Origin of the sequence: Microbacterium sp. UBA1612 (genome assembly GCF_002321605.1) — a bacterium.
GTDB lineage: Bacteria > Actinomycetota > Actinomycetes > Actinomycetales > Microbacteriaceae > Microbacterium > Microbacterium luteum.
Map to the genome: position 1 here is coordinate 1 of NZ_DCMW01000003.1, position 115,343 is coordinate 115,343.

At 68.9% G+C, this 115,343-nt stretch carries 98 protein-coding genes, 3 tRNA genes and 1 other RNA gene (1 of these 102 running past the window's edge); 65 read left to right on the forward strand and 37 right to left on the reverse strand.

Features of this window, described 5'->3' with window-relative positions; genetic code table 11:
* Positions 1 to 42: 42 nt before the first annotated feature.
* Positions 43 to 933 (forward strand): helix-turn-helix transcriptional regulator, encoded by an 891-nt coding sequence (locus B3S45_RS00540; protein WP_188550731.1) that lies wholly within the window; start codon positions 43 to 45, stop codon positions 931 to 933.
* A gap of 21 nt (positions 934 to 954) precedes the next feature.
* Here B3S45_RS00540 and B3S45_RS00545 read toward each other — a convergent pair whose 3' ends face one another.
* Complete coding sequence (locus B3S45_RS00545; RefSeq protein WP_188550610.1) at positions 955 to 1,308, reverse strand: sulfate permease; 354 nt, start codon at positions 1,306 to 1,308, stop codon at positions 955 to 957.
* A gap of 308 nt (positions 1,309 to 1,616) precedes the next feature.
* Between B3S45_RS00545 and B3S45_RS00550 the strand changes: the two genes are divergently transcribed.
* The 5 genes from B3S45_RS00550 to B3S45_RS00570 all read left to right on the forward strand — a co-directional run bounded on the left by B3S45_RS00550 (position 1,617) and on the right by B3S45_RS00570 (position 8,659).
* Complete coding sequence (locus tag B3S45_RS00550) at positions 1,617 to 1,988, forward strand: TIR domain-containing protein (protein ID WP_188550608.1); 372 nt, start codon at positions 1,617 to 1,619, stop codon at positions 1,986 to 1,988.
* Between the two features lie 7 nt (positions 1,989 to 1,995).
* Positions 1,996 to 2,988, forward strand: coding sequence for a caspase family protein (locus tag B3S45_RS00555; RefSeq protein WP_188550607.1), 993 nt, complete (start codon positions 1,996 to 1,998; stop codon positions 2,986 to 2,988).
* Entirely contained in the window at positions 2,988 to 3,302 is a 315-nt protein-coding gene (locus B3S45_RS00560) for a hypothetical protein (RefSeq protein WP_188550606.1), read from the forward strand. The genes B3S45_RS00555 and B3S45_RS00560 overlap by 1 nt, the downstream gene beginning before the upstream one ends.
* 216 nt (positions 3,303 to 3,518) lie before the next feature.
* Positions 3,519 to 6,887 carry an NACHT domain-containing protein gene (locus B3S45_RS00565; RefSeq protein ID WP_188550605.1) on the forward strand — a complete coding sequence of 1,123 codons (3,369 nt, stop codon included), beginning with the start codon at positions 3,519 to 3,521 and terminating at the stop codon, positions 6,885 to 6,887.
* 554 nt (positions 6,888 to 7,441) lie between these two features.
* Positions 7,442 to 8,659, forward strand: a complete 1,218-nt coding sequence (locus tag B3S45_RS00570; protein WP_286716823.1) for a glycoside hydrolase family 3 N-terminal domain-containing protein — start codon at positions 7,442 to 7,444, stop codon at positions 8,657 to 8,659.
* 9 nt (positions 8,660 to 8,668) lie between these two features.
* Here the strand turns inward: B3S45_RS00570 and B3S45_RS00575 are convergent, their stop codons facing one another.
* Genes B3S45_RS00575 through B3S45_RS00590 form a run of 4 tightly spaced genes read right to left on the reverse strand, consistent with a single transcriptional unit; the run spans position 8,669 to position 12,001 of the window.
* Entirely contained in the window at positions 8,669 to 9,529 is an 861-nt protein-coding gene (locus tag B3S45_RS00575) for a 3-methyladenine DNA glycosylase (RefSeq protein ID WP_286716824.1), read from the reverse strand.
* Entirely contained in the window at positions 9,526 to 10,239 is a 714-nt protein-coding gene (locus B3S45_RS00580) for an SOS response-associated peptidase (RefSeq protein WP_286716825.1), read from the reverse strand. Before B3S45_RS00580 ends, B3S45_RS00575 begins: the two co-directional genes overlap by 4 nt.
* Before the next feature lie 32 nt (positions 10,240 to 10,271).
* Entirely contained in the window at positions 10,272 to 11,309 is a 1,038-nt protein-coding gene (locus B3S45_RS00585; protein ID WP_286716827.1) for an App1 family protein, read from the reverse strand.
* Between the two features lie 5 nt (positions 11,310 to 11,314).
* Entirely contained in the window at positions 11,315 to 12,001 is a 687-nt protein-coding gene (locus B3S45_RS00590; protein ID WP_194385250.1) for a DedA family protein, read from the reverse strand.
* 159 nt (positions 12,002 to 12,160) lie between these two features.
* On the opposite strand from B3S45_RS00590, the gene leuS reads away from it, so the two are divergent.
* The 4 genes from leuS (at position 12,161) to holA (ending at position 18,813) form a co-directional block, all read left to right on the forward strand.
* Positions 12,161 to 14,755, forward strand: coding sequence for a leucine--tRNA ligase (gene leuS, locus B3S45_RS00595; protein WP_194385252.1), 2,595 nt, complete (start codon positions 12,161 to 12,163; stop codon positions 14,753 to 14,755).
* Positions 14,756 to 14,842: 87 nt separating this feature from the next.
* Positions 14,843 to 15,433, forward strand: a complete 591-nt coding sequence (locus B3S45_RS00600) for a ComEA family DNA-binding protein (RefSeq protein WP_228481034.1) — start codon at positions 14,843 to 14,845, stop codon at positions 15,431 to 15,433.
* Positions 15,433 to 17,766 carry a ComEC/Rec2 family competence protein gene (locus tag B3S45_RS00605; RefSeq protein WP_286716833.1) on the forward strand — a complete coding sequence of 778 codons (2,334 nt, stop codon included), beginning with the start codon at positions 15,433 to 15,435 and terminating at the stop codon, positions 17,764 to 17,766. Before B3S45_RS00600 ends, B3S45_RS00605 begins: the two co-directional genes overlap by 1 nt.
* A 9-nt stretch (positions 17,767 to 17,775) precedes the next feature.
* Positions 17,776 to 18,813, forward strand: a complete 1,038-nt coding sequence (gene holA, locus B3S45_RS00610) for a DNA polymerase III subunit delta (RefSeq protein ID WP_194385256.1) — start codon at positions 17,776 to 17,778, stop codon at positions 18,811 to 18,813.
* Between the two features lie 77 nt (positions 18,814 to 18,890).
* Here holA and rpsT read toward each other — a convergent pair whose 3' ends face one another.
* The 3 genes from rpsT to B3S45_RS00625 all read right to left on the reverse strand — a co-directional run bounded on the left by rpsT (position 18,891) and on the right by B3S45_RS00625 (position 24,620).
* Entirely contained in the window at positions 18,891 to 19,151 is a 261-nt protein-coding gene (rpsT, locus tag B3S45_RS00615; protein WP_071045773.1) for a 30S ribosomal protein S20, read from the reverse strand.
* A gap of 111 nt (positions 19,152 to 19,262) precedes the next feature.
* Positions 19,263 to 20,009, reverse strand: a complete 747-nt coding sequence (locus tag B3S45_RS00620; RefSeq protein WP_286716836.1) for an alpha/beta fold hydrolase — start codon at positions 20,007 to 20,009, stop codon at positions 19,263 to 19,265.
* An 81-nt stretch (positions 20,010 to 20,090) separates the two neighbouring features.
* Positions 20,091 to 24,620: an ExeM/NucH family extracellular endonuclease gene (locus B3S45_RS00625; protein ID WP_286716837.1), complete on the reverse strand. Its 4,530-nt coding sequence runs from the start codon at positions 24,618 to 24,620 to the stop codon at positions 20,091 to 20,093.
* Positions 24,621 to 24,802: 182 nt separating this feature from the next.
* Between B3S45_RS00625 and lepA the strand changes: the two genes are divergently transcribed.
* The 14 genes from lepA to B3S45_RS00695 all read left to right on the forward strand — a co-directional run bounded on the left by lepA (position 24,803) and on the right by B3S45_RS00695 (position 39,635).
* Entirely contained in the window at positions 24,803 to 26,662 is a 1,860-nt protein-coding gene (gene lepA / locus B3S45_RS00630; protein ID WP_194385261.1) for a translation elongation factor 4, read from the forward strand.
* 51 nt (positions 26,663 to 26,713) lie between these two features.
* A complete protein-coding gene (locus B3S45_RS00635) occupies positions 26,714 to 27,364 on the forward strand; it encodes a DUF1990 family protein (RefSeq protein ID WP_286716839.1) in 651 nt (216 codons plus the stop codon).
* 19 nt (positions 27,365 to 27,383) lie between these two features.
* Positions 27,384 to 28,601 carry a radical SAM family heme chaperone HemW gene (hemW, locus tag B3S45_RS00640; RefSeq protein ID WP_286716841.1) on the forward strand — a complete coding sequence of 406 codons (1,218 nt, stop codon included), beginning with the start codon at positions 27,384 to 27,386 and terminating at the stop codon, positions 28,599 to 28,601.
* Between the two features lie 99 nt (positions 28,602 to 28,700).
* On the forward strand, positions 28,701 to 29,744 hold the full coding sequence (hrcA, locus tag B3S45_RS00645; RefSeq protein WP_286716843.1) for a heat-inducible transcriptional repressor HrcA: 1,044 nt from the start codon (positions 28,701 to 28,703) through the stop codon (positions 29,742 to 29,744).
* Positions 29,745 to 29,793: 49 nt separating this feature from the next.
* On the forward strand, positions 29,794 to 30,915 hold the full coding sequence (dnaJ, locus tag B3S45_RS00650; RefSeq protein ID WP_286716844.1) for a molecular chaperone DnaJ: 1,122 nt from the start codon (positions 29,794 to 29,796) through the stop codon (positions 30,913 to 30,915).
* Positions 30,916 to 30,918: 3 nt separating this feature from the next.
* On the forward strand, positions 30,919 to 31,653 hold the full coding sequence (locus tag B3S45_RS00655) for a 16S rRNA (uracil(1498)-N(3))-methyltransferase (RefSeq protein WP_286716846.1): 735 nt from the start codon (positions 30,919 to 30,921) through the stop codon (positions 31,651 to 31,653).
* Between the two features lie 46 nt (positions 31,654 to 31,699).
* The gene (locus B3S45_RS00660; protein ID WP_194385269.1) at positions 31,700 to 32,047 is read left to right on the forward strand and encodes an HIT domain-containing protein; all 348 of its coding nucleotides are present in this window, start codon (positions 31,700 to 31,702) and stop codon (positions 32,045 to 32,047) included.
* On the forward strand, positions 32,004 to 33,119 hold the full coding sequence (locus B3S45_RS00665) for a PhoH family protein (protein ID WP_194385270.1): 1,116 nt from the start codon (positions 32,004 to 32,006) through the stop codon (positions 33,117 to 33,119). Before B3S45_RS00660 ends, B3S45_RS00665 begins: the two co-directional genes overlap by 44 nt.
* Positions 33,116 to 33,583, forward strand: a complete 468-nt coding sequence (gene ybeY, locus B3S45_RS00670; protein ID WP_194385272.1) for an rRNA maturation RNase YbeY — start codon at positions 33,116 to 33,118, stop codon at positions 33,581 to 33,583. Before B3S45_RS00665 ends, ybeY begins: the two co-directional genes overlap by 4 nt.
* On the forward strand, positions 33,580 to 34,932 hold the full coding sequence (locus B3S45_RS00675) for a hemolysin family protein (protein ID WP_286716848.1): 1,353 nt from the start codon (positions 33,580 to 33,582) through the stop codon (positions 34,930 to 34,932). Before ybeY ends, B3S45_RS00675 begins: the two co-directional genes overlap by 4 nt.
* The gene (gene era / locus B3S45_RS00680) at positions 34,929 to 35,825 is read left to right on the forward strand and encodes a GTPase Era (protein WP_194385273.1); all 897 of its coding nucleotides are present in this window, start codon (positions 34,929 to 34,931) and stop codon (positions 35,823 to 35,825) included. The genes B3S45_RS00675 and era overlap by 4 nt, the downstream gene beginning before the upstream one ends.
* 164 nt (positions 35,826 to 35,989) lie before the next feature.
* A complete protein-coding gene (leuA, locus tag B3S45_RS00685) occupies positions 35,990 to 37,750 on the forward strand; it encodes a 2-isopropylmalate synthase (protein ID WP_286716849.1) in 1,761 nt (586 codons plus the stop codon).
* A 5-nt stretch (positions 37,751 to 37,755) separates the two neighbouring features.
* Positions 37,756 to 38,583 (forward strand): MTAP family purine nucleoside phosphorylase, encoded by an 828-nt coding sequence (locus tag B3S45_RS00690; RefSeq protein ID WP_071045798.1) that lies wholly within the window; start codon positions 37,756 to 37,758, stop codon positions 38,581 to 38,583.
* Positions 38,583 to 39,635 (forward strand): NAD-dependent epimerase/dehydratase family protein, encoded by a 1,053-nt coding sequence (locus B3S45_RS00695; protein ID WP_286716851.1) that lies wholly within the window; start codon positions 38,583 to 38,585, stop codon positions 39,633 to 39,635. The genes B3S45_RS00690 and B3S45_RS00695 overlap by 1 nt, the downstream gene beginning before the upstream one ends.
* 3 nt (positions 39,636 to 39,638) lie before the next feature.
* On the opposite strand, the gene B3S45_RS00700 is transcribed toward B3S45_RS00695, so the two are convergent.
* Together B3S45_RS00700 and B3S45_RS00705 are read right to left on the reverse strand one after the other, a co-directional pair.
* Complete coding sequence (locus B3S45_RS00700) at positions 39,639 to 40,787, reverse strand: sensor histidine kinase (RefSeq protein WP_286716853.1); 1,149 nt, start codon at positions 40,785 to 40,787, stop codon at positions 39,639 to 39,641.
* Positions 40,784 to 41,203: a winged helix-turn-helix domain-containing protein gene (locus B3S45_RS00705; protein WP_414683057.1), complete on the reverse strand. Its 420-nt coding sequence runs from the start codon at positions 41,201 to 41,203 to the stop codon at positions 40,784 to 40,786. Before B3S45_RS00705 ends, B3S45_RS00700 begins: the two co-directional genes overlap by 4 nt.
* A 73-nt stretch (positions 41,204 to 41,276) precedes the next feature.
* Between B3S45_RS00705 and B3S45_RS00710 the strand changes: the two genes are divergently transcribed.
* Positions 41,277 to 42,545, forward strand: a complete 1,269-nt coding sequence (locus B3S45_RS00710) for an IS110 family transposase (protein WP_414683058.1) — start codon at positions 41,277 to 41,279, stop codon at positions 42,543 to 42,545.
* On the opposite strand, the gene B3S45_RS00715 is transcribed toward B3S45_RS00710, so the two are convergent.
* Positions 42,506 to 42,997, reverse strand: a complete 492-nt coding sequence (locus tag B3S45_RS00715; RefSeq protein ID WP_349675971.1) for a response regulator transcription factor — start codon at positions 42,995 to 42,997, stop codon at positions 42,506 to 42,508. The two genes, B3S45_RS00710 and B3S45_RS00715, sit on opposite strands and share 40 nt — an antisense overlap.
* Positions 42,998 to 43,120: 123 nt before the next feature.
* Here B3S45_RS00715 and B3S45_RS00720 point away from each other — a divergent pair, with 123 nt between their 5' ends.
* From B3S45_RS00720 to B3S45_RS00730, 3 genes are read left to right on the forward strand one after another with little or no spacing between them, the layout of a single operon-like run.
* Complete coding sequence (locus B3S45_RS00720) at positions 43,121 to 43,780, forward strand: glycosyltransferase family 2 protein (protein ID WP_286716854.1); 660 nt, start codon at positions 43,121 to 43,123, stop codon at positions 43,778 to 43,780.
* Complete coding sequence (locus B3S45_RS00725; protein ID WP_286716855.1) at positions 43,777 to 44,415, forward strand: TIGR04282 family arsenosugar biosynthesis glycosyltransferase; 639 nt, start codon at positions 43,777 to 43,779, stop codon at positions 44,413 to 44,415. The genes B3S45_RS00720 and B3S45_RS00725 overlap by 4 nt, the downstream gene beginning before the upstream one ends.
* Positions 44,405 to 45,154: a class I SAM-dependent methyltransferase gene (locus tag B3S45_RS00730; protein WP_286716857.1), complete on the forward strand. Its 750-nt coding sequence runs from the start codon at positions 44,405 to 44,407 to the stop codon at positions 45,152 to 45,154. The genes B3S45_RS00725 and B3S45_RS00730 overlap by 11 nt, the downstream gene beginning before the upstream one ends.
* On the opposite strand, the gene B3S45_RS00735 is transcribed toward B3S45_RS00730, so the two are convergent.
* Together B3S45_RS00735 and B3S45_RS00740 are read right to left on the reverse strand one after the other, a co-directional pair.
* Entirely contained in the window at positions 45,052 to 45,483 is a 432-nt protein-coding gene (locus tag B3S45_RS00735) for a hypothetical protein (RefSeq protein WP_286716858.1), read from the reverse strand. The two genes, B3S45_RS00730 and B3S45_RS00735, sit on opposite strands and share 103 nt — an antisense overlap.
* A complete protein-coding gene (locus B3S45_RS00740) occupies positions 45,480 to 46,715 on the reverse strand; it encodes a molybdopterin-dependent oxidoreductase (protein ID WP_286716859.1) in 1,236 nt (411 codons plus the stop codon). The genes B3S45_RS00735 and B3S45_RS00740 overlap by 4 nt, the downstream gene beginning before the upstream one ends.
* Before the next feature lie 92 nt (positions 46,716 to 46,807).
* On the opposite strand from B3S45_RS00740, the gene B3S45_RS00745 reads away from it, so the two are divergent.
* The 4 genes from B3S45_RS00745 (at position 46,808) to B3S45_RS00760 (ending at position 50,498) form a co-directional block, all read left to right on the forward strand.
* Positions 46,808 to 48,160, forward strand: a complete 1,353-nt coding sequence (locus B3S45_RS00745) for a hypothetical protein (RefSeq protein ID WP_286716861.1) — start codon at positions 46,808 to 46,810, stop codon at positions 48,158 to 48,160.
* 80 nt (positions 48,161 to 48,240) lie between these two features.
* Positions 48,241 to 48,969, forward strand: coding sequence for a DNA repair protein RecO (gene recO, locus B3S45_RS00750; protein ID WP_286716862.1), 729 nt, complete (start codon positions 48,241 to 48,243; stop codon positions 48,967 to 48,969).
* The gene (locus tag B3S45_RS00755; protein WP_194385288.1) at positions 48,966 to 49,775 is read left to right on the forward strand and encodes an isoprenyl transferase; all 810 of its coding nucleotides are present in this window, start codon (positions 48,966 to 48,968) and stop codon (positions 49,773 to 49,775) included. The genes recO and B3S45_RS00755 overlap by 4 nt, the downstream gene beginning before the upstream one ends.
* A 45-nt stretch (positions 49,776 to 49,820) precedes the next feature.
* A complete protein-coding gene (locus B3S45_RS00760; RefSeq protein WP_286716865.1) occupies positions 49,821 to 50,498 on the forward strand; it encodes a DsbA family oxidoreductase in 678 nt (225 codons plus the stop codon).
* Between the two features lie 17 nt (positions 50,499 to 50,515).
* Here B3S45_RS00760 and B3S45_RS00765 read toward each other — a convergent pair whose 3' ends face one another.
* Positions 50,516 to 51,013 carry a glutathione peroxidase gene (locus B3S45_RS00765; protein ID WP_194385290.1) on the reverse strand — a complete coding sequence of 166 codons (498 nt, stop codon included), beginning with the start codon at positions 51,011 to 51,013 and terminating at the stop codon, positions 50,516 to 50,518.
* Positions 51,014 to 51,070: 57 nt separating this feature from the next.
* Here B3S45_RS00765 and dusB point away from each other — a divergent pair, with 57 nt between their 5' ends.
* The 7 genes from dusB to B3S45_RS00800 all read left to right on the forward strand — a co-directional run bounded on the left by dusB (position 51,071) and on the right by B3S45_RS00800 (position 58,150).
* Complete coding sequence (dusB, locus tag B3S45_RS00770) at positions 51,071 to 52,237, forward strand: tRNA dihydrouridine synthase DusB (RefSeq protein WP_194385292.1); 1,167 nt, start codon at positions 51,071 to 51,073, stop codon at positions 52,235 to 52,237.
* Between the two features lie 10 nt (positions 52,238 to 52,247).
* The gene (locus B3S45_RS00775) at positions 52,248 to 53,591 is read left to right on the forward strand and encodes a deoxyguanosinetriphosphate triphosphohydrolase (protein ID WP_286717085.1); all 1,344 of its coding nucleotides are present in this window, start codon (positions 52,248 to 52,250) and stop codon (positions 53,589 to 53,591) included.
* Positions 53,591 to 55,453 carry a DNA primase gene (gene dnaG, locus B3S45_RS00780; protein ID WP_194385293.1) on the forward strand — a complete coding sequence of 621 codons (1,863 nt, stop codon included), beginning with the start codon at positions 53,591 to 53,593 and terminating at the stop codon, positions 55,451 to 55,453. Before B3S45_RS00775 ends, dnaG begins: the two co-directional genes overlap by 1 nt.
* 46 nt (positions 55,454 to 55,499) lie before the next feature.
* Positions 55,500 to 56,306: an ATP-binding cassette domain-containing protein gene (locus tag B3S45_RS00785; RefSeq protein WP_194385295.1), complete on the forward strand. Its 807-nt coding sequence runs from the start codon at positions 55,500 to 55,502 to the stop codon at positions 56,304 to 56,306.
* Between the two features lie 59 nt (positions 56,307 to 56,365).
* A tRNA-Asn gene (locus B3S45_RS00790) sits at positions 56,366 to 56,438 on the forward strand.
* 173 nt (positions 56,439 to 56,611) lie between these two features.
* Entirely contained in the window at positions 56,612 to 57,958 is a 1,347-nt protein-coding gene (locus B3S45_RS00795; RefSeq protein ID WP_286716869.1) for a ferredoxin reductase family protein, read from the forward strand.
* 12 nt (positions 57,959 to 57,970) lie between these two features.
* Complete coding sequence (locus B3S45_RS00800; protein ID WP_286716871.1) at positions 57,971 to 58,150, forward strand: hypothetical protein; 180 nt, start codon at positions 57,971 to 57,973, stop codon at positions 58,148 to 58,150.
* 45 nt (positions 58,151 to 58,195) lie between these two features.
* Here the strand turns inward: B3S45_RS00800 and def are convergent, their stop codons facing one another.
* Positions 58,196 to 58,762, reverse strand: a complete 567-nt coding sequence (def, locus tag B3S45_RS00805) for a peptide deformylase (protein ID WP_194385300.1) — start codon at positions 58,760 to 58,762, stop codon at positions 58,196 to 58,198.
* A 51-nt stretch (positions 58,763 to 58,813) separates the two neighbouring features.
* Here def and B3S45_RS00810 point away from each other — a divergent pair, with 51 nt between their 5' ends.
* The 3 genes from B3S45_RS00810 (at position 58,814) to gnd (ending at position 61,122) form a co-directional block, all read left to right on the forward strand.
* Entirely contained in the window at positions 58,814 to 59,887 is a 1,074-nt protein-coding gene (locus B3S45_RS00810) for a DMT family transporter (protein WP_390178138.1), read from the forward strand.
* Between the two features lie 32 nt (positions 59,888 to 59,919).
* Positions 59,920 to 59,993: transfer RNA gene (locus B3S45_RS00815), tRNA-Ile, on the forward strand.
* Positions 59,994 to 60,072: 79 nt separating this feature from the next.
* Positions 60,073 to 61,122 carry a phosphogluconate dehydrogenase (NAD(+)-dependent, decarboxylating) gene (gene gnd / locus B3S45_RS00820; RefSeq protein WP_286716875.1) on the forward strand — a complete coding sequence of 350 codons (1,050 nt, stop codon included), beginning with the start codon at positions 60,073 to 60,075 and terminating at the stop codon, positions 61,120 to 61,122.
* 4 nt (positions 61,123 to 61,126) lie between these two features.
* Here gnd and B3S45_RS00825 read toward each other — a convergent pair whose 3' ends face one another.
* Positions 61,127 to 63,121, reverse strand: a complete 1,995-nt coding sequence (locus B3S45_RS00825) for a GmrSD restriction endonuclease domain-containing protein (protein WP_286716877.1) — start codon at positions 63,119 to 63,121, stop codon at positions 61,127 to 61,129.
* Between the two features lie 151 nt (positions 63,122 to 63,272).
* Between B3S45_RS00825 and B3S45_RS00830 the strand changes: the two genes are divergently transcribed.
* Positions 63,273 to 64,046, forward strand: coding sequence for a hypothetical protein (locus B3S45_RS00830; protein WP_071043728.1), 774 nt, complete (start codon positions 63,273 to 63,275; stop codon positions 64,044 to 64,046).
* A gap of 183 nt (positions 64,047 to 64,229) precedes the next feature.
* Complete coding sequence (locus B3S45_RS00835) at positions 64,230 to 64,733, forward strand: DUF3145 domain-containing protein (RefSeq protein ID WP_071043422.1); 504 nt, start codon at positions 64,230 to 64,232, stop codon at positions 64,731 to 64,733.
* 163 nt (positions 64,734 to 64,896) lie between these two features.
* Here B3S45_RS00835 and B3S45_RS00840 read toward each other — a convergent pair whose 3' ends face one another.
* The 6 genes from B3S45_RS00840 to aceE all read right to left on the reverse strand — a co-directional run bounded on the left by B3S45_RS00840 (position 64,897) and on the right by aceE (position 72,513).
* Positions 64,897 to 66,135 carry a beta-ketoacyl-[acyl-carrier-protein] synthase family protein gene (locus B3S45_RS00840; RefSeq protein ID WP_071043423.1) on the reverse strand — a complete coding sequence of 413 codons (1,239 nt, stop codon included), beginning with the start codon at positions 66,133 to 66,135 and terminating at the stop codon, positions 64,897 to 64,899.
* Positions 66,136 to 66,193: 58 nt separating this feature from the next.
* On the reverse strand, positions 66,194 to 66,442 hold the full coding sequence (locus B3S45_RS00845) for an acyl carrier protein (protein WP_071043424.1): 249 nt from the start codon (positions 66,440 to 66,442) through the stop codon (positions 66,194 to 66,196).
* Between the two features lie 76 nt (positions 66,443 to 66,518).
* The gene (locus tag B3S45_RS00850) at positions 66,519 to 67,520 is read right to left on the reverse strand and encodes a beta-ketoacyl-ACP synthase III (RefSeq protein WP_194385306.1); all 1,002 of its coding nucleotides are present in this window, start codon (positions 67,518 to 67,520) and stop codon (positions 66,519 to 66,521) included.
* A gap of 15 nt (positions 67,521 to 67,535) precedes the next feature.
* Positions 67,536 to 68,447, reverse strand: a complete 912-nt coding sequence (locus B3S45_RS00855) for an ACP S-malonyltransferase (RefSeq protein ID WP_071043729.1) — start codon at positions 68,445 to 68,447, stop codon at positions 67,536 to 67,538.
* A gap of 116 nt (positions 68,448 to 68,563) precedes the next feature.
* Positions 68,564 to 69,778 carry a PucR family transcriptional regulator gene (locus B3S45_RS00860; RefSeq protein WP_071043426.1) on the reverse strand — a complete coding sequence of 405 codons (1,215 nt, stop codon included), beginning with the start codon at positions 69,776 to 69,778 and terminating at the stop codon, positions 68,564 to 68,566.
* 8 nt (positions 69,779 to 69,786) lie between these two features.
* Positions 69,787 to 72,513: a pyruvate dehydrogenase (acetyl-transferring), homodimeric type gene (gene aceE, locus B3S45_RS00865; protein ID WP_286716885.1), complete on the reverse strand. Its 2,727-nt coding sequence runs from the start codon at positions 72,511 to 72,513 to the stop codon at positions 69,787 to 69,789.
* A 165-nt stretch (positions 72,514 to 72,678) separates the two neighbouring features.
* Here aceE and B3S45_RS00870 point away from each other — a divergent pair.
* From B3S45_RS00870 to rnpB, 4 genes are all read left to right on the forward strand, one after another.
* A tRNA-Val gene (locus B3S45_RS00870) sits at positions 72,679 to 72,754 on the forward strand.
* 38 nt (positions 72,755 to 72,792) lie between these two features.
* Positions 72,793 to 73,524: a zinc ribbon domain-containing protein gene (locus B3S45_RS00875; protein ID WP_194383108.1), complete on the forward strand. Its 732-nt coding sequence runs from the start codon at positions 72,793 to 72,795 to the stop codon at positions 73,522 to 73,524.
* A gap of 69 nt (positions 73,525 to 73,593) precedes the next feature.
* Complete coding sequence (locus B3S45_RS00880; protein ID WP_286716888.1) at positions 73,594 to 75,339, forward strand: bifunctional 3'-5' exonuclease/DNA polymerase; 1,746 nt, start codon at positions 73,594 to 73,596, stop codon at positions 75,337 to 75,339.
* A 27-nt stretch (positions 75,340 to 75,366) separates the two neighbouring features.
* An RNA gene (rnpB, locus tag B3S45_RS00885) (RNase P RNA component class A) lies at positions 75,367 to 75,722 on the forward strand.
* A 2-nt stretch (positions 75,723 to 75,724) separates the two neighbouring features.
* Here rnpB and ppgK read toward each other — a convergent pair.
* Positions 75,725 to 76,486: a polyphosphate--glucose phosphotransferase gene (ppgK, locus tag B3S45_RS00890; RefSeq protein WP_286716890.1), complete on the reverse strand. Its 762-nt coding sequence runs from the start codon at positions 76,484 to 76,486 to the stop codon at positions 75,725 to 75,727.
* Between the two features lie 88 nt (positions 76,487 to 76,574).
* Between ppgK and B3S45_RS00895 the strand changes: the two genes are divergently transcribed.
* Genes B3S45_RS00895 through B3S45_RS00905 form a run of 3 tightly spaced genes read left to right on the forward strand, consistent with a single transcriptional unit; the run spans position 76,575 to position 81,172 of the window.
* Complete coding sequence (locus tag B3S45_RS00895; protein ID WP_071043431.1) at positions 76,575 to 76,793, forward strand: hypothetical protein; 219 nt, start codon at positions 76,575 to 76,577, stop codon at positions 76,791 to 76,793.
* Positions 76,794 to 76,833: 40 nt separating this feature from the next.
* Positions 76,834 to 78,171 (forward strand): type I glutamate--ammonia ligase, encoded by a 1,338-nt coding sequence (gene glnA, locus B3S45_RS00900; protein ID WP_194383110.1) that lies wholly within the window; start codon positions 76,834 to 76,836, stop codon positions 78,169 to 78,171.
* Positions 78,172 to 78,181: 10 nt separating this feature from the next.
* Entirely contained in the window at positions 78,182 to 81,172 is a 2,991-nt protein-coding gene (locus tag B3S45_RS00905; protein WP_286716893.1) for a bifunctional [glutamine synthetase] adenylyltransferase/[glutamine synthetase]-adenylyl-L-tyrosine phosphorylase, read from the forward strand.
* A gap of 79 nt (positions 81,173 to 81,251) precedes the next feature.
* On the opposite strand, the gene glnA (B3S45_RS00910) is transcribed toward B3S45_RS00905, so the two are convergent.
* A complete protein-coding gene (gene glnA / locus B3S45_RS00910; protein WP_071043434.1) occupies positions 81,252 to 82,676 on the reverse strand; it encodes a type I glutamate--ammonia ligase in 1,425 nt (474 codons plus the stop codon).
* A gap of 134 nt (positions 82,677 to 82,810) precedes the next feature.
* Here glnA (B3S45_RS00910) and B3S45_RS00915 point away from each other — a divergent pair, with 134 nt between their 5' ends.
* Entirely contained in the window at positions 82,811 to 83,230 is a 420-nt protein-coding gene (locus B3S45_RS00915; RefSeq protein WP_194383112.1) for an RDD family protein, read from the forward strand.
* Positions 83,231 to 83,236: 6 nt separating this feature from the next.
* Here B3S45_RS00915 and B3S45_RS00920 read toward each other — a convergent pair whose 3' ends face one another.
* Positions 83,237 to 83,944, reverse strand: a complete 708-nt coding sequence (locus tag B3S45_RS00920) for a DUF4191 domain-containing protein (protein ID WP_286716896.1) — start codon at positions 83,942 to 83,944, stop codon at positions 83,237 to 83,239.
* 107 nt (positions 83,945 to 84,051) lie between these two features.
* Here B3S45_RS00920 and B3S45_RS00925 point away from each other — a divergent pair, with 107 nt between their 5' ends.
* Positions 84,052 to 85,377, forward strand: a complete 1,326-nt coding sequence (locus B3S45_RS00925; protein ID WP_286716898.1) for a hypothetical protein — start codon at positions 84,052 to 84,054, stop codon at positions 85,375 to 85,377.
* 11 nt (positions 85,378 to 85,388) lie between these two features.
* On the opposite strand, the gene sucB is transcribed toward B3S45_RS00925, so the two are convergent.
* From sucB to B3S45_RS00940, 3 genes are all read right to left on the reverse strand, one after another.
* Entirely contained in the window at positions 85,389 to 87,092 is a 1,704-nt protein-coding gene (gene sucB, locus B3S45_RS00930; RefSeq protein ID WP_286716900.1) for a 2-oxoglutarate dehydrogenase, E2 component, dihydrolipoamide succinyltransferase, read from the reverse strand.
* A 92-nt stretch (positions 87,093 to 87,184) separates the two neighbouring features.
* Positions 87,185 to 88,555 (reverse strand): dihydrolipoyl dehydrogenase, encoded by a 1,371-nt coding sequence (gene lpdA, locus B3S45_RS00935; protein WP_286716901.1) that lies wholly within the window; start codon positions 88,553 to 88,555, stop codon positions 87,185 to 87,187.
* Complete coding sequence (locus B3S45_RS00940) at positions 88,555 to 90,021, reverse strand: leucyl aminopeptidase (protein WP_286716903.1); 1,467 nt, start codon at positions 90,019 to 90,021, stop codon at positions 88,555 to 88,557. Before B3S45_RS00940 ends, lpdA begins: the two co-directional genes overlap by 1 nt.
* Before the next feature lie 83 nt (positions 90,022 to 90,104).
* On the opposite strand from B3S45_RS00940, the gene B3S45_RS00945 reads away from it, so the two are divergent.
* The 3 genes from B3S45_RS00945 to B3S45_RS00955 all read left to right on the forward strand — a co-directional run bounded on the left by B3S45_RS00945 (position 90,105) and on the right by B3S45_RS00955 (position 93,262).
* Positions 90,105 to 91,028: a proteasome assembly chaperone family protein gene (locus tag B3S45_RS00945; RefSeq protein WP_286716906.1), complete on the forward strand. Its 924-nt coding sequence runs from the start codon at positions 90,105 to 90,107 to the stop codon at positions 91,026 to 91,028.
* Between the two features lie 207 nt (positions 91,029 to 91,235).
* The gene (locus tag B3S45_RS00950; protein ID WP_194383118.1) at positions 91,236 to 92,567 is read left to right on the forward strand and encodes an RNA polymerase sigma factor; all 1,332 of its coding nucleotides are present in this window, start codon (positions 91,236 to 91,238) and stop codon (positions 92,565 to 92,567) included.
* On the forward strand, positions 92,564 to 93,262 hold the full coding sequence (locus B3S45_RS00955; RefSeq protein WP_071043443.1) for a coenzyme F420-0:L-glutamate ligase: 699 nt from the start codon (positions 92,564 to 92,566) through the stop codon (positions 93,260 to 93,262). The genes B3S45_RS00950 and B3S45_RS00955 overlap by 4 nt, the downstream gene beginning before the upstream one ends.
* Before the next feature lie 35 nt (positions 93,263 to 93,297).
* Here B3S45_RS00955 and B3S45_RS00960 read toward each other — a convergent pair whose 3' ends face one another.
* Positions 93,298 to 93,522 (reverse strand): DUF7455 domain-containing protein, encoded by a 225-nt coding sequence (locus tag B3S45_RS00960; RefSeq protein ID WP_071043444.1) that lies wholly within the window; start codon positions 93,520 to 93,522, stop codon positions 93,298 to 93,300.
* Positions 93,523 to 93,686: 164 nt separating this feature from the next.
* Here B3S45_RS00960 and B3S45_RS00965 point away from each other — a divergent pair, with 164 nt between their 5' ends.
* Positions 93,687 to 95,756 carry a DNA gyrase/topoisomerase IV subunit B gene (locus tag B3S45_RS00965; protein WP_286716911.1) on the forward strand — a complete coding sequence of 690 codons (2,070 nt, stop codon included), beginning with the start codon at positions 93,687 to 93,689 and terminating at the stop codon, positions 95,754 to 95,756.
* Positions 95,757 to 95,784: 28 nt separating this feature from the next.
* Here B3S45_RS00965 and B3S45_RS00970 read toward each other — a convergent pair whose 3' ends face one another.
* Positions 95,785 to 98,232: a DNA gyrase/topoisomerase IV subunit A gene (locus tag B3S45_RS00970; protein ID WP_286716913.1), complete on the reverse strand. Its 2,448-nt coding sequence runs from the start codon at positions 98,230 to 98,232 to the stop codon at positions 95,785 to 95,787.
* 66 nt (positions 98,233 to 98,298) lie between these two features.
* Here B3S45_RS00970 and B3S45_RS00975 point away from each other — a divergent pair, with 66 nt between their 5' ends.
* Positions 98,299 to 99,423 (forward strand): alkaline phosphatase family protein, encoded by a 1,125-nt coding sequence (locus B3S45_RS00975; RefSeq protein WP_071043447.1) that lies wholly within the window; start codon positions 98,299 to 98,301, stop codon positions 99,421 to 99,423.
* 2 nt (positions 99,424 to 99,425) lie between these two features.
* On the opposite strand, the gene sepH is transcribed toward B3S45_RS00975, so the two are convergent.
* A complete protein-coding gene (gene sepH, locus B3S45_RS00980) occupies positions 99,426 to 100,466 on the reverse strand; it encodes a septation protein SepH (protein WP_071043448.1) in 1,041 nt (346 codons plus the stop codon).
* A gap of 202 nt (positions 100,467 to 100,668) precedes the next feature.
* Between sepH and B3S45_RS00985 the strand changes: the two genes are divergently transcribed.
* Positions 100,669 to 100,959 carry a DUF4193 domain-containing protein gene (locus B3S45_RS00985; protein WP_071043449.1) on the forward strand — a complete coding sequence of 97 codons (291 nt, stop codon included), beginning with the start codon at positions 100,669 to 100,671 and terminating at the stop codon, positions 100,957 to 100,959.
* Here B3S45_RS00985 and B3S45_RS00990 read toward each other — a convergent pair.
* Entirely contained in the window at positions 100,937 to 101,431 is a 495-nt protein-coding gene (locus B3S45_RS00990; RefSeq protein ID WP_286716919.1) for a DUF3093 family protein, read from the reverse strand. The two genes, B3S45_RS00985 and B3S45_RS00990, sit on opposite strands and share 23 nt — an antisense overlap.
* 12 nt (positions 101,432 to 101,443) lie before the next feature.
* On the opposite strand from B3S45_RS00990, the gene dut reads away from it, so the two are divergent.
* The 5 genes from dut (at position 101,444) to dxs (ending at position 108,282) form a co-directional block, all read left to right on the forward strand.
* Complete coding sequence (gene dut / locus B3S45_RS00995; protein ID WP_071043451.1) at positions 101,444 to 101,896, forward strand: dUTP diphosphatase; 453 nt, start codon at positions 101,444 to 101,446, stop codon at positions 101,894 to 101,896.
* A complete protein-coding gene (locus tag B3S45_RS01000) occupies positions 101,893 to 102,462 on the forward strand; it encodes a DUF3710 domain-containing protein (RefSeq protein WP_071043452.1) in 570 nt (189 codons plus the stop codon). Before dut ends, B3S45_RS01000 begins: the two co-directional genes overlap by 4 nt.
* Positions 102,463 to 102,557: 95 nt before the next feature.
* A complete protein-coding gene (locus B3S45_RS01005) occupies positions 102,558 to 103,238 on the forward strand; it encodes a DUF3159 domain-containing protein (protein WP_286717088.1) in 681 nt (226 codons plus the stop codon).
* A gap of 136 nt (positions 103,239 to 103,374) precedes the next feature.
* Complete coding sequence (gene acnA / locus B3S45_RS01010; RefSeq protein ID WP_071043454.1) at positions 103,375 to 106,203, forward strand: aconitate hydratase AcnA; 2,829 nt, start codon at positions 103,375 to 103,377, stop codon at positions 106,201 to 106,203.
* 132 nt (positions 106,204 to 106,335) lie between these two features.
* On the forward strand, positions 106,336 to 108,282 hold the full coding sequence (dxs, locus tag B3S45_RS01015; RefSeq protein WP_286717090.1) for a 1-deoxy-D-xylulose-5-phosphate synthase: 1,947 nt from the start codon (positions 106,336 to 106,338) through the stop codon (positions 108,280 to 108,282).
* A 50-nt stretch (positions 108,283 to 108,332) separates the two neighbouring features.
* Here the strand turns inward: dxs and B3S45_RS01020 are convergent, their stop codons facing one another.
* The 4 genes from B3S45_RS01020 to B3S45_RS01035 all read right to left on the reverse strand — a co-directional run bounded on the left by B3S45_RS01020 (position 108,333) and on the right by B3S45_RS01035 (position 113,520).
* On the reverse strand, positions 108,333 to 110,477 hold the full coding sequence (locus tag B3S45_RS01020) for a 3-hydroxyacyl-CoA dehydrogenase NAD-binding domain-containing protein (RefSeq protein WP_286716923.1): 2,145 nt from the start codon (positions 110,475 to 110,477) through the stop codon (positions 108,333 to 108,335).
* Positions 110,478 to 110,485: 8 nt separating this feature from the next.
* Entirely contained in the window at positions 110,486 to 111,694 is a 1,209-nt protein-coding gene (locus tag B3S45_RS01025) for a thiolase family protein (RefSeq protein WP_071043456.1), read from the reverse strand.
* A gap of 73 nt (positions 111,695 to 111,767) precedes the next feature.
* A complete protein-coding gene (locus tag B3S45_RS01030) occupies positions 111,768 to 112,967 on the reverse strand; it encodes an HRDC domain-containing protein (RefSeq protein WP_194383125.1) in 1,200 nt (399 codons plus the stop codon).
* Positions 112,960 to 113,520 carry a DUF3000 domain-containing protein gene (locus B3S45_RS01035; RefSeq protein ID WP_071043458.1) on the reverse strand — a complete coding sequence of 187 codons (561 nt, stop codon included), beginning with the start codon at positions 113,518 to 113,520 and terminating at the stop codon, positions 112,960 to 112,962. The genes B3S45_RS01030 and B3S45_RS01035 overlap by 8 nt, the downstream gene beginning before the upstream one ends.
* A 52-nt stretch (positions 113,521 to 113,572) precedes the next feature.
* Here B3S45_RS01035 and B3S45_RS01040 point away from each other — a divergent pair, with 52 nt between their 5' ends.
* Positions 113,573 to 114,787, forward strand: coding sequence for an alpha/beta hydrolase family protein (locus tag B3S45_RS01040; RefSeq protein WP_286716926.1), 1,215 nt, complete (start codon positions 113,573 to 113,575; stop codon positions 114,785 to 114,787).
* On the opposite strand, the gene B3S45_RS01045 is transcribed toward B3S45_RS01040, so the two are convergent.
* Positions 114,735 to 115,343: the 3' portion of a dihydrofolate reductase family protein gene (locus B3S45_RS01045; RefSeq protein ID WP_083336380.1), read on the reverse strand. The gene runs 138 nt beyond the window's last position; 609 of the gene's 747 nt are visible here — the last part of the coding sequence; the start codon falls outside the window, past its right edge; the stop codon is at positions 114,735 to 114,737. The two genes, B3S45_RS01040 and B3S45_RS01045, sit on opposite strands and share 53 nt — an antisense overlap.

Genomic DNA, 115,343 nt, shown 5'->3' on the forward strand with positions numbered 1-115,343 from the left:
AGGCTTTGTCAGACACGCCCTAGTCGCGCGTCCTTCGCCCCGATCCTCGCCCGCACGCGCTCGATTCATCGACCCATCGCACCCGTCGCCTACGACTGCGTGAAGCTCATCTTCGTGCGGCACGGCTCGGCGATCCTTCTCAGCGAGTTCGGCGAGAAACCCGTCACTGTCGGCGACGTCGTGGCGCTCGGCGCGAGCACTCTGTGCGGAAGCGAGCCCGAAGGCTCCATCACCGTCACCACTCTCTACCTGGACCGCGACTACGTGATCGACCAGGTGTTCTGGCAGCACGCCGCGTTGCTGGCCGACCGATGGGATGCTCAGGACTTCGCCGACGAGCTGTACTCCGAACCGGCGCAGATACTCCGGCTCGGCGAAGACCGCGCCGGGATGCTCATGCCCTGGCTCGACGAGCTGGTCGCGCTCAGCCTCGACGGGCCGTCGCCGGAGCGGTTCTACCGGACGCAGGCATTACTCTTCGCGGTGCTCGACGTGGTGACCCCGTTCGTGCGCACCACCGCCTCGCGCCGGTCTCCGTCTCAACGGAAGTCCACCCGGCCCGGCCTCCCGCGTCACCGCGGCTTCGCCCCGCTGCGTGCCGAAGTGCGTCAAATCGTCGAGATGCTCCGCGGTGCGCCTGGTGAACGGTGGACCCTCGACCGCCTCGCCGACACTGTGCACCTGTCACCGGCACAGCTGAGCCGGGTCTTCGTCGACGCCTACGGCAAGACACCGCTGGCGTACTTGACGATGCTTCGAGCCGAGCAGATGGCTCGGTTGCTCCGGGAAACCGAGGTGACCGTCGAGCAAGCAGCCCACGAGGTCGGGTGGTTGAGTCGTAACCATGCAACTCGCCTGTTCCGCCAGTGCGTGGGCGTGAGTCCCGGCCGTTATCGCAAGCTCAGCCGGGAGCCTCGCCGAGCTGTTGCATGACCTCCCGTCCTGTCGCACGGTTCAGTTGGCGCGAGCGCCAGCTGCGATCGTGTGGCGTTCGATCTGTCGATCACGGGACTCCGTAGCCCTTGCACGGACGAGAAGGAACAGGCTGACCGGTCCTATGACGATGAACTTCATCGCGTTCCACACCAGGAGCAGAGCCATCAAGTGCAGCCATGCTGGCGCACCGTTGGCAATGAGGGTCGTAACGATGCTCGCGCCATACAGGTAGGGAAGGGCGAGCAGCATCGCCGGGACGCCCCAACGCAGCCCTCGTCGTGTGCGGATCGCGTCCAGGACGATGTTGGTGGGCATGTAGCGGCGTAGGAAGCAGCGAGTGTGGACGCTGGCGGTCCAGATCAAGCGGAACATGACGACAGTCCTCTCCGAGTCTCCGGCGACAAGGAGTCGAAGGACTGTCCAGCCGAGGCCGTCCGGTCGGTCACCACATCCGGTGGTGGCGTAGCAGGTAGAGGCCGCCACTTCCCAGATTACGTTGGTTCAGCGGGTGACGGAAGGCCTGGGCGGAGGAGAGGCGGGTCGCCAGTTGCTGGTGCATGTCGGCCCACGCCCCGACTTGGCCCCGCATCGCAGGGTTGACGGCGGTAGACTGGAAACGTGTGAGCAGCGTCACGATGCCCGAGTCGCTGAGTAGAACCTGATCCATCAAAGGAGATGCGATGTCGGACGTGAAAACAGTGTTCGTGGCGTTCGCGATCGAGGACGAGCGCCAGCGAGACTTCCTCAAGGGGCAGTCATTGAGCCCGCGGGCGCCCTACGAGTTCATCGACATGTCGGTGAAGGAGCCTTACGACAGCGGCTGGAAGGACAGGGTTCGCACCCGCATCCGCCGCTCACACGGCGTGATCGTCCTCGTCAGCGAGAACTCTCTGACTTCAACCGGACAGGAGTGGGAGATCCAATGCGCGACCGAGGAGGACAAGCCCGTCCTCGGTATCTGGGCCTACAAGTCTGACAGGACGGCGATCGCGGGCATCCGCACAGTGGAGTGGACCGACGCCAACATCAGCAGCTTCATCGATTCGCTATGAGGCGGACATGCGCAAGGCGCTGATCGTCGGTATAGATCACTACGACCACATCGGTTCTCTGAGCGGCTGTGTCAACGATGCCCACTCAGTTCGTGCCGCGCTCGAACGCCATGCCGACGGCACGCTCAACTTTACGACTCCTCAGCTCCTCACAGGTACTGGAGCCGGTCAGCCGGTGATCAAGAAGGACCTCAAGGATGCCGTCCGTGAGGTTTTCGCCGACGACGCCGAGATCGCACTGTTCTACTTCGCAGGGCATGGGTACGTCGAAGACACCGGAGGGTTCCTCTGCGCCAGCGACTCAGCAGATGGCGATGATGGACTCGCTCTTCATGAGGTCATGACGATGGCCAACACTTCGCCAGCACGCAACAAGGTCATCATCCTCGACAGCTGTCACAGCGGCGCCGCCGGTAACGACGCCATCACCAGATCGATGGCCGAACTCAACGACGGCGTCACCATCCTCACGGCGTCGACTGAGAACCAGTACGCGCTGGAAGTTCCCGGAGGTGGCGCGGGCGTCTTCACCAACCTATTCGTCGACGCTCTCAACGGCGCGGCAGCCAACCTCGTCGGTGATGTGACACCCGGAAGCGTTTACGCGCACATCGACCAGTCGCTCGGCCCCTGGGCTCAGCGCCCCGTCTTCAAGACCAACGTCAAGACTTTCGTGTCCCTTCGCAAAGCGGAGGCTCCTATCCCCCTTGCATCGCTCCAGGCGCTTACCACTCACTTTCCATCTGCCGACTACGACTTCCCACTTGACCCTTCATACGAGCCCGAACGCTTCACCGAACAGCTCAAAGACCCCACGATCCCTCCCCCTGACCCAGAACACACCGCTGTGTTCAAGGTCTTGCAGGCCTACGTTCGCGTCAACCTCGTTCGCCCCGTTGATGCGCCACACATGTGGCATGCCGCGATGCAGCGCAAGTCGTGTGAGTTGACTGTCCTCGGTCAGCACTACTGGAATCTCGTCAACGAGAACCTGATCTGATGACTAGCATCAACGACGCGCTTCAAAAGCCGGAACTCCTCGAAGAACTCGCGTCGATCGAGCACGAACGATGGGCCCACTGGCAGTTGTACCTGCACAAGAAGTGTGAACCACTCCCGGACGGGTCACTGCGTATCCCGGCCGACCTCGTCGATCAATGGACTCGACAAGCCACGACCCGCTACGAGGACCTGACAGAGGACGAGAAGGACAGCGATCGCGAGCAGGTTCAGCGGTATCTGCCGACCCTCATGAAGGCACTCGGGCAGTCCGACCCAGGTTCACACGGCGCAAGGCGCAGTGAGGGGACGTGAGTGTCCGCAACTCGTCGGACACGGGCTCCAGGCGCTCCGCCGGGGCAGCCGTCCCTACTTCTGCGACGGGGGTCGATTCGGGCAAAGTCATGGACCTCGGCATGCGGCGTGTAGTTCCTCAAGCCTGTCGGAGTCGTCGGGTTCAATTGAAGAACACAACAGAGGTTTCCCGACCGCACCAGCGAGACGATCGGGTTGGAGTCTAGGAGGCAGCCCGTGCCCGAGAGTCGACATCGCTACCTCTACGAGCGTCTCGGGGACCAGGACTTCCAGCAGCTCGTCAGCGCTCTGCTTGCGAACCAGTTTCCCGACTACATCCCGATGGCCCTGCGTCAGGCCGACGGCGGCCGAGACGGCTTGCGCAAGGTCGACGTCTCGAAGGTGCTCGTCTATCAGGTCAAGTGGTCGCTCAGTGGCAAGGAGAAGGACCCGGTCTCCTGGCTCGACCAGGTGGTAAAGAACGAGGAAGCCAGTCTGCGCCGCCTGGCTGCACAGGGGGTCCGCCACTACACGTTGGTCACCAACGTGGGGAGCACGGCCAAGGAGGACTCGGGCACGTTCGACCGACTGGACAAGAAGCTCCAGGGGTACGCGAAGGACTTCGGTTACGAACAGATGACCTGCATCTGGCGCGAGGCGCTCAACCCGTGGGTCGACAACGCCCCGACCGAGACCAAGTGGGCCTACGCCGAGATGCTCGCGGGGTGGGACCTTGTCCGATACCTCGTCGCCGAGCATGTCGGTGAGGGCAAGGACAAGGCGCATCGTGACCTCATCCGCAAGGTCGCCGCCGCCCAATGGGAGGACGACAAACGGGTCAAGTTCAGCCAGTCCGATGTGGACCGAGAGAAGGTCGTGGACCTGTTCGTCGACGTCACCGCCGACCGCGTACACACCGTGGCCAGCAAGCATCTGCAAGCACAATCACCGACCACTTTGGGCGGTGCCGCCGCCTACCTACTGCGCGCATCGGCGCCCTTCACCCTCGTCCGTGGCGCGCCAGGACAGGGCAAGTCGACACTCAGCCAATACCTCTGCCAGACCCACCGCGGGTCATTCATCCCCGAAAGCGACAGACCTGACTCACTAACCGAGCTGGAGCGGCCGCGGTTCCCCGTCAGACTCGACCTGAGCGACTACGCGCTCTGGCTCGGCGGCAACGACGTGTGGGACCACTCCGAGGACCGCAAGCAACGCAAGGCCAAAGCGCGCAAGGGTGAACAGGCAACGATCGAGTGCTTCCTCGCCGACCTGCTGACGCACGAGAGCGGCGGTATCCCCGCTGGCGCGAAGACGGTCCAGGACATCTTCGAGCGCGTCCCCAGCCTCGTCGTGCTCGACGGACTCGACGAAGTCGGCAGCGCCACCATCCGAGGCAGGATCGTCAAAGAGATCGACAAGTTCGTCGGTCGCGGGAAGGCGTACACCGACCCACCGAGAGTGGTCGTCACCACGCGCCCCAGCGCCGGCGAGTTGCCCGAGCCCTCACCCGACCTGTTTGAGGTCGTGACCCTCAACCAGCTCACCGTCGAGCAGCGTGACGCCTACCTGCGCAAGTGGTGCACGGTCCGCGGGATCAGAGGCAAGGACGGTCGCGCCCTGCGGAAGAGCTTCAAGGAGAAGAGCCGCGAGCCCTACATCAACGAACTCGCCGGCAATCCGATGCAGCTGACGATCCTGCTCGACCTACTTCACCAGCAAGGAGCAGCCACCCCCACGCAACGCACTGATCTCTACGACAAGTACGTCGAGCTTCTCCTGGCTCGCGAGGCGAACAAGCACCCCAGGGCCGTGAAGGACCACAAGGAAGAGCTGCTCGAGATCATCCCGTTCCTCGGCTGGTACCTCCACGCCCACACCGAGGAATCGCAGATCAACGGCCGCATGAGCGTGGACGAACTCAAGGAAGCCATGCGGCACTTCCAGCGCACCTACGGCAACCGTGAATCGATCGTCGACCAGCTCTTCGAGGGCGCCAGCGACCGTCTGTGGGCGCTGACCAGCAAAGTCGACGGCACCTACGAGTTCGAAGTCCTGTCCCTACGAGAGTACTTCGCCGCACGGTTCCTCTATCACAACGCGGGCGAGGACAACTCGGCCTTCGACAGCACGGCCGTGCTGCGCGAACTCTTGCGCCGGCCGTACTGGCTCAACACCGCTAGGTTCTACGGAGGCAACGCAAAGGGCAATGGCATCTACCCCCTGACCGCCGGGATCGAAGAGGAGCTGGCCCACAGCACCTCGCCCGCCTCCTACCTCGCCGCGTGGGCACTGCTCACCGACGGTGTCTTCCTGCGCCGCCCCCGCGAGGCACGCAAGATCCTCACCGCACTCTGCTCGGACGCCGGAATCACAATTCTGCTATCCGCGCTCGACCGCCGCGACATCATCGCTCTGCCCGAGTTGCCCGACCTCCCTGACCAGGACGGAGCCGATCCCACCTGGGTCCGCCTCACCACTCTGATCAGCAAGGACCCGGCGGACAGCGACAACAAGCGGCGAGTTCGCGCTCTGCGCGAGTTGCTGAACCAACGCAGCCAATTCAGCGCATGGTGGTACGGGCAGCTCGCCGCAGCCATCGGCACACCGCAGCAAAACGCATGGCTCAGACTCGGTGCCGAGTGCGAGGCCGGCGCGGGTGTCACCGCATCGTTCGAGGACATCGACCTGTCCGAAGGCGCCGCCGAGCTCTTCCTCAGCACGGGCCTCATCCCTACGCCAGGAAGCTCACTCGAAGCAGCGCTTCTTGACGCAGTCTTGGACGGTGAATGCCCTTGCGTGACATCAACCCGGTCCATGCCCGCACAAGTCGCAGCGGCCTTGTCGCCGAGCGACTTCCTCACCAGTTCCAAGACCGGATTCGTCGGCAGTGATGAGAAGTCGAAACGTCGCCGAAGCGAGGCGATCAACCAGCTCAGACGAGCAGGTTCGCCGTACACCCAGATCGCCAAGCAACGAGCATTCAAGGCCGGGCAGAAAGGCAGCACGTTCCCCTGGGCGGACACCGCTGCCGCACTACACGAACACACTGGACGGTGCTGGCTTGCGTCCGAGATCGCGATCATCGGCGCTGCATCTCCCTTCCCGCCCGCCTACACGAAGAAGCCCGGCTCAGCGGCCTTCGGAAGCGCCAGCCATCCCTCCGAACTTCTCGCTCAAGCTCGGGCCAACAGCGGCAACGCTCAGTGGTGGCGCGAACAGCTCGATGTCCTCGACGATGACCTGGCCGAGGCGGAGTGGTCACTCGCCCTGTGGTGCACCGCCTCCAGCTCAGTCATCACTGAGCTGTTGCCGACGCTGGAGTCCGTGTTCGGTCAACTCCCATCACCACGTCGAAGCACAGTCCTGCGGGCCGCCGAACAGATCGCCCGTTACGGATGGCTGAACAAGCGAGCCATCACAGCCGTCACCGACGTCCCGGAACTAGCCGCTCTGAACCAACTTCGCACCTCAGCGCCGCCGGCAACAGGGCGAGACGATGGAGCAACCGCATCACGCGACAGCTCAGCGTCGGCGCCCTCTCTGCTCAGCGTCGCCCGAGCAGGGAAGTGGCTCAAAGTCGACGCGAAGCCCGCATATCGATAGCCGTAGGCCTGGGTGCTCGGACCCGATGGCCTCACCGCGGTCGGCCGTGCGAGTCGCGCATGACGACGCCCTCGGCGAGAAGATGGTTTCGGACGGTGCCAGCGGAGTACCCCAGCCGTGTGCCGACACGCTCCAGAGACTCGCCTTCTGCATACCGGCGCGCCATCTCGTTCACCTCCGCAGCCGACGGCGTGATACTGCGTAACCGGACCCCGCGCTCACGTAGCAGCGAGGCCAGCCGCTGACGGCTCACGCCAATGTCTTTCGCGATCTGTCGCAGCGTCTCGTTTTTCCCGTATCGCGCCTCAGCCAAGACGAGGGCATCATCGCTGACCGTCGCCTGCTGGCGAGTTCGAGGCACCGCCCGAGACCTGCGAGGACCAGGCCGAACACGGATCGTGCGGTGGACCACGGCCATGTGAACCAGGGGCGGGGCAAGTTTCGATAGTGCTCCCGTTAGGTCCACCAAAAACCCCCGGTCAACCGGGGGTTTTGTGTTGGATGCGGGCAGCCTGAAGAGTCCTCCCCATCATGCTGTGTCGTAGCGTGGAGACATGAAGCTCCTCGCGCGCGTCCTGGTGGTCGGCGTGCTGAGCAGCGCGATCAGCGGCGCACTCGCGTCGGAGGAGTCCGACCCCGATATCGCGGCTGCTGCCGCATCGATGCCCTCGACCGACGCGTCCGCCGCCGAAGAGCCCGTCGTCGTCGCGCCCGCCGGTGCCGGCGAGGTGAGATTGGAAGCCGCCCGGCTCGTCGCAGCGATGACGGTGCGTGAGCGTGCGGCGAGCGTCGTGATGGGGCACCTTCCGACGACAGACACATCGCTGCTCCGGACATACATGGCCGAGGAGGGGATCGCGGGGTTCATCCTGATGGGCGCGAACATCCCGGCGGACGAGTCGGCGCTCCGTGCGGTGACGGGATCCCTCATCGTCGATCCGACGCTCCCGCCGCTCTTGGCCATCGACCAGGAGGGCGGCGACGTCTCTCGGCTGCGCTGGGACGACTTCGCCGCGGCGCCGACCTTGAAGGACGCCGACCCCGGTGCCGCGGCGGACGCGTTCGCGGCACGCGCGTCTCTCGTGGCGCGTGCCGGGGCGAGCGTGAACTTCGGCATCGTTGCAGACGTGACATCCGACCCCGGGATGTTCATCTACCGGCGTGCTCTCGGCACCGACCCGGCTGCCTCGGCGGACAGGGTCGTGGGCGCTGTTCAGGGCGAGGGCGGACGGGTGGCATCCACCCTCAAGCACTTCCCCGGCCACGGCGCAGCGCCGGGCGACTCGCACATCGGCATCCCGAGCACGGACATGTCGATGCAGGAATGGTCCGAGACGCAAGCGCCCCCATTCGTCGCGGGGATCGACGCGGGCGCACCCCTGCTGATGTTCGGACATCTGTCGTACACGACCGTCGATGACGCGCCCGCATCGCTGTCGTCCGAGTGGCATCGCATCGCCCGCGAGGAACTCGGGTTCGACGGCGTCGCGGTCACCGACGATCTCGGGATGCTTCAGGCGACCGGCCTGCCCGAATACGCCGATCCGGTAGCCAACGGCGTCGCCGCGCTGGCAGCAGGCAATGATCTGCTCCTGACGGTGCTCTACAGCGACGCCGGCAGCGCCGAGCGCCTGGTGGAGGGGATCGTGACCGCCGTGGAGCGCGGCGAGGTGTCGCTGGAGCGACTGACCGAGGCATCCGAGCGGGTCACGGCGCTGCGATGGGTGTCGGCGCACACCACCCTGCTTCCCTGCGCGGACTGCGCGCAGTGACGCCCGCTGTCAGCCGATGATGGCGGCGAGGAGACGTTCCCGCAGCCTGGCCCCCGTCGCCGCGAATTCTCGCTGTTGCCGTACGTACTCCGCCTTGCCCGCTGCGGTCTCCACCGCCACCGGATCGAAGCCCCAGTCACGCAGGTCGTAGGGTGAGGCCCGCATGTCGAGGGTTCGGACCGCGCGCGCGTGCTCGAAGGTGTCGAGCAAGAGATCGCCCGGCACGAGCGGCCCGGCCTTGACGGCCCACTTGTACAGATCCATACCCGCGTGCAGGCATCCCGGCTGCTCACGATCTGCCTGCGTGCGACGGGACAGCGGTTCGCGGTTGCGCGGTGCGGCATCAGGGGTGAAGAAGCGGTAGGCGTCGAAGTGCGTGCAGCGCAGCTCGTGCGCCTCCACCACGTCATCGGTGCCCCGGGGGCCGAGTCGAAGCGGCAGGTCGTGACGCGGTGAAGATGATCGATAGACCATCGCCCACTCGTGCATGCCGAAGCATCCGAAAGTGGGGGCGCGCCCGGCCGTGGATCGGAGGATGCGCACGATGCCGGCGAGGAGGTCGCCGCGCGTGCGTCGGCACTCATCGGCATCGACGACGAGCGATCCGGGAGGGTCGCTCGCGACGTAACCTCGCCACCGGCCGCGTGAGGTCTCGGCGGCGTCTTCGAGGACAACGCCCGCACCGGGATGCCACCGGCGCAGCACTGCCGGCTTGTAGGAGTAGTACGTGTAGAGGAAATCGTCCACCGGGTGCGCCTCCCGGCGAGAGGAGCGCTCGCGCCGCGCGGCCGTGAGGGCGTCGGCGCGGTGGGCGTGACGCGACGCGAGATCGTGCCACGCCGACGCAGGAAGGCTCGTCGTGACCGTCACGTCTGGACCGGGTCGATCAGATCGGGGCGGTTGTTGCGCACGTTTCCGACAGCGGGGGAGACGACCCGGGCGTCGAGCGTCTCGGCGACCGCAGGTGCCGCGTCGATCGCGGCGTCGAGGACGTCACGCACGTTCTCGGTCGTCGGATCGAGCCACGCGTCCGCGTGGTCCGGGTCGACGAACAGCGGCGTACGGTCATGGATGGAACGGAGCGAGCCGACCGCGTCACGTGTGAGGATCGCGAAGCTCAGCATCCACCGTGCCGGGTCGTCGTCGCTCTTGGACGGATCCTTCCACCATTCGTAGAGGCCGGCGAACAGCAGCGGGCCGTCGTCCGCCGGGTGGATGTAGTGCGGCACCTTTCCCTGGTCGGACTTCTGCCACTCGTAGTACCCCGATGCGGGAATGACGGCACGGCGCTTGTGGAGGGCGGTTCGGAACAGCGGCTTGTCCTCAAGCTCCTCGGAGCGGGCGTTGAAGGCCCGTGCTCCGATGGTCGGGTCTTTCGCCCACCCGGGAACGAGACCCCAGCGCGCTCGTGCAAGCCGCCGCGTCGGCGGCTCGGTCTTGGTGGAATCGAGCACGATCGCCGCAGGGTCTGTGGGGGCGATGTTGAATGACGGTGCGGGAAGATCGTCGCCTTCCACGTCGACGCGCAGAACGCCGACGAGCTCGGATCCGACATTCGCGACGACGAACCTTCCGCACATGCTGCCAGCCTACGCGCGGACGACGACACGGCTCACGAATCGACGACGCCCGCCTCGCGCAGGCGCCGGAGCAGGCCCGCGCCGTGTGAGGCCGAGACCCACGGGACAGATGCCGCCGTGTGGTCGTTGACGGCCGTGCGGCCACCGGCGAGAACGGCCTCGGTGGGGGACAGGCGCCGGATGGCCACCGCGGCGACGTTGCCGGGGTGCTCGCTGGCGAACCGCGTGTAGATCTCATCGTCATGCTGGCCGTCGTCGCCGATCAGGAGCCACGTGATGTCGGGGAACTCGGCTGCGAGCCGCCGGAGGTTCTCCGACTTGTGCAGCTGGCCGCTGCGGAACCAGCGGTCGTGCGTGGGCCCCCAGTCGGTGAGCAGCGTCGCTCCGGGCGGATAGAGGTGACGCCGGAGGAATCGCATGAGCGTCGGTGCGATGTTCCACGCACCTGTCGACAGGTACACCACGGGGATTCCCGGTCGATCGCGCACGAGGGTCTCCAGCAGAACCGCCATGCCGGCGACCGGCTGCCGAGCATGCTCATTGACCACGAACGAGTTCCATGCGGCCAGCAGGGGCCGCGGGAGAGCGGTGACCATGACCGTGTCGTCGACGTCGGAGACGACACCGAAGCGCACATCCGAACCGACGACGAAGACCCGCGTCTCGACGGGCTCGCCGCCCTCGACCGACATTGTGAAGGTCTGCCACCCCGGCGCGAGGGATGCGGGCAGCACGGTGTCGATCACGCCGCCGCGATCGGCGACGACGTCATGCGTCACGCCGCCGATGTCGACGCTCACCTGGGCGAAGCCGACGGGCACGGCCACGAAGCTGCGCCAGCCGCGCACGCCGCCGTACTCGCCGTCGCTCGGAGGGGTCCGAGGCGGCACGATGAGCACGCGCCCGAGCACGCGGACCCAGTCGGTGCCGCCGTACCCGGGGAACGGCGTCACCGTCGGCAGCTGCCCGCGCTGACGAGCCCGGCGTTCGCGCCAGGCGTGGAAGCGCCGCTCCCACCGGGCCAGCCACAGGACTTTCGGACGGACGGGATCCTCGGTCGGGGCGGCCATACCCCTCAGTCTTCCACGCGATGCGCGCCCGGGACCGCCGTCGAGCCGGTGCCGTCGTCCGCGAGGTGCTTGCGTTCGACGCGTTCGATGACCTTCTTCGCGACCAGAACGAGAACCAGGAACACGACGATGACGCCGACGAAGAGGTAGCCGGCGTAGTGGAGGCGGTCGGCGAGCTCGCGATAGGTGCCGGCCGCGGCGGACGACACCGACACGTACAGTGCCGCCCACACGATGCAGGCGGGCGTGGTCCAGGCGAGGAAGCGGCCGTATCGGTAGCCGCTCATCCCCACGGTCAGCGGCACCAGCGAGTGCAGGACCGGGAGGAAGCGCGACAGGAAGATCGCGGGGCCGCCCCGCCGGCGCAGGTAGCGTTCCGACCGCATCCAGTTCGCCTCGCCGATGCGCCGTCCCAGACGGGAGTGACGGATACGGGGCCCGAGGTAGCGGCCGAGCCAGAATCCGATGCTCTCGCCCGCCACCGCACCGATGACGACCACGACACCGAGAGTGAGCCCCTCCCAGATGCTCGAGACCGCCGTTCCGGCGACGATGACGATGGTGTCCCCGGGCACGATCAGACCGATCAGCACACTCGTCTCGAGCATGATCGCGATGCCCGCGAGTGCGGTTCGCAGCACCGGATCCACCGACTGCACGGCATCGAGGATCCAGGTGAGCACGTCGTTCACCCGATCGAGACTACGTCGGACGCCTCGCGAGGAGGTGTGAAATCCCCGTTGCTCGGAGCAGGCCTTCAGGATGCGCGGGCTCGCGCGGGGGCCGGATGAGGTTCCGGTAACCTGAAAGACGCGTTCCGCGCGCCCCCGTACTCCGCGATTGGTTCTCCCGTGTCACAGCACTCTCCCTCCGACCGCCCTGCTTCCGACGACGGAAGCGGCTTCGACGCCCACGCCGTCGAGCGCAAGTGGCAACAGCGGTGGGAACAGGCCGACCCCTTCAAGGCGGGTGGCCCCGAGGACACGCGTCCGCGCAAGTACGTGCTCGCCATGTTCCCCTACCCGTCGGGCGACCTGCACATGGGTCACGCGGAGAACTACCTCTACTCGGACATCGTGGCGCGCTTCTGGCGCCACCGCGGCTACAACGTGCTCAACCCGATCGGATGGGACTCATTCGGCCTGCCCGCCGAGAACGCCGCGATCAAGCGCGGCGCGGACCCGCGGGAGTGGACGTACGACAACATCGCACAGCAGAAGGCCGGATTCCGTGCCTACGGGGTCTCGTTCGACTGGAACCGCGTCCTCCACACGAGCGACCCGGATTACTACCAGTGGAACCAGTGGCTGTTCCAGCGTCTTCACGAGCGGGGGCTCGCATACCGCAAGGACGCCGCCGTCAACTGGGACCCGGTGGATCAGACCGTGCTCGCCAACGAGCAGGTGCTTCCCGACGGCACATCCGAGCGCAGCGGTGCGGTGGTGGTCAAGAAGAAGCTCGAACAGTGGTACTTCAAGATCACCGACTACGCCGATCGACTCCTCGACGACCTGAATCAGCTCGAAGGGCGATGGCCGCAGAAGGTCATCCGCATGCAGCGGAACTGGATCGGGCGATCTGTCGGAGCCGACATCGATTTCGAGATCGAAGGGCACCCGGAGAAGGTCACCGTCTTCTCGACGCGCCCGGACACCCTCCACGGGGCGACCTTCTTCGTCGTCGCACCGGAGAGCGAGCTGGCGGCTCAGCTGGCTGCCGGAGCCTCGGCCGACGTGCGGCAGCGCTTCAGCGACTACGTCGAGTCGGTCGGTCGTCAGACCGAGATCGAGCGTCAGTCCACCGATCGGCCGAAGACCGGCGTCTTCCTCGAGCGCTACGCCGTCAACCCCGCCAACGGCGAGCGCCTTCCGGTGTGGGCCGCGGACTACGTGCTGGCCGACTACGGCCACGGCGCCGTGATGGCCGTCCCCGCCCACGACCAGCGCGACCTCGACTTCGCGCGCGCATTCGACCTGCCGGTGAAGGTCGTCGTCGACACCACCGCACCCATCACGGGGGCGATCCCGGTCATCGATGTCGACGAAGACGGCAACCCCATCGACCCCTTCGCGGACGACCCGTCGCTCGACGAGCTCGATCCCGCGCACACGGGCGTCGCCCTGGCCGGTGAGGGTCGCATGGTCAACTCGGGCTCACTGAACGGGCTGTCCAAGCGCAACGCGATCACCCGCATGATCGAGGAACTCGAGGCGAAGGGGGCCGGCCGGGCGTCGAAGTCGTATCGGCTGCGCGACTGGCTCATCTCCCGGCAGCGCTTCTGGGGGACCCCGATCCCGATGATCCACACCGATGACGGCCGCATCGTGCCGGTCCCGGAGGATCAGCTGCCGCTCACCCTCCCGGACGCGGCCGGTCTCGATCTCGCACCGAAGGGCACCTCGCCCTTGGGCGCGGCTGGCGAATGGGTGCAGACCGTCGATCCCACCACCGGCGAGGCGGCGCGGCGCGACCCCGACACCATGGACACCTTCGTGGACAGCTCCTGGTACTTCCTGCGCTTCCTCTCGCCGGGCGACCCGAACGAGGCGTTCTCGTCCGCCGAGGCGATGAAGTGGGCGCCGGTGGACTTCTACATCGGAGGCGTGGAGCACGCCATCCTCCACCTGCTCTACGCGCGGTTCATCACCAAGGTCCTGTACGACATGGGGCTGGTGGACTTCACCGAGCCGTTCTCGAGCCTGATCAACCAGGGGATGATCATCCTCGGCGGCACGAAGATGTCCAAGAGCAAGGGCAACCTCGTGGTGTTCCAGGACGAACTCGACGCGCACGGCGCTGACGCGCTGCGGGTCGCCCTCGCCTTCGCCGGACCGGTCGAGGACGACAAGGACTGGAACGACGTCTCGACGACGGGTGCCCAGAAGTTCCTGGCCCGCGCCTGGCGCGTGGCGCACGACGTGGCCAGCGAGCGGGACGTCGTGTGGAAGGACGGCGATCCGGCCCTGCGCCGCGTCACCCACCGCCTCCTCGCAGATGCTCCGACACTGGTCGAGCAGACGAAGTTCAACGTCGTCGTCGCCCGGCTCATGGAACTGGTGAACGCGACCCGCAAGGTGATCGACACCGGCGCGGGTGCGGCGGATCCCGCCGTGAGGGAAGCCGCCGAGGCGACGGCCATGATCCTGGACCTGTTCGCTCCTCACACGGCCGAGGAGATGTGGGAGACGCTCGGCTATGAGCCGTTCGTCGGCCTCATGCCCTGGCGGAGCGCCGACCCGACGCTGCTGGTCGAGGAATCCGTCACCGCTGTCGTTCAGATCAACGGCAAGGTGCGGGCGACGCTCGAGGTGCCGGCGCGCATCGAGCCCGACGCGCTGGAGAAGCTCGCCCGAGAGGACGCTCGCGTCATCCGCGCCCTCGGTGACAAGACCATCGCGCGCGCGATCGTCCGCGCACCGAAGGTCGTGAGCTTCAGCGCGAACTGACCCTCCCCACGGGGCTGCCGCAGCGCGCTGTCCACCGAGCGGTCGGGCCGCGTCCGCCGCGTGTGCGCACACGCCTAGCGTGAGCGGGTGGCGAGAATCTCGGACACCTCGACAGCTCGGCGCTGGGGCGTCGGCGGACTGGTGCTGCTCGTGCTGGCGGGACTGGTCGTCACCGTGGTCATCGGGCTCGTACGCGGTGCCACGGCACCTGTCGAGACGGTGACCGTCGATGACCTCGCGACGACTGGCACACCGGAGGCGGATCTCTATGTCCACGTGTCGGGCGCCGTCGCCGGTCCCGGCCTGTACGTGCTCGCCGACGGCGCGCGCGTGATGGATGCGGTGGCAGCCGCCGGTGGTTTCACCGGCGACGCCGATTCCGCCGCCGTGAATCTCGCTCGGCCGATCGCCGACGGCGAGCAGCTTCACGTGCCCGCGAAGGGGGAGGCGCCCGCGCCTGCGCCGGGGCCGGCGAGCGGCGGCGCCGGCCCGATCGATCTCAACACCGCCGACGTGGCCGCGCTCGAGACGCTCCCGGGCATCGGGCCGACCCTCGGTGGCCGGATCGTGGCCTGGCGGGAGGAGAACGGTCGGTTCACCAGTGTCGACGACCTTCTCGCAGTGCCGGGGATCGGCGAGAAGCTGCTGGCCGGCATGCGCGATCTGATCGTCGTGTGATGGGCAGAGCGTGGACGCTCGCCCCGGCGGCGGCGCTCACCTGGGTGGTCGCGGGCCTCGCGACGGTCCACCCGGCGGTGGCTCCCGCGCTCGCGGCCGGCAGCGCGACGGTCATGGCGGGCGCGATCGTCATGACATGGCGTTCGCGGCGTGCGGTGCGGCTGCGCCGGGCCGGCGTGCTGATCGGCCTCGTCGCGCTCAGCACGGGCGTCGCCGCGGCGAACGTGTGGTCGGCCACCGGGCCCCGGGAGCACGTCATCGATCTGGCCGAGCGTGAGGGACCGCTGGTGTCGATGACCGCGACCGTGACCGGCAAGATCGAACCGTGGGGATCGGAGCACCTCGCCTTCGATGCCGTGGCGAGCGCCGTCGGTGACGGGGAAGGGGCGCACGCGGTCGCCGCGGTCATCCAGATCGTGGTCGCTCCCGACGACATCGAGAACGTCTCCGCTCTGGATGCCGGCGCGGTCGTCGAAGCGCGGGGTTCCTTCCAGGTGTCCGAGGCCGGTGAGCGTGCCGTCGCACAGGTCCACGCCACGGTGGTCGAGCTGCTGCGACCTGCCGGCGGAGTCCTCCGGATCTCGAGCGATCTGCGGCGTGGGCTGCTCGCAGCGGTCGATGGATTGCCGAGCGACGGAGCGTCGCTCGTGCCCGGACTGGCCGTGGGCGACACCCTGCTGGTGACGGAGCAGATGGATGCGGCGATGAAGGAATCTTCCTTGTCGCACCTCACCGCGGTGTCGGGTTCCAACTGCGCTCTCGTCGTCGGTCTCGCCTTCGCGGCCGCCGCGGCGTCGGGTCTCGGACGGACCTGGCGCATCGTGGTCGCCATGCTCGCGCTCGGGGGATTCGTCGTGTTGGTCACGCCCGAGCCGAGCGTAGTCCGAGCCGCGGGCATGGCTGCTGTCGCAATGCTCGCCCTCCTGCTCGGACGGACGTCGCAAGGCGTAGCCGTGCTGTCGGCGGCGCTGGCCGTCGCCCTGGCCGCGGACCCGTGGCTGTCCGGATCGCTGGGGTTCGGTCTGTCGGCGGCGGCCACCGGGTCGCTGCTGCTGTTCGCCAGGCCGCTCGCGCAGGGTCTGGCGCGCATCATGCCGCAGAGCCTCGCGCTCGTGCTGGCCGTGCCGCTGGCCGCTCAGCTCGCGTGCGGTCCGCTGCTCATCCTCATCACCCCCACCGTTGCGCTCTACGGCGTCGCGGCCAACGTGCTCGCGGCGCCCGCGGCACCCGTGGTGACCGTTGTCGGCCTGGCGGCGTGTCTGGTCGCGCCGATCCTGCCCGTCGTCGCCTCGGGCCTTGCCGCGCTGGCCTGGGTGCCCGCGACCTGGATCGCCGCGACCGCCTCGACGGTGAGTGCGCTGCCGGGAGACCAGCTCCCGTGGATCGAGGGGCTCGGCGGCGCGCTCCTCCTCACCGCGGTATCGGCCGCGATCGGGCTCGCCGTCGCCCTGCCTGCCGGGGGCACCGCCCGGCGTCGCCTTCACGGGATCGCGCGAGGGGCGGTCGCGGTGCTCGCCGGAGTCGCGGGCGGAACCGCGGCGCTCGCGGGAGTTCTCGGGCCCGCCACCCTCCCCGCGTCGTGGCAGATGCTGGCATGCGACGTCGGACAGGGCGATGCCGTCCTCGTGCGTGCGGACGACCGTGTCGCGCTGATCGACACCGGCCCTGATCCGGAGGCGCTGCGGACCTGTCTGGACCGCGTCGGAGTCGATCGTCTCGACCTGGTCGTGCTGAGCCATTTCGACCATGACCACGTCGGCGCAGCCGCCGTCGTGGCCGAGCGCACCGGTGTGATGATGCACGGCCCGGTCGACGGACCGGACGACACGGCGATCGTCACCTCGTTCCGCGACGGCGGTGCCCGTGTCCTCGAGGTCGCCGCAGACGATGCCGGCACGCTCGGAAGCGCGCGCTGGCGGGTGCTCTGGCCGCGGGAGGACGCCGGGGGCGCCCCCGGCAATGATGCGAGCGTCGTGGTCGCGTTCACGGGCGGCGGGTTGCCGTCCATCCTGCTCCTCGGCGACCTTTCGGAGGAGCCGCAGCGACAGCTTCTGCCCGGGGTGGATTCCCCGTTCGAGGTCGTCAAAGTCGCCCATCACGGCAGTGCCGATCAGAGCGCCGCGCTCTACGAGGCCGTCTCGGCACGACTGGGCGTGGTGACGGTGGGCGAGAACGACTACGGTCACCCGCGAGCGGAGGCGCTGGCGCTCGTCGTGTCCAACGGCGGCGTCGTCGCACGCACCGACACCGACGGGATCGTGGCGATATGGCGCGAGGCCGGCGTGCTCCGGGTGTGGCGCGACCACGCGGGCGCCGTCGGTGCCGGCGGCTAGGCTGAGATCATGTCCCCGACTCCACGCCGACGAGGGTCCGCGGCACCGAAGTCGGCGATTCCGCAGCTGTCATGGCGGGCACCCCAGCCCGCGCCGGTCGTCCTCGTATCCGGCCCGGAGGACGTGTGCGCGGAGCGGGCGATCGCCGGCGTGCGCGACTACCTCAAGGCCGAGGATGCGAGCCTCGAGGTCTCCGACATCCGCGCCGACGCGTACGAGGCGGGAACGCTCCTCGCGATGGCGTCTCCATCGCTGTTCGGGGAGCCGCGTCTGGTCCGGGTCAGCGGCGTCGAGAGGTGCTCCGACGCGTTCCTGGCGGAGGCGATCTCGTATCTTCGGAATCCGCAGGAGGGCGCCACCGTCACGTTGCGCCACACCGGCGCGAGCGTCCGGGGCAAGAAGCTTCTCGACGCGATCCGAGCAGGGCAGGGCGGCGGTGTCGAAGTGGCGTGCCCGGCGATCAAGCGGGACGCAGATCGCTACGACTTCGCGGCGGGGGAGTTCTCCACTGCGGGGCGTCGCATCCAGCCGGCCGCGCTGCGGGCGCTCACCTCGGCGTTCGCGGACGATGTGACCGAGCTGGCGGCCGCCTGCCAGCAACTCCTCGCCGATGTCTCCGGCGACATCACCGAGCAGACCGTGCAGCGCTACTACGGCGGCCGCGTCGAGACGTCTGCGTTCACCGTCGCCGACACGGCGATCGCGGGCCGCTACGGTGAGGCGCTGGTCTCTCTGCGCCATGCGATCGCCTCGGGTGCGGATCCTGTCCCGCTGGTGGCTGCGATCGCGTCCAAGCTGCGCACGATGGCCCGCGTCTACGGCGTCCGCGAGTCCTCGAGCGCCCTTGCCGCGAGGCTCGGCCTGAAGGATTGGCAGGTCGACCGGGCGCGCCGAGACCTCGCAGGGTGGGATGAGGCGGCACTGCAGATCGCCGTCCAGGCCGCCGCGCGTGCGGATGCCGAGGTCAAGGGCGCGTCGCGTGACGCCGTGTTCGCCGTTGAACGACTGGTCACGGTGATCGCCACCCGGGCGCCCTTCGGTGATTGAGTCCGGCGCGCCGCGTCGCCGTCATGCCGAAGGCCCGCCCCGGATCGGGACGGGCCTTCGGCAATCAGCGGGTTCGCTCAGAGCGAGGCGACCTGCTTCGCGATGGACGACTTGCGGTTCGCCGCCTGGTTCCGGTGGATGACGCCCTTGCTCACGGCCTTGTCGAGCTTCTTGGTCGCCGTGCCGAGCGCCTTCTCGGCCGCGGCCTTGTCGCCCGACGCGACGGCGTCGCGGGTGCGGCGCACCGCGGTCCTCAGCTCGCTCTTGACGGCCTTGTTGCGCTCGCGCGCCTTCTCGTTGGTCTTGTTGCGCTTGATCTGCGACTTGATGTTCGCCACGTTCGACGTATCTTTCGTTCGGAGTGATCGGTGGATTGCCGAGTGGCAGGAGAGGGATGCCGCACGGCGGTCGTGAGGGTGGGAAACCCACACGCAAGCCAAAAGCCGATCCTACCAGGTTCGCGACGATCCGCCCGCATCCGGATTCTCGAGCGTCGCGAGAGCCAGGTCGAGCAGCGCATTGAAGACTCGAGGTCGCATCGCCGTGACCAGATGCGTCGTCCGCGGGACGACGATCAGTTCGGCATGGGAGGCGATGCGGGTGAAGAGCCGCTCGTTCGCCCGGAGCTGATCGTACTGTCCGTTGATGAACCACATCGGCACCTCGATGCGCTCGAGCGCTGCGAGCAGATCGAGCACGGACAGCGTGCGCAGTGCGACATCCTGCGCGGCGAGGGCGTAGCCGCCGGCACCGAAGTCGTACCGGGTCTCGTCCGGAAGGGTGGCGTTCAGCACGCGATCGGTCAGCCACATGCCGCGGTCGGGGAGGGCATCGAAGCCGCGGGCGAGCATGCGGTATGTCGCGAGGCCCACCCCTCGGGGAATCGCGGTGCATGCGGCGGCGATGAAGCCGGCGACGGGTGGCGGATCTTCGGCGCCGACGTACTCGATCGAGAGCAGTCCGCCCATCGAGTGGCCGACGAGGAGAACGGGGCCGCGTTCCGCGGCGTCGCGGACCGCGGCGTCGATGGTCGCGAATGCACCCTCCAGCGTGAACGCCTCGTCCATCCGGGATCCGTGACCGGGGAGGTCGACCGCGGTGACGGCGTTGCCGCGCTGTTCGAGGTGTGCGACCTGCGACCGCCACATGGTTGCGGACGTGCGGATGCCGTGGACCAGCACGACCTCCACCGCCATGGCTCCAGCCTATGCGGGCGGACGCGGGAAGGCCCCGGCCCTCATCGGGACCGGGGCCTTCATGGCGGCGGTGTCCTGGTGCTACGCCGTCGTGGTGCGACGTCGCGTGACGGCGATGGTGCCCCCGATCACGACGAGGAAGGCCGCGATCAGCGCCAGACCCCACGGCACCTCCGCGCCCGTGGCGGCGAGCGATCCGGCGGCGACCACGGTGACCGGGATCTCCACGGACTCGTATCCCTCGGACTCCAGCACGAGGGTGTGCGCCCCGGTGTCGAAGTCGGCGGGGATGCCGACGATGAAGGTGATCTCGCCCTGAGCGTTCGCGGCCGGGATCGCGTCGACCACGATCGGGTCGCTGTAGAGGGTCGCGGACACCGTCTGACCGGGCGTGAGCCCTGACAGCTCCACGGTCAGCGTCCCGCCCTGCTCCACCGTGCCCGAGCCGATGGTCCACTCGACCCATTCCTCGTCGGCATCGGATCCGTCCGACGGAGACGGAGACGGAGTCGGCGTTGTCTCATCGGCGACGACAGCACGGCCCAGCGGAGCCGGGTCGACGGGTGTGAAGGTCGCGAAGTACGCCACCGAGGCGGCCAGGTCCACCTGACCGGTGTCGGTGATGTCGGCTCCCTCGGTGAACGTGGTGAAGTTGTCGCCGCCGGCCGCGAGGAACGAGTTCGTCGCGATCACGACGGTGTCGTCTTCGCCGACGGGTGCACCAGCGAGCGTCATCGAGACGATGTGCGATCCCGGCGCTGCATCCGGGTCGTACTCGTACGAGAAGCCCTCCGAGATGCCCATGTGCAGCTTGGGGCGGGAGGCGCCCTCCGGCTGCCACTGCTCCTCGAGGATCTGCTCCAGCTGCGCTCCCGTGACCTCGACCGTCACGATCGTGTTCGCGAACGGCTGCACGTTGGCGATGTCACGGTAGGTGACCGTGCCGTCCTCGCCGTAGAGAAGGTCGGCGCGGAGCCCGCCGGGGTTGATCATCCCGATGTCGGCCGAAGTGCCGGTGTAGTCCTCGTTCGAGGTGGCCCACAGGTACATGTCGGCGAGAGTGTTGCCCATCGCCGATTCGACGCCGCGGTCGTCTCCGGGCGGAGTGCCGCCGCGCAGGATGTCCCCGGTGATCGATCCGACCTCCACCGAACCCTCCACCTCAGCGACCTCGACGGCGTCCGCGACGATCTCGGCGACCTCGGGATCCGCCGGGTAGAGGGGGGTCTCCCCGTCCGTCAGCGGAACGACCGAGCCGTCGATCGAGACGAGCTCCTTGGTCTCGGTGTCGACCGAGATCTCGAGCAGCCCGAGGGCCTTGCCGTACTCGAGCGCCTGGATCACCGGCCGCTCACCGCCGCCGGGGGTGGGCAGCATGCAGGCGTATTCCTGGTGCGTGTGGCCGGACGCGATGGCGTCGATGTCGTCGGACGCGCCGGCGACCAGCTCCGCGTAGTCGGTGTCCTCCGACGTCAGGGCTTCGCACGAGTCCGTCGCGGCGCCGTCATGCGTGAGGAGCACGATGACGTCGGCGAGATCGCCGGCCGTGATCTCTGCGGCGACGCGGTTCGCGGCCTCCAGCTGGTCGCCGAACTCGATGTCGGCTATGCCGTCCGGCGAGACCATGACCGCGGTGTCCGGTGTGACCGTTCCGATGAAGGCGATGCGCACCCCGTCGATGTCCTCGATGTCGTACTCCTCGAGGACCGGGTCCTCGGTCCCCCTCGCGTACACGTTCGCACCCAGGCTGTAACGCGCGCCCTCAGCCGCATCGCCCGCGCCGTAGCGCGGCGTTGCGACATCGGTCAGGAACTCGAAGCCCTTGTCGAATTCGTGGTTCCCGACCGCGCCCAGGTCCAGCCCGGCGGCCACCAGGGCGTCGATCGAGGGCAGGTCGTCCTGGATGAAGGAGGTGAACGTCGACGCGCCGATGTTGTCACCGGCCGAGACGAGCAGCGTGTTCGGGTTCTCCGCTTCGAACGCGTCGACGGCCCCGGCGATCACGGCAGCGCCCGCAACCCCGTAGGAGTCGCCCTCCAGCCGGCCGTGGAAGTCGTTGATCGTCAGCACGTCGACCTCCGTGACGTCGGTCGCCGCCTCCGCGGTCAGACCGACCAGCACCGGGTCGTGGTCCGAGGACCGGTACACGTCGTCGGCGTAGAACAGCGTGCCGTGGTTGTTGTAGCGGCTGTACTCGAGGGCGACGGACTCACCCGAGTTGATGTTCCAGATGTCACCGCCGGTCGCACGGGCGAGCGCGTGCTCGTTCATCAGGATGTGATCGAGCGAGCCCGAGAGCCCGGAGAACGAGTACGACGACGTGTCGATGTCGAGTGCGGTCTCCGCGTCGACGTATCCGGCTCCGTAGAGCACCTGCATCGGATCCTCCTGGCCGTAGGAGTTGAAGTCGCCGGCGAGGATGACGCTCTCGGTGTCGCCTCGGGCCTCCTCGACCCATTCCGCCAGGGCCGTCGCCTGGCGCACGCGCGACTCGTTGCTGCTGCCCTGGCCGTCGCCGGCGTCGGCGTCACCGGGCCAGGGGCCCGCTGAGCCCTTCGACTTGAAGTGATTGACGACGAAGAGGAACTCCTCGCCGCCATCGGTCGGCGCGAAGACCTGACCGATCGGCTCTCGCGCGTTCCCGAACGCCTGGTCCGACACCGACTGGTCGCCGAGCGCGAGCGATGCGCCCTCGGTGACGACCTCTGCCGGACGGTAGATGATGGCGTTCGTGATCACGTCCTGCTCGGAGGCCTCGGGAAGGTCATCCGATGACGGCACGTATGCCCAGATGTCGCTGCCGGCGGCGTCGTTCAGCGCGTCCACGAGAGTCGCGGTCGCTTCGTCGGCCGTCTCGCCGAGGCGTGCGGAGTTCTCGATCTCCATGAGCCCGACGACGCTGGCGTCGAGGGCGTTGATGGCCGCGACGATCTTGTCCTGCTGTCGCTCGAGGTCGGCAGCATCCCATGCGCCGCGGACGTCGCAGCCGGTGCGGACGTTGTTGCCGTCGCCGTCGCGGTCTTCGTAGGCTTCGCACCCGGCAATGTCCTCGCCGAGCGTGGTGAAGTAGTTCAGCACGTTGAACGAGGCCACCGAGACGTCGCCGCCGACGGCCTCGGGAGCCGACGTGCGCGGGTTGGAGAAGGTGACGCCGTCCTCACCGGTTCCATCGTCGGCGACAGGTGCGGTCGGCATGAAGCGCCACAGGTCGAAGCCGAAGCTCAGCACGACCGGCTCGTCGAACGTGGCGGTCCCGCCGACGACGACCGGCTCGGTGAGCGAGACGTACGGGGGCGTGAGGGACGAGTTCGCCGACGACGTGAAGTTCGTCGAGGCGCCGTCGTCGAGCACGACACCGCGTGCGGCGTTGTCCGCCACCACGGCGGCAGCCTCGGTGGACCCGGGTGCGGCGACATCGGTCGGCTGGCGCAGCGGCTCGTCACCGAACGCGAGCCCGACCTCGCCGTACTGATTGGTTCCGTACGTGTTGCTCACCGTGTAGGTGCCCTGCGGGGCGAGCAGCATCGATTCGAGGCTCTCGCGCTCGGCGTCGCCGGCCGGCCACTGGAGCTCGACGGGAGCGACGGGCTCGGCATCGGCGACGATCGTCGCCCCGCCGGCGGGTACCGAGAGCTGCGTGAGGCCGTAGTACTCACTGACCTGACCGGTGACCTCGACCGTTTCCCCCAGGGCCACGTCGCCGACGGTGGCCGACGAGTAGACGAAGATGGCGTCCGAGGCGTCGTGGATGGCCAGATCGATGTCGCCGCCGGTGCCGGGGGCCTGCAGCACGTATCCGTTCAGGCCGCCGCTGGGGTAGTGCGCGGTGACGATTCCGGTCGTGGTGACGGTCTGGCCGACGAGAGGGGACGCATCGGCGGTCCCCTGGATCTCGGAGATCGCGACCGGGTCTGCGGGCAGGGTCGGGGTCGGGGTCGGCGAGGGGTCACCGGGTTCGTCCGAGGTCGACCCCACGGGCGTGGGCGCACCGGCGGTGAAATCCGCCGCATTGTCGGCCGTGTGGGTGTGGTCGGCGTCGCGTGAGACACTCGTGGCGTTCGTGGTTCCGGGCGCCGCGCCGGCGCCGGCGAAGATGGACGCCGAGCCGTAGCCGACAAGATCGACGACGCTGTCCTGCGAGGCGACGTCCGCCGTCGGCAGCAGAGTGGCGGAGTCGACGAGGGCGACGGTGCCGTTCGAACCGCTCATTGCGATCGACCCGTCGATGTCGGCGGTGTATCCGGGAAGCGACGTGTTGGTCCCAAACGCTTGGCCGACCAGTAGGGAGCCGCCCGCGGCGATCGATCCGGACAACGGCGTCGCCTGCCATCCGCTGCCACTGGAGGGTGCGTACTGAACGCTCCATCCCGCGAGGTCGACGGTTGCAGAGCCCGGGTTGTACAGCTCTACGAAGTCACGGTTGAAAGCGGCGCCGCTGTTGCCTCCGCCCCCGTAGACCTCGTTGATGACCACAGGGGCGTCCGTGGACACGGCCGCGGTCGCCGCAACGGGGAACGCGATGCCGGTGGCGGCGAGTGCGGCCACGGTCAGTGCCGCGGCGGCCGATCGCGCGCGTGATGCGGACGATGTCGGGGGTGTCGGTTCAGTCACGACAGAGGACTCCTTCTCGAGATTCTCCGGCGCCGACGCGATCGCGGGCGGCCTGGTCAACTCTCTGCGACTTCGGGGTTCATTGCGATAGGGATGCGTTAACGTTGCGTTAAATCCGAGGGGCGGAGCGGTGTCGGCTCAGCGCGCGGCCGCGCCGGCGACCCCCGTAGAATCGACGGGACATGTCACCGCGCGCACTCGAGCCCCTGCAGCCTTCCGCGACTCCACCGGAGTCGATCCGGAATTTCTGCATCATCGCCCACATCGACCACGGCAAGTCGACGCTCGCCGACCGGATGCTCCAGATCACCGGGGTGGTCGCTGATCGTGACATGCGCGCGCAGTACCTGGATCGCATGGACATCGAGCGCGAGCGCGGCATCACGATCAAGTCGCAGGCCGTGCGGATGCCGTGGGCCGTCACGGGCGACGACGGTATGGAGCAGGCCTTCGCCCTCAACATGATCGACACCCCCGGCCACGTCGACTTCACCTACGAGGTCTCGCGCTCGCTCGCGGCGTGCGAAGGTGCCATCCTGCTCGTCGACGCGGCACAGGGCATCGAAGCCCAGACGCTCGCGAATCTCTACCTGGCGCTCGAGAACGACCTGCAGATCATTCCGGTCCTGAACAAGATCGATCTGCCGGCAGCGGATCCCGACAAGTTCGCCGCTGAACTGGCGGGTCTCATCGGCGGCGACCCCGACGACGTGCTGCGTGTGAGCGGGAAGACCGGTGTCGGGGTCGAGGCGCTTCTGGACCGTCTGGTTGAGAAGATCCCTGCTCCCGTGGGAGACGCGGACGCCCCGGCCCGAGCCATGATCTTCGACTCCGTCTACGACTCCTACCGCGGTGTGGTCACCTACGTGCGCATGGTCGACGGCAAGCTCCAGCCCCGCCAGCGCATCCAGATGATGTCGACGCGTGCGACCCACGACCTCCTGGAGATCGGGGTTTCCAGCCCCGAACCGATCCCCACGCAGGGCCTCGGAGTGGGGGAGGTGGGCTACCTCATCACCGGTGTGAAGGATGTGCGGCAGTCCAAGGTCGGCGACACCATCACCGATCAGCGCAAGCCCGCGGCCGACGCCCTCCCGGGGTACACCGATCCGAAGCCGATGGTCTTCTCCGGCATCTACCCGATCGACGGGAGCGACTACGCGGATCTGCGCGAAGCGCTCGACAAGCTGAAGCTCTCGGATGCGTCTCTGCAGTACGAGCCGGAGACCTCGGTGGCCCTCGGATTCGGCTTCCGCTGCGGGTTTCTCGGACTGCTGCATCTGGAGATCATCACCGAGCGGCTCACGCGCGAGTTCGGACTCGATCTCATCACCACGGCACCCTCGGTGACGTACGACGTGATGACCGACACGGGTGAGACGGTCACCGTCACGAATCCGAGCGAGTATCCCGACGGGCGTGTCGCAGAGGTCTCGGAGCCGGTCGTCAAGGTCGGGATCCTGCTTCCCAAGGACTACGTGGGAACCGTGATGGAGCTCTGCCAGGCCAGGCGCGGCTCGCTGCTCGGCATGGACTACCTCAGTGAGGATCGCGTGGAGCTGCGCTACAACATGCCGCTGGGGGAGATCGTCTTCGACTTCTTCGATCAGCTGAAGTCGAAGACACAGGGATACGCGAGTCTCGACTACGAGCCGGCCGGTTCGCAGACCGCCGACCTGGTGAAGGTCGACATCCTCCTGCAGGGCGAGAAGGTCGATGCGTTCAGCTCGATCGTGCATCGGGAGAAGGCGTACGGCTACGGCACGATGATGACCGAGCGGCTGCGCAAGCTGATTCCCCGCCAGCAGTTCGAGGTGCCGATCCAGGCGGCCATCGGCGCGCGGATCATCGCCCGTGAGAACATCCGTGCCATTCGCAAGGACGTGCTGGCCAAGTGCTACGGCGGCGACATCTCCCGCAAGCGCAAGCTGCTGGAGAAGCAGAAGGAGGGCAAGAAGCGCATGAAGATGGTCGGTCGCGTCGAAGTGCCCCAGGAGGCGTTCATCGCCGCGCTGTCCGGTGACGTCGAGACGAAGAAGTAGGAGCTTCCGGCACTCACCGGATGCTCGGGAGCGGATCGGTAGGCTCGACATATGCGCCGCGGAACCTTCAAGGACGACACGGTCGACTACGCAGCCGTCGGGGCGACGCAGGCGCCTGACCTCATGCACTTCCCGCCGGAGCGGAGCATCCCCGCCGAGCAGGCGTGGCGGATCGGATCGGGGGAGTCGCGCTTCCGCAGCGCGGGCGAATCGCTGCTGTCATGGACGGCGCAGCGCGGGTCGGGACTCACCCTCAGCGATGTGCGCCCCGCGCCCGGGCCGATGTACTCGGGCGTGAGCTTCGATGCCGAGGGCGCACCGATCGCACCCAGCCGCACCGAGGCGGATCAGCGGTTCGACACCGACGGCACCCCGTTCGTCGGTGCGGGCACCTCCATCCGGCTCGCCGGCCGAGTCGCGGGCATGAGCGTCGACGCGGAACTCCGGGTGATCTTCGCGGTGGAGGAGCCGCGACGGATCGGCTTCGCCCTCGGCACGGTGGGCGGCTCGGTCGTCAGCGGCGAGGAATCCTTCATGATCGAATGGCACGACAACGACGAAGTCTGGTTCACCGTTCGCGCCTTCGATGTGCCGCGCGCGACGCTGTACCGACTGATCCCCGCTCTGACGCGCCGCCGGCGTCGCGAACTCTTCACGCGCTATCTGCGGGCGATCTCGCCGCTCTACACGACGCCCGCGTGAGTGCGGATCGAGCGCGCTGATGGGCGCTGCGCTGCCTCTCGGTGATCCCGCTCCCGCGGACGGGATGCTGCCCGATGATCTCGTCCTCGGCGGCGCGGCCGCCTTCGGCGCGTATCTGCACGTGCCGTTCTGTCGCGTGCGCTGCGGATACTGCGATTTCAACACCTATACGGCCGGGGAGCTGCGCGGTGCGCGGCAGGACGCGTACGCCGACACGCTCTTGGACGAGGTGCGGCTCGCAGGACGGGTTCTGGCCCATCGCGGGCCGTTGCGGGAGGCGTCGACGGTGTTCTTCGGCGGCGGGACCCCGACCCTCCTGCCTGCCGGCGACCTCGCTCGCATGCTCGAGGGGATCCGAGACACCTTCGGGATCGCGAACGGCGCGGAGGTGACCGTGGAGGCCAATCCCGACACGGTCACCCCCGCCGTCGTCGACGAGCTCGCCGACGCCGGCGTCACCCGCATGTCGATCGGCATGCAGTCTGCGGTCCCGCACGTGCTCGCCGCTCTCGATCGCACGCACCGACCGGAGAACGTCGGCCAGGCCGTGGCTGCCGCGCGCGCCGCGGGTTTGGGGGTGAGCATCGACCTGATCTACGGCGCGCCGGGGGAGAGCCTCTCGGATTGGTCGCGCTCGGTCGACGCTGCGGTCGCCCTGGAGCCGGACCACATCTCCGCCTACGCCCTGATCATCGAGGACGGCACCAAGCTCGCGCGCCAGATCCGGCGCGGCGAGGTGCCGGCACCCGACGACGACCTGCAGGCGGACATGTACGAGGCCGCCGAGACGGCCTTCGCCGCGGCGGGCCTGGAGTGGTATGAAGTCTCCAACTGGGCACGGCGGGAATCCGACCGGTCGAAGCACAACCTCGCCTATTGGCGGGGTACGGACTGGTGGGGGTTCGGGCCCGGCGCGCACAGCCACATCGGCGGCCTCCGCTGGTGGAACGTCAAGCACCCCGCCGCATACGCCGCGCGGCTGAGCGAGGGTTCGTCTCCCGCGGCCGGGCGCGAGCGACCGGACCGTTCCTCGCGGGACCTCGAGACCGTGCTGCTGCGTTCGCGTATCCGCGAGGGGCTCCCGATCGCGCTCGTGCCCCGCGACCGACGCGGCGCGGTGCCGGGGCTCATCGCCGACGGCCTGATCGATGGGGCCAGCGCGATCGGCGGCACGATCGTGCTCACCCTTCGCGGCCGGCTGCTCGCCGACGCCGTCGTGCGCGCCCTCACGGACTGACGGGCGGGCCCGACGCGCGCTCCGGCGGTCGGCGCGATAGAATTGGCACTCACTCGAGACGAGTGCCAGTGCACGCCGGACACGTATGCGGGAGGATCCATGGTCAGCGCACGCGGACTGGAAGTCCTCCGCGCGATCGTGCAGGACTACGTCGAGACGCGCGAGCCGGTCGGCAGCAAGTCCATCGTGGAGCGCCACGCCTTCGGGGTGTCGGCGGCCACGATCCGCAACGACATGGCGATGCTCGAGGACGAGGACCTCATCGCCGCACCGCACACCTCGTCCGGACGGATACCCACCGACAAGGGGTATCGCGTCTTCGTCGACCACCTCGCCGAGGTTCGTCCGCTCTCGCCCGCGCAGCGGACGGCCATCGCCGCCTTCCTCGAAGCGCCGGGAGATCTCGACGACCTCATGGTGCGCACGGTCCGGGCGCTGACCCAGCTGACCGGCCAGGTCGCCATCGTGCAGTATCCCTCCTTCGCCCAGGCGCATGTGTCCCACATCGAGCTGGTCGGGCTGGATGCGGGGCGCATGCTCGTTGTGATCGTCACCGACACCGGCCGCGTGTCGCAGCGGCTCGTCTTCCTCCCGCGCGATCCCGCCGAGGACGAGATCGTGCGCCTGCGGGCGGCGATCGCCGATCTCATCGTCGGCCGCCCCATCCGGGACGGTGCACACGCGATCGCCGAACGCCTTGCTTCGGCTGGAGGCGACCACCGCTCGCCCGATGACGCTGTGATCGACGTGATCGCGATGATCGTCGCGGAGGAACTCGACGAATTCCGGCAGGACAGACTCGTGATGGCGGGAACGGCCAATCTCGCACGGCGCGAGTCGGATTTCCGCGGAAGCATCTATCCGCTGCTCGAGGCGATCGAGGAGCAGGTGACGCTCATGCGCCTCATGGGGGAGATGGTGGCCGACGAGCACGGTCTCGCCGCGAGCATCGGACGCGAGAACGAGCCCTTCGGTCTCGCGGAGGCGTCGGTCGTCGCGGGCGAGTACGACGCGTCCGGTGCCCGGGCGCGTGTCGGCGTGCTCGGGCCGACTCGCATGGACTATCCGAGCAACCTCGCATCGGTGCGCGCGGTGGCGCGCTACCTGTCGCGGCTGCTCGAAGAAGACGAAGGCGCCCGCTGAGGCGCTCGAACACAGACGATCCCGTGGCGACACGGGTGGGAAGGCGAACGTGGCTGACCACTACGAAGTGCTGGGTGTCTCGCGAGACGCGAGCCCCGACGAGATCAAGAAGGCCTACCGGCGATTGGCGCGGGAGCTGCACCCCGACGTGAACCCAGGGGATGACGCCGCCGAGCGGTTCAAGTCGGTGACGCACGCGTACGACGTGCTGAGCGATCCCGATCAGCGAGCACGCTACGACATGGGCGGCGACTCGCCGTTCGGCGGTGGTGGCGCCGCCGGATTCGGCTCCTTCGGCGACATCTTCGAGACCTTCTTCGGTGCCGCCGGGGGCGGCGGCTCGCGGGGTCCGCGTCCCCGCTCCCGCCGTGAGCGGGGACAGGATGCGCTCGTGCGCGTCACGCTCGATCTCGGCGACGTCGTGTTCGGCGTCCACCGCGACATCGAGGTCGACACAGCGGTGCTGTGCGAGACCTGCGACGGCTCCTGCTGCCAGCCGAACACGCAGCCGGTCACGTGCGACATCTGCCACGGCTCGGGCCACGTCCAGCAGCAGGTGCGGAGCCTGCTCGGCAATGTCGTGACGAACGCGCCCTGCCGGGTGTGCCAGGGTTACGGAACGACCATCCCCTACCCGTGCGCGACCTGCCAGGGGCAGGGGCGGGTTCGGGCACGTCGCACCGTGTCCCTCGACATCCCCGCGGGCGTGGAGACCGGCCTGCGGCTGCAGCTCCCCGGCTCGGGAGAGGTGGGACAGGCCGGTGGCCCCAACGGCGACCTCTACATCGAGGTGTCGGTGAAGGACCACGAGACCTTCAGCCGCGAGGGGGATGACCTGCTGGCGACGTTGGAGGTGTCCATGCCCGATGCCGTCCTCGGCACGACGACGACCATCGAGTCACTCGACGGCACGGTCGACCTGGAGATCCGGCCGGGTGTGCAGGCGGGCGATGTCCTGACCATCAAGGGGCGGGGCATCACCCCGTTGCGCGGCAGCCAGCGGGGCGACCTCCGCGTCGGAGTGCACGTCGTGACCCCGACCCGCCTGGACCACAAGGAGCGGGCGCTCATCGAGGACTTCGCCAAGCGGACGAAAGCGCCCGCGCCCAAGCTCGCGGAATTCCACCAGGGCCTGTTCGCGAGGCTGCGGGACCGCCTCCGGAACGGCTGACCGATGCCGCTGCACTTCGTCGTCGACGGGGACACCGCGCTCGACGGTGACGAGGTCGTGCTCACGGGGCGCGAGGCGCATCACGCCGCCGTCGTGCGTCGGGTGCGCGTCGGTGAGGCCGTGACCGTCGGCGACGGCCGCGGCGCATGGCTGTCGGGTGAGGTCGCCGCGGCCTCGCCGCAGCGGGTCGCCGTCGTCATCACGCACCGGCGGACGGTGCCCGCGGCCGCTCCTCGACTCGTGCTGGTGCAGGCTCTCGCGAAGGGCGACAGGGACGAGCTCGCCGTGCAGGCCGCCACCGAGATCGGTGCGGATGCGATCATCCCGTGGCAGGCCTCACGCAGCGTCTCCCGCTGGCAGGGCGCGAAGATCGAGAAGGGCCGTGCGCGATGGTCCTCGATCGTGCGGGAAGCGGCCAAGCAGGCGCATCGCGCCTGGATCCCCGAGGTGACCGCCCCGGTGTCGACCGCCGACCTCGCCGCGCGCGCGGAGCACGCGCGACTGCTCGTGCTCGTCCCCGACGCCGCCGACCCGCTCACCGCTGTCTTCCTCGATCCGCAGGACACCACCGACGTGCTCGTGATCGTCGGACCGGAGGGCGGGCTGACGCCCGAGGAGGTCGATCGGCTGGGCTCGGCCGGAGCGCGGCCGGTGCGACTCGGGGAGAATGTGCTGCGCACCTCCACCGCCGGACCCGCGGCGCTCGCGCTGGCCAGTGCGGCGCTGCACCGCTGGTGACCGGACCTCACGCCGCGGCGGCGGCGGGCGCCGATAGACTCGCGGTATGACGGAATCGTCTGTTTTCACCCGCATCCTGCGTGGCGAGATCCCCGCGGAGATCATCGCCCAGACCGACAACGCCTTCGCGATCCGCGACATCGCACCGCAGGCGCCGGTTCACCTGCTCGTGATCCCGAAGACCGAGCGGTACCGCGATGTCGTCGAGCTGGCCGAAGGCGACCCCGCACTGCTCGCCGAGGTGGTCGGACTGGCGCGCACGGTCGCCGACGAGCACGCGGACGGCCAGTTCCGTCTCGTGTTCAACACCGGCGCTGCCGCCGGGCAGACCGTCTTCCACGTGCACGCCCATGTGCTCGCCGGACAGTTGGAGGAGAAGACCCTCGGTGCCTGATCAGGAACCCACCGTCGACCGCGTCTACGCGGACGGCGTCGCGATGGTGCAGCTTCTCGGCCCGCAGGACCGTCTGCTGCGAGTCGTCGAGCGCGAGCACCCGGAGGTGGATGTGCACGTGCGCGGCAACGAGATCACGCTCACGGGCGGAGCCGGCGCCGTCGCGTCGGCGCGCACGCTCGTCGACGAGCTCCTCGCCATGACCAGAGCCGGCCACGACATGGCACCGACCGACGTGTCCTCGAGCAGCCGCATCCTTCGCGCCGACGGCGGCATGCGACCGTCCGAGGTGCTCGGCGAGCAGATCCTGTCGTCGCGGGGGAAGGTGATCCGCCCGAAGACCCTCGGGCAGAAGGCCTATGTCGACGCCATCGACGAGAACACGATCGTCTTCGGCATCGGCCCGGCCGGAACCGGCAAGACCTACCTGGCGATGGCGAAGGCCGTGCAGGCGCTTCACCGCAAGGAGGTCAGCCGCATCATCCTCACGCGGCCCGCGGTCGAGGCGGGGGAGCGACTGGGGTTCCTCCCCGGCACCCTGACGGACAAGATCGATCCGTATCTGCGCCCGCTGTACGACGCCCTGAACGAGATGATGGATCCCGAGATCGTGCCGAAGCTCATGGCGACCGGCACCATCGAGGTGGCGCCGCTGGCGTACATGCGCGGACGGACGCTCAACGACTCCTTCGTGGTGCTCGACGAGGCGCAGAACACCACGCCCGAGCAGATGAAGATGTTCCTCACGCGTCTCGGCTTCGGCACCCGCATGGTCGTGACCGGCGACATCACGCAGGTCGACCTGCCCCAGGGCGCCTCGGGTCTGCGGCTGGTCACGCGCGTCCTCGGTGACGTGGACGACATCCACTTCTCCCACCTCACCAGCGAGGACGTCGTGCGCCACACCTTGGTCGGGCGCATCGTCGACGCGTACAGCGAGTACGACGAGAGGCGGCTCGCCGCGCGGCGCGAGCGCGACGAGGCCACCGAGTTCGCCAACCGGGCGGAGCGCCGCGCCGCGGACCGGCCCAGCAGGCCGCGCGACCACCTTCCGAAACGAGGACGCTCATGACCATCGAGATCACGAACGAATCGGGCGTCGCGATCGACGAGACCGTTCTGCTGCGTCTCATGGAGCACGACCTCGCCGAGCTCCGGGTCAGTCCCGACGCGGATCTGGCGATCCTCCTCGTGGACGAGGGGGCGATGGAGGCGCTGCATGTGCAGTGGATGGATGAGCCCGGACCGACGGACGTGCTGAGCTTCCCGATGGACGAGCTGCGCCCGGGCACCGAAGACGCACCCACACCGGCGGGGCTCCTGGGCGACATCGTGCTGTGCCCCCAGGTCGCCGAGACGCAGGCGATCGCCGCGAAGCACTCGACGATGGACGAGATCGTCATGCTGACCACGCACGGCCTGCTGCACCTGCTGGGGTTCGATCACGCCGAGCCCGACGAGGAGCGGGAGATGTTCGGCCTGCAGCGCGACCTCATCGCGTCGTTCCAGGCGGCCGAGCGTCGCCGCCGCGCATGACCGAGGCACTCCTTCTCATCGCGGCGGTTCTGCTGCTGGCGTTCGGCGGGCTCATGGCCGCCGTCGACGCCGCCCTGAGCGTCACCTCCCGCACCGACCTCGAGGAGCTCGGCGAAGACGGTCGCAGCACCGTCGCGCTCCGGCGCATCGCAGCCGACCCGGACGCGCATTCCACCGCCGTCGCCTTCATCCGCGTCGTCGTGGACACGACCGCGGCGGTGCTGGTGACCGTCTCGTTCACCCTCCTGTTCGAGAACCTCTTCTGGGCGACGCTCGCGGCGGCCGTGCTCATGTCGGGCATCTCCTTCGTCGTGGTCGGTGCGAGCCCCAGGAACTTCGGCCGGCAGCACGCCCGGGGCCTCCTGCGCGGGGCAGCGCCGATCGTGCGCGGCGTGCGGATCATGCTCGGTCCCCTCGCGCACGGTCTCGTGCTCCTCGGCAACCGGGTGACCCCCGGTGTGGCCCGCGGTGCGTCGTTCGCCTCCGAAGAGCAGCTGCTCAGCATGGTGGACGAGGCGGCCTCGCGCGACCTCATCGAAGAAGACGATCGCGAGCTCATCCACTCCGTCTTCGACTTCACCGACCGATACGTGCGCGAACTCATGGTGCCGCGCACCGACATGGTGACCGTCGACGCCGACGCGACCACGCGCGACGCGATGGCGATCTTCCTCGACCGCGGCGTGTCGCGCATTCCGCTCATGGACGACGACGCCGACGACGTCGTGGGGGTGCTGTACCTGAAGGACCTCGTGCAGTTCGGCTTCCGCGACGAGACCGGCTGGCGCGACACCCCGGTGGCGCGCATCGCCCGCCGCGCCGTGTTCGTGCCGGAGTCGATGAAGGCCGAGACGCTCCTGCAGCAGATGAAGCGCGACAGTGTGCACGTGTGCATGGTCGTCGATGAGTACGGCGGTGTGTCGGGGCTCGTGACCCTCGAGGACATCATCGAGGAGCTGGTCGGCGACATCTCGGACGAGTACGACCCCCGAGCGGATGAGATCACGCCGCTCGAGCACGGTCGATTCCGCGTGAGCGCCCGTCTCGGGCTGGACGAGGTCGGCGAGCTGTTCGATCTCGAGCTCGAGGACGAGGACGTCGATTCGATCGGCGGCCTCCTGGGCAAGGCGCTCGGACGCGTGCCGCAACCGGGTTCGACGGTGGAGGTCGGCGGTCTCGTGATCACCGGCGGTGCCTCGCGCGGACGGGGGCGCGGCATCTCATCGGTCTTCGTCGCCCGGTCGGACAAGCCGCGGTCCGACAAGACCGAACCCCGCACGGGTGAGATCCCCGTTCCTCAGACATCCACCGGCGAGATCCGGATCATCCGAAGAGGCGATGGCGCATGACCGAAACGACACGATCCGGATTCGTCACCTTCGTCGGGCGACCGAACGTCGGCAAGTCGACGCTCACCAACGCCCTCGTCGGAGAGAAGGTCGCGATCACGAGCGACAAGCCGCAGACGACCCGGCGCGCGATCCGCGGGATCCTCAATCGTCCGGGCGGGCAGCTCGTGATCGTCGACACCCCCGGCATCCATCGGCCGCGCACGCTCCTGGGCGAGCGGCTCAACGACCTGGTGGAGCAGGTGCTCGGTGATGTCGACGTGATCGGGTTCTGCGTTCCCGCCACCGAGAAGGTCGGCCCCGGTGACCGGCGCATTGCCGAGTCGCTCGACGGCTATCCGAGGGCGCGGAAGGTGGCCATCGTCACCAAGACCGATGCCGCCGAGCGTGCGCAGATCACCGATCGGCTTCTCGAGGTCGACGGGCTGCGGGAGGACTGGGACGCCGTGATCCCGCTCTCGGCGTCCACCGGCCGGCAGCTCGACGTGCTGTCGGACGAGCTCCTCGCGCTTCTGCCGCCGGGGCCGGCCCTGTACCCCGAGGGCGTCGTCACCGATGAGGCGATCGAGGACCGCGTCGCCGAGATCATCCGGGAGTGCTCGCTGGAGGGGGTGCGCGACGAACTGCCGCATTCGATCGCGGTGGTCGTGCAGGAGATCGCCGAGCGCGAGGACTCGGATCTGACCGATGTCTACGCCGACGTCGTCGTCGAGCGCGACTCTCAGAAGGCGATCATCATCGGGCGCAAGGGGGCGCGCCTGCGAGACGTGGGAGCCGCTGCCCGGGGCCAGATCGAAGCCCTGATCGGCGCGCGCGTCTACCTGTCGCTGCACGTCAAGGTCGCCAAGGAGTGGCAGCGCGATCCGAAGCAACTGGGTCGGCTCGGGTTCTGACGTGACCTCACCGGGCGCCCGGGTGTACGCTGGGGTCATGCGCTTCGGCGGGCTCCTTCTTCTTAGCCGCCGCGACGAGGCCTCGATCTAAGGGCCTTCCTCGTCGCGGAGCCTCGTCATGGCCCCGGGGTTTCCCCATCCTCCGACGACACGAAGAAGCGACCATGAAGAACACGCAGAAGCCTTCCGGGATGCCGGTGCACAAGTACCGCCCCTTCCACGAGCAGATCTCCGTCGACCTGCCCGACCGCACCTGGCCGGCCCGGCGGATCACGCAAGCGCCGCGCTGGTGCGCGGTCGACCTGCGCGACGGCAACCAGGCGCTCATCGATCCGATGAGCCCCGAGCGCAAACGGCTCATGTTCGAGCTGCTGGTGAAGATGGGCTACAAGGAGATCGAGGTCGGATTCCCCTCGGCCAGCCAGACCGACTTCGATTTCGTGCGGCAGCTGATCGAAACGGATCTCATTCCCGACGACGTCAGCATCCAGGTGCTCACCCAGGCGCGGGAGCACCTCATCGAGCGCACCTACGAGTCGATCCGCGGCGCGAAGCAGGCGATCGTTCACCTCTACAACTCGACGAGCGTGCTGCAGCGCGAGGTCGTGTTCCGCACCGATCGGCAGGGAATCATCGACATCGCCCTCGAAGGGGCGAGGCTGTGCCGACGCATGGAGCGCACGATTCCGGACACGCAGGTGTTCTACGAGTACTCGCCGGAGAGCTACACCGGCACCGAGCTCGACTTCGCCGTGGACGTCTGCAACCAGGTCATCGAGGTCCTCGAGCCCACCCCCGACCGGAAGGTCATCATCAATCTGCCCGCGACGGTCGAGATGGCGACACCCAACGTGTACGCCGACTCGATCGAGTGGATGAGTCGCCACCTGGCGCACCGCGAGAACGTCATCCTGTCGCTGCATCCGCACAACGACCGTGGCACGGCCGTCGCCGCCGCCGAACTGGGGTACATGGCCGGCGCCGACCGCATCGAAGGATGTCTGTTCGGCAACGGCGAGCGCACCGGCAATGTCGATCTGGTGGCCCTGGGGATCAATCTGCTCACGCAGGGCATCGATCCGCAGATCGACTTCAGCGACATCGATCAGATCAAGCGCACCGCCGAGTACTGCAACCAGCTGCCCGTGCACGAGCGCAGCCCGTGGGCGGGGGACCTGGTCTTCACGGCTTTCAGCGGCTCGCACCAGGACGCCATCAAGAAGGGCTTCGACGCGATGGCCGCCCGCGCGGCCGACGAGGGCGTCTCGCCCGACGAGATCGAGTGGGCCGTTCCCTACCTGCCGATCGACCCGAAGGATCTGGGCCGATCCTATGAGGCCGTCATCCGGGTCAACTCGCAATCCGGCAAGGGCGGCGTGGCGTATCTTCTGAAGTCCGACCACGCCCTCGATCTGCCGCGCAAGCTCCAGATCGAATTCTCGGGTGTCGTGCAGGCCAAGACAGACGCCGAGGGCGGCGAGCTCACGAGCGGCGAGATCTGGAACGTCTTCACCGACGAGTACCTTCCCACCGATGACGCCGACGCGCGATGGGGCCGATTCGAGCTGCTCTCCACGCGGACCGAGAGCGACATGACCGGCGATGTCGCGCTGGATGTGCGGCTGCGCGACGGCGACCGCGAGGTGGAGGCCCGAGGAGTCGGCAACGGTCCGGTGGCGGCGTTCCTGGAGGTGCTGCGCGCCGAGGGGATCCATGTGACGCTGTACGACTACGTCGAGCACGCGCTCAGCTCGGGCGGCGACGCCCAGGCGGCGGCGTACGTCGAGGTTCAGGTGGACGGGGACCGGCTCTGGGGTGTGGGGATCGACGGCGACATCTCGACCGCATCCCTCAAGGCCATCGTGTCCGCGGTCAACCGGGCGATCAGAACCCGCACGCGCACGCACGACCTGGCGGCGGTCTGACGAGCGTGGGCGAGGCCATCACGCTCGCGGTCATCGGCGGCACCGGGTTGGAGAAGGCATTCGACCATCTCGATGAGACCATCGTGGTCGACACGCCGTTCGGTCCGACCAGCGAACCGGTTGCGGTCGGCGAGGTCGCCGGTCGGCGCGTCGCGTTCCTTCCCCGGCACGGTCGCGCGCATTCGCTGCCGCCCGGATCGATCCCTGCCCGGGCGAACGCGTGGGCGCTGGCGTCGCTGGGCGTGCGGGGCATCGTCTCGTCGGCAGCGGTGGGATCGCTCGACCCCGCGCTTCCGCCCGCGACCTTGGTCATACCCGACCAGCTGCTGGATCGCACCCGTCACCGTGCCGACACTTTCTTCGACGGCACCGTGCCGGGCGAGCCGGTGCGTCATCTTCCGCTGGCGGATCCGTTCTGCCCGGTGCTGCGGCGGGCTGCCGCGAGTGCGGCCCCCGACGCGCACGCGGGAGCGACGGTCGCCGTCATCGAGGGGCCGAGGTTCTCCACACGGGCCGAGTCCCTCAGTCTGCGCGGCGACGGCGCCCATCTGGTCAACATGACCCTCTTCCCCGAGGTCGCCCTCGCCGCCGAGCTCGGCATCGGCACGGTGACGCTCTGCGTGGTGACCGACATGGATGCGGGCGTGTCGGAGGGCGACGAGACCGTCAGCGCGGACGTCGTCTACGAGCGATTCGCCGCCGCCCTGCCCGGTGTCGTCGCTGCGGTCGAGGGCACCATCGCCGCGATCCCCGCCGACTATGCCGGACGAGCGCTGCTCGATGACGGAGCGCGTGCTGACGTGCTCGGCCGCGCCGCCTCGGGTCGCACCTGATGCGGATTCTCATCACGGGCGGCGCCGGCTTCATCGGCACCCGCATCGTCGAGGCGGCGCGAGCCCGAGGCGACGAGGTGCGCGTCCTGGACTCTTTCCGTGACGACGTGCACGGGGGAACGCCCGTGCTCCACCCCGATGTCGAGGTGATCCGCGGCGATGTCCGTGACGCCGAGGTGCTCGATCGTGCGCTGCGCGGGGTCGACGCCGTCTCTCATCAGGCTGCGAAGGTGGGACTGGGCGTCGATTTCGCGGATGCGCCCGACTACGTCTCCTCCAATGTCCTCGCCACCGCGGAACTTCTCGCGGCGATGCGGCGTGCCCGTGTCGGGCGCCTCGTGCTCGCCTCGTCGATGGTCGTGTATGGCGAAGGACGGTACACCTCCTCCGGCTCCGACCACGCGGTCGTACCCGCCGCGCGGCGGCGTGCCGACCTCGATGCCGGCGTCTTTGACCCCCGAGACCCCGTGACGGGGGAACTGCTGCTGCCCGGACTGATCGACGAAGAAACGCCCGTTGACCCGCGGAACGTCTACGCGACGACGAAGCTCGCCCAGGAGCATCTCGCGGGGAACTGGGCGCGCGAGACCGGCGGCACCGTCGCGGCGCTCCGCTACCACAACGTCTACGGGCCGGGGATGCCGCGCGACACGCCGTATGCGGGCGTGGCGTCGCTGTTCCGCTCGTCACTCGAGCGCGGGGAGGCCCCTCGCGTTTTCGAAGACGGCGGTCAGCGGCGGGACTTCGTCCATGTCGACGACGTCGCCGGTGCGAATCTCGCCGCTGTGGGCTGGGTGGGGAATGCCGGTGACGGCGTCGCCCGGGCGTTCAACGTCGCGAGCGGACACGTGGTGACCATCGGCGAGGTGGCGGCCCTCCTCAGCGATGCGGCGTCCGGCCCGGCGCCGATCGTCACCGGCGAGTACCGTCTCGGCGACGTGCGCCACATCACCGCATCGGCCGAACGTGCCGCGTCCGAATGGGGATGGCGAGCGCAGGTGGAGCCGGGGCGCGGGCTGCGCGAATTCGCCACCGCTCCGTTGCGCGCCTGACACTCAGCCCGTCGCGCGATCCGATGCCGCGGGCAGGTGGATATCGAAGCGGCATCCTCCCGCGACGTTGGTCGCGACCACCGCGCCGTCGTGTGCGTGGACGATCCCTCGCACGATGGCCAACCCGAGCCGGGCTCCCGGGCCGGCTCCGGACCCGGTGTGCGGGGTTCGCGCGCGAGAGCCGCGCCATCCCGCTTCGAACAGGCGCGGCAGGTCCTCGTCGTCGATACCGGGACCGCGGTCGATCACGGAGACGGTCGGACGCTCCTCGATCAGCTCGACCCGCACCGCGATGGGCGTTCCCGACGGGGTGTGCTGCACGGCGTTCATGAGCAGGTTCGCGACCGCTCGCGAGAGCTCGCCGGCGTCCACACGCACCGACAGATCCCGCGGCAGGTCGCCGTCCACCGTGATCTCCCGGTCGCCCGCAGCCGGACGTACATCGGCGACGGCGTCGCTGACGACATCGAGCAGCGCGACGTCCTCGAACCGCAGGCGCAGTGCACCGGCGTCGATCCGGGAGAGATCGAAGAGGTCGTCGACCATGGAGGCGAGCAGATCCACCTGGGAACGCATCTGGCGGTGGTACCTGCCCGGGTCGTCGACCATCTCGTCTTCCAGTGCCTCGGCCATCGCCCGGATGCCCGCCAGCGGCGTGCGCAGGTCGTGCGAGATCCACGCGACCAGTTCCCGGCGTGACGCCTCGACGCGGGCTTCGCGCTCGCGGGAGAGCCGCAGCTGCTCGCTCGTGTGCGCGAGAGCCTCCTCGACGCGGGCGAACTCGGCGCTCCCGGCCCGAGACGACGCGACCACGACCTCGCCGTTGCCGATGCGTTCTGCGGCGCGGGAGAGCGCACGGATGTTTCCCGCGACCCAGACGCAGAGCGTGACCGCGACGAGGAGCGAACTCATGCCCGCCGCGATCGCGACGGCGATGGCCACCACCAGGTCGTGGGGCGACAGATACATGAGGTTCGCCACGGCGATCATGCTCACGACGACCGACACGACCCCCACCGTGAGGGCGGTGGCCGGCTGTGTGTACAGCGGTGTGCGGCGCAGCAGAAGCAGCACGCCGACACCGACGATCCCCGCCGCGACACTGATCGACAAGGTGATCGCCACGACGGCGACCAGGTCCGGGACGCTCACGATGCCCCTCCTTCTCCGGGGGGTTCGCCGGTCGGATCGAAGCGATACCCGACACCCCACACGGTGACCAGATGGCGGGGTCGGGACCTGTCGGGCTCGATCTTCTCCCGCAGGCGACGCACGTGCACGGTGACCGTCGACAGGTCGCCGAAGGACCACCCCCACACCGCCTGGAGGAGTCGCCGGCGATCGAACACCTGTCCCGGGCGGCGGGCGAGGTACTCGAGGAGATCGAATTCCCGTGCGGTCAGAGCCAGCTCCTCACCGTCGCGGGTGGCGATGCGGGCGGCCGGGTCGATGCGGTACCCCGTTACTTTCTTCGTGACCGTCTGGCGGAGGATGCTAGGCGGTGACGGCCTGCCGGGCCCGGCATGATTGCTGCCCCCTGTCTTTGATGATCCGGGGGGTGTTGTCACCGGGCCTGGTTGGCGGTGTGTGATCGCTGATAGGGGCTGGACCCGAGCATGCTCGAGGCCGTTCGTAACGTGGATGCCGAGACGCACCGTCGCGGGACGCCGTCGTGAGCGAACGGAGGACACTGTGGTCACCAGCATCGGCAGATACGACGAGGTCGACGTGTTCGTCGGTCTGGACGTCGGGAAGGGCGAACACCACGCCGTCGCCCTCGACCGGGCCGGCAAGAAGCTCTTCGACAAGGCGCTGCCGAACGACGAACGCCGGCTTCGTGGAGTGCTCGACCAGCTCGCGACGCACGGCACGATCCTGCTGGTCGTGGATCAGCCCGCGACGATCGGCGCGTTGCCGGTCGCGGTCGCGCAGGCGGCTGGCGCTCTGGTCGGCTACCTTCCCGGGCTGGCGATGCGCCGCATCGCCGATCTGCACCCCGGTGAGGCGAAGACCGATGCGAGGGATGCCGCGATCATCGCTGAGACGGCGCGGACGATGCCGCACACGCTCCGCTCGATCCAGGTCGCCGACGAGCAGGTTGCAGAGCTGAGCATGCTCTGCGGGTTCGACGACGACCTCGCCGGGCAGATCGTCCAGGTCTCCAACCGGATCCGCGGCCTGCTCACGCAGATTCACCCCGCACTCGAGCGCGTGATCGGGCCGCGGCTGGACCATCCCGCGATGCTCGACCTGCTGCAGCACTACCCGTCACCGGCCGCGATGAAGTCGGCGGGCGAGAAGCGGCTCGGGAACCGGCTCCTGAAGAACGCACCCCGCAAGGGCCGCGTCTGGGCGGGCGAGATCACCAGCGCTCTCGGTGAGCAGACCGTCGTCGTGACCGGCACCGACGCCGCCGCGCTCGTGCTCCCACGCCTCGCGGAACAACTATCCGCGCTCCGCCGACAGCGCGACGAGATCATCGTCGAAGTCGAGAAGATCGTCGAGCAGCACCCTCTTCAGCCGGTCCTGACGAGCATGCCCGGAGTCGGCGTCAGGACCGCGGCCCGGCTCCTCACCGAAGTCACCACGAAGTCCTTTCCCACCGCCGGGCACCTCGCCGCTTACGCCGGGCTCGCACCCGTCACCCGAAGGTCCGGGACATCGATCCGGGGTGAGCATCCCTCCCGCCGGGGCAACAAGATCCTGAAACGGACCATGTTCCTCTCCGCGTTCGCGGCGCTCCGAGACCCCGAGTCCCGCGCCTACTACAACCGCAAGATCGCCCAAGGCAAACGCCACAACCAAGCACTCATCGCACTCGCCAGACGCCGCTCCGACGTCCTCTACGCCATGCTCCGCGACGGCACCCTCTACCAGCCACGCCTTCCCGAACCGGCCCTCGCCGCTTGACAAGAGACATAGGGGTACCCCCCGCAGACGACCGGCCCCTCCGGGCGCGCCTCGGCGAGCGTGCGGCGCAGCACCGACTGCGCCCGCAGCACGAGCTCCCTGGGTGAGAAGGGCTTCGTGAGGTAATCGTCGGCGCCGGCCTCGAGCCCGACGATGCGGTCGTCCGCCGCGGTGCGGGCGGTGAGCATGAGCACGGCTGTGTCCCCGCCGGCTCGGATGCGACGACAGGTCTCGATGCCGTCCATTCCGGGCAGCATCACATCGAGCACGACCAGATCGGGGGCGAGCGTCTCGAGCCGCTCGAGGGCTTCGACGCCGTCCGCGGCGACGTCGACGACGAAGCCGGCGGCGGACAGGTAGGCTGCGGCGACCTCGGCGACGGTGGGGTCGTCGTCGACGACGAGGATGCGGCGACCTTCGAGGTCGCCACTGCGGTGCGGCGACGTGCTCACGTGATCACCCTACGGGCGATCCCCGCCCGCCGGCGCCTGCGTGCGTCGCGTGCGCGCCGCCGTCCGTGTTTCGTAATGATCGCCGTTGGCCCTCGTGGCCGCGCGAGCGGCTAGCGTCGGATCATGATTCGTGTCGATGTCGTGCTTCCGTGCCTTGACGAGGCGGCGGCCCTGCCGGACGTGCTCGCGCGCCTCCCGGAGGGCTACCGCGCGATCGTGGTCGACAACGGATCGAGCGACGGTTCGGCGGAGGTCGCGGCGGAAGCCGGCGCGACCGTCATCCACGAAGCGCGGCGCGGCTACGGATCGGCGGTTCACGCGGGACTGGCCGCCGCAGAGGCGCCGATCGTCGCCTTCGCCGACGCCGATGCGTCCTTCGACCTCGGACAGCTTCCCGACGTCGTCGGCCCCGTCGCCCGCGGCGAGCGCGACCTGATGCTCGGGTCGCGTGTCATGCAGGGCCGCGGGGCATGGCCCTGGCATGCGCGTGTGGCGAACCGCTATCTCGCACGCCGCATCTCCGCCGCAGCGCACGTGCCGCTGAGCGACCTCGGCCCGATGCGCGCCGCGAACCGGGTGCCCTTGCTCGAACTGGGCGTCCGCGATCGCCGCAGCGGGTATCCGTTGGAGACGGTTCTGCGTGCCGCCGCCGCCGGCTGGCGCATCGGCGAGACACCGGTGCTCTACCGACCACGCGTGGGCGTGTCGAAGGTGACCGGCACGGTGCGCGGCACCGCGACCGCGATCTCGGACATGTCGCGCGTTCTCCGGGAGGTCCCATGAACGATCTGACGGTCGCCATCGTCGCCAAGGAGTGCGTGCCGGGGCGCGTGAAGACGCGGCTGACGCCGCCCCTGCTGCCCGAGGAGGCGGCGCGCCTCGCGCGCGCGAGCCTCGACGACACGATCGACCTGGTCCGCTCTCTCCCCGTCGCGCGCCGCATCCTGTTCTTCGCGGGCAGAGTCGCGCACGAGCATCGTGATCTGGAGGTCATGCCGCAGCCCGAGGGCGACCTCGATGCCCGCCTCGGGCATCTGTTCGATGCCGTTGACGGTCCCCTGCTGCTCATCGGCATGGACACCCCCCAGCTCACACGGGCGCATATCGCCGAGCCGGTCCGGTCGTGGCCCGACGACGTCGACGGCTACCTCGGACCCGCCGAGGACGGGGGATTCTGGGCCCTGGCGATGCGTGAGCCGGATGGGTCACTCATCCGAGGGGTGAGCATGTCGACCTCGTCCACGGGACGCGAGCAGCGACGTCGTCTCACCCAGGCGGGGCTGCGCGTGCGCGATCTCGCCGTCGTACGCGACGTGGATCGCGCCGACGACGCGCGTCGCGTCGCGGAAGACGCCCCCGGCGGTCGTTTCGCGGCGGTGTGGCAGGGCATCCAGGCGGGTGCGGCGCGTGTCGGCTGATGTGCCCGGGTCGCGGTTCGCCGCCGGCGGCGCGGATCCGTACACACGCATGCTCGAAGGCGGTCGGGACGGCGTGCTGCAGCTGCGACGCCTCACCAACGGCGAGATCGCGGAGGAGTGGAATTTCGTCGCGCTCGGCGGCTCCGCCGATCGCGATGACCTGGCCGCGCTCGGGGCGGCGGAGGGACCGGTACTCGACGTCGGGTGCGGCCCGGGCCGGATGGTGCGTGCGGCGGCGGAGCGTTCGTCGGCGGCCATGGGGATCGACGTGTCACCGGCGGCCGTCCGGCGAGCGCGTGCCGAAGGGACACCCGCACTGGAGCGCTCGATCTTCGATCGTCTGCCGCTCGAAGGACGGTGGCGCACGGTCCTGCTGATGGACGGGAACATCGGCATCGGCGGCGACCCTCGAGCCCTTCTGCTGCGGTGCCATGATCTGCTCGCGCCGGAGGGGCGGATCGTCGTCGAGACGGACGCCGACCGAGACCTGGACGAGCGATCGCTGTTCACCGTCGTGGATGCGGCGGGGAGGGAGAGCGATGCGTTCCCGTGGGCGCGCGCCGGGTGGCGAACCGTCGTGCGAGCTGCGCGGGATGCGGGTTTCTCGGGTGCTGCGCACGTGCGGAGCGGATCACGTCATTTCGTCACCGCGGCGGTGCCGCGACGGCGCCCGACCAGGACTGCGGCGCCGGCGACGGCTACCGCCGCGATCCAGAGTCCGGCGAGCACCAGAGGGTAGTCCACGACGTGGATCGTCGGGTTGCGCGCTCCGACCGCTCGCACGACGAGCCCGGGGATGAGCACCAGCGAGCAGCAGGCGGCTGCCACGAGCGCCGCACGTGCGACGGCGGCCGCGATCGGCCCGATCCGACGCGCGGTGCCGCGCCCGATGACGCCGAACGCGACCACCACCGGTGCGATGAGCCCGTCGTGCACCACGATCGCCGCGAAGACCCACCACATCACCGCGGGGTATTGAGCGGACGCGACGGTCGTCAGCTCCAGCACGGCGGCGTACCCGAGCAGCGCGAGCCCGAACGCGCCGATGGCGAGCCGCGCGGCCGTCACGGCAGCACCTCGATGCTGCTCAGCCACTTCGTCTGCATGACGCCCGGCCGACCCGGTGCGATGATCCGGGCCGGGTAGCCGTGATCGATGTCGAGCTCGTCGCCGTGCAATCGGAGCGCGACCAGGGTCAGGGGGTCCTCGACGTAGACCTGCGGCATCGCCGTGCGGGAGAACGCTCCGCGCACCTGGAGGCTCGTGATCCGCAGACCCGTGCCTGTCGTACCGCCGGCGAGGTCCATCAGATCGTGCAGGCGCACTCCCGTCCAGGTCGCCGTCTGGCTCCATCCTTCGACGCAGGCGATCGGCAGGTCTGCGGTCGTCTGCGGCAGCGCGGCGAGATGGTCACGCGTGAGTCGGATGCGGGACCGCGCCCCGGCCACCTCGAGCATCCAGTCCTCCGCCCGAGCGCTCTGCTCGACGCCTGCCTCTGCGGCGGTGCGGTTGATCGGGAGTCCCTGCGGCCCGATCCCGGGGCGCCGAGGCGACAGCACCGCGAGCGGCGCGAGCGGCGCGATGGTCTGTCCGGCGGTGCCGAGCAGGATCGCACCGGCTGACGCTCCGACCGCGATCAGCGCGCCGCGACGCGAGACGGCTTCGGTCTGGTTCGGTGCCTCGCCCGGGTCGGTCGGGAGCTGTTCGGGCCACGTGCGCCGGGGCGGCGCATCCTCCGCGGCCGGGTCGACCGGCCGGGCCCGCCAGAACCCGACGATGAGGGGCAGCTTGACCGCGACGTGGAGCACGACGCTTCCCACGAGAACCCAGGCGAGCACGAAGTGCACGCGCCGGAACGAGAAGTCGAACGCGTACCACTGCGCGATGTTCATGACGCCGATCGTGACCTCGACCAGTGCCGAGCCCACGAGCAGGCCGATGGAGGCGCGCTCGAGGAGGGAGAGGGGGCCGGTGACCGGAGGCCACGTGAACAGCCGGGGGTACACCGCCCACAGCTTGCCGAGCAGGACCGGGATCATCGCGAGTCCGGCCAGCACGTGGGCCCCTTGGGTCACCCGGTACAGCCCGACGGGGCGGGGCGACAGCGGGAACCAGGCGGGAGGGCTCTGCAGCACGTGGCTGTAGAGGCCTGTCAGGAAGCACACGAGCACGAGCACGCCGAGCGCGCGCCCCAGCACCACCGTGGTCCGCGTGCGACGCGGCGGGGTCGACGTGCGGGCGCGCATCGCGTCGACAGCGCGTTCGAGACGCGCCGAGGCCCTCGCCGTGAGTCCTGTCATTCCTTCAGCCAAGCACGGGCCAGCGGAGATGCACCTTACGAACCGCGGACGGTGCGGTCTGGGCACGGCGGGGGAGTGCCTAGTCTCGGAGCATGCCCTCTGTCCGAACCGCCACGATCCGCCGTCGCGCGACGGTGATCGGAAGCGGAGTCGCCCTCGCCCTGATCGCCGTGGCCGTGGCGGTGCCCGTCGTGACGGGGTGGGATGTCGCCACGCGTGCGGCGCGCTCCGCGGATGATCGCGCGATCGCTCCGCTTCATGGTCTGTGGGTGCCGCACGTGGGCGCAGCCACCGCTGCGGCGGTGCTCATCGCCGTTCTGGCGTGGCGTTTCGCAGACCGCTGGGCGCTCACCCTCTCGTGGCGGGCGCTGCTCGCGTCGTCCGCCGTCGCGGCGGCCACCTGGATGCTCGCGCTCGCGTTCGTTGACGGTCCGACGGGGATCTCCCGTGTGCTGGGCAACCCGTACGAGTACCTGCGCACCGCGCGCGAGGTCGACGACATCGGCGTGCTGCTGACGACGTATGTCTCGCGCATCCCCTACGCCTCCGACGACAACTGGGTCACCCACGTCGCCGGGCACCCACCGGGAATGCTTCTGTTCTTCGTCGCTCTGGTGCGACTCGGACTCGGCTCCGACTTCACCGCCGGCATCGTGGTGACGCTCGTCGCCGCCACGCTGCCGGCCGCGGTGCTCACGACGCTGCGCGCCCTCGGCGCGGAGGCCGTGGCGCGGAGGGCGGCGCCCTTCCTCGTCTTCACACCGGCCGCCGTGTTCCTCGCCGTCTCGGCCGACGCCGTGATCGCAACGGTCGGTGCGTGGGGCATCGCATCACTCGCCGTCGCCGCGTCGCGCCCCCGAACGGCCGCGATGATCGCCTGGGCGGCGATCGCCGGGATCGTGCTGGGCGCGACCGTCATGATGTCGTACGGGATGCTGCTGCTCGGCATTCTCGCTCTGGCGGTGCTCATCGCGACGCGGCGCTGGGTGCTGCTCCCGATCGCGGCAGCGACCGCATCCGCCGTCGTGCTCGGCTTCGCGGCGGGCGGATTCGGCCTGTGGGAGGCATATCCCGTGCTCGCCGAGAGGTACGCCGACGGCATCGCCTCCGAGCGGCCATACGCGTATTGGGTCTGGGGCAATCTCGCGGCCCTCGCGATCTGCGCGGGCCCGGCGGTGGGCGGTGCGATCGCTGCGACGACCGTTTCCCCGGAGGTGCGCCGCCGATCCGCGGTGCGGTGGCTCATCGTGGCTGGCGCCCTCATGGTGCTGCTGGCAGATCTGTCGGGGATGAGCAAGGCCGAGGTGGAACGGATCTGGCTGCCGTTCGTGCCGTGGCTCACCATCGCGTTCGCCTTCGTCCCGGCCCCGTGGCGGCGCCGCCTCCTGGCTGCTCAGCTCGTGTGGGCGCTGCTGGTGCAGCACCTGCTCTACACGGTGTGGTGAGCCGCCGGGGTTCCGTCTCTTCACGACCTGTCCGCGCGCCGTCCGCGGCCCGTCGGTGCGCACCGCGGGATAATCGAGGGGTGCCCACCTATCGCGACGAGGTCGTGGTCCTGCGCACCCACAAGCTGGGAGAAGCGGACCGCATCGTCACCCTGCTCAGCCGCCGCCACGGCAAAGTGCGCGCGGTGGCCAAGGGTGTCCGGCGCACGTCATCGCGATTCGGATCGCGCCTGGAGCCCTTCATGGTCGCAGACGTGCAGCTCTACCAGGGCCGTTCGCTCGACATCGTGCAGCAGGCCGAATCGCTCGGCTCCTACGGGGCGGACATCGTCGTCGACTACGACAGCTACACGTCGGCGAGCGCGATGGTCGAGGCGGCGGACCGGCTGAACGAAGCCGAGGCGACCCCCCAGCAGTACCTGCTCCTGGTCGGAGGACTCCGGGCGCTGTCGATGCGCGAGCACTCCGCCCGACACATCCTCGACTCCTACCTGCTGCGGGCGATGGCGTTGTCGGGATGGGCGCCCGGACTCGAAGAATGCGCCCGATGCGGCGCCCCGGGTCCGCACGACGCATTCGTCGCGCAATCCGGCGGCATGGTGTGCGCCGCGTGTGCGCCGACCGGGGCCGCGCGGGTGCATCCGGCGGCCGTCTCCCACCTCGGTGCGCTCATCCGCGGAGACTGGGTCGCCGTCGACGACGCCCCCGCCGCCGCCACGACCGCTGCGTCCGGGCTCATCGCCGCCTACGCCCAGTGGCACCTCGAGCGCGGCATCCGATCCCTGTCCCACGTCGAAAGCCGCCCGTGAGCCCCAAGCCGTACACTCATCGCGACGCCGTTCCCTACCGTCCCGTCGACTGGACGGGCGAGTACCCGCCCGCGTTCCCGCCGGGCGCCGCGCCCTCCCACGTGGCCATCGTCATGGACGGGAACGGACGGTGGGCCAATCGGCGCGGCCTCACGCGCGTGGAAGGACACAAGGCGGGCGAGGCGGCGCTGCTGGACGTCGTCGCCGGCGCCATCCAGGCGGGCGTCCGCCACCTGTCGGTGTACGCGTTCTCAACGGAGAACTGGTCGCGCTCTCCCGACGAAGTCCGCTTCCTCATGGGATTCAACCGCGACGTGCTGCACCGTCGTCGTGATCAGCTCAACGAGTGGGGCGTGCGCGTGCGGTGGGCCGGACGCAAGCCCCGCCTGTGGTCCTCGGTCGTTTCGGAGCTGCAGTACGCCGAGCGGCTCACCGCGGGCAACGACGTGCTCACGCTGACCATGTGCGTCAACTACGGCGGGCGCGTCGAGCTCGTCGACGCGATGCGCGGCATCGCCGACGATGTCGCGGCGGGGCGACTGAAGCCTCGCGCCGTGTCCGAGAAGCTCATCGCGCGACGGCTGTACCAGCCGGACATGCCCGACGTCGACCTCTTCGTGCGTTCCAGCGGCGAGCAGCGCACCTCCAACTTCCTGCTGTGGGAGAGCGCGTACGCGGAGTTCGTCTTCCTCGACACCCTCTGGCCCGACTTCGGCAGGAAGGATCTGTGGCGGGCGATCGACCTGTACCTCGGCCGGGAGCGACGATTCGGGGCCGCCGTCGACACGCCCGATGAGGCCGTCTGATGGCCGCGACGGAATACGGCAGGGCGTGAGGATGTTGCCTCCGGCATGACGGATGCCATCGCGATCGACGTCTGGTCGGACATCGCCTGCCCCTGGTGCTACATCGGAAAGCGGAACCTCGAGAAGGCGATCGCCTCTCGCGGCGAGGGCGTCCCCGACGTGCGTGTCACCTTCCACTCCTTCGAACTGGCGCCGGAGACGCCCGTCGACTTCGACGGCGGAGAAGCGGAGTATCTGGCCGCGCATAAGGGAGTCGACGCGGCGTCCGCTCAGCAGATGCTCGATCGTGTCAGCGGTGTGGCCGCCGACGCCGGCCTCGAGTACCGCTTCGATCTGCTGCGTCACACCAACACCGTGAAGGCTCACCAGCTGCTTCACCTGGCCAAGGAGCGCGGGCGTCAGCACGAGATGAGCGAGCGACTGATGGCCGCCTACTTCACCGAGGGTCGTCACCTCGGCCGCGACGACGAGCTGGTGGCCCTCGCGGCGGAGGTCGGTCTCGATGCGGACGAGGTGCGACACGCACTCGAGCACGAGGTCTACCTGGAGGCGGTTCGAGCGGATCAGGCGCAGGCGAGCGCCTACGGCATCACCGGGGTGCCCTTCTTCGTCATCGACGGTGCCTACGGCGTCAGCGGCGCACAGCCGCCGGAGGCCTTCGGACAGATCCTGAAGCAGATCGCGAGCGAGCGGACGGCGGAGGTCGTCGTCGATCCGGCCTGAGAACCCGCGGGTCGCCGTCAGGAGGTCAGATGCTGCTCGATCAGCCGCAGGATCTCCGGGTCGTCGGGTGAGGTGGTGGGGCGGAAGCGGTGCACGCTTCCATCCGGTGTGACGAGGAACTTCTCGAAGTTCCACTTCACCGCCCCCGCCTTGCCGTTGCCGTCCTTCGCCGTCTTCAGCGCCGCATAGAGGGGCGCGGCGCCGCGGCCGTTCACCTTGATCTTGTCGTTGACGGGGAAGCTCACGCCCCACGTGGTGGCGCAGTAGTCGAGGATCTGCTCCATCGAGCCGGGCTCCTGGCCCAGGAACTGATTGCACGGGAAGCCGACGACCGTCAGCCCGCGATCGCCGTAGGTGCGCTGCAGCTGCTCGAGCTGCTCGTACTGGGGAGCCAGACCGCACTTGGAGGCGACATTGACGACGAGAGCGACGCCGTCGCCGTACGACGCGAGGGTCGCCTCGTGGCCGTCGGCAGTGGTGAAGGGGATGTCTCGCACAGCGGAGGCAGCGGTCATATCCCCAGGGTACGGCGGCGCCCGCGCGTGGGGTCCGCGTCTGGGAGAATGGTCCGGATGAACACCACCGTCACCGCGCCTGCAAGCGCCCTGCGCATCGGGCCGATCGCCCTGGATGCGCCGGTCGTGCTCGCCCCCATGGCGGGCATCACCAACACCGCCTTCCGGCGGCTGTGTCGCGAGTACGGCGCGGGTCTGTACGTCAGCGAGATGATCACGTCCCGTGCGCTGGTTGAGCGGAACGCCACCACGATGCGCCTGATCACCCACCACGAGTCCGAGACGCCGCGATCCATCCAGCTCTATGGCGTGGACCCGTCTACCGTCGAGAACGCCGTGCGACTCCTCGTGGCGGAGGACCGGGCTGATCACATCGACCTCAACTTCGGGTGTCCCGTCCCGAAGGTCACGCGCAAGGGGGGTGGGGCGGCACTGCCGTGGAAGAGCGGGCTCTTCCGCGACATCGTGACGCGAGCCGCGCGCGCCGCCGAGCACGTGCCCCTGACGGTGAAGATGCGCAAAGGCATCGACGCGGACCATCTCACCTACCTCGACGCGGGCCGGATCGCCGAAGACGCCGGTGTCACGGCCGTCGCCCTGCACGCCCGTACCGCGTCGGAGTTCTACTCGGGCAGCGCGGACTGGTCTGCGATCGCCGCACTCAAGGAGGCCGTCACGAGTGTGCCGGTCCTCGGCAACGGCGACATCTGGTCGGCGGACGACGCCGCGCGCATGATGCGCGAGACCGGTTGCGACGGCGTCGTGGTCGGTCGGGGATGCCTCGGCCGACCGTGGCTGTTCGGCGATCTCGCCCGACGGCTCGGTGGACCCGGAACGGCTGCGCCGCCCGTCGATGCGACGCTCGCCTTCGTCGCCGACGCCTTCCGTCGCCATGCCGAGCTGCTGATCGAGTTCTTCGACGACGAGAGCCGTGGGTGCCGTGACATCCGCAAGCACGTGGCGTGGTACTTCAAGGGGTATCCGGTCGGCGGTGATCTGCGTGCCCGCTTCGCGACGGTCTCCAGCCTCGCGGAAATCGACGACCTGATCGGAGAGCTCGACCTGTCCGCGCCGTACCCGGGTGCCGCCGCAGAGGGGCAGCGCGGGCGAGCGGGCAGTCCCAAGCGGCCGGCGCTTCCCGAGGGATGGCTCCACTCGCGTGAGCTCGCCGCGGACGCGTCCGGCGCGATGGCCGAAGCGGAGCTGGATCACAGTGGCGGGTGACGACGACGCGATGCGGTCGGAGCGCCCGGCCGGGTACGACGATGATGACGCCGCGCGTTTCCACGCCGAGCAGCACCGCTCTCACCGCGACGGATTCGCGCGTGATCGCGCACGCGTGCTCCACTCGGCCGCGCTTCGCCGGCTCGCCGCGAAGACCCAGGTGCTGAGCCCGGCTTCCCCGGCCGATTTCGCGCGAAACCGTCTGACGCACTCGCTCGAGGTGGCACAGGTCGGCCGTGAACTCGCGACCGCGCTGCACCTGTCGCCCGACGTCGTCGACACGGCCTGCCTCAGCCACGACCTCGGCCATCCGCCGTTCGGACACAACGGCGAACGAGCGCTGAACGACTGGGCGGAAGACGTCGGCGGATTCGAGGGCAACGCGCAGACGCTGCGCATCCTCTCCCGCCTCGAGCCCAAGGTGCTCGGACCCGACGGCCAGAGCCACGGCCTGAATCTCACGCGTGCGAGCCTGGACGCCACGTGCAAGTATCCCTGGACGGCGGAGCATCCCCTGCCCGACCCCGGTGGGCGGCTGAAGTTCGGGGTGTATCCCGACGACGAGCCGGTCTTCCACTGGATGCGCGCCGGTGCCCCCGGCAGGGTGCGCTGCATCGAGGCGGAGGTGATGGACCTGTCGGATGACATCGCCTACTCCGTCCACGACTTCGAAGACGCCGTCGTCAACGGCTACCTCGATCCGCGGCGGCTCTCGGACACCTCGGAGCACGAGGCGCTGCTGACGGCCATCCAGTCATGGGTCGGATACGACTTCGCTCGAGATGAACTCGCCGACGCCCTGTTCCGGCTGATGCGGCTGCCGGAGTGGATCAATGGATTCTCCGCACGCCGGGCCGACCTCGCCCGTCTGAAGAACCTCACCTCCGACCTCATCGGCCGCTTCGCCCGCGCCGCGACGACCGCGACGCGGGAGGCGTATGCCGGCCCCGTTCTCACGCGCTACCGCGCGCACGTGGTGGTGCCTCGGGTGATTGAGGCCGAGATGGCCGTGCTGAAAGGGATCATCGGTGCCACGGTGGTCTCGATCGACGGGCGCAAGGAGCTCTACAGGGAACAGCGACGCGTGTTGAAGCGCTTGGCGTCGGCGCTGTGGGACTCGCCTCAGGCGCTGGACCCCCAGTACGCCGACGACTTCGACGCCGCGGCCGACGATGACTCCCGCCGTCGCGTCGTGGTCGATCAGGTGGCGAGCCTCACCGATCAGGTCGCGATCGCCTGGCACGGCCGCCTGGTCGGCGAGGTCGACGCCGCCTCGTTGGGGGTCTGGGCTCCGCGCTACAGCGAGCCGCGGCCGTCGGGGGCTCCTCGTCCACGCGGCGAGGTCGGGGTCTGATGGCCGGACTGATCCGTCAGGCGGACGTCGACGAGGTGAAGGCGCGTACCAACATCGCCGACATCATCGGCGAGCGCGTCGCCCTCAAGCCCGCGGGCGTCGGATCCATGAAGGGGCTCTGTCCGTTCCACGACGAGCGCAGCCCGAGTTTCAACGTGCGGCCCCAGGTCGGCTTCTACCACTGCTTCGGATGCGGTGAGTCCGGTGACGTGTACACGTTCCTCCGTCGCATGGACCACCTGAGCTTCTCGGAGGCGGTCGAGCGTCTCGCCGCGCGCATCGGCTACGCGCTGCACTACGAGGACGGCGGGGCTGCGCCGCAGAACAGCGGCCGCGCGCGCCTCTACGAGGCGAACGCGGCGGCGGCGGAGTACTTCCGCGCGCAACTGGCGACACCGGATGCCGACGCCGGGCGCCGCTTCCTGGGCGAGCGCGGGTTCGACGCCGGCGCAGCGGCGCACTTCGGCGTGGGGTACGCGCCGCGCGGCTGGTCGGGGATGCTCGACGCGCTCGGTGCACGCGGGTTCCGTCGGGAGGAGCTGCTGGCCGCCGGCCTCGTCTCCCAGGGGCAGCGGGGGGTGTACGACCGATTCCGCGGTCGCCTGGTCTGGCCCATCCGCGACGTCACCGGGCAGACGATCGGTTTCGGCGCCCGGCGCCTGTACGACGACGACAACGGTCCGAAGTACCTCAACACGCCCGAGACGCCGATCTATCGCAAGGCGCAGGTGCTGTACGGCCTGGACCTGGCCAAGCGAGACATCTCCCGGGATCACCGCGTGGTGGTCGTCGAGGGCTACACCGATGTCATGGCGTGTCACCTCGCAGGGGTGACCACCGCCGTCGCCACGTGCGGCACGGCCTTCGGGTCCGATCACATCACGGTCCTCAGGCGCGTGATGGGAGACGACTCGCAGGCCGGCGAGGTCGTGTTCACCTTCGACCCGGACGCCGCCGGGCAGAAAGCCGCGCTTCGCGCGTTCGCCGATGCCAAGCGCTTCAATGCACAGACCTATGTGGCCACGGGCCCGCAGGGACTGGATCCGTGCGACCTGCGTCTCCACCGCGGCGACGGTGCGGTCCGCGGCCTCGTCGAGTCGAAGTCGCCGATGGTCGAGTTCGTCCTGGACCAGCGGATCGCCGCCTACGATCTCGCGTCCGTGGAGGGTCGGATCGGGGCCCTGCGGTCCGCGGCACCGGTGGTCGCCGACCTGCGCGATCCGCTCATCCAGCCGGAGTACATCCGCGTGCTCGCTCGTCGCCTCGGAATGGACACCGAGGATGTCCGACGCGAGGTCGAGCGTGCCGGCCGACGCGAGCCGGAGGACCGTCGTCGCATGAGCGCTGCGCCCGCGGCGCGGCCGGACGACGACGGTTCCGCCTCGGTGTCGCGCGCGACCGTCGCTCAGCTCCCGCGTACGCCGGATGCCGCCCTCGAGCGGGATGCCCTGATGGGATTCCTTCAGTTCGGTCACCGCCTCGACACCGCCCTGCTGGCGCGTGCCGTCGACCAGCCATTCCGCACTCCCGCGCTCGAGGCGGTTCGGCAGGTCGTGGCGCAGACGGCCGACGTGACCCGGCCCGGCTGGTCGGTCGAGGCGATCGATCAGGTGCGCGAACCGTACCGCTCGCTCGCCTCGGAACTGCTGACCATGCCGTTTCCGGCATCGACGGTCGAGAGCGCGGAGGCGTCGACCGCGGATCTCGCGCGGCGCCTCGTGCGACGCGGACTCCAGACCGAGAAGACGGAGCTTCTCGGAGCGATCCAGCGGGTGCCCGCCGACAGTGAGCAGGGGCGACGTATCCGACTGCGACTGCGTGAGCTCGACGTCGAGCGCCAGCGGCTCGACGCCGAGGACTGACGAATGCGCGCTGGTGATCGGTGCGCGGACACGGCAGGATGTCGGTATGGCGTCGCGGATCGAAGAAGCGGACGTGGCCGTCCGGGCCGATGATCTCTCGATCTCCCGGGCGGGTCGCGGTGCACCGGACGAGCGTGTCGTGGACGGGCTGTCCTTCACGCTGCCATACGCGCATGCGCTCACGATCATGGGCCCGACCGGTGCCGGCAAGTCGAGCCTCCTCGCGGTCATCGCCGGCGCCGGCGAGTCCGGCCTCGCCGTCGTCGGGGGCGACGCGCGCGTGCACGGCATCCGGGTCCGACGTCCGGGGCGGGCGCTGCGCCGACTGACGTATCTCACGGGCTACCTGCCGCAGTCCGCCGGCGCGAAGCTGCCGTCCCGCTTCACGGTGTCGGAACTGATCGGTCAGCCCATCACATCGCGTGACAAGAACGTCAACGCCCGCGCGCTGGCCGTCCGGGTCGCGGGGCTGCTCGACGAGATGCAGCTCCCGCTGGGCGCGGCCGCGAAGTATCCGTATGAGCTGAGCGCGGGCATGCGCCAGCGGGTCGCGTTCGCGCAGGCGCTCATCCTCGATCCGAAGCTTCTCGTCGCCGACGAGCCGTTCGCCAATCTCGACGTCGAGGTGCGGGCGGCGGCCCTCGCAGCGCTGCTGCGACGCCGTGACGAGTACGGCATGGCCGCGCTGGTCGGCACCAACGACCGCGATGTCGTGCGCGGGCTCGAGGCTGATGTGATCGTCATGCGGTCCGGGCATGCGATCGCCGCCGGCCGGGGAGCGGATGACCTCCTCTGGACGCCCAGCGGCGACGCGGATCACCGGCTGGTGGCCGCCGCGAAGCCGTCCGACTGATTTCCTCCCGTCGGGCGAATCCTGTTAGGATCATCTGGTTGCCCGCGCAGCGGGGATATTCCTCCATAGCTCAATTGGCAGAGCAATCGGCTGTTAACCGGTAGGTTCTTGGTTCGAGTCCAAGTGGGGGAGCGGAAAGCCTCGACCTTCGCAGAGAAGGCCGGGGCTTCGTCGTTTCCACCGGCCGTCGTGCTGGATCCCCGCGGAGTTGCGGGGTGATCGACCCGGGCAGGGCGGTGCCGTTTTGATCCCGTCCGTTCGCTTCCGATAGGTTCGGTCCCACCCGACATCGGAAGGTCTCCGTCATGCCGCAGCGCCGTTCGCGCACCCCGGCGCGCGCCGCGGGGTGGGCCGCGCTGTACCTCACCATCGCACTCGGCCCGCTGATCCTCAGCCTGATCCAACTGGATCCCGGACGTGGGTTCTGGGTGAACCTGTCGGTGGCCGCGGGATTCGTCGGGCTTTCCTTGATGGGGCTCCAATTCGTCCTCGCCGCGCACACCGTGCGCACCGCGCGCGTGTTCGGACTCGATCTGCTCCTGCGTTTCCACCGGCAGATCACCTGGCTGATCGCGCTCCTCATCTTCGCTCACCCGATCATCCTCTTCCTCTGGGATCCGCGCTTCCTCGCTCTTCTGGATGTCGCTCAGGCGCCGGCCCGTGCGCGCTTCGCGGTGGTGAGCGTGGTGCTTCTGGCAGTGCTCATCGTGACCTCGATCTGGCGGCGGAGGCTGCACATCCGATACGCGGTCTGGCAGGTGATGCACAGTGTGCTTGCGACGCTGATCGTCGTGACGGCACTCGTGCACGTTCTGCTGATCGGGTACTACGTCGACGAGCCGTGGGAGAAGGCGCTGTGGGCGTGCTATTCACTCGCGTTCGTCTCGATCGGCGTCTGGGTGCGAATCGTGCGCCCGATCCTCCGCTGGCGACGACGCTGGAGGGTCGTCGCCGTCGAGAACGAAGCGGCGGGTTCGTCGACGATCGAGCTGGAGCCGGTCGATCCGAGGTCGTTCGGCCCGCGCGGATTCGAGTTCGAAGCCGGGCAGTACGCGTGGATCCATGTCGGGGGTTCGCCTTTCGCGATGACGTACCATCCCTTCTCGTTCTCCTCCAGCGCGCAGAGCCCGGGGCGGGTACGGTTCACGATCAAGCCGGAGCAGGGCTTCACCGCGACAGTTCCGGATCTGTCGCTCGGCAGCGTCGTCTACCTCGATGGGCCGTGGGGCCACCTGACGATGGAACGCAACGATGCGAACGGGTTCGTCTTCATCGCCGCCGGCGTGGGGGTGACCCCGATGCTGAGCATGATCTCCACCCTCGCCGATCGAGGCGACGACCGCGACTGTCTGCTGATCCTGGGCAACCGACATGAAGATCGCATCATCGGCGCCGACCGGCTGCGCGAGCTCCAGGAGCGCATGCCGAACCTCGAGGTGGTGCACGTCGTCAGCCGCCCGGGTGACGGCTGGGATGGCGAGACCGGCCGCATCCGCACCGACGTGCTGGATCGCGTCTTGCCGACGGATCGGCGCGAGCGCGCCTACTTCCTCTGCGCGAGCGGTCCGGTCATGGACGCGGTCACAGTCGCCCTCGCCACGCTGGGGATACCGGATGCGCACGTGAGCGCCGAGCGATTCGCGATGGCCTGACGGAGTGGGGACATGAGCGGGAAGAAGATCGTCGGCCTGCGCGAGAAGCGCGTCACACGGATCGTGTGGGTGGTGTCTACGGCGGTCGTCGCCGCCTGCGTCGGGTGGGGCGTGCTCGCTCAGGTGATGGTGCCGGATGCCTGTACGGTCGACCCACCGCCCGCGAACGCGCAGTATCTGCACTGCGACTGAGGTCGGTCCATGATCACCCGTTGAGGGGCCGACGCTCGGCGTGCGTTACGCCTCGAGCTCGTCCACCCCGGGGGTCCAGGCGGCGCCCGGTCGTCCCCAGCCGCGCTTGCGGGCGATCTTCTGCACGGTCTTCCAGTCGCCGTCGTCCAGTCGATCGACGTAGAGGACGCCCTCGAGGTGGTCGAACTCGTGCTGCAGGATCCGGGCGCGCCATCCGTCGACCTCGAGTGTCACGGGCATGCCGTCGAGGTCGATGCCCGTCACCCGGACGGTGTCCGAACGACGGAGCGGAAATCGCTCGCCGGGGAACGAGAGGCAGCCCTCCGACTCCTCGTCCGGATCGGGTGCGCCCGGCTCCAGGGGACGCATCCACAGCTCGGGGTTCAGGATCACCCCGCGCCAGGGATGGCCGTCGTCGTCTTCGTACGCGTAGGTGAAGATGCGCAGCGGCACGCCGACCTGCGGCGCGGCAAGGCCCACGCCCGGCGCAGCATCCATCGTCTCGAACATGTCCGCCACGAGCGCGCGGATCTCGTCGGTGACGGACTCGACGGGGGAGGCGGGGCCGTGGAGGACCGGATCGCCCATGATGCGGATCGGAAGTACGGGCACGTCCGACAGCGTAACCTCCGGACGCCCGGGTATCGTCGAAGCGTGATCGCTATCGATGTCGGCAGTGTCGAGGATGTCGGCGATCAGCTCGTGGGCGCGTTCCAGGATCCGGGGATCCTCATCGGCATCCCGCTCGCCCTCATCGGCGCGGTCTTCATGTCCTTCGGGGCGCAGTATCAGCACCGAGGGGTGACCAAGGTGGAGCGCCTGAGCGGAGGGACGCAGAAGGGCCTGACCGCTGCGCAGCTCGGCCGGCTCCTGGCGCGCCCGTCGTGGGTGCTCGGCACGGTCATGCTGGGTCTCGCCATCGTCTGTCAGCTCTCGGCTCTGTCGTTCGCGCCGCTCATCGTGGTGCAGCCGCTCGGAGCGATCGCGCTCGTGATCACGACGCTCCTCAACGCCAAGATCAGCGGCCATCGGCCGACGCGGCGATCCGTGATCGCGATCGTGGCATGCGTGGGCGGCATCTTCCTCTTCGTGACCATCGCCGCCCTGTTCGCCACCGAGACGCCCCTCAGCGACCGGCAGCTGATCACCGTCCTTCTCATCCTCGCGGTGGTCGCGGTGCTGTTCAGTGCGGTGTGGCTGTGGCGGCGTCACCACGTCGGCGCGCTCTTCTACATCATGGCCGCGGGCATCCTCTACGGATTCGTGGCGACGCTCGCCAAGGTCGTTCTCAGCCGCATCGAGTCTGGAGATTTCGAGTGGCTGACCCTCACCTGCGTCGCGGCACTTCTCATCGTGACCGCGGTCGGGGCGTACTTCGTGCAGTCCGCGTACTCGTCGGGGCCTCCCGATCTCGTCATCGCCGGACTGACCGTGATCGATCCGATCGTCGCCGTCGTCATCGGACTCACGGTCCTCGGCGAGGCGCAGAACGCACCCCTGTGGGCCTACATCGGGTTCGCCGTCGCCGGCGCCATCGCCGTGTGGGGGGTGTTCCAGCTCGCACGTCACCACCCCCAGATCATCTCCGACAGCCAGGAACTCCCTCTGGAGCGGGGCAGCGACGGCAGCGGCTTCGACGGACCCCATCCGCCGACCGGGTCCACGCGGCTGGGAGAGGCGGTTGCGAAGGTCTGGCCGGAGCCGCCGATCAACGATCCCGACGACGACGCCCGGTAGGCTCGTACGAGGTCATCCCGGTCGGGATGCCGGGGGCGGTGGCCAAGCTGGTCAAGGCAGCGGGCTCATAACCCGACGATCGTGGGTTCAAGTCCCACCCGCCCTACTCACGGTGAGCCCACGCAAGGGGTTCCCGCTCCATCGGGCGCGTCGATAGGGTCGGAGGGACCCGAGAGGAGACGCGGATGCGGCTGGCAATGGTGGGACTCGGACGCATGGGGGCGAACATCGTGCGCCGCCTCATGCGCGACGGACACGAGTGCGTCGTCTACGACGTCAACGCCGACGCGGTGTCCGCGCTGGCGGGGGAGGGGGCGACGCCGGCGACCGACGTCGCCGACATGGTGTCGAAGCTCGAGGGCCCGCGGGTGGTGTGGCTCATGATTCCGGCGGGGCTGACGGGCACGGTCGTCACAGAGGTCGCCGAACACCTCGCGCCGGGTGACATCATCATCGACGGCGGGAATTCGAACTACCGCGACGATGTGCGTCGCGCGGCGGTTCTGCGGGAGGAAGGCATCCACTATGTCGACGCCGGCACGAGCGGAGGTGTGTTCGGGCTCGAACGCGGCTACTGCCTGATGGTCGGCGGCGCCGACGAAGCGGTTCGAACGATCGAGCCCGTGCTGCGCACGATCGCGCCCGGACCGGGTGAGATCGATCGCACGCCCGGTCGGTCGGGGGAATACGCTCCCGAGGAGCTCGGCTACCTGCACTGCGGACCCGCGGGTGCCGGCCACTTCGTCAAAATGGTGCACAACGGCATCGAGTACGGCATCATGGCCTCCCTCGCGGAGGGGTTCAACATTCTGCACAACGCGGATGCAGGAGTGCGCGAGGCCGAGCACTCCGCGGAGGTCGCTCCGCTCGAGGAACCGGATTTCTACCAGTTCGACATCGATGTGCCGAAGATCGCGGAGCTGTGGCGGCGAGGCTCGGTCATCTCCTCCTGGCTGCTCGATCTCACGGCTGCCGCCCTCGAGCAGAGCCCCGACCTGAACGGGCTCGCCGGCCGTGTGTCGGACTCGGGAGAGGGGCGATGGACCGTCAAGGCCGCCGTCGACGTCGGTGTGCCGGCGCCGGTGCTCGCCGCGTCGCTTTTCGAGCGCTTCGCCTCCCGGGATGAAGACCAGTACGCGAATCAGCTGCTCTCGGCGATGCGCCTCCAATTCGGCGGGCACCAGGAGCTGCCCACCGGCGATCGCCTCGAGGCGGGGTCGCGCAAGGCCGAGTGAGTCGTCAGTCGGCCCACAGGTAGGAGTACTTCACGAACACCTCCGGCGCGAGGCCCGCTTCGACGAGGACGCCCTGGATGGCGGTGAGCATGTAGCGCGAGTCCCACCCCATGTACAGGAAGTGCTCGTCGTCGAGGCGGTCCCACTGACCGGTCCACGACATCTCCGGGTACACCGGCCCACCCCGGCGCGCGCTGAAGGTCTCCACCGATATGCGCGAGTCGGCCCACAGGCGCTTGAAGACCCGGTTGAAGAGGTACTTCACGTCGGGGACCTCCCAGTGCTCGCCGACGTACTCGACGTAGGCGAACTCCTTCTGCCATCCGCGCGGCCATCCTCGGCGCGGTACCGCATCGAGGATGGGCGTCAGCCCGTCGTCATCGATGACGATCGGGCCGCGACGCGGCCACGTGGTCATGAACGCGGCTGCAAGTGACGCCGAGCGCGCCGAGATCGCCGCCGTGTTCCACTGCTCGGCCCTCGCAGCCTCCGCCGTCAGCGGGATGGCGCTGCGCTCGAGGACGGCGCGCTTGGCGGGGAAGGACGCGCCGAAGGACGCCATCGCGGCATCCTCCTCCAGGAGGACGATGTTGCCGAGGGTTGCGGCAAGAGCGCGATGGGCGTTCTGCGTGTCGTCGTCGACGTCCGACCACGCCGTGCGTCCGTCGCCCGTCCAGTCGTCGGAGGGGGCGAGGGGGAGGATGTGGTCCACGTCCACATCGGCGACGTCGTCGACGCCCGCCAGCCGGGACATCACGTAGATCGCATGCGGGAGCTCGGTGAACTTCAGCGCCACGCGGACGCGGTCGTCCGAGGGAGTGAGCCGGGAGATGGCGAGCGTGAGGGCGTCCACACCGTCGTCCAGCGCCCGGAGGAGCCTCGCGACGAGACGCTCGTTCGTGAGGCGCACGATCGTACGACGCAGCTGAAGCGACTGGAGCTGCTCGAGGACCGTCACCAGCGTGGGCTTGTCGATGACGCCGGTGGTCCATTCGCGATGCACGCGCATCATGAGGGGGAACATCCCCGCGCCGAAGACCGAGAGCCAGCGCAGGTGACGGGAGACGTCCGGGTCCGCTTCGCGTGCCGGGTCGAGGAGCACGCCGTACACCTCTGCATAGGCGCGCCAGGCTTCGGCATGGGTGCGCAGTGCCGCCGGTTCCAGCCGCGGAAAATGCGTCCGGAAGGCCTCGTAGACACCACGCCCACGTGTGACGGCGACCTCGCGGCCTCCGATCATCACCAGATAGTGGTTCCAGAAGTCCGCGATCCGCTCGCCGGTGTGCCGTTCGATGGGGAGCCAGAACTCGTCCTCGATGGCGGTCTGCTCGCCGTGTGACAGGCCCATCAGCACGTAGTTGTGGATGAGTTCGTGGTCGCGCAACGGCTCGCCGGTGGAGTTGAGCGACTCGAAGATCTGCTGGGCGTTCGCGCCGGGGCCGAGGGTGATCGCGACGTGCTCGAGCTTCTGCAGACCTCGCCAGACCCGCGCGACCTCGTCGGGGCGCACCTGGCTGCGGAAGAAGGCGTAGTTGTCGTCGAAGCGGGAGTCACGCACGGCGTCCCCGCGCGAGTCGGTGACGACCGCCTCGAACACGTTCGCCCAGGCGCGATGCGGGCGCAGCTTGGTCGCGCGTGCGTCGGGATGCACGAGGACCTGCTCGAGCTCACCGGCCAGCAGCGGGTCGTGGTCCCGCACGGTGTGGTGCAGCGCGGCGACGAGGAGCATGAGCGTGGTGATCCGCTGCTGCCCGTCGATCAGGACGAGCTCGGACAGACGATCGGTGCGCATCTCAGCGCTCAGGATCGATCCGATGAAGTGCATATGACGCTCGTCCGAATCGGCGACCGCGCGGATGTCGGCGAGCAGCTGTTCGCAGCCGCCGATGTCCCAGCGATACTGCCGTTGGTACACCGGGACCACGATCGTGGCGTCCGCGGCGGACAGCCAGGCGACGGTGTTCACCGCGTGGGCGTCGATGTTCGTGGCAGTGAGCATGGGGCGCTTCGCTCCGTTCGTTGCAGGCCGCCGTCGAGTCTAGTGAACCGGGTCGGCGACCACGGGGCGCCGACCGGCGGCGAGGTAGGCTTGCCTAAGTCGGGCCTGTAAAAACGTGCTGGCCCCGAACGGAAAGGTCATGATTCGCATCATGGGTTACATCAAGAGCGCCGCTCTCGAATCGACCGGCTTCGTCGTGCTCGACCCGTACGACAAGGAGATCGACCCCAAGGAGTGGCTCGAGATCGAATACGTCGACTGGAAGTCCTCCGGCGACACCCGCTTCGCCCCGCTGGCGTCGGCCAAGGGCGAGATCGAGTGCAACGGCTTCTGGAACCACGAGCCGCCGCGCACCGACAAGGACGGCGTCTGGATCGACGAGCAGACCGAGAAGGCGCCGACCCTCACCGCGCGGGCCAAGGAGCCCGGTGCCAACGTCGGACGGTGCCGCATCATCGAGCTGCAGCCGAACTCCTACGCGGACTGCCTCTACAACCTGCACCAGGACGACAACAACCGCCTCAACCCCGACGGCACCGGCTGGGTCGTGCGTGGGTTCTTCAACCTCACCGACGACAAGGACAGCTATTTCGTGCTTCGGGAGAACCGCAGCGACCCGAGCATCGAGTACCGGATCGCGCTGCCCGCCGGTGCGCAGCTGATCGTCGACACGCAGCGTCTGTGGCATGCGGTGCACCACCAGGGTGACGAGCCGCGATACTGCCTGATCACCTCGTGGGAGTCGGGGCCCGAGCTCGACGAGTACATCGCGCGTTACAACGGCCAGCCCACGACGGAGTACTACGAGATCTCGGAAGAAGTCCGGGAGGCCGGTCAGGCCGAGCAGGCGCGGCGCGACGCCGCACGCGCTGCGTACTACGCCGCCAAGGGCCAGAAGGAGAAGCTCGCGATGAGCGAGGCCTGAGTTCGAACATCCTCCGCGAGCCCCCGGCGATATCGTCGGGGGCTCGCGGCGTGTCGCGGCCGGATCCCTTGTGATTATCGGCCGCATCGGGTGATAATGACGGCAGACAACCGAACACGTCCGCCACGCTCCGTGGTGCCAGGTCGTAGGGGAAGACGCACCTGACAACGAAACGGAGACATCATGGCGACATCGCGTTCTCGCGGAGTGGTGTACGTCCACTCCGCACCTCGCGCGCTCTGCCCCCACCTCGAGTGGGCGGTGGGTCGCGCCATCGGCCGAGCAGTGAATTTCGAGTGGTCCGAGCAGCCCGTCCAGCCCGGCACGCGTCGTGCCGAGTTCTACTGGGACGGTCCCGCCGGTACGGGTGCGGCGCTTGCCAGCGCCATCCGCGGCTGGGAGCACCTTCGCTTCGAGGTCACCGAGGATCCCTCGCCCGGGCACGACGGCGGCCGGTGGCTGCACACGCCGGGGCTCGGCATCCATTTCGCGCAGACCGACGCCGTCGGCAACATCGTCATCGGCGAGGATCGCCTCCGCTACGCGATGGAGGTCGCCGCCGGCGATGCGCGGGAACTCCAGCGCGAACTCGACGTCGCGCTGGGAGCCGCGTGGGACGAGGAGCTGGAACCCTTCCGGCACGCCGGTGACGAGGCGCCCGTCGTGTGGCTGCACAAGGTGGGGTGAGGCCCGGCACAGACTCAGGAACGGCGAGGCGCCACTACCGAAGCTCGGAGGAGGACACCCGGGACGCGAGAAAGCGAATCGCCGCCTGTACCCCAGATGCGACCCCAGTGCATCTGCTCACGACGAAGCCCCCGCACCCAGGCGGGGGCTTCGTCACGTGAGGTCAGGCCGAGGCCAGCGCCACGACGGCGTTGTGGCCGCCGAAGCCGAACGAGTTGCTGATCGCCAGCTGGTCGCCGCGGCCGAGCTCAACCTGTGAGCCCGAGATGTTGAAGGGGACGGCCTCGTCCTGTGTCGTGATGTTGATCGTCGGGGGCGCGAGCCGGTCCTGAAGCGCCTTCACGGTGAACATCGCCTCCAGCGCGCCGGTTCCGCCGAGAAGGTGTCCGGTCGAGGCCTTCGTCGCCGACACGGGGATCTCCTCGATGCGGGGGCCGAACACCGATTTCAGGGCCGTGTACTCGTTCGGGTCTCCGACCGGCGTCGAGGTGGCATGCGCGTTGATGTGCGTGACGTCGTCGGGCGAGGCGTCGGCGGAGGCGAGTGCCATCTCCACGGCGCGCTGTGCGCCGTGGCCCTCGGGATCGTTGGCGGTGATGTGGTACGAGTCGGCCGTGACGGCGCCGCCGACGACGTAGGCGTAGATCGTGGCGCCTCGGGCGCGGGCGTGTTCTTCCGACTCCAGGATCAGCACCGCGGCACCCTCGCCCATCACGAAGCCGTCGCGGTCGACGCTGCAGGGGCGCGAGGCGGTGGCGGGGTCGTCGTTGCGCCGCGACAGCGCCTGCATCGACGCGAACGACGCGATCGTGATCGGGTGGATCGCCGACTCGGTACCGCCGGCGATCACGACATCGGCCAGGCCCGTGCGGATGTGCTCGGCCGCGTTCACGATCGACTCGGTGCTCGACGCGCACGCGCTGGCGACCGTGCGGGCGAAGGCGCGAGCGCCGAAGTGCAGGGACAGGTTACCTGCGGCGGCGTTGGGCATGAGCATGGGAACGGTCATGGGCATCACCCGACGGGGGCCCTTTTCCCGCAGGGTGTCCCACGCATCGAGCAGGGTCCACACGCCGCCGATGCCGGTGGCGAAATCGACGCCGAGGCGCTCGGGCTCGACCTCGGGCGCGCCGGCGTCCGCCCAGGCCTCCATCGCCGCCACCATCGCGAACTGCGATGCCGGGTCCAGCCGCCTCGCCATGGGACGCTCCAGCACCGTCTCCGGTCGCACGGCGGCCTGCGCGGCGAACGTGACGGGCAGCTGGTTCTCCTCCACCCAGTCGTACTCGAGCGTGCGTGTGCCGGACGCGCCGGCCAGCAGTGCGGACCAGCTCTCGGGGGCGGTGCCGCCGATCGGCGACGACGCGCCGATTCCGGTGACGACGATGCGTGACGCGGTCATGGGGAAGGAACTCCTCGTGAAAGAACGCTGGTGGGGGCCGGCGCCCCCACCAGAAGGGTTACGCCTGGTTGGACGTGATGTAGGTGACCGCGTCGCCGACCGTCTTGAGGTTCTTGACCTCGTCGTCGGGAATGGTCACGCCGAACTTCTCCTCGGCGTTGACGACGATGGTCATCATCGAGATCGAGTCGATGTCCAGGTCGTCGGTGAACGACTTCTCCATCGCGACCTCGTCCGCCGAGATGCCGGTCTCGTCGGTGATCAGTTCGGCGAGTCCGGCGAGGACCTCGTCATTGGTGAGTGCCATGGTGTTCTCCTTGTCTGTCGGGGATGCTGGCGCCGCGCGCGGGCCGTTGATCAGTCTAGGGCGGTGGTCGGGCCGCTCACGGCAGCACCACCACCTGCGCGCCGAAGACCAGTCCGGCGCCGAATCCGATCTGCAGGGCGAGCCCGCCGCTGAGTTCGGGATGCTCTTCGAGCAGCCGGTGCGTGGCGAGGGGGATGGACGCCGCGGAGGTGTTCCCCGTCGTGGCGATGTCGCGTCCGACGGCGACGGTGTCGGGGAGGCCGAGCTGCTTGGCGAATTCGTCGATGATGCGCATGTTCGCCTGATGGGGGACGAACGCGGCGAGATCCGACGCCTCGACGCCGGCCTCCTCGAGAGCCTGGCGCGCGACTTTGACCATCTCCCACACCGCCCAGCGGAAGACGGTCGGACCTTCTTGACGCAGGGTGGGCCAGGGGGCGTTTCCGTCGCGGAAGTCCGTGAGCGTGTGGTTCATCCCGACGGCGTCCGCCTTGGATCCGTCCGAGCCCCATACCGTCGGTCCGATGCCGGGCGTGTCACTCGGGCCCACGACGACCGCGCCGGCCCCGTCGCCCAGGAGGAAGGAGATGCTGCGGTCGGTGGGATCGACGATGTCGCTGAGCTTCTCCGTGCCGATGACGAGCGCGTACTCGGCCGCACCGGAGCGGATGAGGGCGTCAGCCTGCGCCACCCCGTATGCGAAGCCGGCGCATGCCGCGTTGAGATCGTATGCGGCGGCGGGGTTCGATCCGACGCGATCGGCGACGATGGCCGACACGGAGGGCGTCTGCTTCGGATTGCTGATCGTCGCCACGATGACGGCGCCGATCCGATCGGCGGGAACACCCGAGCGCGCGATCGCCTCTTCCGCGGCCGATGCGGCGAGATCGATGGCTGTGGTGCCGGGGGTCGCACGCATGCGCGTGATGATGCCGGTGCGCTGTCGGATCCATTCGTCGCTGGAGTCGATGGGTCCGACGAGGTCGTCGTTGGGCACGGCGTTCTCGCCGCGGGCGGCGCCATACGAGTAGATGCGGGTGTGCGCGGCGCCCCGGGACTGCCGGAGGGTGGGGGTCATGAGTGAGGGCTCCGCTCAGGAGGTGGATGGGCTGAGGAGTTCGGCGGCGGCGAGCAGATCCGCCGGGGTCTTCACGGCGACCGCCGGCGTGCCGCGCAGTGCGCGCTTGGCAAGCCCGGTGAGGGTGCCGGCCGGTGCCAGTTCGACGAGACCGCTCACGCCGGCATCGGCGAACGCGGACATGCACAGGTCCCAGCGCACCGGGGAGGCCACCTGCTCGACGAGGAGGTCCAGGAAGAAGGCACCCTCGGTCACGCTCGATCCGTCGCGGTTCGTCCACAGCCGCACGTGCGGATCGTGCGTGGCGACCTCCGCGGCGGCGAGCCGCAGTTCGTCGACGGCCGGGGTCATCGCCTCGGTGTGGAATGCACCCGCGACCTGCAGGGCGACCACGCGGGTGCCGCGCACGGGCTCGGCCGCGAGGGCATCGAGGGCGGAGAGGGAGCCGGCGGCGACGAGCTGCCCGCCGCCGTTGTGATTGGCGGCGGTGAGGCCGAGTTCCGCCAAGCGGTCGAGCACGGCGACGGTGTCACCGCCGAGGACGGCGCTCATGCCGGTCGGCGACGATGCAGCTGCAGCCGCCATGGCGCGTCCGCGCAGACCGACGAGGCGCATCGCATCCTCCTCGGTGAGCACACCCGCGGCGGCGGCTGCCGTGAATTCACCCACCGAGTGGCCGGCGACACCGGCGACGTGGTCGTCTCCGAGGGCATTCCACGACAGCAGCCCGGCGGCGACGATCAGCGGCTGCGCGACGGCGGTGTCGCGGATCCGGTCGGCGTCCCACTCCGTGCCGGCGGCGACGAGGTCGACGCCGGACCACTCCGAATAGGCCGCGAGCCGCTCGCGGGCGCCGTCGAGTTCGAGCCAGGGGGTCAGGAAGCCCGGGGACTGCGAACCTTGACCGGGGAAGATCGCGATGAGCACCATCCCATCCTGCCAAGGATCAGCCGATGCGATGTGTGGCATGCCGCACAAGTGTCCCGGCATCGTTTGTCGCATCGCCACAGCACGATCTCGGTCGAGGTGCTTGCGGACCGAGGTCACGACAGGCGACGCGGGGCGCTCCGACGTCGTGTCGCGTCGGTTCCGATGGAGCCGAGGACGAGCGAGGTCTGCAGGATGAGGGCCTCCCGTGGTCCGGTCGCATCCCAGCCGATCACCTCGGAGACCCGTTTGAGCCGATAGCGCACCGTGTTGGGGTGCACGAACAGCTCGCGCGCGGTCGCCTCGAGGGACCGCCCGTTGTCGAGATAGCTCCACAGCGTCGTGACGAGATCGGTGCTGTGTGCCTGAAGCGGGCGATAGATCCGCTCGACGAGGGTCTGCTTTGCCAGGGGATCACCGGCCAGCGCTCGCTCGGGCAGGAGATCGTCGGCCTCGACGGGACGCGGAGCATGTCGCCACGCGCGTGCGACCGCGAACCCCGCCAGCGCCGCCCGGGCGCTCTGGCTGGCGTCCACGAGTGCCGGAACGACCGGGCCCAGCACAAGGTGACCCGCCCCGAAACCGGGCTCGAGACGTTTGGCGATCTCGACGAAGGGGAGCGCGCCGGATCCTTCGTCGGTGCGCACCGGATCCTCGGCGCGCCCGATCACGAGAACGAGCCGCGATCCCTGTACGCCGATCAGCACGTCCACGCCGAGCTTGCGTGCGGTGCGGCGCAGCTGATCGACGTCGAACTGCGCCGGGGTCGTGCCCACGAGCACGGCCACCTCGCCGTGGCCGTGCCACCCGAGGGCGGCGATCCGGCTGGGGAGCTCCTCGTCGGCCTCACCCGTGAGGATCGAGTCGACGACGAGGGCCTCCAGGCGCGCATCCCACAGCCCGCGGGCCTCCGCGGCGCGGGCGTAGACATCCGCGGCGGCGAAGGCGACCTCTCGCGAGTAGAGCAGGATGCCTTCCCGAAGGTCCTCGCCCTTGCCGGCCACGCGCTCCTCGGTGACCTCGACCGTGGCCCGGATCAGCTGCAGCGTCTGCTGCAGGCTCACGCTCCGGAGGAGTTCGCGAGGCGCGGCCGCGAAGATGTCGGACGCAATCCACGGCGTCGAGCCGGGATCGTCGTACCACTGGATGAACGAGGTGATGCCCGCCTGGGCGACCAGGCCCACCGCCGACCGACGCGCCGGCGGCATGTCGGCGTACCACGGCAGCGACTCCTCGAGGCGCTTGATCGTGGCGGTGGCCAGGTCACCCGAGATGCGACGCAGCCAGGCGAGCGTCTCGTCCTTGTCCATCTCCGCGGAGCGGGGCGGCATGCGTCCGGTCAGCTCTCGCCGCCCGCGTTGCCACTGGTGCCGGCGGTGACATCGTGGAGGCGGTACTTCTCGATCGCCTGCGCGGACAGCGACCGGTCGACCGTGCCTTCCGCCGCGAGCGCCTGCAGCGCCCGGACGACGATGGAAGGTCCGTCGATCTTGAAGAAGCGGCGCGCGGCGGGCCGCGTGTCGGAGAAGCCGAAGCCGTCCGCGCCGAGTGTGACGAACTGCTGCGGAACCCAGGGTCGGATCTGGTCCTGCACGGCGTGCATGAAGTCGCTGACCGCGACGACCGGTCCCTCGCCGTCCCGCAGCTTCTCGGTGACGTAGGCCGTCCGTGCTTCTTCGTCGGGGTGGAGGAAGTTGTGCTCGTCGGCGGCGAGTCCGTCGCGACGCAGCTCCGTCCAGGACGTCACCGACCAGACGTCGGCCTGCACTCCCCAGTCGTCACGCAGCAGCTGCTGCGCCTCGAGGGCCCACGGGACCCCGACGCCCGATGCGAGGAGCTGCGTACGCGGTCCCTCGCCCTCGGCGGCGGAGATGCGGTGCATGCCGCGCACGATGCCATCGACGTCGACGCCCTCCGGCTCGGCCGGCTGCACGAGCGGCTCGTTGTACACCGTCAGGTAGTACATGACGTTCGGGTCGGGGTGGTTGCCGCCGTACATGCGCTCGATGCCGGCGCGCACGATGTGGGCGATCTCGTACCCGTAGGCCGGGTCGTACGACACGGTGGCGGGGTTGGAGGAGGCGAGCAGGTGCGAATGACCGTCCGCGTGCTGCAGACCTTCCCCGGTCAGGGTCGTGCGGCCGGCGGTCGCGCCGATGATGAACCCGCGCGCCATCTGGTCGCCCGCCGCCCACTGCGCGTCGCCGGTGCGCTGGAAGCCGAACATCGAGTAGAAGATGTACACCGGGATGAGCGGTTCGCCGTGCGTCGAATACGCCGTGCCGACACCGGTGAACGCGGCCATCGCGCCGGCTTCGTTGATGCCGACGTGCATGATCTGGCCCTGCGGGCTCTCCTTGTAGGCCAGGAGCAGCTCGCGGTCCACGGACGTGTAGTGCTGGCCGTTCGGGTTGTAGATCTTCGCCGTCGGGAAGAAGGCGTCCATGCCGAACGTCCGTGCTTCGTCGGGGATGATCGGCACGATGCGGTGTCCGAAGTCCTTGGCGCGCAGCAGATCCTTCAGCAGGCGAACGAAGGCCATGGTCGTCGCGACCTCCTGCGTGCCCGACCCCTTCTTCGGCAGTGCGTAGGCCTTGTCGTCGGGAAGCTGGAGACCCACGTGATGGGTGCGTCGCTCGGGAAGGAAGCCACCGAGCGCGCGTCGACGCTCCAGCATGTACTGGATGGTCTCGTCCTGCTCCCCGGGGTGGAAGTACGGCGGCAGGTAGGGGTTCTCCTCGAGCTGCGCATCCGAGATCGGGATGTGCATCGCGTCGCGGAAGTGCTTGAGGTCCTCCAGCGTCATCTTCTTCATCTGGTGCGTCGCGTTGCGCCCCTCGAAGTGTGGGCCGAGGCCATAGCCCTTGATCGTCTTGGCGAGGATGACCGTCGGCTGGCCCTTGTGCTCGCGCGCCGCCTTGAAGGCCGCATAGACCTTGCGGTAGTCGTGCCCGCCGCGCTTGAGGTTCCAGATCTGCTCGTCGGAGTAGTCCTTCACCAGGGCGGCGGTGCGCTCGTCGCGCCCGAAGAAGTGCTCGCGCACGAAGGCGCCGTCTTCGGTCTTGTACGTCTGGTAGTCGCCGTCCGGAGTGACGTTCATGAGGTTGCGCAGGGCGCCGTCGTCGTCGCGCCCCAGGAGCTCATCCCACTCGCGACCCCAGATCACCTTGATGACGTTCCAGCCCGCCCCGCGGAAGAAGCTCTCCAGTTCCTGGATGATCTTGCCGTTTCCACGGACGGGGCCGTCCAGGCGCTGCAGGTTGCAGTTGACCACGAAGGTCAGGTTGTCCAGCCCCTCGTTCGCCGCGACCTGGAGCTGCCCGCGGCTCTCGACCTCATCCATCTCGCCGTCGCCGAGGAAGGCCCAGACCTGCGAGTCGGCGACATCCTTGATGCCGCGGTTCGCGAGGTACTTGTTCGTCATCGCCTGGTAGACGGCGTTGATGGGCCCGAGGCCCATCGAGACGGTGGGGAACTGCCAGAACTCCGGCATGAGACGCGGATGGGGGTAGGAGGGGAGCCCGTGCGGCGCGGCGGACTTCTCCTGACGGAATCCGTCGAGCTGGTCCTCGCTCAGCCGCCCCTCGAGGTAGGCGCGGGCGTAGGTGCCGGGGGAGGCGTGTCCCTGGATGAAGATCTGGTCACCGCCCGACGGATCGTCCAAGCCGCGGAAGAAGTGATTGAAGCCGACCTCGTAGAGGGCGGCGGACGAGGCGTATGTGGAGATGTGGCCGCCCACCGCGATGCCGGGGCGCTGCGCACGGTGCACCGTGATGGCCGCGTTCCAGCGGATCCACGCGCGGTACCGGCGCTCGAGCTCCTCGTCGCCGGGGAACTCCGGCTCCGCGTCGGGCGCGATCGTGTTGATGTAGTCGGTCGTCGGGACCATCGGCACGCCGAGGTGAAGCTCCTTCGACTCCTTCAGGAGGCTCAGCATGATCTCGCGTCCGCGTTCGTGGCCGCGAGCGTCGACGAGCTGCTGCAGCGACTCGCGCCACTCCGCGGTCTCGTCGGGATCGCTGTCGAGAGGGCCCTGGGAGTACGGATCCTGGTCGTGGACAGTCACGGGAGACCTTTCGTCTGATGGCAGATCGTGCCAAGCAATCGGGGGGCGCGATGCCGCGTTTGTCTGCGATGCACAAACACGCCGCCGCTCAGCCTACCGTCCTGCCGGGACGGTGACTCCGATGCGCCGGTCGTGGTGGTTCTCCACCCTAGACTGGACGACCTGGGGCCTTTAGCTCAGCTGGTAGAGCGCCACGTTTACACCGTGGATGTCGTCGGTTCGATCCCGGCAGGGCCCACCACCGGGCGCCGCTTCGGGCGGGTGACCTATGTTGGTCGGGTGAAGGCTTCTCCCCGCGATCAGCGCGCGCTCCTCGACCTGGCCGAGCTCGACTCCCGCATCCGGCGAGCCGAAGCGGCACGTGCAAGCCCGCCGCACGCCGCTCGGGTGAAGGAGCTGTTGGCGGAGCGTCAGGCGCGCACTCAGGAGCTGGCCGCCCTTCTCGGCACGCGAGATGACCTGCAGGCCGAGATCGGCCGCATCGAAGCCGACGTCGCCGTCGTCGACGCGCGGCGCGTGCGCGACACCGAGCGTCTGGCCGCGACCTCGAACGTGAAGGAAGCGCAGGGGCTGGAGAGCGAGCTCGCCTCCCTCGCCCGCCGCAAGAGCGACCTGGAGGACGCCGAACTCGCCGTGATGGAGCAGCTCGAGGACGCTCAGGCCGCCGTGACGGCCGCAGAGGGGATGATCGCGCGGACCAATGCGGAGGGCGCGGAGCTGAGCGCCGCCGGGAAGGCCGCCGTGGAAGCGGCGACCGCCGACGCCGCCACCGCCACCCGCGATCGGGCTGCGGTGGCGGCCGGGATCGCCGATGATCTCGTGGCGCAGTACGACCGGCTCGCGATCCGCAACGCCGGAGCGGGACTGCTGACCCGCAACACCTGCGGCGGCTGTCATATGGTTCTCTCGGGCACCGACCTGGCGGAGGTGCGACGCGCCGCGGACGACGACGTCGTGCTGTGCCCCGAGTGCGGATGCATCCTGGTGCGCACGGAGGAGTCGGGCCTGTGAGCGCTTCGATCGTCCAGCAGAGGAGCCCTCGCGGGAAGATCCGGCGTCCCGACGAGGCCACGGGCCACGGTGAGAGCCGCCGACACGGCCTCGGCTGACCCCGGCCCGCTCGCCCCCATCACCTGGGCGGTCGTCGGCGATCACGACCAGCGTGTGGTGGTCGTGGATCTCGACGCGGATGCGGGTGAACGACGCCGGGTGTCGCTGGCTCCAGGTGAGTTCGCGGACCACGTCGTCCAGCGCGAGCTCGCCTCGGCCCCGCGGTGGGTGTGGGACGACACGGCTCGGCGATACCCGCCGCTGCTGGCCGCCGGGGTGCGTGTCGCCCGGTCGCACGATCTGCGGCTCAGCCACCGGATCCTCGCGTGCAGCGCGGACATCGCCGCGCCCGGTGCCCTGCGTGCCGCAGCGGAATGGGAGGGCGGACCGTCGCCCGCGGTGGCTGCCGCCGCGGCGACGCTGTTCGAGCTCGCTGCTCCGACGGATACGACCGGTGACATCGCTGCGACCCTCGCCGAATTCCGCCGGCAGCGCGGGGCGCTGTCGACCGCGCGCGCTGGTTCCGGGCTCCACCTGCTCGCCGCCGCGGAGTCGGCGGGCGCTCTGCTTGCGGCCGAGATGCATGCCGCCGGGCTCCCCTGGGATCAGGCGCGCCATGACGCCGTGCTCGAGGCCGAACTCGGCGCTCGTCCGCCCTCGGGTGCGCGACCCTCGCAGCTGGAGCTGCTCGCTCAGCGTCTGCGCGAGCAGCTCGACGATCCGACCCTCAACCCCGACTCCGCGGTCAGGCTCCTCCGCGCGCTGCATCGGAGGGGGATCGCGGTCGAGTCGACGAGCCGATGGGAGCTCGAGCGCGTCGAGCACGAGGTGGTTCCGACGCTCCTGGAGTACAAGCGCCTCGCGCGGCTCTGGTCGGCGAACGGCTGGGCGTGGTCGGACGAATGGGTCTCGGCGGGTCGCTTCCGTCCCGTGTACATTCCGGCGGGAGTCGTGACCGGGCGCTGGGCCTCCGCCGGCGGGGGAGCGCTGCAGATTCCGCGCGGACTCCGCTCGGCTGTCCGCGCCGATCCGGGGTGGTGTCTGGTCGTGGCCGACGTCGCGCAGCTCGAGCGGCGCGTCCTGTGCGGCATGTCGAGGGATGCGGCCCTCGCGGAGGCGTCGCGCGGTCGTGACCTCTACGAGGGCATCGTCGCCGACGGCGCGGTCGCCACCCGGGACGACGCGAAGGTCGCCATGCTCGGGGCGATGTACGGGGCGACGACGGGCGAGAGCGGACGGCTCATGCCGAGGTTGCGACGTACGTACCCGCGCGCGATGGCGATGGTCGATGCGGCCGCACGTCGTGGCGAGGACGGCGCGCCCGTCTCGACGTCATGGGGACGGACCACGCCCGATGCCGGCGCGACGTGGCGGGCGACGCAGGCACGCGCTAGCGAGGCGGACGCGTCGACCGCGGACATCCTGCGCGCCAAGCGCGCCTCTCGCGACCGCGGGCGCTTCACTCGGAACTTCATCGTCCAGGGAACGGCCGCGGAGTGGGCGCTGGCGTGGTTGGCCGACCTTCGCACACGGTTGACCGCGTTCCCCGAGGCCGCGACCGCCGCTGCCGCATCCGGACCGGTGTTCGCCCGTCGACCGCACATCGCGTTCTTCCTGCATGACGAGGTGATCGTGCACTGTCCACGGGAGCACGCGGAGGAGGTCGCTGAGGCGGTCCGCGACGCGGCTGCCGCAGCCGGCCGGTTGCTGTTCGGCGACTTTCCCGTCGACTTCCCGCTCGAGGTGCGCATCGCCGACTCTGCGCAGAAGGGCTGACGACGGCGATAGGATCGCTGCAGCGAATGGGTCGGCCGGACGGTCGCGTTGCGCGCGTCGCACCGAGGAACGTCCGGGCTCCACAGGGCAGGGCGGTGGGTAACACCCACCCGGAGCGATCCGCGAGACAGTGCCACAGAGAGCAGACCGCCGGGCATGCCCGGTAAGGGTGAAAGGGCGGTGTAAGAGACCACCGGGGTCGTGGTGACACGACCCGCACGGCAAACCTCGCCCGGAGCAAGGCCAGACAGGGGATGATGACGCGGCCCGCCGAGTCCCCGGGTAGGCCGCTGGAGCGTCACGGCAACGTGACGCCGAGAGAGATGACCGTCGATGGGGCGCGAGCCCCGGAACAGAACCCGGCGTACAGGCCGGCCCATTCGCCTCAGTTCACCGCGAGCGACGCCGCACCGATGATGCCGGCGTTGTTGCGGTGCACAGCGGGAACGATCGGAGTCCTGATGTCCAGCAGCGGCAGGAACTGCTCGGAGTGCTTGGAGACGCCGCCGCCGACGACGAAGAGATCGGGGCTGAAGAGGAACTCGATGTGGCTGTAGTACCACTGCAGCCGCGCCGCCCACTTCTTCCAGGACAGCTCGTCCCGTTCCATCGCCGAGTACGCCGCATAGGCCTCGGCGTCCTTGCCGTGCTTCGCGCGGTGCACGTGTCCGAGCTCGCTGTTGGGGATCAGCACGCCGTCGTAGATCATCGCCGACCCGATCCCGGTTCCGAGCGTGGTGAGGATGGTGAGTCCGTCGACGCCCTTCGCCGCTCCGTAGCGCACCTCGGCGATCCCGGCGACGTCGGCATCGTTGGCGAAGTGGATGTCGCGCCCGAGTCCCTTCTCGAAGAACGCCTCGGCTTCGAACCCGATCCATTCGTCCGACACGTTCGCGGCCGACAGTGTGCGACCGGACTTCACGATGGCGGGGAAGGCGACACCGAGGGGGAGGGCCTCGTCCGAGACGCCGAGCTCGTCGAGGACGACGGTGACCGCGTCGAGCACGTCTTGGGGCTTGGCCCCCTTCGGGGTGGACACCTTCACCCGATCGCTGAGGAGTTCGCCGCGCTCGAGATCGACGATGCCGCCCTTGATGCCTGTGCCGCCGATGTCGACGCCTATCGCCCGGGTGCTGTTCGCTGCCATGTCTTCACCCTATCCAGGCCCGGACACCGCTTCAGTAGGATCAAGACAGAGGTGTCACCGAGGCGCTCGCGAACCGGAGGAGGCGGCCATGTCCGGCGGCGAAGAGAAGTTCTGGTACAACCTGACGACCGGGCAGGTCGAGCGAGGCCACGTCTCGCCGGCGGTCGACCGCGCCGGCCCGTTCGACACGGCCGAGGATGCCGCGCGGGCGCCGGAGCTGCTGAAGGAGCGCTCGCGCGCCTGGGCCGAGGACGAAGCCCGCGACGACGCCTGGGGCGCGACCGGAACCGGCGCCGACGACAAGTAGTCTGGCAGTCAGCCAACCGACGTCCAGCGGAGGGAAAGTCATGGACAAGCAGCGCGATTTCGTCCTGCGCACGATCGAGGAGCGAGGCGTCAAGTTCGTCCGGCTCTGGTTCACCGACGTGATCGGCACGCTCAAGTCGGTGGCGATCGCCCCCGCGGAGGTCGAGGGGGCCTTCAACGAGGGTCTCGGCTTCGACGGCTCCGCGATCGAGGGGCTCACGCGCACCTACGAATCGGATCTGCTGGCGCACCCCGATCCCACGACGTTCCAGACGCTTCCGTGGCGAGGCGAGATCGACCCGACCGGTCGGATGTTCTGCGACATCACCACCCCCGACGGTCAGCCCGCGGTGGCCGACCCGCGGTACGTGCTCAAGCGGTCTCTGGCGAAGGCAGCCGATGCGGGCTTCACCTTCTACACGCATCCGGAGATCGAGTTCTACCTGCTGAAGTCGTCGCGCTACGGGACGGAGGGCCCGGAACCGGTCGATTCGGCCGGCTACTTCGACAACGTGCCGGGCGGCACGGCGCACGATTTCCGTCGTCGTTCCGTGCGCATGCTGGAGGACCTCGGGATCTCCGTGGAGTTCAGCCACCACGAGGGCGGACCGGGTCAGAACGAGATCGACCTGCGGTACGCCGATGCCCTCACGACCGCCGACAACATCATGACGTTCCGCACGGTGATCAAGGAGGTCGCCATCGAGCAGGGCGTCTACGCGACGTTCATGCCGAAGCCGCTCGGCGGCAAGCCGGGAAGCGGGATGCACACCCACATGTCGCTCTTCGAGGGCGACACGAACGCGTTCTACGAAGAGGGCGGTCAGTATCAGCTCTCCAAGGTCGGGCGGCAGTTCATCGCGGGGCTGCTGCGCCACGCCAACGAGATCTCGGCGGTCACGAACCAGTTCGTCAACTCCTACAAGCGTCTGTGGGGCGGCGACGAGGCCCCGAGCTTCATCTGCTGGGGGCACAACAACCGCTCCGCCCTCGTGCGCGTACCGATGTACAAGCCGAACAAGGGTCAGTCCTCACGCGTGGAGTATCGCGGCATCGACTCGGCGGCCAATCCGTACCTGGCGTACGCCCTGATGCTCTCGGCGGGCCTCAAGGGCATCGAGGAGGGGTACGAGTTGCCTGCCGAGGCCGAGGACAATGTGTGGTCGCTGACGGACTCCGAGCGTCGCGCGCTCGGCTATGCGCCGTTGCCGACGAGTCTCGACCACGCCCTGGAATACATGGAGGAGTCTGAGCTGGTGGCCGAGACCCTCGGCGAGCAGGTCTTCAACTACGTGCTGCTGAACAAGCGCCGCGAGTGGCAGGAGTACCGCTCGCAGGTCACGCCGTACGAGTTGAAGAGCAACCTCGAGATGCTCTGACGCCGGCTCCATGGCCCGCGATCGCTCCACGACCCTGACCGGTCTCGCGCGCGTCGGCTTCAGCCGCCTGACGGAGGCCGATGCGGACCTCTCCGAACTCGAGCAGCTCATCGACGTGCCCTGGGAGGAGCTCCGCGACGCCGCGTCGGACGCGGCCGATCCCGATGTCGCCGTCTCGGCGATCCTCTTCATCGCGCGACGAGATCCCGCCGCCGTGCGGGCGCTTCGTGCGAGCGAGAACGGGTGGCGTGCCCTGTGGGCGCTCCTGGGTGCGTCGTCCGGATTCGGGGATTTCTTCCTCCGCCATCCAGAGGAGCTCGCCGAGCTGGCGCATGCCGGCACGAGCCTGCCGACCGACATCGAGATGCGGAGGGAGCTGCTCGCCGCGGTCGGAGAAGAGGACGGCTTCGCTCGCGACGGCAGTGAGAGCTGCTGGGTTGCACTGCGGGTGCGGTATCGGCGCATGCTCGCCAAGATCGCCGCTTTCGACCTGCTGAGTCCCTCGCCCGTCGACCAGGTCCCGTTCGTCGCCGGCCGGCTGGCGGACGCAGCGGCGGCCGCACTCGAGGCGTCGCTGTGTGTCGCTCGCACACGGGTGTCGTCGACGGGGCCGGCTTTCCCGCGCGAGCATGTGGCGGCGACCCAGCTCGCGGTCATCGGCATGGGCAAAACGGGGGCGCGCGAGCTGAATTACGTCAGCGACGTCGACGTCATCTTCGTCGGCGGCGCAGCGGACGGGCTCCGCGAGGAGGTGGGGGAGAGCCGGGTGATCGACATCGCGACCCGGCTGGCGGTTCAGACCATGCGCGGCGTGTCCGAGATGGAGGTCGAGCCTCCTCTGTGGGAGGTCGACGCGAACCTCCGCCCCGAGGGGAAGCAGGGAGCGCTGGTGCGCACCCTGGAGTCGCACCTGTCGTACTACGACCGGTGGGCGGCGAGCTGGGAGTTCCAGGCGCTGCTGAAAGCGCGCGCGATCGCGGGCGACGAGGCGCTCGGCGATGCGTACGTTAACGCGGTCGGGCCGAAGGTGTGGACGAGCGCCGCGCGCGAGAACTTCGTCGACGGCGTGCAGCGCATGCGTGAACGTGTGACCGACCACATCCCGAACGACGAAGTCGCCCGCCAGATCAAACTCGGCCCCGGCGGGATCCGGGACATCGAGTTCACCGTGCAGCTGCTGCAGCTGGTCCATGGACTCTCCGACCACGGGATCCGGCAGCGGAGCACCCTCGCGGCCCTCGACGCCCTCGTCGCGGAGGGGTACATCGGCCGCGCCGAAGCCGCCGCCTTCTCGCGTGACTACCGGATGCTCCGGCTGCTCGAGCATCGCGTGCAGCTGCGCCACCTGCGCCGCACCCACCTGATGCCCGAAGACGCCGAGGGACTGCGTTCCCTGGCTCGGGCGACCGGACTCGGGGACACCGGCGATTCCGTCCTGCGGATCTGGGAATCGGTCAAGCGCGAGGTTCGCGACATCCACGTGCGGCTGTTCTACCGTCCGCTGCTGTCGGCGGTGGCCGCTCTCCCCGAAGAGGAGCGCTCCCTCTCGCCGGAGCAGGCGAAGGATCGGCTGGCGGCCATCGGATTCCGCGACCCCGGTGGCGCGCTGCGTCACATCGGGGCGCTCACGACGGGACTCAGTCGCAAGTCGCAGATCCAGCGGCACCTCATGCCGGTCATGCTCCGCTGGTTCGCCGACGGCGTCGACCCCGACTACGGGCTGATCGCCTTCCGTCGTCTCAGCGAGAGGCTGGGGGACTCGCCCTGGTTCCTGCGCATGCTGCGCGACTCCGCGGGAGCTGCCGAAGACCTCACGCGTGTGCTCTCGGGCTCCCGCTATGTCGGTGAACTGATGGAATGGATCCCCGAGTCGGCGGCGTGGCTCGATGACGGCGGGGCTCTCCGTCCGCGGTCCGGGGTCGCTCTCCAGGAGGAAGCGCGCGCGATACAGACCCGTCACGACAACGTCGAAGACGCGATGCACTCCGTCCGGGCGCTCCGCCGCCGCGAGATGCTGCGGACCGCCATGGGAGGAATCCTCGGCGTGCTCACGATCGAGGAGATCGCGGACACCCTCACCACGATCAGCGAAGTGAGCATCCAGGCCACCCTGCGCGCGGTGCGCCGGGAGGTCGTTCCACCGGAAGACGACGCGCTCGATTTCTCGATCATCGCGATGGGTCGCTTCGGGGGGCGGGAGCTCGGCTTCGGATCCGACGCGGACGTCATGTACGTCTACCGACCGAACGGGCTCGACCCTCAGCGAGCGCATCAGCTTGCGCAGGCGCTCGTCCAGGGACTTCGGCGGCATTCCGAGGACCATCGTCTCCCGCTCGACCTCGACGCGGACCTGCGCCCGGAGGGGCGCAACGGCCCGCTCGTACGATCCCTGGAATCGTATGCCGAGTACTATCGTCGATGGTCGCTGTCGTGGGAGGCGCAGGCGCTGCTGCGGGCACGGGGGATCGCGGGAAGTGTCAAGCTCATCCGCGCCTTCACCGAACTTGCCGACGAGGTGCGCTATCCCGCGCACGCGGACCAGCAGGGGCTTCGTGAGATCAAGCGGATCAAGGCGCGGGTCGAGAGTGAGCGGCTGCCCCAGGGGGTGGACCCGGCTCGTCACCTCAAGCTCGGCCCGGGCGGCCTGAGCGACGTGGAATGGCTGGTGCAGCTCCTGCAGCTGCAGCACGCGCACGCGGTACCGGCCATGCGCACCACCTCGACGCTCGACGCCCTGCACGCCGCACGCGAGGCGGGCCTCGTGTCGGCGGTCGCGACCGAGCGTCTGGCGGCGTCCTGGCGTCTGGCGAGCCGGCTGAGGTCCGCCAACACGCTGCTCTCGGGACAGACCAGCGACGTGCTGCCGACGGACAGATCCAAGCTCGACGGCATCGGGCGTCTGCTCGAGATGCCGCCCCACAGCGCCAGTCTTGTCGAGGAGGAGTGGGTGCGCACCGCCCGACGCGCCCGTCGCACGTTCGACACGCTCTTCTACGGTTGAGCGTCGCTCGCGACGCGGCTCGGCACGACGACGGCCCCCGGGATGCACCCGGGGGCCGTCGTCCGTCACGCGGTCTGCGTCACACGCCGAAGTAGAGCTCGAACTCGAACGGGTGCGGTCGCTGTGCGATCGGCTGGATCTCGTTCTCGATCTTGTACTCGATCCACGTCTCGATCAGCTCGGGAGTGAACACGCCACCGGCGAGGAGGAACTCGTGGTCGTTGCGCAGGGCCTCGAGCGAGTCCAGCAGGGAGTTGGGGACCTGCGGGATGTTCTTGGCCTCTTCGGGCGGCAGCTCGTAGAGGTCCTTGTCGACCGGCTCGTGCGGCTCGATGCGGTTCTTGATGCCGTCGATGCCGGCCATGAGCTGCGCTGCGAACGCGAGGTACGGGTTGCCCGACGCGTCGGGGGCGCGGAACTCGATGCGCTTGGCCTTCGGGTTGGACCCGGTGATCGGGATGCGGATGGCCGCCGAGCGGTTTCCGGCCGAGTAGACCAGGTTGACCGGCGCCTCGAAGCCCTTCACCAGACGGTGGTAGCTGTTGAGCGTCGGATTGGTGAAGGCCAGAACGGCAGGAGCGTGGGCGAGGATGCCGCCGATGTACCAGCGGGCGATGTCCGACAGTCCGCCATAGCCCTTCTCGTCGTAGAACAGCGGCTGGCCGCCGTTCCAGAGCGACTGGTGGGTGTGCATGCCCGAACCGTTGTCGCCGAAGAGCGGCTTCGGCATGAACGTGGCGGTCTTGCCCCACTGGTCGGCCGTGTTCTTGACGATGTACTTGAACTTCAGGATGTCGTCCGCCGCGTGGACCATCGTGTCGAACTTGTAGTTGATCTCCTGCTGGCCGGCGGTGCCCACCTCGTGGTGAGCGCGCTCGAGCTCGAGTCCGCTGGCGATCAGGCGCAGGCTGATGTCGTCACGCAGGTCAGCCGTCTTGTCGACCGGGGAGACGGGGAAGTAACCGCCCTTGTACGGGGTCTTGTTGGCGAGGTTCCCGCCCTCTTCGGCGCGGGCGGTGTTCCACGCGCCTTCGACGGAGTCCACGGCGTAGAAGCTCGTGTTCTGCTTCACCTCGTAGCGCACATCGTCGAAGATGTAGAACTCCGCCTCCGGGGCGAAGAAGGCGGTGTCGGCGATGCCGGTCGAGGCGAGGTACTTCTCCGCCTTCTTGGCTACCTGACGCGGGTCCTTGCCGTAGATTTCGCCATTGCGCGGGTTGTAGATGTCGAAGACCATGATGAGGGTCTTCTCGTCGCGGAACGGATCGAGGTAGGCGGTCGACACGTCCGGGATGAGCTGCATGTCGGACTCGTGGATGTTCGCGAAACCGCGGATCGACGAGCCGTCGAAGAGCTGTCCGACGGTGAAGAACTCCTCGTCGACGGTCGAGGCGGGAATGTTGAAGTGCTGTTGCACACCAGGGAGATCCGTGAACCGGATGTCGAGGAACTTGACGTCCTCGTCCTTGATGAACTTCAGCACCTCGGATGAATCACTGAACATGGAGTCTCCAGAGGTAGGGCGTTCGGGAACTGCCAACCCGCGAGGGGCATGGCTTGCACGGTACCGACAGGGCGTTGCCCGGTCGTGACACCAATGTTTCGGCCAGGTTACAGGGGTCTGGGTACGCTTGTGCGGTGACAGACCAGCGATATCCCGGTGAGCGCCTGGGACTGCCCGCATCGGGGCGGGGTTCGATAGGCCGACTCGGCCGGCGTGTCGGAGCCCTGTTCATCGACTACGGGGCGGCCTACATCCTCGCCGGACTGTTCGTCACCGACCCCGATGGTCTGCCAGCCGTCTTCTCCGGCGATCCGCTCGTGATCGCGGCGATTTTCATGGCGATCCAGGTGGTGTTCGCGCCCATGCTGCAGGGCAGCCCCGGTCATCGCATCCTCGGACTGCGTCTCACCCGGATCGACGGTGCCTGGGTCGGACTGTGGCGCCCGATCGTGCGGACGGTGCTCCTGGTTCTGGTGATCCCTGCGGTGATCTGGGACGCCGATCAGCGAGGACTGCACGACAAGGCGGCCGGCACGGTCCTCGTGCGTTCCTGACTGCCCTCAGCGCGGCCGCGGTGCACGGACGCGATTGGGGTCCATGCCCTTGGGGATCGGGAGCGAGGCGAGCGACTGCGAGACCGAGTCGACGCGCTTGATGACCGCGGCCATGGTCGCGCGGTCGATCGCCTTCGGGAGCTTCTTGATCGTCGGGGCGAGCTTTGCGATCGGCACCTCGTCGTCGCCGTGTCCGACATAGAGCACCGTGATGGGCACGCCCGAGGCCACGCGCTTGATCTTGGATCGTTCGTCGCCCACGAGGCGGGTCAGGCGCCCGCGCGCGCCCTCGCCGACGATGACCACCCCACCGCGTCCGATCGCGCGATAGACCGCCTCCTGGGTCTTGGGGTTGATCCCCACCGGCATCTCGCTCGCCTGCCACCTGCGGCCGAGCGACGTCGAGATCACGTGGCCGGTCGCACCGGGCATGCCGTCGATCTGGCGGTACATCGCCTTCGTCGACAGACGTGTCATGGTCATCATGGCGGCGAGAATGCCCGCCATCAGGCCGGTGATCGCCCACAGGAGCACGCTCCACCACGCGACCGGCTGCACCAGGAAGCCGATTCCCACGCCGACGGCGGCGCCGACGACCAGAATGCCGATGAGGACATACGGCAACCAGGGGAACGCCCTGCGCGTGAAGGTGAACAGGGTGCGGAGCTGGGAGAAGAAGCCGGGTCGCTTCTCCGGAGCGGTGCTGCGGGCCATGGGACCAGGATACCTTTCGGGCGCAGCCTGGTTCGGACACGTCCTCCCCTCCACAGGGAGCGGCAGCGGAGGAGCCTTCCACAGAAGCGACGCGGGAGGAGCGCCGAATGCTCGCGAACGGAACGGTGGGAGACGTGGCCCCGTCATCCGATACCCCGCCCTCGTCTGTCCTCGCGCCCCACCTGCGCGCGGGAGCGCGGGTCGTGCGCCGCATCGACGGCGACGACACGCCGTGGCCCGGTGTGGTGGCGCGGCTGGACGACGGGGCGCCCGCGCTCGTGGTTCCGGTCGCCGCTCTGGGGCGGACGTGGCCCGGCTGGGCGCTGCGCGACCCGGCGCACGTGGTCGTACCCACGGACATCAGGCGCTCGGTCGAGGGGCATGACGCCGTCTTCCCGCTCTTCGTCGAGAGGCTGATGACCTTCCTGACCCGGCGCGGACCTCTCCTCTCCGACGGCGAGCGCGTCACGATCGCCGTCAGTGTGCTGCGCGGACTGCGGGAACTCGACGACGCAGGGGTGACGTCGCCGGGCAGTGGTTCCTGGTGGTTGACCGACGACGGCCGGCCCGGTTTCGCCCTCACCGGCGACCCGGCAACGTCAGCGGAGCGTGCCTCCGCAGACGTGCTGACCGAGCTCGGGAAAGGGGAGGGGGGACTTTCGTCGTTGGTCGAACGGACCGTGGCTTCCGTGGCCGGAGGCGTCGACGAGCGCACCGCGAGACGGCTCGAGGACGAGTGGTTCGATGCGGCGTCGCCGGAGGCCCTGGTCACGGTGGGGTTCGGTCCCCGTTCGGCCGCCGCGGCGATCGCGCCGGCTCGCGCGGATGTCACCGCCGACCTCGCCGCTTCGGAGGAGCCCGACGGTGCCGGTGTGCTCGTGAACCTCGGTCGATACGTCGACGGCGGCCTCGCGGACACGATCGGAGCGACGGTGGAGCGCGTGCGCCGAACGATGACCGGAGCGCGCTCTCGCCGTTCGACGCTCCTCTTCGCCGGAGCTGCGGCAGGTGCCGTCGTGGCGATCGGATTGCTGTGGCCGGTCGGTGCGGAGGAGCCTGCCACTGCACCGGTCGATCAGGGGGCCACCCCCGCGTCGACCGCGACCACGTCGCCGGTTCCGGCCGCCGCCGTGGGCGTGGCCGCAAACGACGACCTCGCTGTCGTGACGGCGGCGCTGCTGGAGGCGCGCATCCGCTGTGACGATGATCCCGAGTGTCTCGCAGGGGTTTACTGGTCGCCGATCACGTCGGTTCCGCCCGGCGCCGTCGACCTCGATGCGAGCGTGCGCGACGTCGAGGTGCTGGATGATTTCGGCGGCGTCGCCGTGCTTCGCGTGTCTGGACCCGAGGCACCGGATCAGGTCGTCGTCATCGCGCGCAGAGACGACTCATGGCTGCTGCGTGACGTCCATGACGTCGCACAGCAGCCATGAGTCTCGAGCGATCAGGCGCCGAGGTTGGCCTCGAACGATGCGTCCTCGAGGCGCTTCTTGACCGCCGCGAGGAAACGGGCCGCGTCTGCGCCGTCGATGGTGCGGTGGTCGTACGACAGGGCGAGGTACACGTACGACCGCACCGAGATGGCTTCCGCCCCGTCGACCGTCACCACGCCGGGGCGCTTGACGACAGTGCCCGTTCCGAGGATCGCCGACTGAGGCAGGAACACCACCGGTGTGTCGAACAGGGCGCCGCGAGAGCCGGTGTTCGTGAGCGTGAAGGTGCCCCCGGCCAGCTCGTCGGGCTTGAGCTTGTTGTCGCGCGTGCGCGCGGCGAGGTCGGCGATCTCGTGCGCGATCTGAGCGAGGTTCTTGCTCGCCGCATCGCGCAGCACGGGCGTCAGCAGGCCACGCTCCGTGTCCACCGCGATCGACACGTTCTCGGTGGCGGGGTAGACGATCTTGTCGCCGTCGACCGTGGAGTTGATGATCGGATACGTCTGCAGCGCCTCGGCCGCGGCGAGGGCGAAGAACGGCAGGAAGGACAGTTTGTCCCCGGTCTTCGCCTGGAAATCCTTCTTCACCCGGTCGCGGTACTGCGACAGCTTGGTCACGTCGACTTCCACGACCGTCGTCAGCTGCGCCGTCGACTGCATCGACGCCACAGCACGCTCGGCGAGCACCTTGCGAAGGCGCGACATCGGCTGCGTGGTGCCGCGAAGGGGCGACACCTCCACCTCGACGGGCGCCGCCTCCGCGGCAGACGTCGGGGTCGCCGGGGCCTCCGCCGCCTTCAGAACGTCCTCCTTGCGGATGCGTCCGCCCACGCCGGTTCCGGTGACGCTCGCGAGATCGACGCCCTGCTGCTGCGCGAGACGGCGCACCAGAGGCGTGACGTAGATGTCGTCGGAAGCGGACGGTGCGGCGGCAGCCTTCTCGGGAGCGGGAGCGGGCTCCGGCTCGGAGGTCTGCTCTTCGGCGGCCGGCGCGGGAGCCGGCTCCTCGGCAGGCTCGGGGGCTGACGTCTCCTCCGCGGACGCGGGCTCCTCGGGCGCGGACTCCTCGGACGGCGCTTCCGCGGGTGCAGGGGAGCCCGAGCCGATCTTGGCCAGCGGCGAACCCACGGCCACGGTCTCGTCCTCCTGCACCAGGATCTGCTGCAGCGTGCCCGCGAACGGCGACGGGATCTCGGTGTCGACCTTGTCGGTGGAGATCTCGAGCAGCGGCTCGTCGACCTCCACGTCGTCGCCGATGCTCTTCAGCCAGCGGGTCACGGTGCCTTCGGTGACGCTCTCGCCGAGTTCGGGCAGAACGACGTCCTTACCGTCCGCGTCGGACGCGGTGCTCGTGTCGTGAGCAGCCTGCTCGGGACCGGAATCCTCGGCTGCGGGCTCTTCCGCAGGTTTCGCCTCGGGCTGCGCGGGGGCCTCCGCCTGCGCGGAGTCGTCCGACGTGTCCTCGGAAGGGGCTCCGTCGCCGTCGCCGATCTTGGCGAGCACGGCGCCCACCTCGACGGTTTCGTCCTCCTGGACGAGGATCTCTTCGATGACGCCGCTGACCGGCGAGGGGATTTCGGTGTCGACCTTGTCCGTGGAGATCTCGAGAAGACCCTCGTCCTCCTGGATCGTGTCGCCGACCTGCTTGAGCCAGCGGGTCACCGTCCCCTCGGTGACGCTCTCGCCGAGCGCGGGGAGGACGACGGATGTGCTCATGTGCTTGTCTCCTTCGGAATGCCGATTGCTTCTAGCTTAGTGATGACCTCGACGCGCCGGCGTCGGATGGCTGGGGGTGTCGTGCGCAACGCTCACAGTGTGTGCAGGGGCGAACCGGCGAGGGCGAGGAGGGCCTCGCCCAGCGCCTCGCTCTGCGTGGGATGCGCGTGCAGGAACGGGGTCACATCCTCGGGGTGCGCTTCCCACCCGACGATGAGCTGACCTTCTGCGATGAGTTCCCCGACGCGATCTCCCACCATGTGGATGCCCACGACGGGGCCGTCGACGTGCCGGACGACCTTCACGATCCCCGCCGTTCCGAGGATCTCGCTCTTGGCGTTGCCGGCGAGGTTGTACTCGTAGGTGGTGATCGCGTCACCGTGCAGCGCACGCGCGGCGGCCTCGGTGAGTCCGACCGACGCCGCCTCCGGCGATGAATACGTCACGCGGGGGATGTGAGCGTCCGGGACGCGCACGGGTCGTCGACCCGCGATCCGCTCGGCGACCTGGATGCCCTGCTGGAATCCCCGGTGTGCCAACTGCGGCCCGGCGACGATGTCGCCCACCGCCCAGACGTGGTCGGCGGCGGTGCGGAGATCGTCGTCGACGACGACGAACCCGCGATCCAGGCCCACGCCGGCCGCTTCGAGCCCGAGACCGTCCGTCGCGGGCGCGCGGCCCACCGCCACCAGCAGGGCGTCCGCCGTGATCTCCGCGTCATCCGCGAGCCGCACGACCACGCGATCCTCGTCCGCGGTGACGGCGGAGACGGGCGTTCCGAGGACAGTGCGGATGCCGCGGCGCCGGAAGGCGCGCTCCAGGGTCTTGCCGATGACCTCGTCGTCGGCGGGCAGGAGCGTCGGGAGCGCCTCGATGACCGTCACGTCGGCACCGAGAGAACGCCAGAGACTGGCGAACTCGACCCCGATGACCCCGCCCCCGAGGACGGCGACGTGCGCGGGGATCTCGGGGAGCTCGAGCGCCTGCTCGCTCCCGAGGATTCGCCCGCCGATGTCGATGCCGGGGAGCGTGCGCGTGTACGAGCCGGTCGCGACGACGACATCGCGACCGCGGTAGAGGTCGTCGCCTACCCGCACTGCCGGCCCCTGCTCGAGGGTGCCGGCGCCGTGGACGACGGTGATTCCGCGGGCGGCGATCAGGCCCTGCAGGCCCTTGTGCTTCTTCGCGACGATCGCCTCGCGATACGCCGTGAGAGCGGGGACGTCCACGCCCTCCCACGTCGCTCGCACCCCGACTGCCGCTGCGTCCCTGGTGTTGTCGGCGACCTCCCCGGCGTGCAGGAGCGCCTTGGTCGGCACGCAGCCGCGGTGCAGGCAGGTCCCGCCGAGCTTGTCCTTCTCGACGATGACGACGGAGGATCCCAGTTCCGCGGCGCGAAGGGCGGCCGCGTAGCCGCCGGATCCGCCGCCCAGCACGACGAGGTCGGCCTCGTGCACGGCCATCAGCGCGTCGTTCCGGCCACGAAGCGGATCAGCGCGCGCACCGTCGCGCCGGTCGCGCCCTTGTCGGTGAATCCGTACCCACCGCCCTTGTGCCAGCCGCTGCCGGCGATGTCCAGGTGGACCCAGGGAATGCGCGGAGCGTCCTCGGCATCGCTCGCGCGACCCACGAAGCGACGCAGGAACAGGCCGGCGAAGAGCGAACCGCCCGCCGGGTCGCCGATCTTCGCGTTCTGCATGTCGGCGACGGGCGAGTCGAGCTCCTCCTCCATGTGCTCGGGAAGCGGGAGCTGCCACGCGTCCTCGCCGGTCGTCGCCGCATCCGCGAGGAAGCGGGCCACGGCGGTGTCATCGCCCATCACCCCGGTGTGCCGGTTCCCCAGGGCGACGGATATCGCGCCCGTCAGCGTCGCGACATCGACGATGAGGTCGGGGCTCTCGGCACTCGCGGCGGCGAGACCGTCCGCCAGGACCAGGCGTCCCTCGGCGTCGGTGTTCAGCACCTCGACGGTCGAGCCGTCCCGCATCGTCAGGACGTCGCCGGGTCGCGTGGCCGAGCCCGAGGGCATGTTCTCGGCGAGGCAGAGCCACGCCGTCGCGCGTACCGGCGCCCCGACGCGAGCAAGGGCCCGTACGACGGCGAGCGCGGTGGCCGCGCCGCACATGTCGTACTTCATCCCCACCATCGAAGCGGGTGGTTTGAGCGAGAGTCCACCGGTGTCGAACGTGATGCCCTTGCCGACGACCGCGACGTGGGCCGCCGCATCCGCCGGCGAGTAGTCCACACGCACGAGTCGCGGCGGCCTCGATGATCCGCGTCCGACACCGAGGATGCCGCCGAATCCGCCCTCTTCGAGGTCGGTCTCGTCGAAGACGTCGACAGACACCGGCAGGCCCGCGACGCACTCGCGCGTCCGGTCGGCGAAGTCCGCCGGGCCGAGGCGATCGGCGGGCATCGTGGACAGATCCTTCACCAGCGCCATCGCCTCGGCATCGGCGCGTACGGCCTCGAGTTCTCCACGGTCGGGACGGGTCTCGCCGTGCACGACGACGGTCGCGGCGCGTGCCGGCGGCGGAGTGCTCTTATAGGAGTCGAAGCGATAGCCGCCGAGCGTGGCGCCTTCGGCCACGGCACGCCACCCCTGGAACGCGGGAGCCGCGACGGCGACCGTGTCGAAGCCGGTGAGGGAGCGGACTCCCGCGCCGACGGCGGCACGCACATCCTGTTCCCCGGGGGACGTACCGGTGCCGACGACCGCGAGCGGGAGCCGCGTCGCCTCTGGCGCGGCGACGCGCAGATAGGACGATCGCGCACCGGTGAACCCGACCGCCTCCAGCGCGCCGTGCAGGCCGGGCCATTCGGCCAGAGCGTCGGCGGCATCGTCGAGCGGGGGGAGCGCCAGAAGGATCGCTTCGGCGTCGGACTCTCGGATCGGACTGGTTCGGAACTCGAGGTCGGGGAACGACATGGTCCCATCCTAGGGATGCGCGTGTTCGCTGTGAGCGGGACGGGGTACGCCGACGGTCGGCGCTCGCCTCGTAGCATGGACAGATGCCCCTGTCCTCGTCGCTGTTCGAGCGTTCGGCCTCTGTGCCTCCCATCCCCCGGGGACTGCCGCTGGTCATCGCCCTCACCGGCTTCACCGACGCCGGCAGTGCGTTGTCACGCACGATCGAGTACCTGCGGGATGAGATCGACCCGACTCCGGTCGCGGTCTTCACCAACGACATCCTGCTGGATTACCGCGCGCGGCGACCCGTCGTCGCGTTCGATCAGGATCACCTCGCCGACTACCGACCCCCGCGGCTGGAGTTGTCACTCGGACACGACGCGCTGGGCTCGCCGTTCCTGATGCTGGCCGGCTATGAGCCGGACTTCGCGTGGGAGGCCTTCGCCTCCGCGATCCTGGCACTGGCCGAGGAGTTCGCCGTGTCCACGGTCACGTGGGTGCACGCCATCCCGATGCCCGTCCCGCACACGCGGCCCATCGGAACCACGGTGAGCGGCACGCGGCGCGAGCTGACGGAGGCGCATTCGGTCTGGAAGCCGACCACGCAGGTGCCGGCGACGGTCGGACACCTGCTCGAGTACCGCTTCGCCGAAGGCGGCGCCGCCGTCGCGGGTTTCGTGCTACTCGTTCCCCACTATCTCGGCGACACGGAGTATCCGGCCTCCGCTCTGGCCGCCCTTGATGCGATCACCGTCGCGACCGGCCTCGTCTTCTCCGGCGACTCGCTCCGCGACGAGAACCGCGAGTATCTCGAGAAGGTCGAAGAGCAGGTCGCCGGCAGCGAGGACCTGTCTCGCATGGTCGAGAACCTGGAAGAGCGGTACGACGCCTACATGGCCGGCTCGACGCAGGCGACGCCGATCATCCACACCGGGGACCTTCCCAGCGCGGACGAGCTGGCGGCGGAGCTCGAGCGCTTCCTCGCCAACCGACCCTCGGGCGACGACGACCGATTCGGCGCGTGAGGGAATAGTCGCGTCGGTCGGCACGTTGCCATACAGGTGTCGCCCGCTGCGGGTCAAGTGCCGCCGCGGAATGTGAGACAATGGATGGAGCGACCCGTTGTCACGTCGACTGCATGCCTCTCGGTGTGCGGGACTTGACAAGGGTCTTACTAGTGTCCGAAATCGACCGGGGGGCGTCGACACGCGTCCGCCGGTGAAAGGCGAAACGTGACCACAGGCACGAAGACCAGCACCCGCGCAACGCGAGCGAAGGACACCGAGGCCGAAGAGATCGTCGAGGAGACGCCCGCGAAGAAGCCGGCGACGAAGGCGACCGCCAAGAAGTCCGGCAGCCGCTCCGCGAAGAACGCCTCGAAGACGGCCTCGTCGAAGTCCGTCGACAACGACGATGAGATCGACGACGACGAGGTCGACGCCGAGGACATCGAGGACGGCGACGACACCTCGGCGGAGGACGACGCCGACGACGACGGCGATGAGGGCGACGCGAAGTCCGGCAAGAAGGGCTCGGACGGCGCCTCGGAAGCCAAGAAGAGTGCCGCAGAGCCGCTGCCCACCGGCGCCATCGTCATCTCGTCGAACGACGACGAAGACGTGCCGATCTACTCCACGCAGATCACCGGCGCGACAGCGGATCCCGTCAAGGACTACCTGAAGCAGATCGGCAAGGTCCCGCTCCTGAACGCGGCCGAAGAGGTCGAGCTGGCGATGCGGATCGAGGCCGGCCTGTTCGCGGAGGAGAAGCTGTCGAACATGTCGGCGGCCGAGAAGTCCTCGCAGCTCGGGCTCGACCTGCAATGGGTCGCCCGCGACGGGCAGCGCGCCAAGAGCCACCTGCTGGGTGCAAACCTCCGCCTGGTCGTGTCGCTCGCCAAGCGCTACACGGGTCGAGGCATGCAGTTCCTGGATCTGATCCAGGAGGGGAACCTCGGTCTCATCCGCGCGGTGGAGAAGTTCGATTACACCAAGGGCTTCAAGTTCTCCACCTACGCGACGTGGTGGATCCGTCAGGCGATCACTCGAGCCATGGCCGACCAGGCCCGCACGATCCGCATCCCCGTCCACATGGTGGAGGTCATCAACAAGCTCGCGCGAGTGCAGCGCCAGATGCTGCAGGACCTCGGCCGCGAGCCGACTCCGGAAGAGCTCTCCAAGGAGTTGGACATGACCCCGGAGAAGGTCATCGAGGTGCAGAAGTACGGCCGCGAGCCGATCTCGCTGCACACCCCGCTCGGCGAAGATGGTGACAGCGAATTCGGTGACCTCATCGAGGACACCGAGGCGGTCGTCCCCGCTGACGCGGTCGGCTTCACGATGCTGCAGCGTCAGCTGGAGTCGCTGCTGGACTCGCTCTCGGAGCGCGAGGCGGGTGTGATCCGCATGCGCTTCGGCCTGGGTGACGGACAGCCCAAGACGCTGGATCAGATCGGCGACACCTTCGGTGTCACGCGTGAGCGCATCCGCCAGATCGAATCCAAGACGATGGCCAAGCTGCGTCACCCCTCGCGCTCGCAGTCGCTGCGGGACTACCTCGAGTGAGCGACGCGCCGAACGACGGCAAGGCCCTCACGACCACGATCGACGGGGAGGCCTTCGCCCGCATCCCGATTCGCACGCGCGTCGTGATGCCCGGCGATGATCTCGAGGAGTTCATCCGCGAGTATGCGGCGGGCGTGGTGCGCGAGGGCGACATCCTCTTCGTCACCGAGAAGATCGTGGCGATCACCCAGGGGCGGTCCTACCCCCTCGAGGAGATCAGGCCGCGCCGGCTCGCGCGTCTCTTGTCGCGGTTCGTTGTGCGGACGCCGTACGGCATCGGCCTGGGCATGCCGGAAACCATGGAGATGGCGCTCCGAGAATGCGGAACCCTGCGCATCCTGTTTGCGGCGGGCGTCTCAGCGGTGACGAAGCTCGTCGGACGTCGCGGCGATTTCTATCGCATCGCCGGCGATAAGGCACGCGCGATCGACGGTCCGACCCCCGGGACGATCCCGCCCTACAACAGGGCGGTCGTCCTCGGCCCAGAGCGACCTGGCGACGTCGCCGTCCAGCTGCAGGGTCTGCTGGGGATCCCCGCGCAGGTCGCGGTGGTCGACATCAACGACATCGGTGGCAACGTCCTCGGCTCCACGTTGTCTCGCGACGAGGAGCGGCGCCTGGTGGCGATCCTGTCCGACAATCCGCTCGGACAGGGGCACCAGTCGACGCCGCTCGGAATCGTCCGCCCGGCCTGAGCGGGCTGATCCCGGACGGCGTCGCGCGGGCTTCGTCAGTCCTCGTCGACGAGGCGCGCTGTCTCGTCGTGCCATGACGTGGCGACTTCGCGCAGCTTGTCCTCGTACTTGCGCCCGTGGTGCGCGCAGAACAGCAGTTCGCTGCCGTTGACCTCTGCGGCGATATAGGCCTGCGCTCCGCAGGAGTCGCATCGGTCCGCCGCCGTCAGACGGTAGTCGAGGACGGCGGCCGGGTCGGTGGGTGTCGAAATCGAGCTCATGTCGGTCCCTCCTCGAACGGTCGATCGATCGTGTCGTATAAGACAACCACGGCTTTGTTTCGAGAATGCCGCGAGAAGGTCACAGTTCGCTCACCGCGTACGGACGCGGGTTCGCTCGTGTGTCACCCCGGCGCGCGGTGGTGCCGGGGATATCCTTGGACGCTGTGACTGCCGAGTACTCCGCCCACCACCTGCAGGTTCTCGAAGGCCTCGAAGCGGTGCGGAAACGCCCCGGGATGTACATCGGCTCCACCGATTCGCGCGGTCTGATGCATTGCCTGTGGGAGATCATCGACAACTCCGTCGACGAGGCCCTCGGCGGTCACGGCGAGCGGATCGACGTGATCCTCCATCGCGACGGCAGCGTGGAGGTGGTCGACCGGGCGCGCGGCATCCCGGTCGACGCGGAACCGCGGACCGGGCTCTCCGGCGTCGAGGTCGTCTTCACGAAGCTCCACGCCGGAGGCAAGTTCGGGGGCGGCTCGTATGCGTCCTCGGGGGGTCTGCACGGGGTCGGCGCGTCTGTCGTGAACGCCCTGTCGGAGCGACTCGATGTCGAGGTGGACCGTGGCGGAAAGACGTGGGCCATGTCCTTTCATCGCGGCGAGCCGGGGGAGTTCGCCGGCGATTCCCCCGACAGCGCCTTCTCGCCTTACGAGCAAAGCAGCCGGCTTCGTCACGTCGGCAAGGCGCCCAAGGGGGTCACAGGAACCCGGATCCGCTATTGGGCCGACACCCAGATCTTCACGAAGGATGCCACCTTCGCTGTCGAGGAGCTGGAGCAGCGCGCGCGGCAGACCGCCTTCCTCGTGCCGGGCCTCGAGATCGTCATCCGTGATCAGCGCGGCGAGGAGCCGCGAGAGACGAGCTTTCGATACGACGGCGGCATCTCGGAGTTCGCGGAGTTCCTCGCCCCGGACGCGCCCGTGACCGATACGTGGCGCCTTCAGGGAGAAGGAACCTTCACCGAGACGGTCCCCGTCCTGCAGCCGACCGGAGCCATGGTGCCGACCGAGGTCGAGCGCACGTGCGAGGTCGACGTCGCGGTGCGCTGGGGCACCGGCTACGAGACCGTCGGGCGCAGCTTCGTGAACATCATCGCCACGCCGAAGGGCGGCACGCATCAGCAGGGCTTCGAGCAGGGCCTGCTGAAGGTCGTGCGGGCTCAGATCGAGGCCAACGCCCGTCGTCTGAAAGTGGGCAACGACAAGCTCGAGAAGGACGACATCCTCGCCGGCCTCACGGTCGTCCTGACCGTACGCCTGCCCGAACCGCAGTTCGAGGGGCAGACCAAGGAGGTGCTCGGAACCCCGGCCGTGCGCCAGATCGTCTCGAGCGTGGTGAGCAAGGGGCTGCAGGAGCGCTTCGCGTCCACCAAGCGGGATGACAAGTCGCAGACATCGCAGCTCATGGAGAAGATCGTCTCCGAGATGAAGGCGCGCATCTCGGCCCGAACGCACAAGGAGACGCAGCGCCGGAAGAACGCGCTCGAGTCCTCCTCGCTCCCCGCGAAGCTGGTGGACTGCCGCAGCAACGACGTGAATGACTCGGAACTGTTCATCGTCGAGGGCGACTCGGCTCTGGGGACAGCCAAGTTGGCGCGCAACAGCGAGTACCAGGCGCTTCTGCCGATCCGCGGCAAGATCCTGAACGTCCAGAAGGCGTCGGTCAGCGACATGCTCTCCAACGCCGAGTGCGCCTCGATCATCCAGGTCATCGGCGCCGGCTCGGGCCGATCGTTCGATCTTTCCGTCGCGCGCTACGGAAAGATCATCCTCATGAGCGACGCCGACGTCGACGGTGCGCACATCCGCACGCTTCTGCTGACGCTCTTCTTCCGCTACATGCGCCCGCTCATCGAGGAGGGACGCGTCTTCGCCGCGGTTCCGCCGCTGCACCGCGTCGTGGTGCAGCATCCCGGGTCGAAGCCGAACGAGACGATCTACACCTACTCCGAGAAGGAGCTGCACGCGCTGCTGGCGAAGCTGCGCAAAGCGGGGAAGAAGTGGCAGGAGCCGATCCAGCGCTACAAGGGCCTCGGCGAGATGGATGCGGAGCAGCTGGCGTCGACGACCATGGATCGATCCGGACGCATGCTCCGACGTGTGCAGCTGACCGACGCGGAAGCGGCGGCCACCGTGTTCGAACTCCTCATGGGAAACGAGGTCGCCCCCCGCCGAGAGTTCATCGTGGAATCCAGCGATCGGCTGGGACGCGAGCGCATCGACGCCTGACGCAGGGCTCGGCGCCGGCGCGGACGGTTCAGCGAACGCCCGTCCCGATGGACCCGACGGCGGCATCGAGCGGCGTGCCGGAGCCGTCTCGCTTCGCTCCCGACGGCGGCAGCGCGCGTGTCGCCCCCTCGGGTCCCACCGCGCGCGGATCGTCACCGACCCACGCGACGGTCAACGCATCCTCACCGCGCACGAAGCGCTGCGAACGCACTCCGCCGGTCGCCCGGCCCTTCGCGGGGAACTCCGTGAAGGCCGAGACCTTGGCGGAGCCGGCGTCGGCACCGGCGAGGGCGTCGGCGCTGCCGGCGACGGTGACGACGACGGTCTCCGTCGTCGCAGCGACGACGCCGAAGAAGATGGCGCGCTGTCCGTCGGCGAGACGGATGCCGGACATCCCGCCTGCGGAGCGTCCCTGGGGCCGCACGCTGGAGGCCTCGAATCGCAGCAGCTGCGCATCGGTGGTCACGAAGACGAGCTCCGACCCATCAGGGGCGGCCGAGGCGCCGATGACGCGATCTCCGTCCTTCAGGGCGATGATCTCCACGTCGGGCTTCGCGGCGATCTCGGCGGCCGAGACGCGCTTGACGATCCCGGCGGCCGTGCCGAGGGCCAGGGGCGGGTCGTCGGCGAGCGACACGAGCGCCACGACCTTCTCGTCCTTTCCGAGCGGCAGATACTGATCGACGCGTGCGCCGGCGGCGAGAGCGACGGAATTCCCGGGGACGGAGGGCAGGTCGACGGGGGAGAACCGCACCAGTCGACCGAGGGAGGTCACCGCGCCGACGTCGCCACGGGTCGTGGCGTCGACTCCGGAGCGAACGGCATCGTGCGAGGACCGACGGGTGGGGGCGACGAGACCCCCGCCGCCGACGTCGGGATCGAGATCGGCCCGCACCATGCGGCCGGTCGTCGACAGAAAGACGCGGCAGGGCGTGTCCGCGATCTGCAGATCGGCGGGAGCGGCCTTTCGCGAACGCGGCTGCACGGGCCCGCCGTTCAGCAGCATCGTGCGCCGCGGGGTGCCGAACATGTCGGCGGCGGTCCGGAGCTCTCTGGCGACCTGGGCGCGGAGCAGGGCGTCGCTGGCCAGCAGCTCCTCGAGGGCGGCGATGTCGGTCTTCAGCTGGTCCCGCTCGCCCTCCAGTTCGATGCGGCTGAACTTGGTGAGCCGACGCAAGCGCAGTTCGAGGATGTACTCCGCCTGTGGCTGAGAGAGGTCGAAGACGTCGATGAGCCGGGTGCGAGCCTGGTCGCCGTCATCGGAGGTGCGGATGACCTGGATGACCTCGTCGATGTCGAGGATCGCGATGAGCAGCCCCTCCACGAGGTGCAAGCGCTCCCTCTTGCGCTCCAGCCGGTAGCGGCTGCGGCGCGTGACCACCGAGATGCGATGCTCGAGGTAGACGCGGAGCAGGTCGCGGAGCCCGAGCGTCTGAGGCTGTCCCTCGACGAGTGCGACGTTGTTGAAGCTGAAGTTGTCCTCGAGAGGGGTCAGTCGGTAGAGCTGCTCGAGCACGGCCTTGGGATCGAACCCGGTCTTGATGCCGATGACCAGCCGCAGCCCGTGCCGACGGTCGGTGAGGTCGTTCACGTCGGCGATGCCCTGCAGCTTCTTCGCGGTGACGGCATCCTTGATCTTCTCGATGACGCGTTCGGGACCGACGAGGTAGGGAAGCTCGGTGACGACGATGCCGGTACGGCGCGGGCCGACCGGCTCGATGGAGGTCTTCGCACGCGTGCGGAACGAGCCGCGGCCATTCGTGTAGGCGTCCTTGATCCCGTCGAGCCCGACGATGATCCCGCCGGACGGGAGGTCGGGACCCGGAACGAATTCCATCAGTTCGTCGACCGTCGCGTCGGGGTTCTCCAGCAGATGCGTCGCCGCGGCCACGACCTCGATGAGGTTGTGGGGGGCCATGTTCGTGGCCATGCCCACGGCGATGCCGGAAGCGCCGTTGACGAGGAGGTTGGGGAAGGCCGCCGGCAGGACCTCGGGCTGCTGGAACTGGCCGTCGTAGTTCGGGATGAAGTCCACGACGTCTTCGTCGAGGTGCTCGGTGAGGGCGAGCGCGGCCGGCGCGAGGCGGGCTTCCGTATAGCGCGCGGCGGCGGGGCCGTCGTCGAGGGAGCCGAAGTTGCCGTGGCCGTCGACGAGGGGAACGCGCAGGGAGAAGGGCTGTGCCAGGCGCACGAGAGCGTCGTAGATCGCGGCGTCGCCGTGCGGGTGCAGCTTTCCCATCACCTCGCCGACGACACGCGCGCTCTTGACGTGCCCGCGGTCCGGTCGCAGTCCGAGTTCGGCCATCTGGTAGAGAATGCGCCGCTGCACCGGCTTGAGTCCGTCCCGCGCATCCGGGAGCGCGCGCGAGTAGATCACCGAGTACGCGTACTCGAGGAAAGACCCCTGCATCTCTGCGGAGACGTCGACGTCTTCGATGCGTTCTTCGGGCTGCGGTGCGGAGTCGGTGCGGGGCATGAAGGGTGAGGGCCTCGTGGAGGGGACGATCGATGGCCGTTTCACCCGTGTGGGAGACTGGCCGGGATGTCCACGAGCCTACCCGGCCCGTCGCCGCGCGCACGGAGCCTCACCGGAGTGCTGCCGGAGTCGATCGCCGCCATGGCGGGGGAGTCGACGTGGTTCGCGCCGGCGCGCAGCGTCGTGATCTTCCTCCTGGACGGTCTCGGTGCCGCGAACCTCACGGCGCGGGCGGGGCATGCGCGTTTCCTCGCCGCGGCCACGGGGCGGCGGGATGTTGCGCAGACGGTGTTCCCCTCCACGACGGCGGCCGCTCTGACAGCGCTGCTGACGGGCGAGCCTCCGGGCAGGAGCGGCATGGTCGGCTACCGCGCCTTGGTTCCCGGTGCAGACCGCATCGCGAACCAGCTGCGCGGCTGGGAGCAGGACGACCTGCCCGCGGACTGGCAGCGGGCGCGTCCGATTCTCGAGCGCGAGTCCGCGTCCGGGCGCGCGTGTTTCGTCGTCACCCGCGCCGAGTACGCGACGACCGGTTTCACGCAGTCGACAACGCGTGGTGCGGAGGTCATCGGCGTCGACGACCTCGACGAGAGGGTGGACCTCGCCGCGGACGTCGCCGGCCGAAACCCCGGTGCACTCGTCTACCTCTACGCCCCCGACCTCGATGTCGTCGGCCACCGCGCGGGCTGGGAGTCGGACGAGTGGTCGGCGATGCTCGAGCGCGTGGATGCGGCCGTGGTGAGAATGGCTCGACGGCTCCGACCCGACACCGGTCTGGTCGTCACCTCCGACCACGGCATGATCGACGTGCCCCGTCACCGACACGTGCTGTTCGGTGAGGGGGCTCTCACCGAAGGACTGCGGCACGTCGGTGGCGAGCCGAGGATGGTGCATCTGTATGCGGAGAGCGGCGCGGCGGATCACCTCGCGGAGAGGTGGAGGTCGTCCGAGTCATCCCGGTCGTGGGTGCTCACACGCGATGAGGCGATCGCAGCAGGACTGTTCGGGACGGTCGACGACGTCGTTCGGCCCCGGATCGGCGACGTCCTCGTCGCGGCGCGACAGAGCATTGCCTACTACGACGATCGGGTCACGGACACGTCGTCGCAGAAGATGGTCGGTCAGCACGGATCGCTGACGTCGGAGGAACGCACCGTCCCCCTCATCCGACTCGGAGCCTTCGCCCGATGAGGTCAGTCGTCGGTGCGCGCGCCGAAGACGATCTCATCCCACGAGGGCATCGACGTGCGGCCTTTGCGCCGCCCCGCTCCTTCGGCGATGACGATCGTGCGATCGTCGATCTCGTCGTCGGATGCGACGGGCTCGTCCTCGGATGATTCATAGCCGGGCTCGAGGGCGTCGAAGAGTGCCACGGGAGCGTTCGGATCCGATCGGTCGTCTTCGGGTTCGGGCAGCGGCTCCCGCTGCCCCCGGCGTCGACGCAGCGCCTCGAGGAGATCGGCGGTCTCGGCCGAGGTTGTGACCTCCGGGTCGGTTGCGCGCTTGGTCGCGGCCTGACGCACGGCCTGCGCGGTGGCCGGGGTGCTCGACGCCGCCGGCGCGGAGGCTTCGGCTTCGGCGTCGGGCACCCGGCGCGGGCCGAACGCTCCGCTGTCGAAGCGTGACTCGTCCTTGCCGGCGTTGTCGAGCGCGCGGAGGCGCGGGATGAGCCCCTCGGGGAGCGAGCCCTGGCGGGAGAGCTGAACGGCATCGCCGTTCTGCGGCGACAGGGTGGACCGCCGCGGATCGAAGCCCCATCGCGCGTCGTGCTCGATCCCCGCGGAGGTGAACTCGAGCTTCACGACCCATCCGCTCTGCTCCTTCCAGCTCGTCCATCGCTCGCCGCCGGCACCCGCCTCGGCGAGCTTCGCCCGCACGGCGGTGCCGAAGCTCACGTGCGCATCGTGGTCGAGTTCGGAGCCCATCAGGACGGGGACGGCCAGAGCCTGTCCGACGATGTGCTCGCGCTCGGCGAGCACCGGACGCTCGAAGCGCTGCACATCTTCGACACGCAGCCCCAGCAGGTCTGCGACCTCCTTGGTCGACAGGCCGGCGCGGATGTGCGACTGGATCTCCCGCGGACTCGCCCGCTTCTCGGGGGCATCCGACTCGCGTCTGACGCGGCGGAGCTCGGCCCGCAGCACGTCGTCGAGGGCGAGCGCGAAGCGATCTCCGGCCTCGGTCGCGACGACGAGACGGTCGTCTTCGGTGCCGATCACTCTGAGCTGTTCCATGCCAATCGCCTCTCCGGTTCGGCGTACGTCGCCCATGCTGACACAGCGGTTCGCCGGCGCTGGGAATATCGCGGGCGCGCCGCGAGTTCGACCCCGAGCGCGCCGGCCGTGATCCGCATTTGCGAAATCCGGAGCGGTCGTGCAAACTAACGCCGCCCCGATGGGCACACAGCAATCTTCTGGGAAGTAGAGACCGTCACGAATGGCTACTGATTACGACGCTCCGCGCAAGTCCGAAGACGAGAGCGAGTCGATCGAAGCGCTCAAGGAGCGCGTGCCCGACAAGATGTCGGGATCGGTCGACGTCGAGGACTCCGACAACCCCTCGGGCTTCGAACTGCCGGGCGCCGACCTGTCCGATCTCGAGCTGGATGTGGTGGTCCTCCCGCCGCAGCAGGACGAGTTCACCTGCATGAGCTGCTTCCTCGTCAAGCACCGCTCGCAGGTCGATCACGAAGAGGCGATCGGCTTCATCTGCACGGAGTGCTCGTAGCCGAGGCCCGCCGCACCGCCGCGGCCAGGCGGTCGGGTGTCCGCGAGGAGAGGTACCACGCGGGAACCGGATCGTCGGGATCATCGATCGGGATCACGACGACGCCGTGGATGCCTCCGCGCAGCAGATGCCACGCGCGCGGATGAAGACCGGGGCCACGGGCCTGGCGGGCATCCTCGCCGGTGAGTGCGACGGGGGCGCCGAGATGGCACGCGTCGATGTGCGCGCGGCCGGCGCGAAGGCGCCCGCCCGTCACCTCGATCCGGGGCGACAGGACGATCCAGACCGCGACGGATCCGAGTCCGACGACGGCGCCCGCCGCGAGCGCGAGCGTGGTGTCCACCGGGACGAACACGAGGGCTGCCATCGGCCCCGCGAGCGCGGCGGCGACCAGGCTCCACAGCGACGGGCTCAGACGCTCGCGATAGTTCACGGCGCCTTCCGCGCCGACGTCGACAGCTCTGTTCTGCATTACCCTCGTTGCGTGACCGAATCGGTGGATGTCCTCATTATGGCCCGTGAGGCCCCGCTCTACGCGCACCCCGGCGATGCCGGAGCCGATCTGGTGGCCGCCGAGGCGGTGCGCCTCGAGCCCGGTGAGCGCGCGCTGGTCGGCACCGGCGTCCGCATCGCACTTCCGGACGGTCACGTCGGATTCGTCGTTCCGCGCAGCGGCCTGGCGTCGAAGCACGGCATCACGGTGGTGAACGCGCCGGGCACGGTGGATGCCGGCTACCGGGGCGAGGTCAAGGTCGCGTTGCTGAACACCGACCCACGAGAGCCCTACACGATCCGGGAGGGCGACCGCATCGCGCAGCTGATCGTGATGCCGATCCCGCCGGTGCGGTTCGTGCCGGTGGACGAATTGCCCGACAGCACCCGGGGCGACGGCGGCTTCGGCTCGACGGGCTACCAGAAGGATGGAGCATCCTCATGACCGAATCCACTCCCGTCGACCGCGCGACCTCGGGACCCTTCGATGACAGCGAGGCCAATCCGGTCCGCCCGTACATCGACCTGGGCGGCATCAAGATCCTGCCGCGGGAGGGTCTGAACCTGCGCCTGGAGGTCGAGGAGCAGACCAAGCGCATCGTCGCCGTCGGGCTGGACTACGCCGAATCGACGCTCCAGGTGCAGCCCTTCGCCGCGCCGCGCTCGAGCGGCCTGTGGGACGAGACGCGGGAACAGATCCGTGAGCAGGTACGCACCCAGGGCGGTCGCGTCGAGGAGCGCGAAGGTCCGCTGGGTCACGAGCTGCTGGCCGAGGTGCCGGTTTCGGCGGCGGACGGGTCGACGGGCAAGCGACTCGCCCGATTCATCGGTGTCGACGGTCCGCGCTGGTTCCTGCGCGGCGTCATCGGGGGAGCCGGCGCCGCCGACGCGGGTGCGGCGGCGAAGGTCGAGGACCTGTTCCGGTCGATCGTGGTGGTGCGAGGGGGCTCTCCGATGCCGCCGCGCGACCTCATCCCCCTCAAGATGCCGGCCACGCCGGGTTCTGCGTGACCGGCGAGAGCACCGCCGCGCCCGACGAGTCCGAGCCGCAGGAGAAGACGGCGACCGGGTCGGCCGACGCGAAGGGACCTTCGGCTCCGGACGCCATCGGGGCGGCCCTCGGGCAGGCTGCGCGGCGCGCGGGCATCGATCCCGCTGAGGAGGCGTCGACCGGTCACGTCGTCTGGCGGGCGATGGGCGGTGTGCGGGGCATCCTCGAATCGGTGCTCCCGGGGCTGGTGTTCATCGTGGTCTTCACCATCACGATCGATCCGGACTCCGGCGACGGCGATCTCTGGCTCTCCCTCGGCCTGTCGGTCGGTGTGGCGGCTGTCTTCACGGCGGCGCGCCTGCTCGCCCGGCAGCCGGTCACGGCCGCGGTGGGGGGTCTCGTCGCGGCCGTGGTCGCGGCGGCGTTCGCTCTGCTCACCGGAGATGCGAGCAACAACTTCGTTCCGGGGTTCGTGACCAATGCGGTCTACGGCTCGGCGCTGCTGATCTCGGCGCTGGCCGGGTGGTCGCTGATCGGACTCGCCGCGGGGTTCCTCCTCGGCGAAGGCACCGCGTGGCGCAAGGATCGACGCAAGCGGCGCGTCTATTTCTGGCTGGCGATCGCGTGGGCGGCGCTGTTCGCCGCGCGCCTGGCCGTGCAGCTGCCGCTCTACTTCGCCGGCGAGGTGACGGCGCTCGGAACGCTGAAGCTCGTCATGGGACTGCCGCTGTTCGCACCGATGCTCGCTGTCACCTGGTTGGCCGTGCGAGCGCTCCACCGTCAGTCGGTCCGGTGATAGTATTTATCTCGACATCGAGATAAATACGTGCCCCTGAGTAAGGTCCGCCTTGCTGGTCACGCACGCGCGTGAGGGGCGAAGATGGGGAAGCCGGTCCCATACCCGGGGCCCGCCGGCGACGAAGGAGACGGACGTGTCCACAGTTGACAGCTTCGGTGCCAAGAGCACCCTGACGGTCGGCAGCACCGACTACGAGATCTTCCGCATCGACACCGTTCCCGGGTACGAGAAGCTGCCGTTCAGCCTGAAGGTGCTTCTGGAGAACCTCCTGCGCACCGAGGACGGCGCCAACGTCACGAAGGCGCAGATCGAAGCGCTGGGCGGATGGGACCCTCAGGCGGAGCCCGACACGGAGATCCAGTTCACTCCGGCGCGCGTGGTCATGCAGGACTTCACCGGTGTGCCGTGCATCGTGGACCTGGCCACCATGCGCGAGGCCGTGACGGCTCTGGGAGGGGATCCGAAGAAGATCAACCCGCTCTCGCCCGCCGAGATGGTGATCGACCACTCCGTCATCGCGGACCTCTTCGGCTCCGAGAACGCGCTGGAGCGCAACGTCGAGATCGAGTATCAGCGCAACGGCGAGCGCTACCAGTTCCTGCGCTGGGGCCAGACCGCCTTCGACGACTTCAAGGTCGTGCCGCCGGGGACCGGCATCGTGCACCAGGTGAACATCGAGCACCTGGCGAAGGTCATCTACGACCGCAGCGTCGACGGCGTGCTGCGGGCCTACCCCGACACGTGTGTCGGCACCGACTCCCACACCACGATGGTGAACGGCCTCGGCGTGCTCGGTTGGGGCGTCGGTGGCATCGAAGCCGAAGCCGCGATGCTCGGCCAGCCCGTGTCGATGCTCATTCCGCGCGTCGTCGGCTTCAAGCTCACCGGAGAGATCCCCGCGGGCGTCACCGCCACCGACGTCGTGCTCACGATCACCGACATGCTGCGCAAGCACGGCGTCGTCGGGAAGTTCGTGGAGTTCTACGGCGACGGTGTCGGATCGGTTCCCCTGGCCAACCGTGCGACGATCGGCAACATGAGCCCGGAGTTCGGCTCGACGGCGGCGATGTTCCCCGTCGACGATGTGACCCTGGACTACCTGCGGCTGACGGGTCGCGACGAACAGGCCGTCTCGCTGGTCGAGCAGTACGCGAAGCAGCAGTCGCTGTGGCACGATCCCTCGCGCGAACCCGCCTTCAGCGAGTACATGGAGCTCGACCTGTCGACCGTCGTCCCGTCCATCGCCGGCCCGAAGCGTCCGCAGGACCGCATCCTGCTGGCCGAGGCGAAGGAGCAGTTCGAGAAGGATCTCACCAACTACGCCGACGTCGACCACGATCTGGTCGACCTCACGATCTCCGAGTCCTTCCCCGCATCGGACCCGCCCGGACTGAGCCCGGAGGATTCCGAGAGCGAGCACGAGCACCACCACCGCTCGCACGCGCCCAAGGTCGCCTCCAAGCCCTCACCGGTGACCACCGCCGACGGCGCGTCCTTCACGCTCGACCACGGCTCCGTCGCGCTGGCGGCGATCACCTCGTGCACCAACACCTCGAACCCGTCGGTCATGATCGCCGCTGGGCTCCTCGCGAAGAAGGCGCTCGACAAGGGCCTGAAGAGCAAGCCGTGGGTCAAGACCACCCTCGGGCCCGGTTCGAAAGTCGTCACGGACTACTACGAGAAGTCCGGGTTGGACAAGGCCCTCGAAGGCCTCGGGTTCTACACGGTCGGCTACGGATGCACGATCTGCATCGGCAACTCGGGTCCGCTCATCGAAGAGGTCTCCACGGCGATCAACGACAACGATCTCGCGGTGACCGCGGTGCTCTCGGGCAACCGTAACTTCGAGGGTCGCATCAGCCCCGACGTGAAGATGAACTATCTCGCGTCGCCGCCGCTCGTGGTCGCCTATGCGCTGGCCGGATCCATGAACTTCGACTTCGAGAGCGATCCGCTGGGCACGGACAGCGACGGCAACGACGTCTTCTTGTCGGACATCTGGCCGGCGACGGACGAAGTGCAGGAGATCATCGACTCCTCGATCTCCCGTGAGCAGTTCATCAAGCAGTACGCGACGGTGTTCGAAGGCGACGAGCGCTGGAAGAGCCTGCCGACCCCCAGCGGCCCGACGTTCGAGTGGGCCGAGGACTCGACGTACGTCCGCAAGGCGCCGTACTTCGACGACATGACGATGGAGCTGACGCCGGTGCAGGACATCACCGGCGCGCGGGTCATGGCGACCCTGGGCGACTCCGTCACCACAGACCACATCAGTCCGGCGGGCAACATCAAGCCCGGCACCCCCGCGGCCGAGTACCTCACCGAACACGGCGTGGAGCGCAAGGACTTCAACTCGTACGGCTCGCGCCGGGGGAACCACGAGGTGATGATCCGTGGCACGTTCGCGAACATCCGCCTCAAGAACTCCCTCGTCGCGGCGGTCAACGACGGCCAGGTCGTCGAAGGCGGCTACACGCGGGACTTCACCCAGCCGGGTGGGCCGCAGTCGTACATCTACGACGCCAGCATGAACTATCAGGCGCAGGGCACGCCGCTCGTGGTGTTCGGCGGCAAGGAGTACGGGTCCGGTTCGTCGCGCGACTGGGCGGCCAAGGGCACCCGGCTGCTGGGCGTCAAGGCGGTCATCACGGAGAGCTTCGAGCGCATCCACCGCTCGAACCTCATCGGAATGGGTGTCGTGCCGCTGCAGTTCCCGGCCGGTGAGAGCTGGGAGTCCCTCGGTCTCGACGGCACCGAGATCATCTCGATCACCGGTCTCGAGAAGCTGAACGAAGGGGTGACGCCCAAGACCGTGCGTGTCACCGCCGAGCCGAGTGAGTTCTCGGCCGACGGGGCGAAGACGATCGAGTTCGATGCGACCGTGCGGATCGACACTCCCGGTGAGGCCGACTACTACCGCAACGGCGGCATCCTGCAGTACGTGCTGCGCTCGCTCGTCTGACCTGCGCAGGAGGTGAGGCCCCGGCTCGATCGAGCCGGGGCCTCACCCGTCTGCGCCTGTCGGCGGATAGACTGACGGCCAGGCGTCTCGAACCGATGAGCCGGAGCCATGGACGACGACGAAGAGGGCACGATGGCGATTCTCCCCTCGATCAGAGGACCACGAGATCTCGACCGACTCAGCGTCGCGCAGCTGCGGCAGCTGGCCGAGGAGGTTCGCGCCTTCCTCGTGGAGAACGTGTCACGCACGGGTGGACACCTGGGACCGAACCTCGGGGTCGTGGAACTCACCATCGCGCTTCATCGCGTCTTCGACTCGCCCCGGGATCCGTTCGTGTTCGACACCGGCCATCAGTCCTACGTCCACAAGATGCTCACCGGCAGGCAGGACTTCGCCGGCTTGAGATCACGTGGCGGCCTCGCGGGCTACCCGCAGCGTGCGGAGAGCGAGCACGACGTCGTGGAGTCCTCGCACGCGTCGAGCTCGCTGAGCTGGGCCGACGGGATCTCCCGCGCGCTGACCCGCACCGGCCGGGACGACCGGCACGTCGTCGCCATCGTCGGCGACGGATCGCTGACCGGAGGAATGACCTGGGAGGCGCTCAACAACATCGCGATCGCCAAGGACAGCCGGCTGGTCATCGTCGTCAACGACAACGGCCGCTCCTACACCCCCACCATCGGCGGCCTGGCCACGGCGCTCTCCAGCCTGCGCACCGACCCGCGCTACGAGCACGTCCTCGACGCGGTCAAGAAGCGCCTCAACGCCGTCCCCGGGGTGGGCCCGGCGGCCTACGACGCGCTCCACGCGATGAAGAAGGGCCTCAAGGACGCGCTGGCGCCGCAGGGCCTCTTCGAGGACCTCGGGCTGAAGTACGTCGGCCCCGTCGACGGCCACGACCGGGCCGCGATGGAGACCGCGCTCACGCAGGCCAAGCGCTTCGGGGGCCCGGTGATCGTGCACGCCCTGACCCGCAAGGGCTACGGCTACGACCCCGCCGAGCGCCACGAGGCCGACCAGTTCCACGCGCCCGGCCCCTTCGACGTCCAGACGGGCGCGGAGAAGCCCAAGGGGCGCATCTGGACCGACCACTTCTCCGAGGCGATGGTCGACCTCGGCCACCGCCGCAAGGACGTCGTCGCGATCACGGCCGCGATGATGCACCCGGTGGGTCTCGACGCCTTCGAGCGGCACTTCCCGGAGCGCACCTTCGACGTCGGCATCGCCGAGCAGCACGCCGTCGCCTCGGCCGCCGGCCTCGCCTACGGCGGGCTGCACCCTGTCGTGGCCATCTACGCGACCTTCATGAACCGGGCGTTCGATCAGATGCTGATGGATGTCGGACTCCACAGAGCGGGTGTGACGTTCGTGCTGGACCGGGCGGGGGTGACCGGCCCCGACGGGCCCAGCCATCACGGCATCTGGGATCTCGCGATGCTGCAGATCGTTCCGCACATCCGCATCGCCGTGCCACGGGACGCGGAGCGCCTCCGTGAGGAGTTCCGTGAAGCGCTGACCGTCGAGGACGCGCCGACCGTGGTCAGGTTCCCCAAGGGCGCGGTGGCGCCGGACCTGCCTGCACTCGAACGGCTGCCGGACGGCGTCGACGTGCTCGCCCGCATCGACGAGCAGGATGTGCTGCTGGTCGGGATCGGCCCGATGGCACACGTCGCCGTGGAGGTCGCCGAGCGCCTGCGGGCGCAGGGGATCGGCTCGACCGTGATCGACCCGCGGTGGGCGATCCCGGTGCAGCGTTCGGTGATCGGCCTCGCGGCGACGCATCGGCTCGTGATCACGATCGAGGACGGCATCCGCGTCGGAGGCATCGGCACGCGCGTCCGTCAGGTGCTTCGCGAGTCCGGGGTCGATACGGCGGTGGACGAGCTCGGGGTCCCCGACGAGTTCATCGATCACGCTGGTCGTGAGGAGATCCTGCGGGATGCCGGGCTCACCGCCGCGAAGATCGCGCAGGACGTGGTCGCCCAGGTGCTCGGCACACGCCTGCCCATCGCCCGCGGCGCGGGCGAGCCCGTGACTGATGACATCGCCGATCTCGCGGGCCGGAGCGACGAGGACTGAGACGAAGAGCCCGCCGACCTGGCACGGTCGGCGGGCTCTTCGCGGTGATCTCAGCCGGCGATACCGACGATCTTCGGGTGGTGGAAGCTGTCTCCGAAGACGCGCTCGGACGCTCCTTCGCGGTCGAGGTACGGGGATGCGCCGCCATCGATGAAGGGCCAGCCTGCCCCGAGGATCAGACAGAGGTCGATGTCCTCGACCTCGGGGACGACGCCCTGCTCGAGCATGATGAAGATCTCCTGCGCCAGACCGTCCTGGACCCGGCGGAGGATCTCGTCCTCGGTCGACGGGGAGTCGCCGACGGCGCCCTTCAGGACCTTCTCCGCATCCTTGGACCACCCGGTGACCCGTCCGGCCTTGTCCTTCTCGACGACGCGATCGAGCGCGGCGAGCTCGTGGAAGTTCTCCGACGCGTAGAAGCGGTCGGGGAAAGCCGTGGCCATCGTGTCCTGCACGTGGGCCGCGACCTTCCATCCGACGAGGTCGATCAGCTGGAACGGTGTCATCGGGAGTCCGAGGGGACGGAAGGCGTTCTCGACCGTCAGCAGCGGTGTTCCCTCGTAGACGGCTCGTGCTGCTTCGCCCATGACCTTCGCCAGCAGGCGGTTCACCACGAAGCCGGGAGCGTCGGCGGTGAGGACCGCGTTCTTCCCGAGCCCCTTGGCGACGACGAACGCGGTCGCGAGTGCCTCGTCGGCGGTCTTCGGGGTCTTCACGATCTCGATCAGCGGCATGACCGCGACGGGGTTGAAGAAGTGGAAGCCCACCAGGCGTTCCGGATGCTCCAGCGTGGAACCGATCTCCTCCACGGAGAGCGACGACGTGTTCGTCGCGAGGATGGCGTCGTCCGCGATGATCTTCTCGATCTCGCCGAAGACCTGCTGCTTGACTCCGACCTCCTCGAACACCGCCTCGATCACGAAGTCGCAGTCCGCATACTCGGACGTGTCGACGGTTCCGCGCACCAGTGCACGCAGGCGATTCGCTGCGTCGGCGTCGAGGCGCCCTTTGGACTCGAGCTTGCCGATCTCCTCGTGGATGTACGCGATGCCCTTGTCGACACGCGCCTGATCGAGATCGGTGATGAGCACGGGGACCTGGAGCTTGCGCACGAAGAGGAGGGCGAATTGGCTCGCCATAAGGCCGGCGCCGATGACGCCGACCTTGCCGACCTTCTTCGCGAGCCCCTTGTCCGGTGCACCGACGGGACGCTTCGCGCGCTTCTGCACCAGGTCGAACGCGTACATCGACGCGGCGAACTGGTCGCCGCTGACGAGTTCTGCGAGGGCCTCGTCCTCGCGGGCGAAGCCCTCCTCGCGCGTGCCGCTCTTGGCGCGGTCGAGGAGGTCGAGGGCGACGTACGGGGACGCGGGGACGGTCCCGATCCTGGACTCCAGCATGTTCCGTGCCATCTTGACGGCGATCGGCCATTTGGTGAGGCGTTCGATCTTGCCGGGCTGGTTCCGGCGTTCCACCTTGATCGACCCGCCGAGCACGCCGTCAGCCCATCGCAGGGAGTCTTCGAGGTAGTTCGCGGCGGGGAAGATCGCATCCACGATGCCGAACTCGAACGCCTGCGCCGGCTTGAGCATCCGGTTCTGCTTGAGCGGGTTCGAGATGACCACCTCGAGCGCGTTCTCGATACCGATCAGGTTGGGGAGGAGATAGGCCCCACCCCAGCCCGGGATGATGCCGAGGAAGACCTCGGGGAGGGCGATCGCGGCGGCCGAGGCATCGACGGTGCGATATGTGGAGTTGAGCGCGATCTCCAGGCCGCCGCCCAACGCGAGCCCGTTCACGAACGTGAAGGAGGGAACGCCGAGATCGGCGAGCTTGCCGAGCACGTGGTGACCGAGCTGCGCCACCTTGCGGGCGTTCTCCCGCGATCCGACGAGAGTGATGTCGGACAGGTCGGCGCCGGCGGCCAGGATGTACTGCTTGCCGGTCACGGCGACCGCATCGATCTGACCGGAGGCCGCACGGTCCTTCAGTTCGTCGAGGCGCTCGTTCAGCTCGACGAGCGTTCGGGGACCGAGCGTGTTGGGACGGTTGTGGTCACGCCCGTTGTCGAGCGTGATGAGGGCAAGAGTCCGGCCCGAGGGCAGGCGAACGTCGCGCACGAGCGAGTGCGTGACGACCTCGTCGTCGGAGAGGGTCAGCAGGGGCGTGAAGTCGATCTGATCGTAGGTGCTCATGAGGCCGCTCACTTCCTGCGCTTCTTGCCGTCGTAGTGGGGGTTCTCCCAGACCACCGAACCGCCCTGGCCGAGCCCCACGCACATCGCCGTGAGGCCGTATCGCACGTCGGGGCGCTCGGCGAACTGCGCCGCGAGCTGGATCATGAGACGGACTCCGGATGCGGCGAGCGGATGCCCGAGCGCGATCGCTCCACCCCACTGGTTGACGCGCGGGTCGTCGTCGGCGATGCCGAAGTGGTCCAGGAGCGAGATCACCTGGACGGCGAACGCTTCGTTCAGCTCGAACAGACCGATGTCGTCGATCGTCAGGCCGGCCTTCCTGAGGGCCTTCTCGGTCGACGGGATGGGGCCGATGCCCATGATCTCGGGCTGCACGCCCGCGAAAGCGAACGAGACGAGTCGCATCTTCGGCGCGAGGCCGAGCTCCTTCACCGCGCCACCACCGGCGAGCAGCGACATGGTCGCACCGTCGGTGAGCGGGGAGGAGGTTCCCGCGGTCACGCGACCGTGAGGACGGAACGGGGTCTTGAGACCGGCGAGATCGGCCATCGTCGTCTGCGGACGACGACCTTCGTCCTCGGTGGCGAGCGCCCACGCACCTTCGGCGTCCTTGATCGCGACGGGAACGAGGTCGGCCTGCAGCTTGCCCGCATCGTAGGCGGCCTGCGCCTTGTGCTGGCTGAGCATGCCGAAACGATCTGAGCGCTCCTTGGTGAGATGCGGGAAGCGATCGAAGATCCGCTCCGCGGTCACGCCCATGTTGAGCGCGCCGGGGTCCACCATCTTCTCGGCGACGAAGCGGGGGTTGGGGTCGGCGTTGGACCCGATCGGGTGATGCCCCATGTGCTCGACCCCGCCCGCGAGAGCGAGGTCGTACATGCCGATCCCGATCGAGGCGGCCATCGTGGTCACACTGGTCATCGCACCGGCGCACATGCGGTCGATGGCGAATCCCGGAACGCTCTGGGGGAGTCCCGCGAGGATGGCGACACTTCGGCCCAGGGTCAGGCCCTGGTCGCCGGTCTGCGACGTCGCCGCGATGGCGACGTCGTCGATCCTCTCCTTCGGAACGTCGCCATTGCGCTCCATGAGTCCGATGGTCGCCTTCACGGCGAGATCATCCGATCGCGTGTTCCAGTACATGCCCTTCTCGCCGGCGCGCCCGAACGGGGTGCGCATTCCATCGACGAAGTAGACGTCCGAAAGCTCGGCCACTCTGCCTCCAAAGTTCAGGGATGTGCCCAGCCTAGGAGCGGCCGTGGAGGGCTCGGAATCGGTTGGGTCGAACCTACGAATCCGACTCGGACCCCTGCTCCGGGGCTTGGGCGGAAGATACAAAAGCATCCGCGATCACCTGTGCAGTCTGTCCAATCTGCCAGGCTCGCGCACCCCACGACCGCAGGGCGTCCGCGATCGACGCCGCGTCGAGGTCGGTCGGCGGTGACCAGGCGACACGACGCAACGTGTCCGGCGTCAGCAGGTTCTCGGTGGGCATGTTCAGGCGCTCCGCGAGTTCCTCCACCGCCGGACGCGCCGCCTTGAGCCGGAGGTCAGCCTCCGGATTCCGCTGAGCCCATGCACGGGGCGGCGGGAGCGCGTCGCCGCCACCCGCGCGCTCCCGAGGCGGATTCGCATCCGCGCGACCCTCTTCGATCGCGGCCCACCACCGGTCGAGCTCGGTGCGGCTGGCGCGCCCGGTGAAGTCCTTCACGTGCGCGAGATCGTGCTTCGAACGCGGGTCCGCGATGACGGCGGCGACGAGAGCGCGATCGGGTACCAGACGGCCCGGGGCCACATCCTCGGCAGCCGCCAGGTCTTCACGAGCGACCCACAGGGCGCGCGCCACGGCGAGCGAGGAGCGGCCTCGCACCGTGTGCAATCCGCTGAGCCGCCGCCACGGCTCTTCTCGGGGCGGCTTGGGCGGGCGATCGCGCACGTCGTCGAATTCTTCGAGGGCGAATCGCGTCTTGTCCTGGTCGGCGAGCTCGCGGGCGAGGGCGTCCCGCACGTCGACGAGGTGGATGACGTCGAGTGCGGCGTACTCGAGCCAGGACTGGGGGAGTGGACGCTGCGACCAGTCCGAGGCGGAGTGAGCCTTGGCGAGGGAGATCCCGACGGTGCTCTCGACGACCGCGCCCAGTCCGACGCGCTCGTGGCCGAGCAGCCGGGCGGCCAGTTCGGTGTCGAACAAGCGGTCGGGGACCAGGTCGAGTTCGCGTAGCGAGGGGAGGTCCTGGCTCGCGGCGTGGAAGACCCACTCCACGTCGCCGATCGCGCGCTGAAGGGCGCCGAAGTCGCCGATCGCGGGCGGGTCGAACAGGAAGACGCCGGCATCCCGACGGAAGACCTGAATGAGGTATGCGCGTTGCGAGTAGCGGAACCCCGATGCCCGCTCGACGTCCACGGCGGCCGGTCCGGTTCCGGAGGCGAGTGCCTCGCACGCCGCGAGGAACGCGTCGCGGTCGGCGATGACGGAGTATTCAGCCACGGGGATTCCTTCGGGAGCCGAGGACGGCGATGCCCTCGGAGCCGGGCGGCAGCCCGGCCAGCATGCAGGTCAGCTCTGCCCACGCATCGACGTGCGCGGTCAGGTCACCGTCGGGCGACCAGGACGCGCGCAACTCGATCTGCGCGCCGTCGCCCTCCGCGGCGAGAGTTCCGAAGCCGCGGGAGAGGGTCTTCGTCGCCGTGCCCGACGCGGAGTGGTGGGCGGCGCCTCGAACCGAGAGGGCCTCCATCAGCCACGACCACGCGACCTCCGCGAGCATCGGATCGGTGCCGATGTCGGTCTCCAGAGGCGCCTGGGCGAAGCACACGATGCGCCACGGGCCGTTCCACGCTGCGGGCTCCTCGGGGTCGTTGAGGAGGATGAACCGCCCCGTCCCGTAGGCCGACACGCCGTCGTCCGTCTCCGGGCGCACGTCCCCTGCGAGGGCGAGTGCGAACGGTGCGAGACCGCCGGGGGCGGGGATCTCGTGGACGGTGAGGTCGTCGCGGAAGCCCATCGCCCGCACCTGTTCGGCGACGGAGGCGAAGGCCATCGGCGCGGGAGGAGGGGTGACAGCCACGGAGACAGACTAGAGTGAGGCCTCGATGCACGCCTCCAGGCGCGCCGCGCAGAACGGCGCCACCCCCGCCCTCGTCACCGCATTCCGGTTCGCGATCGCCGCTCTCGGTGGTGCGCTGGCGCTGGTGCTGACATCGATGTCCCTCCTCTCGTTGCGGGTCGCCAGGCAGGTGATCACACCCGCCGATCGCCGGCCGGACACGCGCCTGCTCGATCTCGACACGCAAGCGCAGACGGTCACGCTCCAGCGCACGGCGGACACGGTGCTCCCCGGCCGTTACGGCCTGTTCACCACGGGGACCGAGAGCTACGTGAAGGTCGGCACCGTCCTGTCCGCGGACGACGAGACCGTCACGCGCAAGCTGCTCACCCACGTCGGATCGGGTGCCCATCTGGCACCCGACGCGGCCTTCAGCGGCTGGTACTTCAGTCATCCGGACGAGCTGCACCTGGACTGGACGCCGGAACTGGTCGGCTCGGCGGTCGGGCCCTGCCCGGCGTGGCGGTTTCCCGCCGGTGACGGGACCACGTGGGTCGTGCAGGTGCACGGCCGTGGCACAACGCGCTCCGAAGCGCTTCGCGCGGTGCCGGTCTTCCATGCCCTGGGGATCACCTCGCTCGTCGTCTCCTATCGCAACGACGGCGAAGCACCGCGCAGCAGAACGGGGACCTACGCCCTCGGTGCGACCGAGTGGCGCGACGTCGACGCGGCCATCGGATTCGCACGACGCCGCGGCGCGCGGCGGGTGATCGTCATGGGGTGGTCGATGGGCGGTGCGATCGCACTTCAGCTGGCACTCAACTCGGCTCACCGCGACGCGATCGCCGGCCTCGTCCTCGACTCGCCGGTCATCGACTGGCGGGTCGTCCTGGACTACCAGGCGGGACTCATGAACCTGCCGCAGCCGGTGACCCGACTCGCGATCGACGCCCTGGGATCGGAGTGGGGTACGGCGTTCACGCGGACGGGTTCACCGATCCCGTTCGATCGCCTCGATGTCGTTGCGCGAGCGGATGAGCTCCGCCACCCCGTTCTCATCCTGCACAGCGACGATGACGGGTTCGTGCCCTCGGATGCCTCCCACGACCTGCTCGCGGCCCGGCCCGACCTTGTCGAGCTGGAGGCGTTCGAGGTCGCGCGTCACACCAAGCTGTGGAACTACGATCAGGACCGGTGGTCGCACGCGATCAGCGACTGGATGCGCCGACACGATCTCTCGGGTGCAACCGCAGATAGCTGAATCCGCAGTCGTCGACGAGCATCCCCGCCACCGTCGCGTCCCGCGGTCGCGACGGTGAGACGAAGGCCGCGCCCGAGGGTTCGAGCGCGGGCGCGATCGTGAGGCAGATCTCGTCCAGACATCCCGCCTCGAGGAACCGTGTCGCAATCGTCGGCCCTCCCTCGCAGACGACGCGGGGAAGGCCGCGCTCCCGGAGCTCCGCGACGATCGCACGCGGATCGAGCTGCTCGTCGGCATCGATCGTGACGTGCTCCACCGGCGCGCCGGCGAGCCGTGCGTGCACGCGCTCCCGGTGCGCGCGGGAAGACAGCACCAGGGCGGGCGGCCGCCCCGGCCTGGTGAGCCGGACCCCGTCGAGATCTCCGGTGGCGGTCACCACGGCGAGGCGTGCGTGGGCGGGGAGCAGGTATCGCTCGGTGCGGGCCGTGGTCGCGCCCACGACGACCACATCGGCGTTGGCACGCACGGCGCGGAGGATCATCCGGTCGGTAGGGGAGGTGATGGTCTCGCTCGTCCCGTCGGAACCGGCGATCGAGCCCGTCACCGAGGTGACCAT

Coding starts and splice junctions, on each gene's coding strand:
- B3S45_RS00775 (WP_286717085.1), top strand. CDS start 52,248: ATGCGGTCGGAGCGCCCGGCCGGGTACGACGATGATGACGCCGCGCGT.
- B3S45_RS01020 (WP_286716923.1), bottom strand. CDS start 110,477: ATGAGCACCTACGATCAGATCGACTTCACGCCCCTGCTGACCCTCTCC.
- glnA (WP_194383110.1), top strand. CDS start 76,834: ATGGACAAGCAGCGCGATTTCGTCCTGCGCACGATCGAGGAGCGAGGC.
- B3S45_RS00800 (WP_286716871.1), top strand. CDS start 57,971: ATGAGCGGGAAGAAGATCGTCGGCCTGCGCGAGAAGCGCGTCACACGG.
- sucB (WP_286716900.1), bottom strand. CDS start 87,092: ATGAGCACATCCGTCGTCCTCCCCGCGCTCGGCGAGAGCGTCACCGAG.
- B3S45_RS00795 (WP_286716869.1), top strand. CDS start 56,612: ATGCCGCAGCGCCGTTCGCGCACCCCGGCGCGCGCCGCGGGGTGGGCC.
- B3S45_RS00710 (WP_414683058.1), top strand. CDS start 41,277: ATGCCGAGACGCACCGTCGCGGGACGCCGTCGTGAGCGAACGGAGGAC.
- B3S45_RS00740 (WP_286716859.1), bottom strand. CDS start 46,715: ATGACAGGACTCACGGCGAGGGCCTCGGCGCGTCTCGAACGCGCTGTC.
- B3S45_RS00785 (WP_194385295.1), top strand. CDS start 55,500: ATGGCGTCGCGGATCGAAGAAGCGGACGTGGCCGTCCGGGCCGATGAT.
- B3S45_RS00675 (WP_286716848.1), top strand. CDS start 33,580: ATGACCGAGGCACTCCTTCTCATCGCGGCGGTTCTGCTGCTGGCGTTC.
- B3S45_RS00555 (WP_188550607.1), top strand. CDS start 1,996: ATGCGCAAGGCGCTGATCGTCGGTATAGATCACTACGACCACATCGGT.
- lpdA (WP_286716901.1), bottom strand. CDS start 88,555: ATGGCCGTGCACGAGGCCGACCTCGTCGTGCTGGGCGGCGGATCCGGC.
- B3S45_RS00905 (WP_286716893.1), top strand. CDS start 78,182: ATGGCCCGCGATCGCTCCACGACCCTGACCGGTCTCGCGCGCGTCGGC.
- hrcA (WP_286716843.1), top strand. CDS start 28,701: ATGGTCAGCGCACGCGGACTGGAAGTCCTCCGCGCGATCGTGCAGGAC.
- B3S45_RS00605 (WP_286716833.1), top strand. CDS start 15,433: ATGGGCAGAGCGTGGACGCTCGCCCCGGCGGCGGCGCTCACCTGGGTG.
- B3S45_RS00660 (WP_194385269.1), top strand. CDS start 31,700: ATGACGGAATCGTCTGTTTTCACCCGCATCCTGCGTGGCGAGATCCCC.
- B3S45_RS00760 (WP_286716865.1), top strand. CDS start 49,821: ATGACGGATGCCATCGCGATCGACGTCTGGTCGGACATCGCCTGCCCC.
- B3S45_RS00925 (WP_286716898.1), top strand. CDS start 84,052: ATGCTCGCGAACGGAACGGTGGGAGACGTGGCCCCGTCATCCGATACC.
- B3S45_RS00990 (WP_286716919.1), bottom strand. CDS start 101,431: ATGCAGAACAGAGCTGTCGACGTCGGCGCGGAAGGCGCCGTGAACTAT.
- B3S45_RS00850 (WP_194385306.1), bottom strand. CDS start 67,520: ATGACCCCCACCCTCCGGCAGTCCCGGGGCGCCGCGCACACCCGCATC.
- dnaG (WP_194385293.1), top strand. CDS start 53,591: ATGGCCGGACTGATCCGTCAGGCGGACGTCGACGAGGTGAAGGCGCGT.
- B3S45_RS00580 (WP_286716825.1), bottom strand. CDS start 10,239: ATGTGCGGAAGGTTCGTCGTCGCGAATGTCGGATCCGAGCTCGTCGGC.
- B3S45_RS01000 (WP_071043452.1), top strand. CDS start 101,893: ATGACCGAATCCACTCCCGTCGACCGCGCGACCTCGGGACCCTTCGAT.
- B3S45_RS00945 (WP_286716906.1), top strand. CDS start 90,105: ATGCCCCTGTCCTCGTCGCTGTTCGAGCGTTCGGCCTCTGTGCCTCCC.
- B3S45_RS00695 (WP_286716851.1), top strand. CDS start 38,583: ATGCGGATTCTCATCACGGGCGGCGCCGGCTTCATCGGCACCCGCATC.
- B3S45_RS01035 (WP_071043458.1), bottom strand. CDS start 113,520: ATGGCCTTCGCCTCCGTCGCCGAACAGGTGCGGGCGATGGGCTTCCGC.
- B3S45_RS00860 (WP_071043426.1), bottom strand. CDS start 69,778: ATGCCGCCCCGCTCCGCGGAGATGGACAAGGACGAGACGCTCGCCTGG.
- B3S45_RS00635 (WP_286716839.1), top strand. CDS start 26,714: ATGCGCCGCGGAACCTTCAAGGACGACACGGTCGACTACGCAGCCGTC.
- B3S45_RS00745 (WP_286716861.1), top strand. CDS start 46,808: ATGCCCTCTGTCCGAACCGCCACGATCCGCCGTCGCGCGACGGTGATC.
- B3S45_RS00845 (WP_071043424.1), bottom strand. CDS start 66,442: ATGGCACTCACCAATGACGAGGTCCTCGCCGGACTCGCCGAACTGATC.
- B3S45_RS00620 (WP_286716836.1), bottom strand. CDS start 20,009: ATGGCGGTGGAGGTCGTGCTGGTCCACGGCATCCGCACGTCCGCAACC.
- B3S45_RS00920 (WP_286716896.1), bottom strand. CDS start 83,944: ATGGCCCGCAGCACCGCTCCGGAGAAGCGACCCGGCTTCTTCTCCCAG.
- B3S45_RS00725 (WP_286716855.1), top strand. CDS start 43,777: ATGAACGATCTGACGGTCGCCATCGTCGCCAAGGAGTGCGTGCCGGGG.
- glnA (WP_071043434.1), bottom strand. CDS start 82,676: ATGTTCAGTGATTCATCCGAGGTGCTGAAGTTCATCAAGGACGAGGAC.
- B3S45_RS00655 (WP_286716846.1), top strand. CDS start 30,919: ATGCCGCTGCACTTCGTCGTCGACGGGGACACCGCGCTCGACGGTGAC.
- B3S45_RS00895 (WP_071043431.1), top strand. CDS start 76,575: ATGTCCGGCGGCGAAGAGAAGTTCTGGTACAACCTGACGACCGGGCAG.
- B3S45_RS00560 (WP_188550606.1), top strand. CDS start 2,988: ATGACTAGCATCAACGACGCGCTTCAAAAGCCGGAACTCCTCGAAGAA.
- dusB (WP_194385292.1), top strand. CDS start 51,071: ATGAACACCACCGTCACCGCGCCTGCAAGCGCCCTGCGCATCGGGCCG.
- B3S45_RS00545 (WP_188550610.1), bottom strand. CDS start 1,308: ATGTTCCGCTTGATCTGGACCGCCAGCGTCCACACTCGCTGCTTCCTA.
- B3S45_RS00840 (WP_071043423.1), bottom strand. CDS start 66,135: ATGACCGCGTCACGCATCGTCGTCACCGGAATCGGCGCGTCGTCGCCG.
- leuA (WP_286716849.1), top strand. CDS start 35,990: ATGAAGAACACGCAGAAGCCTTCCGGGATGCCGGTGCACAAGTACCGC.
- holA (WP_194385256.1), top strand. CDS start 17,776: ATGTCCCCGACTCCACGCCGACGAGGGTCCGCGGCACCGAAGTCGGCG.
- lepA (WP_194385261.1), top strand. CDS start 24,803: ATGTCACCGCGCGCACTCGAGCCCCTGCAGCCTTCCGCGACTCCACCG.
- hemW (WP_286716841.1), top strand. CDS start 27,384: ATGGGCGCTGCGCTGCCTCTCGGTGATCCCGCTCCCGCGGACGGGATG.
- B3S45_RS00985 (WP_071043449.1), top strand. CDS start 100,669: ATGGCTACTGATTACGACGCTCCGCGCAAGTCCGAAGACGAGAGCGAG.
- B3S45_RS00570 (WP_286716823.1), top strand. CDS start 7,442: ATGAAGCTCCTCGCGCGCGTCCTGGTGGTCGGCGTGCTGAGCAGCGCG.
- B3S45_RS00585 (WP_286716827.1), bottom strand. CDS start 11,309: ATGGCCGCCCCGACCGAGGATCCCGTCCGTCCGAAAGTCCTGTGGCTG.
- B3S45_RS00830 (WP_071043728.1), top strand. CDS start 63,273: ATGGGTTACATCAAGAGCGCCGCTCTCGAATCGACCGGCTTCGTCGTG.
- B3S45_RS00940 (WP_286716903.1), bottom strand. CDS start 90,021: ATGTCGTTCCCCGACCTCGAGTTCCGAACCAGTCCGATCCGAGAGTCC.
- sepH (WP_071043448.1), bottom strand. CDS start 100,466: ATGGAACAGCTCAGAGTGATCGGCACCGAAGACGACCGTCTCGTCGTC.
- B3S45_RS00550 (WP_188550608.1), top strand. CDS start 1,617: ATGTCGGACGTGAAAACAGTGTTCGTGGCGTTCGCGATCGAGGACGAG.
- ybeY (WP_194385272.1), top strand. CDS start 33,116: ATGACCATCGAGATCACGAACGAATCGGGCGTCGCGATCGACGAGACC.
- ppgK (WP_286716890.1), bottom strand. CDS start 76,486: ATGGCAGCGAACAGCACCCGGGCGATAGGCGTCGACATCGGCGGCACA.
- B3S45_RS00825 (WP_286716877.1), bottom strand. CDS start 63,121: ATGCTCACTGCCACGAACATCGACGCCCACGCGGTGAACACCGTCGCC.
- era (WP_194385273.1), top strand. CDS start 34,929: ATGACCGAAACGACACGATCCGGATTCGTCACCTTCGTCGGGCGACCG.
- B3S45_RS00960 (WP_071043444.1), bottom strand. CDS start 93,522: ATGAGCTCGATTTCGACACCCACCGACCCGGCCGCCGTCCTCGACTAC.
- B3S45_RS00835 (WP_071043422.1), top strand. CDS start 64,230: ATGGCGACATCGCGTTCTCGCGGAGTGGTGTACGTCCACTCCGCACCT.
- B3S45_RS00665 (WP_194385270.1), top strand. CDS start 32,004: ATGTGCTCGCCGGACAGTTGGAGGAGAAGACCCTCGGTGCCTGATCAG.
- gnd (WP_286716875.1), top strand. CDS start 60,073: ATGCGGCTGGCAATGGTGGGACTCGGACGCATGGGGGCGAACATCGTG.
- B3S45_RS00720 (WP_286716854.1), top strand. CDS start 43,121: ATGATTCGTGTCGATGTCGTGCTTCCGTGCCTTGACGAGGCGGCGGCC.
- dxs (WP_286717090.1), top strand. CDS start 106,336: ATGGCGATTCTCCCCTCGATCAGAGGACCACGAGATCTCGACCGACTC.
- B3S45_RS00765 (WP_194385290.1), bottom strand. CDS start 51,013: ATGACCGCTGCCTCCGCTGTGCGAGACATCCCCTTCACCACTGCCGAC.
- B3S45_RS01040 (WP_286716926.1), top strand. CDS start 113,573: ATGCACGCCTCCAGGCGCGCCGCGCAGAACGGCGCCACCCCCGCCCTC.
- B3S45_RS00970 (WP_286716913.1), bottom strand. CDS start 98,232: ATGCCCCGCACCGACTCCGCACCGCAGCCCGAAGAACGCATCGAAGAC.
- B3S45_RS00975 (WP_071043447.1), top strand. CDS start 98,299: ATGTCCACGAGCCTACCCGGCCCGTCGCCGCGCGCACGGAGCCTCACC.